Genomic DNA, 90,037 nt, shown 5'->3' with positions numbered 1-90,037 from the left:
GGCGGCAACAACAACTGGTTCGCGTCGTACGCCTACTGGTACTTCAAGCTCTACGGCCACGACAACGTCAAGCTCCTCGACGGCGGCCGCAAGAAGTGGGAGCTGGACGCCCGCGAGCTGGTCGAGGAAGTTCCGCAGCGCCCGGCGGCCGACTACAAGGCCAAGGCCCAGGACACCTCCATCCGCGCCTTCCGTGACGACGTGGTGGCGGCCATCGGTTCGCAGAACCTGGTCGACGTCCGTTCGCCCGACGAGTTCAGCGGCAAGCTGCTCGCCCCGGCCCACCTGCCGCAGGAGCAGTCGCAGCGTCCGGGCCACGTCCCGTCCGCCCGCAACATCCCGTGGTCGAAGAACGCCAACGACGACGGCACCTTCAAGTCGGACGACGAGCTCAAGGAGCTCTACGCCGACGAGCAGGTCGACCTGGCGAAGGACACCATCGCCTACTGCCGCATCGGTGAGCGCTCCGCGCTGACCTGGTTCGTCCTGCACGAGCTGCTCGGCGTGGAGAACGTCAAGAACTACGACGGCTCCTGGACCGAGTACGGCTCCCTCGTCGGCGTCCCGATCGAGCTCGGCGCCAACAAGTAAGCCCTGTAGCAAGAGCACAGACCCGCAAATCCCGACCGGCCTTCCTTCCGGTCAGACCCCTTCTGGAGAAAGACATGTGTGGAGCGAAGGCCGGCGGCCCCGACGCCTCGACGATCAAGCCCGGTGAGACCACGATCCAGGGTCAGGTGACCCGCGACGGCGAGCCGGTGACGGGCTACGTCCGTCTGCTGGACTCGACCGGCGAGTTCACCGCGGAGGTCCCCACCTCCGCCACGGGCCAGTTCCGCTTCTACGCGGCCGAGGGCACCTGGACCGTGCGCGCACTCGTCCCCGGCGCCACCGCCGACCGTACCGTCGTCGCCCAGCAGGGCGGCCTGGCGGAGATCGCGATCGCGGTCTGAGGCACTCCTGATCGGCCGAAGGGCCGCACCCCGCGGGTTGGACGCCTGGGGTGCGGCCCTTCGTCCTGTGCGGAGGCGGGCGGTCGCGGCCCCAGCAAGGGGAGTCCTGTGGGCCGGCCGACGCGGATTTACCCTGGAGTCATGTACGCACGGCGACGTCACCGGTACTTCGCCATGATGGGGATCTGCATCACGCTCTTCGTCCTGGCCTGGGGTGTCGTACGCCTCTGGTCGGTCCCGGTGGCCGTGGGCATGTGCGTGGTCGCCATGGTCATCCCGCCGTTCGCCGCCATGGTCGCCAACCGCCGCGGCCCGGAGGACCGCTGGTGGGACGACCCGTCCGGCGACCCCCAGTCCGACGAGTGGTGGGACGAACTGGACGGCAAGAAGCGGCCGCGGCAGTGAGCGGCCCCCGGCGGTCCGGCCCGCCGCGAGACGCGTGGCTGTCTCAGTAGACGAGCGCCTGCGTGTCGTCCCCCAAGGCCTCCTGCACGAAGACCTGCGCGCCCGCGATCCGTACGCCCTCGATGACGTCCTTCTCCGTGATGTCCCGGCGGGCCGCGCACTGCGTGCACAGGGTGAGACGGCCGGTGGCCAGGACGGAGTCGATCAGGTCGGGGAGCGGGGCCGCGTGCGGGAGTTCGAACTCCGCGGCGCGGCCCGGGAGGGCGAACCATGCGGACTCGCCGGTCAGCCACACGGAGACGTCGACGCCACTGGCCACCGCCACCGCCGCCACCGTGAACGCCTGTGAGCAGCGTTCGGGGGCATCGGCCCCCGCCGTCACCTTGATCACCAGCTTCTTCGCCATGGCCGAATCGTAATCAACTCCCTTACAACCTGGTGCATTGGCCATGGGTCTCCTGTGCGCGCGCATACGGAATGCGCACTTCACGTTCCGTGGGGGGACGTTTTGGATGAATCTGAAGAAGTCGGCGAGGCCGTGCCCCGGCCCCGCCGACGGGGGCGTACGGCATTGCTGATCGCCGGAGCCGTCGTGCTCGGGGTCGTCGCCGGGACCTGCACCGGTTATCTCGTGCAGGCCGACCGCGAGCCCACGAAGCTGCCGCCTCTGTCCCAGCCCGTGGTCAAGCAGGCCACGGGCGAGGTCGAGCCGCTGTCCGCCGCCGAGGACCGTCGCGTGAAGACCGACGGCGACCTGCGCAAGCTGCTGCTCAAGCGGCCCAAGGGCACGCGGGACACCGTGTTCGAGCTCGGCACGGACGGCTGGATGGACCTCGCCGAATACGCGGAGACCTTCGAGAAGCCGGAGGAGGCCGTCGGCAACCTCATCGAGGAGCAGTTCCGCCGTGCCGCCGGTACGAGCTGGCGGGCGGGCAGCACGCAGAACGTCGTGATCCACCTGGTCCAGTACCGCCAGGAACAGGCCTTGTCGGCCGCCGAGAACGCCGAGGGCGCCCACTACTGGGCCGAGGAGGAGTCCGGCACCCGCAGCTGGCCCGTTCCCGGCACGGGTGACGGCATGGCGTACGTGCACGACACCCCGGATCGCAAGCCCGGCTACCTCCCGCTGTACTCGGCCGAGGCGCACGCCTGGCGCGGTGACATCGCCGTGGACATCTGGGTCTACGACACCAAGCCGATCCCCAAGGAGAAGATCATGGACCTGGCCAAGCGGCAGGTGGGCCGGCTGTGAGCGAGACACCTGAGGAAGTTCGGAGCCCCGAGGCCCTGCCGGCCTCCGAGAGCGCCCAGAGCCCCGAGATCCTCGCCGGCCCCGAGAACCTCCTCGCGAGCCCCGGCCCCAAGCGGCCTCGCGCCTCGCGCGTCGCCGCCCTCGCCGGGACCGTCCTGCTGCTCGGTGCCGTCGTCGGCGGTGCCGGCTACACCGTGGTGACCGTCCAGGACGCCGACCGCGATGCGGGCAAGCCGACCTGGAAGTTCCCCAAGCCCGCCGCGGCCGGCGACAAGGCGGAGGGGGCCAAGGGGACGGCCACGGGGCTGGCCGGCCTGCTGCTGCCGTACGACGAGAAGGGCTACACCCGCGGTCCCGACCTCGGGGAGTTCGGCTCCGACGCCGAGCTCAGTGGCCGTCAGGCCACCGCCCTGCGCGAGGAGTCGCTCAAGGACCTGCCCCGCAGCGAGCGCCGGAAGCTGAAGAAGGAGCTCGACAAGCGGAGCCTCAAGGGCATGGCGATGCGCAGCTACTACAACGCCGACCCCTACGACGTCCACCACAAGACGGCGTTCTCCGTCAGCGTCGTACTGGCGCGGATGGAGAGCCGCGACGACGCACGGGAATCCGCGAGCGCCCAGAACGAGTTCCTCTCCGCCATCGGCATCTTCCGCAAGGGCCCGAAGATCGAGGGCCACAAGAACGCCAAGTGCTTCCTGACACCCAAGGTCGACGACGAGAAGCTCGACCGGGTGTTCTGCGCGGCCTACTCGGGAGACGTGCTGATCAGCGCCACCGCGTCGGGCATCCGGCCGCTCGACCTGAACAGCATCGGGATGTTCGTCACCCGACAGCTCGACCGCATCGACGACCCGGGGAAGGCCGTATGACCGAGCAGCAGCCCATCGCCACGGCGCCCGTCGCCGACGCACCGCCGCCACCGGAGGCACCCCCCGTTCCTGCCGTTCCTCCGATGAGCCCGGAGAGCCCGGACAACCCGGTCGTTCCGGTGAAGAAGGATCGCCGCGTCCTGCGCGCCGTCCTGCGCTGGACCGCCACCGTCGTCGTCTTCGCCGCCGTCGGCGCCTCGACCGCGTACGGCATCACGCGGATGGAGCGTACGGACGTACCCGGTCTCGAGACCGAGGCGGACGGGCGCTGGGCCTACCCGGCGATCACCAAGCCGCCGCTGCCCTCCGGCAGCCCCGCGCCCTTCGCCGAGGAGAACGCGGCCGCCCTGCACCACGCGGACCTGCGCAAGCTGCTGCTGCCGGCGCCCGCGGGGGCCAGGGCGGACAAGGCCGACAAGGCCCTGAGCGGACGCAACGGCTGGCTGGCGACGAAGGACTTCCTGGCGGCGTACGAGTCGGCGGAGGACCGGGACGCCCTCACCCAGGTGCTCAAGGACCACGCCCTGCGGCACATCGCGGCCCGCGGCTGGACCACCCCGGACGGCACGCACACCCGGATCTACCTGCTGCAGTTCGAGTCCGCCCAGGTGGCCGACGTGCTCCAGCAGGACCACTTCACCAGCTACGACTCGCCCCAGCACGCCCTGCGCGGCGCCGCCGAGGTGCACCTGGACGAGGAGTTCCCCGCCGAGGCCGAGGTCGTCGACGTACGGCACTACGCGTACACCGAGGCCAAGCCGTACGGCGCCGAGCAGGTCCGGCAGGCGTACCTGGTGTCGGGCGACGTCCTGGGGCTGGTCGTGCAGTCCCGCAAGGGCGGTGCCGCGGCCGTCCCCTTCCAGCAGACGGTGGTCCTGCAGAGCCAGCTGCTCGGCTGATCCCGAGAGGGCCCACCTCACACGGAGGGCCGGTCCCCGGCCGCGTAAGCTGGGGCCCGGCCCTGTGTACGTACCGCACACTCTCCGCTCAATCGAGGAGCAACCCCGTGGAGATCTTCTTCGAAGCCCTGCTGGTCCTGGTCTGCGTCGGCGTCCTCGCCTTCGCCGGGCTGGCCGTGAAGAAGCTGTACCAGGGCCAGCGCTGATCCCCATCCCCCGACGTACGAGACTTCTGAGCTGCTCATGATCGAGATCCCGTCCGACCTTCACAAGGACCTCGTCCCCCTCGCCTTCCTGCTCGGCAGCTGGGCGGGCGCGGGCGTGCACGACTTCCCCGGCTCCGAGAAGTGCAACTTCGGGCAGGAGGTCACCTTCACCCACGACGGCCGGGACTTCCTGGAGTACCGGTCCCACACCTGGGTGCTGGACAACGACGGCAACAAGGTGAAGCCGCTGGAGTCCGAGTACGGCTTCTGGCGCATCGACGCCGACCGCAAGGTCGAGGTCACCATGGTCCGCGACGACGGCGTCGTCGAGATCTGGTACGGCGAGCTGGCCGACAAGAAGCCGCAGATCGACCTGGTCACGGACGCGGTGGCCCGCACGGCCGCCTCCGGCCCGTACACCGGTGGCAAGCGGCTGTACGGCTACGTCAAGAGCGACCTCATGTGGGTCGGCGAGAAGCAGACCCCCGAGGTCGAGCTGCGTCCCTACATGTCGGCCCACCTGAAGAAGGTCGTCAGCCCGGAGGACGTCGAGCGCTGGGCGAAGGCCCTGCCCGATGACATGCCGGACGACGGCATCGCTTTCTTCAAGTAGTCCTAGACTCTTGGGTGTGGTGAGCACCGACTGGAAGAGCGACCTCAGGCAGCGCGGCTACCGGCTGACGCCTCAGCGTCAGCTTGTCCTGGAAGCCGTGGACACCCTTGAGCATGCGACCCCCGACGACATCCTCGTGGAAGTGAGGAAGACGGCGTCGGGGGTCAACATTTCCACCGTGTACCGGACCCTGGAGCTCCTGGAGGAGCTCGGGCTGGTCAGCCATGCCCACCTGGGGCACGGCGCGCCGACGTATCACCTGGCGGACCGGCACCATCACCTCCACCTGGTCTGCCGCGACTGCACCAATGTGATCGAGGCCGATGTGTCGGTGGCGGCGGACTTCACGGCGAAACTGCGCGAGACCTTCGGGTTCGACACGGACATGAAGCACTTCGCGATTTTCGGCCGCTGCAAGGACTGCGCGGAGCGTGCAGGTCAGCCGGACCGTTCGACCCAGGGCTCGAACGGCAAGAGTTCAACTACCGAGTCGTAGGCTTGTGCCCATGAAGAGCCCCCTGCTGACCCTGCCCGGCGCCGTGCCCGCCGAGGGCGTGGACGAAGGCGTCGCCGCCCACTACGGCGACCTGTTCCGCGAGCAGCGTGCCCTCGCCGACGGCACCGGTTTCGTCGACCTCTCGCACCGCGGAGTGATCGCCGTCACCGGCCAGGACCGGCTGAGCTGGCTGCATCTGCTGCTCACGCAACACGTCAGCGATCTCCCGGTGGGCCAGGCCACCGAGGCGCTGATCCTCTCCGCGCACGGCCACATCGAGCACGCGCTGTACCTGGTCGACGACGGCACGACGGTCTGGGCCCATGTCGAGCCCGGCACCCAGGACGCGCTGATCGCGTACCTGGAGTCGATGAAGTTCTTCTACCAGGTCGAGGTCGTCGACCGGACCGCCGAGCGCGCGGTCGTGCACCTGCCCGCCGGGTCCATCGCCGAGGTGCCCGAGAGCGCCGTCGTACGCGAGACGGCGTACGGCCGCGACCTGTTCCTCCCGCGCGCCGACCTGGAGTCGTACGCGGAGAAGGCCGGCCCGCCGGCCGGAATCCTCGCCTACGAGGCGCTGCGCGTCGAACACCACCGCCCGCGCCTCGGCTTCGAGACCGACCACCGCACCATCCCGCACGAGCTGGGCTGGATCGCCAGCGCGGTGCACCTGCAGAAGGGCTGCTACCGCGGCCAGGAGACCGTCGCCCGGGTCCAGAACCTCGGCAAGCCGCCGCGCCGGCTGGTCTTCCTGCACCTCGACGGCAGCGAGGTGCACCTGCCGACGCCCGGCACCGAGATCCGCCTCGCCGACGAGGGCCCCGATGGCCGCAAGATCGGTTTCATCACGACGTCCGTACGGCACCACGAGCTCGGCCCGGTCGCGCTCGCCCTGGTCAAGCGGAACGTGCCGGTGGACGCGCCGCTGATGGCGGACACGACGGCCGCGGCGCAGGAGACGGTGGTCGAGCCCTAGATCTCCAGGAGCACGGTGAACGGGCCGTCGTTCGTCAGGGACACCCGCATCCGGGCCCCGAACCGGCCCGTCGCCACCGTCGCGCCCAGAGCGCGGAGTTGGGCGACGACCTCGTCCACGAGGGGCTCGGCGACATCGCCCGGGGCGGCGGCGTTCCAGGTGGGCCGTCGTCCCTTGCGTGCGTCGCCGTACAGGGTGAACTGGCTGATGACGAGGAGCGGGGCGTCGATGTCGCTGCAGGACCTCTCGTCGTGCAGCATGCGGATCGACCAGAGTTTGCGGGCGAGTTGGGCCGCCTTCTCCTTGGTGTCCTCGTGCGTGACGCCGACGAGTACGCAGAGCCCCTCGCCGCCGATCTCCCCGACCGTCTCCTCGTCCACGACGACACTCGCGCCGTCCACCCTCTGCACCACAGCTCGCATGCGGTCATCATGCCGTGTGCGGGGGAGTGGCCTCATTGGGGGTTTCTTTTTTGATCCTTAACCGCCCATCTGGGCCCGTTCGGGGGCACTCGGTCACATTGCGGCCAGTTGGGATGGCACCATGCTTCCACACGCCGGTCGAGGGGACGGTAGAGGCATATGAGCACACCGAGTTCAGGGCAGCCTCCTGGGGCTGTCGTGTTGAGCCACGCGGCCCAGCTGGACGGCCTGCGGCCGCCCACGCAACGCACCGCCGAGGATCCGGGCCCGCGGCTGCCCGTGGAACCGCCCGAGCACGACCTGACCGCACTCAGCCTGCCCGAGCTGCGCACCCTGCGCCGGGACGCCCAGCGCGACGAGGCGGATCTGAGTTATGTACGACGGCTGCTGCAGGGGCGGATCGACATCCTGCGGGCGGAGGTGGCACGGCGCTCGCCGGCGGGCGCGGCGTCCGTCGTCGACCGCCTCCCGGAGATCCTGACCGACGCCCCGGCCCGCCACCGCTCCTCGGCCCGCCACGTGACGCTGGGCACCCCGCAGAGCGAGGAGTACCGGTTGCTGGCGGCCGAAATGCTGGCGGAGGTCGAACTCTCGGACCTGGAGGCCCGCACGGACGCCGAACTGAACACCGCCATGGGACGTCTCGTCCGCTACGAGCAGCAGGTGTCCCGCCGCCGCCAACGCCTGCAGCGGACGGCCGACGACTGCAGCGCGGAGATCGCACGGCGGTACCGGGACGGTGAGGCGCAGGTGGACGACCTGCTGACGTAGCACGCCGGTCGGAGCAGTCCGAGGTCCGGCGCCTGAGGCGAGCCCCCACCACCCGGAGGGGGCTTTGCCTTTGCCCGGCTGGGGGTGCCCTCTTTGGGGGAGTTCGAGGGCGAGTAAAAACCCGGCGACACCTCACGCCCGCCCACCTACCGTGACCCCATGAGCCGTCCCGAACCTCCCACCTCCATAGACGTCCGCCCGATCACCGAGGCCGACATCCCCGACTGGACCCGGGCCCTGAACACCGGCTTCCTGCGCAGCCCCGACGTCTCCGAGACAGAGGTCGCCGACCGCGCGTCGTACATCGTCCCGTCCCGCACCCTCGGCGCCTTCGACAGCGGCCGTTGTGTGGCGACCTTCCGCTCCTTCGCACAGGAGATCACCGCAGTCGGCGGCGCCCCGGTCCCCGCAGACGCCGTCTCGAACGTCACCGTCTCCCCCACCCACCGCCGCCGCGGCCTGCTCAGCCGCATGATGGCCCACGACCTGGCCGCCGCGAAGGACCGCGGCGACGTCGTCGCCACCCTGATCGCCGCCGAGTATCCGATCTACGGCCGCTACGGCTTCGGCCCCGCCACCTCCACGGCCCAGTGGACCGTGGACGTCCCCCGCACCGGCCTCGACCCGAGGTGGTCCGGCCCCGAGGACGGCGGCCGTATCGACATCGTGGACGGCGCGGACGTACGCAAGATCGGCCCGGAGCTGTACGAGCGGGTGCGCCGCGCCCAGCCGGGCGCCGTCGACCGGGACGAGCGCTGGTGGCAGGTCAGCACCGGGGCGCTGCGCCTGGACAGGTCCCCGTGGACCGAGCCCTTCTTCGCCGTGTACCGCTCGGCGGGCGGCGAGGTCCAGGGGTTGGCGTCGTACAAGGCGGACGACCACTGGGGCGACGGCAAGCAGCCGCTCAACACGGCGACCGTGGACTGGCTCGTCGCGGCGACCCCGGACGCCGAGCGCGCCCTGTGGCGCTATCTGTGCTCGATCGACTGGATCACGACGGTCAAGAGCGGCTGGCGGGCTCCCGACGACCTCCTGCCCCTCTACCTCCCCGACCCGCGGGCGGCCAGGGTCACGACGCTGGCGGACTGGCTGTGGGTACGGATCCTGGATGTCGTACGGGCGCTGGAGGCGCGGACGTACGAGGGGCAGGGGTCGCTGGTGCTGGATGTCGTGGACGGGGGCGGGCTGGCCGGCGGACGCTACCTGCTGGAGGCGTCGACCGACGGGGCCTCCTGTACGCCGACCACGGCGGCGCCCGAACTCACCCTCGACGTCGCCGACTTGGGCAGCCTCTGGCTCGGAGACGAGTCCGCCGTACGGCTCACCGCGCTGGGGCGGGTCCGGGAAGAACGAGCGGGCGCCGCCCGGGTGGCCGACGCCCTGCTGCGTACGTCCAGGCGACCGTGGTGCCCAGACGTTTTCTGAGGTCTCCTCTCTGCCGGTGACAGGTCTGCTCATCCGTAGCGAGCTGTTCAGTTGTGGTGGTGGGCTGTGCGCCCGTATCCGGTTGGGCCGAGCGGTTGTGGCTGTGCGATCGGTATTCGGTTGTCGATGTGAAGTTGTGGCTGTGCTGACCGACCGGGCTCCCGGCTCCCCTCCGGAAGGGAGCCCGGACGGCCGAACCTGGTCGCCAAGCCTTCGCGGGAAGGCCTAGTGGGCGAGCAGCATGACGAGGATCACCGCGCCGATGCCGCCGATCATGGTGTTCTTGGCCTTGATACCGATGGTCAGGGCGAGAAAGGCAATGATGCCCATCGGCCCGTACTTCCACTGGATGAGTTGCTCGAATCCAATGACGAGCGCGGCTACGGCCAGGTAGATGAGCGGCATGCCGGTCTCCTCTCGGGGACGATGGTCGACAGAGCCGACTCTGGTGGCCAACCCTCCTGAAGTTTGACCATGTTGCTTAAGTTGGCGACCAACTTCACTGTACTTATGACCGCTTGGAACGTCTCATAACCACCATCCCCGGAACTGCCTAAAGATGGCGGGAAGTTGTAGTGTTTGGTCGTGGAGCCGAAACACGCCTCCGTCAATGGGCGGAAGAGTTCACAGCGGCCACAGAAGTCACATCGGGACGTGGCCGATGAGCTGCGTGCCCGCATCAGCTCGGGCGCCTTGCAGCCCGGCCAGCGCATGCCCACCCAGGCCAAACTGGCGGACGAGTTCGGCGTCGAGCGCGGAGCCGTACGGCAGGCGCTGCGCATTCTGCAGTCGGAGCATCTGCTCACCAACGTGTCCAAAGGAGCCCCGGCGACCGTCGCCCCCGACCTCGGCAGGGCGCTGACCGGCCCCGGAGCCGCACCGCAGCCGACCATGGTGGCCCTCGCCCCGCGGATAGCGGCCGCTTTCGCCGCCCCGCACGTCGAGATCGACGCGCTGTGCCTCACCTCGGTCTCCCTCACGCTCGCCATGGGCGAACCGCTCCGCCAGATCCACGCCGGACAGCTGAAACCGGCCAAGGTCGACGTCCGCGTCATGCTGCCGAGCCGCGACATCCCGCTCGCGTTCCCGACAGCGGTGGACGCCTCGGCCGACGACGCCGACCTGCAGCTGCGCCGGCGCTGGCTGGCCCAGCGCAACGCCCAGGGCCAGGTGCTCCGGCACAATCTGCTGGCGCTGCGCGCCACGCACGGCATCGATGTGCAGGTGACCTTCCGGGCGCTGCCGTTCACACCGCCGGTGAAGCTGTACCTCCTCAACGGCACGGAGGCGCTCTTCGCCTACTACACGCTGGCGCGCAGCGAGGTGGAGATCGGCCAGCGGCACCTGGAGATGTACGACGCCCCCGGCATCCAGTCGACGCTGTTCGCCTTCGAGCAGGGGGCCGGGCTGCGGGACACGACGTTCGTGGAGCAGTCGCATGTGTGGTTCAACGCGCTGTGGGAGACGATCAGTTCGGAGCTGCTGCTCACGAGCTGATCATCCCCCACAGTGTTTGACCTGAGTGTTTGTCGTTGTCATAGGGCGGGACCCGAAAGCAGGATCGCGAGGACGACGGCCCCTATCGAGCTCACGGTCGGGCTCTTGGCCTTGATGCCTATGGTGAGCAGCAGCAGGCCGACAATGCCGGTGGCACCGTACTTCCACTGGAGGGTCTGCTCGACGCCGACGACGAACACGGCGGAGAGGAGTGCGAGAACGGGCATCGGTGTTTCCCCCTTCGGGCTTCTGGGGATGGAAGGATTACTTCCGCCAACTCAACCAACTTGGCGCCAACTCCAACTAAGTTGTCCCCACTTGGCCCCTACTTTGAAACAAGCTACAAACAACTGCCCATAGATGGGTGAGAGTTGTAGCGTTTGGTCGTGACTCAGGAGAACGTGGCAGTGAACGGCAGCAGGAGACTCTCGCCGCAGGAGATCGCCGACATCCTGCGGGAACGGATCCGCGTCGGAGAGCTCAAGGCGGGCGACCGCCTGCCCACCCAGGCCGAACTGGCCGAGGAGTTCGGCGTGGAGCGAGGCACCGTCCGCCAGGCCCTGCGCGCACTCCAGGAGGACGGCCTCCTGACCAACGTCAGCAAGGGCAGCCCGCCGCGCATCGCCCTGCCGGCCCCCACCCGGGGCGCACCGCAGCCGACGATGGTCAGCCTGGCCCCCCGCCTGACGGAGGCCTTCGCCGCACCGCACGTCCGCGTGGACGTCGTATGCCACACCTCGGAAACCCTGATGCTGGCCCTCGGCGAACCCCTCCGCCTGATCCACGAGGGCTCGATCCATCCCGAGTCGATCGACGTCCGGCTCCTGCTGCCGTCCCGGGACATCCATCTCGCCTTTCCGGTCCTGGTGGACGGGCGGGGGGACGACGACCCGGTCCACAAACGCTGGCTGGCGATGCGCAACGCCCAGGCCCAGGTGCTCCGCCACAACCTCCAGGCCGTCCGCTCCACCCACGGCATCGACGTCCACGTCACCTTCCGCGCCCTGCCGTTCACACCCCCGGTGAAGCTCTACCTCCTCAACGGCGACGAAGCGCTGATCGGCTACTACGTCCTCACCGAACGCCAGGAGGAGTACGAGAGCCGCACCCTGGACATGTACGACGCCCTCGGCTCCCAGTCCCTCCTCTTCTCCTTCGTCAAGCAGGCCGGGCAGCGCGACGCCGCGTTCGTGGAGGAATCCCAGAAGTGGTTCGACGCCCTCTGGGAAACCATCACCACTGACATGACACTCTCCTAGTGACTTCTGATACGAAGCAGACTGAACAGGTGACAGCAGAGACCGAGAACGACACGGAACGACTTCGCGAACTGATCAAGCGCGCCCGCGTCGTGCTGTGGGACTTCGACGGCCCGATCTGCCGGCTGTTCGCGGGGCACTCGGCGGAGCGGGTGGCGGCCGAGCTGGTGGAGTGGCTGGAGGGGCGGGGGCTGCACGGGCTGCTGTCCGAAGCCGAACGGGAGTTGCTGGACCCCCACGTCGTCCTGCGCGCCGTCGACCGCCGGCACCCCGGCAGCGACCTGGTCGCGGAGCTGGAGGAACGTCTCACCCAGGAGGAACTGCGGGCGACCTCCTCCGCGATGCCCACCGAATACGCGGACCCGCTGATACGCACCTGGACGGCCGTCGGATCCCGGCTGGCCATCGCCACCAACAACTCCCCCCGAGTGGTCCGCACGTACCTCGACGGCCGTGGCCTGCTCTCCTGCTTCAGCCCGCACATCTACGGCCGCACCCAGGACCTCCATCACCTCAAGCCGGACCCGCACTGCCTCAACCGGGCCCTGAGCGCCATGGGGGCGGCACGCCCGTCCGCCCTGATGATCGGCGACACGCCCTCGGACCTCGCCGCCGCGAACAGCGCCGGCGTGGCGTTCCTCGGCTACGCGCGTAATCCGCGCAAGGAGAAGCTGCTGCGGGAGGCCGGGGCCACGACGGTCGTGGCCACGCTGTCGTCGGTCCTGACGCTGGTCCGGGCTCAGGCCTGAATCATCAGCAGCGTGAACACCATGGCGGCCCCGACGGCCAGACCGACGCGCCGCGCCCGTATGCCCACCCCCACCGCCAGCAGGAGCAGCACACCGACGCCGCCGAGCTTCGTCTGCGCGTGCATGCCCAGGGCCAGCTCGAAGAGTCCCCTGGAGACTTGAAGCAGAAGCATTCCCCCACCTCCCTTCCAGTTTCCCGCAACACTCCAACTACCATCCAATTGGACTGATTGGCTTGGGGGTGGTCTGCCCGATCTGACTGATCCCTTAACCAACCGGCCTGTGTGGCAGGCGGGTTGACTGGATCCTGGTTTGCGGGTGGACTGAAAGCGGTACGGTCGAGGTGTGGATGCGCAGCAGACCAGTGACAGCGGTGGCCGGGAGTTTCAGCGGGTCGCCGACGAGTTGCGCGCCCGTATGACCGACGGGCCCTACGCGCCGGGCTCATATCTGCCTTCCCAGCGTGACCTGGCGGATGAGTTCGGCGTCTCCCGGGACACCGTCCAACGTGCCCTGCGGGACCTGGTGGACGAGGGCTGGATCGAGTCACGGCAGGGCAGCGGGTCCCGGGTGATCAAGGCTCAGCGGATACACTCGCCGACCCCCAAGGCCACCCGGTCGCGCCGGGGCATCACCCTCGAGTCCCTCATCAGCGAGGCCTTCGAGCAGGCCGAAGTGACCCTGGACGTCTATACGTTGACGTCCGAGTCCCTGTACTGGCGCATCCAGCAGCAGGCCGACCGCATCCGCGGCCGCTCCATCAGCCCCGGACGCATCACCCTGCGCATGCTCCTGCCCGCCGAGACACAGTCTCTGCCCTATCCCCGCGTCAAGGACGACAAGGGGGACCCGCGGTTGCGTGAGCGGCTGCATGACATCACGGAGCGGCATGCGAAGTCGCTGCGGGAGTCGCTCGCGTCCCTCCAGGCCGAGGGGTTGGTGCCGTCCGTCGACGTCGAGATCCGCCGGGCGCCGCTCACCCCGGCCTTCAAGCTCTACCTGTTCAACGGCGCCGAAGCGCTGCACGGGCCGTATGAGGTGATCGAGCGCAAGATCATGCTGGAAGACGACGAAGTGCTCACAGCGCTCGACGTCCTGGGCCTGAACGCGACGCTGACCCACCACGTGAAGGACGAGGATCCCGATTCATCGGGCACGGTATTCGTGGACAGCATGCAGAAGTGGTTCGACTCGGTCTGGAAGCTGCTGTCGGAGTAGTTCCGACCCCCGAAAACTCCCCCAGTGGGGTGCAGTACCATGCCCGCACCGATTGAGTGACGGTTCCCGTTCGTGCGTATGTGATGGCGAACAGCCAAACCTCGAGCGGCCTCGCAAAGACTTCGTGCAAGAGAGTGGCGAACCCCTCCTGGCGGCCCCCAGGGCCGGAGTATGTCGTGCGAGGCAGAACACCACGTGCTTTCGTTTGGCATATCGTCCTCGTCACCAACCGGAGCGGCCTGTGCGCGCACCAGTCCCTCCCCGTCCTGTGCACGGGGGGCGCGCCACACCCGACGACGTCATCAGAGACTTCGTGGGGCAAGCCGAGAAGCTGGGCCAGGCGAGCAGCGGGCACCACAATCGGAACTACGTGCTGCCACTCACGGGGGCCATGGCATGGCTGGTGGGTCTCGATGCCGGTACATCGGTGACCGTGCGGGTCCGGCGCGACGACGTGCTGCCCGTCGTGATCAGAACCTGGAACGAAGAGGCGCAGATCCTCGACGCCATCAGGGGAGTCCTGCCTCACGCGCCCCGGTGCCTCGTCAAACGTGACGGTTTCTCGATCCACAGCTATGTGGATGGCGTGCCGCTCTCCAGCGTCTGCGGGGACGGCAAACCCGTCGACACCCTGCTCGTCAGGGCGCTGGCCGGCCTGCTTGCCCAGATGGCCCAGGTGCGCAGAGGCGCACTGCCTCCGCTGCCGACGGCCTGGCCGCGCAACGACACGGACAGCCAGGGGTTTCTGCAGACGCTGGCGCGCCTTGCCGACCGGCAGATCCGGCAGCCCAACTGGCAGGATTTCGGCGGGCTGTTCGCTGCCCTCGGCATCCCTGAGGATGCGCTGATCCGGCTCGCCGAGCGAGTGCCCGCGATGGCCCGGCGGCCGTACAGTCTGCTGCACGGGGACCTGCACCGGGACAACCTGATCGCTTCCTATCACGGTGCTCAGCCCCTCATCTGCGTGGACTGGGAGCTGGCGACCTACGGCGACCCCTTGCACGACCTGGCGACCCACCTGGTGCGCATGCGGTATCCGTCCCACCAATGGACCGAAGTGATCGACGCCTGGGCCGCGGCCATGCTGGAGATCCGGCCCGCGGCCGTCAACGGACTGGGCAAGGATCTGCCTCGCTATGTGGCCTTCGAGCGGGCACAGTCCGTCTACCCGGACGTCATGCGCGCCGCGCGGTCGCTGGAGGAACCGTTCACCCAGAAGAGACTCGATGAGGCGACGGCGGAGGTGCTCCGAGCGCTGGAGGCGGCGGCGGAACCGCTCCGGCTGGGGAACGTGCCGAGCGGGCCCGAGATCGAACGCGCCCTCTTCCGATGGCTGGCCTCGCGCAGCCACGGCGGAATCAACGGCCGGGCCTTGGTCAGGAAGGCCTTCACCTGGAAGCCCGACCGGCGGCTCGGCGAGCGGACCGACTTTCCGGCCTCAGCCGTACGCAAGGCCCTGCTGGTGGAAGGAGCCGCCCCGGCGGGCCGGGTGTTCAAGGGCACCGCGCACCTCAACTCGGTCGTCTCGGTGCCCGGGATCGACTTCCCCGTGGTCGTGCGGCGCAGGCTGCCGGGCGTCTGCCGCCGGGAGCCCAGCTACCTCAGCGAGCACGCCGTACTCCGCGCGATCGAAGAGGCGGACGTGGACGTGGCGGCGCCGAAGGCCCTCGCGCTGGGCGAGAGCTATCCGAGCGACCCCTTCGCCATCCACACCTACGTGGGGTCGCGCGACTTTCCTCCCAGCCACCCCGTGCACGGCCTGCTCCCGCACGAGGCGGACGGGCTTGTCGACCAGCTGTGCGCCTTGACGCAGGTGGACTACCAGCAGGTCGACCCGGCTGCCGGCGGAGGGGGCTTCTTCCAGTGGCTCAGGGACCAACTCGTGCTGTGGGTGCGGGACTTGCCCAAGGAATCGCAGCAACTGGCCCGGCTCCTCGGACTGCCCGATGCCGACCGGCTGCGAGTGATCCTGTCCCGCTACGAGCTGACCGACCGGGAGCCGGCCCTGCTGCACGGTGACCTGAACCCGTGGAACCTCGTGCGCCGCGACGACCGCCTCGCGGTGACCATCATCGACTGGGAGATGGCGGTGGTCGGCGACCCTCTCTACGACCTGGTCCGGCACATGCACCTCACTCCGACCAGGGCGGAGATCCGGGAGCGTATGTTCCGGCGCTGGGAGCGCGGGCTGCCGGGGGAGTGCACCAGGAACTGGCGGCGCGACTGGCCGGTCTACCGGGGCATCGAGACCGTTCGTTCCGCCTATGTGGACCTCGACCGCCTGGTCACCGGCGCCAGCCTGGACGCCCCCAACGTACGCCGCGCGGTGGACTCGTACCCGATGACACTGGCCGCGGCCACCGCCTTTCTCGGCCTGCCCGTCCGCCCGACGGCGAACCCGTATCTTGCCCGTGCCCTGGCGTAGGGGCACCATGGCTTCTCCCAAAGGCGGTTCATCCACGGGCAACTGACGTCCCGTCGGGCAGCGCGGCTGCGGAGGTGACTCAGGGATGGGTCCGGGAGCTGTCCTCCGGCCTTCCGGCTGCGCATGATCCGGCGCTGTCAGGAGTACGACGACATCCTGGCGGACCTCGCCGGGCGGCTCACCGCCACGGGCAGGCTGACCGTTCGATGCGAGTACCGCTGCTGTCCCGGCATACCGCGCGAGAGATGGGGCCGGAGTTCTACGACCCCAAGGGATACAGGACCGACCTCAACGTGTGGTCACGGGAGCACTTCGACGACCTCTGGTCCCTGGCGAAGAGGCCGGACTGGCCGCAGCGAGCGGCTGCCTGAGGGCGCCGCCGCTTCGGCCGCGCGTAGGCTCACCGCATGAGCGAGACCGGCAGAAACGGGGCGGGCGCGGGCGAGACCGGCCTGCGCGAGCGCAAGAAGCAGCGGATGTACCGAACCGTCTCCGACACCGCCATCCGCCTCTTCCTCGAGAAGGGCTTCGACGCCGTCTCCGTGGCCGAGGTCGCCGCCGCTGCGGAGATCTCCAAGCCGACGCTGTTCCGGTACTTCCCGGCGAAGGAGGACCTCGTTCTGTACCGGTTCGCCGATCATGAGGGCGAGGCGGCCCGGGTGGTGCGGCAGGGGAGCGGCTCGCCCGTCGAGGCGCTGCGGCGGCATTTTCTCGACGGGCTGGAGCGGTGTGACCCCATCACCGGGCTGAATGATCATCCCGAGGTGCTCGCCTATCAGTCGCTGCTGTACGGGACACCCGCGCTGGCCGCCCGGCTGTACGGCTATCTGGAGCGTTCGGAGGCCGCGCTCGCCGAGGCGCTGGGGGGAGGGCTGGACGGGCGGCTGGCTGCCGGGCAGATCGTCGCCGTGCAGCGGATTCTCGCGCTGGAGAACTGGCGGCGGATCGCGGCGGGGGAGCGGGCGGCCGATGTGCGGGGGGACGCGGTGGCGGCGGCCGAGCGGGCGTTCGGACTGTTGGCGGCGGGGTTGCCTGCCGCGGGTCGACGCGCCGATGGATGAGGCTCGGTAAAAAATTTAACTCGGTCACGTTATTTCGGTACGCTTCTTGGAATGACGTCACTGCATCACGAGCTCGTGCGCGAACGCGCCCACCACGACCGCTGCCGAACCGCCCTCGCCGCCATGGTCGACGGCGCCCAGGAGCACGTCGTCACCGCCGAGGACGTCTCCGCCTCCGGTGCCGACGCCGAGGTGCTCGGTTACCGGCTGCGCAGCCGGGCGAAGGCGATGCGGGAGCTGCCCGTAGGGCCCTTGTTCTTCGGGCGGTTGGACGCCGATCGGCAGGCGCTGCACATCGGGCGGATGCGGATCAGCGAGGACGTCGCCGCCCCGCCCCTCGTCGTCGACTGGCGTGCTCCCGTCTCCCGCGCCTTCTACCAGGCCGGCCCGAGCGACCCGCAGGGCGTCAACGTACGGCGACGGTTCGGCTGGGCACCCGGCAGCCGCGGCGACTCCGCCGACCTCACCGGCCTGGAGGACGAGCACCTCGACCGGGGCGAGTCGCGCGTCAGCGACATCGTCGCCCGGGAGATCGAACGGCCCCGCGTCGGGCCCATGCGGGACATCGCGGCGACCATCCAGCCCGAGCAGGACGATCTCGTACGAGGTGACCTCGCCGTCTCCGTGTGTGTGCAGGGCGCTCCCGGCACCGGCAAGACCGCCGTCGGCCTGCACCGCGCCGCGTACCTGCTGTACACCCACCCGCAGCGCATCCGGCGCGGCGGCCTGCTGATCCTCGGGCCCAACCCGACCTTCCTGTCGTACATCTCCGAGGTGCTGCCCGCCCTCGGCGAGACCGGGGTACGGCAGTCCACGCTGCGGGACGAGATCGCACGGCATCCGGTCACCGGGGTGGATGACGGGAGGGCCGCCGGCCTCAAGCACGACGTCCGGATGGCGGAGGTGCTGCGGCGGGCGCTGTACGCGCGAGTGGGTGGGCCGCCCCGCGTCGACCCCCTCGTGCTGACCGACGGTTCGTATCGGTGGCGGGTTCCGGAGGACGAACTGCTGCGGATCGTCGCGGGGGTGCGGGCCGAGGCACCGCCCTACGGCGTCGGTCGGGAGCGGGTGCGTACGCGGGTGGTGCGGCGCATCCAGGCGCAGGCCGAGCGGCGGGCCGGGCCGCGGAGCAACGCGTGGGTGCAGCGGATCTCGCGGGCGCGGGCGGTCGGGGCGTACGTCGATGCCGTATGGCCGCGGGTGCGTCCCGAGGAGGTCGTGGCTCAACTTCTCAGCGAACCAGGAGTGTTGGGGGACGCCGCCGACGGGCTGCTGGACGCGGACGAGCAGAAGGCGGTGCTGTGGGCGAAGCCGCCGCGATCGTGGAAGTCGGCGCGCTGGTCGGCCGCCGACCTCGTGCTCCTGGACGAGGTGGCGGGGCTCGTCGAGCATCCGAAGGGGTACGGCCATGTCGTCGTGGACGAGGCGCAGGATCTGTCACCGATGGAGTGCCGGGCGATCGCGCGGCGGGCGGTCTTCGGGTCGGTGACCGTGCTCGGGGATCTGGCGCAGGGGACGACGCCGTGGGCGGCGCGGTCGTGGGAGAGCGTGCTGGGGCAGCTGGGGAAGCCGGACGCGGTGGTCGTCCCGCTCACGACGGGGTTCCGGGTGCCCGGCGCGGTGCTGGCGCTGGCCAACCGGCTGCTGGAGCGGCTGGATGTGGAGGTACCGGCGGCTCGCTCGCTGCGGGGGGACGGGGAGCTGCGGTTCCGGGAGGCCGAGGGCGATCTGCCGGGGGCGGTCGTGGGAGCCGTGCGGGATGCGCTGGGCCGGGAGGGGTCCGTCGGGGTCGTCGCGGCCGACGCGGACGCGGACCGGGTGCGGGAGGCACTGGCGGTGGCCGGGATCGAGGCGGGGGGTGCGGACGAGCTGGGCGCGCGGGTGACCGTCGTACCGGCGAGCGTGGTGAAGGGGCTGGAGTACGACCATGTCGTCGCCGTGGAGCCGGCGGCGATCGTGGCGGCGGAGGAGCGGGGGTTGCAGCGGCTGTATGTGGTGGTGACGCGGGCGGTGGTGGGGTTGGAGGTGGTGCACGGGAGGCCGTTGCCGTTCTGAGAGGCCTGAGAGACCTGAGAGGCCTGTGAGCTCTGAAAGCCCTGAGAGCTCTGCGGGCGCCGACGTGCGGACAGCCTCCCGTGCCTCCCTACACGGCGTCCAGCACCGGAATCAACTGCTCCTCCTCGTACGCCAGATGCGCCTCCAGCTCCGCCGTCAGACGCTCCACCTCGTCGCGGGCGGTGGCCGGGTCCGGGTGGTCGGCGGTCACGGCGATGCGCAGGTCCTCGACGAGGGCGGCGATGCGCTCGTGCTCCTCACCGAGACGGGCCAGGGCGGGGGCGAACTCGGGGTGCCGGTCGGCCAGGAACGGGAACAGGGCGATGTCCTCGCCGGTGTGGTGGTTGTGCAGTCCGGCGCAGAAGGTCAGGCAGTTGACGCGGAGCTGGGCGCCCAGAGTGGCGCCGCCCTTGGCCATCTCCTCGCGGATCAGGGCGAGTTCGCGGCGGAAGGCGTCGTGGACGACCTTGATGGCCTCGCCCATGGACGAGGCGTTGATGTTCGGAGGGCCGTCCTGGGCGATCTCGTGCAGGGCGACCACGGGGATCACCCGCCGCGTCTTCTCCTGGTACTCCGCCCAGCCCGGATCCGCCTCCACGGCCCGCGCGAAGGCCCGGTCACGCTCCTCGCCGTCGAGTACGGCCGCGCGCGCCTCGTACGTGAACGCACCGCTCTCGATGGTGACGTGAGGGTTCGCGAGGAGGTTGTGGAACCACGCCGGGTGGCTGGGGGCGCCGCCGGCCGAGGCGATGACCAGGATGCGGTCGGCGCCGTCGGGGAGGTAGCCGACGGGGGTGGTGTGCGGGCGGCCGGTGCGGGCGCCGGTGGTGGTGAGGAGGAGCAGTCGGGCGCCCTCGAAGTAGCCGCCGACGCGGCCCTTGTTGGCGCGGAACTCGTCGATGACCTGCTGATTGAAGTCGTTGGGCATTCTCTCTCTTTCTCTGTCGCTGGATTCCGTCGCTGGATTTCGTGCGGAGGGAAGGCGAAGAGAAAGTGGCGGGCTCCTGGCCCGCCGCCGCAACCTCACTCAGAGGCCGGGCAACACCCAACTCGATCACGGCACAAGGCCGACCCGGCAGTCATACCGCCGACAGTAGCGCAGCACCCCGGCCGGGGTAGATCCTTTTCTGATGCTTCTCTTCCTGGACGTCGATGGGACGCTGATCCCCTTCGGGGCTGAAGGGCCGTACCAGCTGTACGAGCCGGCCCGCGCCCTGCCGCAGAGTGCCGGCCACCCCCTCCTCACCCGGATCGACCCGGCGTTCGGCGCCCGTCTGACGCGGCTCGCGGGCCTCGGCTGCGAGCTGGTGTGGGCCACGACCTGGCTGGACGACGCGAACACCTGCATCGCCCCGTGGCTGGGCCTGCCCTCGCTGCCGGTGATGGACTGGCCGGACGAGGACGACGAGCCCGGCTCCGCCCCCGGTTCGGGCTCCGGTTTCCGTGCCGGTCCCGGTCCTGGGGCCGGGGCCGACCTCGGCCGACCCCGTGGCCTGCACTGGAAGACGCGGCCCCTGGTGTCCTGGGCCGCCGGCCGCCCCTTCCTCTGGGTCGACGACGAGATCACCGACGCCGACCGGGACTGGGTGGCCGCCCACCATGCCGCGCCCGCCCTCCTTCACCGCGTCGACCCCCGCCACGGGCTCACCGAACGGGACTTCGACGTACTGGAGGAGTGGGTCATCCCGCCTGGGAGCGGCGCCCCAGCAGCTCGGCGACCCGCATGAAGCCGTCCGTGCCGTGCCCGAGCCCGATGACCCGGCGGGCCTGTCCCTCGGCCGCGCGCATGACGCCCGCGTCGATGCCGTGCGACTCGGAGGCCTCGACGATGTGGGCCATGGAGGAGACGGCGGACGTGATCGGGTTGAGCTCGCCGGAGTAGGTGCCGTCGTCGACGTCCCCCGCGAGCTCCTCGAACAGCGGCGGCAGGATCGTGCCGATGCCCTGTGCGAAGGGGGTCAGCTCCCGTGCGGTGATGCCCTCGGCCCGCGCCACGGCCAGGGCGTGCGCGTAGCCCGACATGGCCGTCCAGAAGATGTCGAGCAGGGCGACGTCGTAGGCGGCGGCCCGGCCGATGTCCTCGCCCAGGTGGGTGTGGGTGCCGCCGAGCACATCCAGGACGGGCCGGTGCCCGCGGTAGAGGTCCTCGGGGCCGCTGTGCAGGAACACCGCGTCGGGCGTCCCGATGGTCGTGGCCGGCGTCATGATCGCGCCGTCCAGATAGCGGATGCCGTGCGCGGCCGCCCACGTGGCCGTGTCCCGGGCGCGGGCCGGGGTGTCCGCGGTCAGGTTGACGACCGTACGGCCCTTGAGCGCACCGGTCACGGCGTCCTGCCGCAGCACGGCGTCGGCGGCGTCGTAGTTCACCACGCAGACGACGACCAGCTCGCTCGCAGCGACCGCCTCCGCAGCCGACCGCGCCCCGACCGCCCCACGGCCGAGCAGCTCCCTGTCCTTGCCCGGCGTGCGGTTCCACACGGTGGTCCGCAGACCGGCAGCCAGGAAGGCGCCGGCCAGCGCCCGTCCCATCGGCCCCAGACCGAGCACGGTGACGGCGGACGATGCGGGCATGGACGTATCCACGATGGAGCTCCTTCGAGGGAGAAGAGGCAGCGCTACGGGCGCGAGGAACGAGCGCGAGGAACCGGGAAGCCGGTCAGCTGCCTCCAGGGTCGGACGGCGGCGGAGCGCTGCCAAGTACGCACAAAAAAGTGCGTACCGGCGCCGGTGCTACGACCGCGCCAGCTCCTCCCGGAACCCCTGGCGCCACGAGGGGTAGCGCGGCTCCCAGCCGAGCTCCCGCCTGGCCTTGGCGTTGGAGAACCCGCGCCCCTCGGTCATCATCAGCACCGCCACCTCGCCGGCCAGCAGCCGAGCCAGCCACTTCGGCACCCGCAGCGGAGGCTTCGCACCCGCGCAGTCGGCCAGATACGGCAGCCACTCACTGGCCGGCGCCGGTTCGTCGTCGACGATGTTGAACACGCCCCGTGCCTGCTTCTCCACGGCCAGTACGGTGGCGCTCGCCGCGTCGTCGAGGTGCACCCAGGAGCAGTAGCCGGTGCCGCCCCCGACGAGCGGGAACTGCCGCTTGCGTACGAGTTCGACCTGGTCGTCGGTGGCGCCCGGACCGTAGAACCCGCCGTAGCGCAGGACCGTCCCGTCGGCCTTGAGGACGACGTCCTGGATGTGGCGGATGCCCTCACCCAGCGCGTGCAGCCTGCCGGTCTCCACGGGCAGCGGGTCCTCCTCGGTCTTCACCCAGCCGCCCTCACGGATGCCGTTCCAGATGGCGGCGCTCTGCGCGACGAAGTGGGGGACGCCGGTCGCCTCGGCGGCGGCCAGCAGATGGTCCGTTCCCTCGGTGCGCAGCCGGTTGGTGGTGGCGAACCATCGGTCGAAGTGCTTGATGTCCGGCTTGCCGGAGTGCGGCATGGAGATGGCCGTCATCTGGTGCACGATCACGTCCGGCCGCGCCGCCGCCACCGCCTCACGGACCGACACGGCATCGAGCCCGTCCATCACGACCCCGTCCGCGCCCAGCTCCTTCAGCAGACCCAGCTTGGCCGCGCTCGTCGTCGTGGCCGTCACGTGATGCCCCCGCTGCACGAGCAGCGGCACCAGCCGCCGTCCGATGACCCCGGTCCCACCTGCCACGAACACCCGCATGACACTCACCGTCCCGATTCCGGAATACCTCTACGAAACCTTGGACGAACCGGCCGCCCGTTCTGTGACACGGAGGTCGACCGGGGCCGGTGTTCACCTCCGTGGCCGGTTCAGGACGGGCGTCGGCGTCGGCCGCCGTAGGGTGCCGGGCCGTGACGGTGACTTCGACCCGGGCGCCTCTGTGGCGTGACCCGCAGTTCGTCCGGCTCGCCTGCGCACGGGTCGTCTCCGTGCTGGGCAACGGCTTCGCGCGGGTAGCGCTGGCGTTCGCGGTGCTTGCTCTGCCGGGCGCCGGGGCGGGGCGGTTGTCACTGGTGGTGGCCTGCCAGGCGCTGCCGCAGCTGGTGTTCGTCCTGGCCGGCGGGGTGATCGCGGACCGTATGTCGCGGTCGGGGCTGATGGTGCTGGCCGATGCGGTGGGGGCGGGGGCCTACGCGGGGCTGGCCGCCATGGTGCTGACCGGGCACGCACCGCTGGTGGCGATGTGCCTGCTCGCGGTGGCGGCCGGCACGGCGACAGCCCTGTTCGCCCCGGCGATGGACGGCCTCGTGCCGCTGATCGTGCCCGCGGATCGTTTGCAACGGGCCAACGGGCTGCTGCGGATGGGCACCAACAGCTCCCTCCTGCTGGGCCTGGCGCTGTCCGGGGTGACCGTGGCTCTGGTGGGCGCCGGCTGGGCACTCGTGCTCAACGCGGCGTCCTTCGTCGTCAGTGCCGCGCTGATCGCCCCGCTGCGGGTGGCCGTACGGCCGCGCAAGAGGGCGTCGGGCTGGGCCGATCTGCGTGAGGGGTGGCAGGAGTTCGCCTCCCGGCAGTGGCTGTGGGTCGTCGTCTCCCAGTACGCCGTCGTCGTTGCCGCGCTCAACGCCAACGTCGGGGTGCTCGGCCCTCTGACGGCCGAGCAGCACCTCGGCGGGGCGCGGGCGTGGTCGGTGATCGTGGGGGCGCAGGCCGTGGGCACCATCGCCGGCGCGGGACTCGCGGCCCGCGTGCGGGTGAAGCGTCCGATTCTGGTGGGCGTGCTGTGCACATTTCCGGCCGCCCTGCCGATCGCCCTGCTCAGCGCCGAAGCCCCGGTGTGGCTGATCGCCACGGCCATGTTCGGCGCCGGGATCGCAAGCGATGTCTTCGGCGTGCTGTGGGCCACCACCATCCAGCGGGAGATCCCGGAGCGGGCCCTGTCCCGTGTCAGTTCCTACGACTGGTTCGGCTCCCTGGCCTTCGCCCCGCTCGGCCTGCTGGTCGCCGGCGCCGTCGCCGCCGCCGTGGGCACCGGCCCGGCCCTGGCAGGCTGCGCGGCCCTGATCGTCCTGGCCACCACGGCCGCGCTGCTCTCACCCCAGGTGCGCACCCTCCGCACCGGAGCCTGAGAAGTCGTACGCGGACCAGTCGGTGAGCGTGCGGTAGCCGAGGCGTTGGTAGAGGGCGTTGCTCTTGGGGTTGGACAGATCCGCGAACAGCACGACGTCCTGCGCGCCCGCGGTCAGCGCGGCCCGGCTCACCTCGGTCGTCACGGCGCCCGCGTAGCCGTGACCGCGCAGGTCGGCCGGGGTGTAGACGATGTCCACCTGGATCTGGCCGCCGATCAACGGGTTCATGCCGGCGATGGAGACGGGAGTGCCGTCCGGGGTCTCCCAGAGCGTGTAGCGCTTGTCGGCGAAGCGCGTGCCCGCCCAGGAGCGGGCGTCGATGGAGACGACTTCCCCGACGGCCTTGGCGAACTCGCCGCACCAGAACATGACTTGTTCCAGGTCCTGCTCGCCCAGGACGCGGCCTCGGCCCGCCGGCATCGGCTCCGGTGGCGTGAGCGTACCGAGGCGGTACAGACGCAACCGCGTGTCGCGGAGCTTCGCCGTCGCCCCGGTGTGCCGCTGCCAGGCCTCGGCGAAAGCGGTGGCGGTGCCGTGGTCCGCGTTGACGGAGGGCAGGGCGTGCCCGAGGGCGGCCAGGCGGGCGGCGAGGGAGTCGGCCTGTTCGGGCGAGAGCGGGGAGAGGCCCATCCCGCGGGGCGGGAGATGGTAGAGGGTCGCGCGGATCTCGCCCGCCTGCTCCAGCGTGCCGAAGACCGGGGCCTCGGTGCCGAAGGCGTCCGCCCCACGCGTCCGCACTCGCTCGGCCCACGTCAGCTGCATGACGTGCGGGCCGGGCCGCGAGCGCAGGAAGGCTCCGGCCCGGGCGAGGAAGTCGTCGACGTTTTCGGTGAGGTGCCAGCCATCCGGTCGCATGCTTCATGATTCCGCGTGCCTGCAGGTGTGCCCTGTCGTTTTCAGCCAGGACGGGGCGGGAGGATGCCGTGGACGTGCCCCGGAAGCGGGCCGGACATCGACGGTGTGATCCATCTGAGTGGCCGTCACGTGGCGTGGCGCACTATTGCAAGCAGGTGCTTGCAATAGTTAGCGAGGGTGGGGCAAGGTGGAGGCATGGCATCGCTCAACGTCGGCAATCTCGGTGAGTACCTGCGCGACCAGCGGCGCAACGCGCAGCTGTCGTTGCGGCAACTCGCCGATGCCGCCGGGGTGTCCAATCCGTACCTGAGCCAGATCGAGCGCGGGCTGCGCAAGCCGAGCGCGGAGGTGCTGCAGCAGGTCGCCAAGGCCCTGCGGATCTCCGCCGAGACGCTGTATGTGCGGGCCGGCATCCTCGACGCCGAGCGGGACCGGGACGAGGTGGAGACGCGCGCCGTCATCATCGCCGATCCCACGCTGAACGAGCGCCAGAAGCAGGTGCTGCTCCAGATCTACGAATCCTTCCGCAAGGAGAACGGGTTCGGGATAGCCCCCGAGGCGGGCGAGGCCGACGAGGCACATGAGGCCGCCGAGGCGGTCGACCTGGTCGAGGCCGTCTCGACGGACCACGGTGCGGTGGACTCCGAGCACGGCGACGGCGACAAGAACAGCGACGACGCGGCGGCCGCTCAGGGCAGTGACGCCGCCGTGCGCCGCAGCCGTAAGACCCGCACGAACGGCAGCGATGCCAAGGCAGGCGGCCGTAAGTCCGCCGCGCGCCGTACCCGCACGACCCATACGTCCGACGGCAGTGACGCCGACCCGGAGAACCCGAACAACCCCCGGCAGTCGGCCGGCTGACCACGCACACCGGCAGGCCGACCGCGGGACCCGAAACCCTCACTGAAAGCAACCCGGGAGGACCACCCACCATGGCCATCACCGACGACCTGCGTAAGACCCTCAGCGACCCGACCCCGCTCTACTTCGCCGCCGGCACCGCCGACCTGGCCCTCCAGCAGGCCCGGAAGGTGCCCAGCCTGGTGGAGCAACTGCGCTCCCAGGCGCCGGCCAGGTTCGAGGCCGTTCGCAACACCGACCCGAAGGCCGTCCAGGACAAGGCCACCGCCCGCGCCAAGGAGGCCGGTGCCAAGGCCAAGGAGGCGCAGGAGAGCTTCCAGACCAAGGTCAACGAGTTCGTCACCAGCCTGGACGCCGACTTCAAGAAGTTCGGCAGCAACCTGGACGCGGACGTCAAGAAGCTCGGCACCAGCCTCGACGCCGATCTGAAGAAGTTCGGCGAGAGCGCCCAGGACTTCGCGCTGCGCACCATCGGTGTCGCCGCCGAGTACGCCGTGAAGGCCCGTGAGACCTACGAGAAGGTCGCCGAGCACGGCGAGCAGGCCGTGAAGACCTGGCGTGGCGAGGCCGCGGAGGAGATCGAGGAGTTCGCGATCGCCGTCGAGCCGAAGGCCGAGCCGGTCGAGGTCAAGACCGAGGCCAAGCCCGCCGAGGCCAAGCCGGTCGTGCCCCAGCCCGCCGCCGAGGCCGCCCCGGAGAAGAAGGTCCCGGCCAAGAAGGCTCCGGCACGCAAGCCCGCCGCCAAGAAGACGACGCCGCCCGCCAAGTGACACGGACGGGTGAAAAGCGGTCGTAGAACACGGGTCGGGCACTTACGGAGTGCCCGGCCCGTTGTTCGGGTAGCCGGCTTGCGGTTGCGGGTACGGTGAGCGCGTAGGTATGAGCCGAGTCGGGTGGTGGACGTTGTGCTGATGCAGGGCTTTGCGGGGTTCATGTGGCTGCTGAGTGTGGCCCTGATCCTTTTCAGCGGCTTCGCACTGATCGATGCGGCCACGCGCCGCGAGGACGCCTACCGCGCAGCCGACAAGAAGACCAAGCCGTTCTGGCTGCTCATCCTCGGGCTCGCCTTCGTGGTGAACCTGATCTTCAACATCCTGTCGTTCCTGCCGATCATCGGCCTCATCGCGACGATCGTGTACATGGTGGATGTACGCCCCGCGATCAAGGGCCTGCCCGGCGGTGGTCGCAGCAGAAAGGGCTCCAGCAGCGACGGCCCGTACGGCCCGTGGAACGGCGGCCGCTGATCAACGCCCCGAGTGGCAGCGCCCCGTAAGGGGCGCGGGGCCTGTATCGATGTGCGGCTCCGCCGCGTGGGTGCGACCAGCCACAACGCATCAGCAGTCGGCGGACTACCGAGCCCCGGAAGGCGCGCCCCGCTCTCGCAGCATCCGCGGCGCACCCGCCCCGCTCACGTCGTCCGGTCCAGCAACAGCACAGCCACGTCGTCGGCCAGCTCGCCGCCATTGAGGTTCCGCACCTCATTGACGGCGGCCCGCAGCAGCGCCTCCCCGCGCAGCCCCTCCGCGAGCTGCCGCCGCACCATCTGCACCATCCCGTCCTGCCCCAGCCGCTCCCGGCCCTCGCCGATGCGACCCTCGATGAGGCCGTCGGTGTAGAGCATCAGGCTCCACTCCGCTCCCAGCTCCACCTGCATCCGAGGCCACCGGGCCCCGGGCAGCAGCCCGAGCGCGGGCCCGTTGTTGTCGTAGGGCAGCAGCCGCGCGGCCCGCCCCGGCCGGGCGAGCAGGGGAGACGGGTGACCCGCCAGGCACAGCCCGGCACGCCGGCCGTCCGGCGCGATGTCCACCGTGCACAGCGTCGCGAAGATCTCGTCGTCGGCCCGCTCGTGCTCGAGGACCTGCTGCAGCGTGCCCAGCAGCTCGTCGCCGCACAGCCCCGCCAGCGTCAGCGCCCGCCAGGCGATCCGCAGCTCCACACCGAGCGCGGCCTCGTCGGGCCCATGGCCGCAGACGTCGCCGATCATGGCGTGCACCGTGCCGTCCGCGGTGCGCACGACGTCGTAGAAGTCACCGCCGAGCAGGGCACGGGAGCGCCCCGGACGGTAGCGCGCGGCGAACCGCAGCGAGGAGCCCTCCAGCAGCGGCGTCGGCAGCAGACCGCGCTCCAGGCGGCGATTCTCCTGGGCCCGCAGACGGCCTTCGGCCAGCCGTCGCTCGGCCGTGTCGGAACGTTTCCTCTCCACGGCGTACCGGATCGCCCGGCTCAGCAGCCGCCCGTCCAGTTCGTCCCGGAAGAGGTAGTCCTGCGCACCCACGCGCACGGCCTCCGCGCCGCGCTCGGCGTCACCGGACGCGGTGAGCGCGAGGACGGCGTGCCGGGGCGCGAGCTCCAGTACGTGCTTGAGCACACCCAGCTCGTCCGCGTCGCCGGCTGTGCCGGGCGCGGGCAGCGCGAGGTCCAGCAGGATGCAGTGGACGTCGTCGGTGAGCAGCCGTCCGGCCTCGGTGAGGTTGCGGGCGGTGCGCACACGGATCGGCTTGCCGACCGCATCGAGCATCTCGGGCACGACCGTCGAGCCGCCGGGATCGTCCTCGATCAGCAGCAGCGTCAGACTGGTGTGGGTGTTGTTCTCGACCTTTGATTCCTTACGCGGAGCCTCTTCCATGGAGGAGCCGCCTGGGGATGCGGCCGGCGCCTGACCACTCTCCACGGCCGGGATCGCTCTCTGCCGCGGTATGGGTACGGGCATCGTCTTGAGTTCCTTCCCTCCCCCCGAGGGCATGGTGGGAACGAGGGTCCTCGAGCCACCGACGGGGACCATAGCGGGTGTCGGCGCCGCAGCGGAATGGTGTAGGGCACGCCGTGTGGAAGCTGGCCACTGTCATATGCCGCTTTCCGTACCGCAGTTGGACAGGGTGGCCCAGGGGCAGGGATGACGAAGGTCACGTCGGTGCACGGTTTGGCGCCGACGTGGCGTGGGGTGGGTCACGTGGCGGGGGTCACGAGTCGCCGGTCACAAGTCCCCTGAACGGCCCGCCATAAGCACCCATATCCCCCGCCAGGCCCACCGTCACGTCCCGGACATCACAAGTCGCCCCAATACCTACGCATCGGGTCGAACCACCCCGAGGATCGGCATCGTGCCGGCCCCCGCGACCGTCACCGTCCGCCCGGGGCGCGGAGCGTGGACGATCGCGCCGTCGCCGACGTAGATGGCCACATGACTGGCGTCGGCGTTGTAGATGATGAGGTCGCCGGGGCGCATGTCCTTGATGTCGATGCGCTTCAGCTGCTTCCACTGCTCCTGCGAGGTCCGCGGAATCCCGCGCCCGGCGCTCGCCCAGGCCTGTGACGTCAGGCCCGAACAGTCGTACGTCTTGGGCCCCTCGGCGCCCCATTCGTACGGTTTGCCGAGCTGGGCCGTGGCGTACTCGAGGGCCTCCCGGCCCTTCTCGGAGGCCTTGCCCTTGATGTCCTTGAGGATGCCGGAGTCCAGCCAGGCGGTCTGGGCCTTGTATGCGGCCTGCTCCTCCAGCTCGGCGAGGCGCTCCTTTTCCTCCTCCTCCAGCTGGGATTCGAGCTCTTCGGCCGCCGCGATCTGCTTCTTGATCTTCTTCTTGGCGGCGGCCTTGGCCTTGCGGCCCGCCTCGAGCTTCTGCCACTGGGCGGAGGCGTCCTTGGCGTACTGCTCCAAGTCCTGCTGGGTGCGGGTCATTTCCGCGAGCAGCCCCTTGGTCGCGCGCTGGCCCTGCAGCACTCGGCCGGTGCCGTCGAGGAACGCCTGCGGGTCGTCGCTGAGCATCAAGTGCGCCTCGTCGGGCAGCCCGCCGGAGCGGTACTGGGCGGCGGCCGCGGCGCCCGCGCGCTTCTTCAGCTCGGCGAGCTTCTCCTGACCTTTGACGATCTCCTTGGCCAGGGAGACGATCTCGGCGGACTGCTTCTCGGCCGCCTCCTCGGCGGCGTTGTACTTGTCGGTGGCGACGGCCGCGTCGTGGTAGAGCTTCTCCAGCTTCTTGCGCACGGCCTCAAGGTCCTTGTTCGACACGGTGGCCGGCGCCGACGAGGAGGGGGACGCGCTGGGCGTGGGGGAGGGTGCCGCGAAGGCCGTGCCTGGTGCCGCGAGTACGGTGACCGCACAGGCGACGGTCACAGCCGCCGCGATCAGGCCGCGCTTGCCCGAACCCATACCACTTCCCCCAAACTGATGTCCCGTCAGTAACATAGAACGTCCGGGGGATCGTGCCACGACGACGCGCAAAGTGACAGAGGTCTGCTTCCCCCCGTTCCCTCCTCGTCACACCGATCACCCGCCTTTGTGACGTACGACTCCCGGAGATCGTTCCCTGCGGGGTGGCGAGCCGGGCGGGGGAGTTGGGGGCGGCGCTTCCGGGCGCACGGAGTCGCGGCGACGAGGTCGGGCGACAGGAACGTTCCCCGGTGTCAGTCCTCGGGGCCGGGCGATGAGTCAGCAGGAGAGTTGGGGACGGCGGTCCTCAGAGTCAGGCGGCCAGTCCGTGCGCCCCGAATCGCAGCGACAGGGGCAGGTGACGGGCCGGCCCAGGCTCGGAGCCAAGCCGTCAGGATCGGCCCGCGAGGTCGGCCCGCGGAGTCGGGCGATGGAGTCAGGTGACGGACATGGAGAGCCGGATCGTCTCGACGCCACCGCACGCAAGCCCCAAATCAGCCCGCCGGCGCCAACGCCTCCCACCGCACCGTCACTTCACCCTGCCGCCACCGCACCGGCCCGTCCGTCACCGGCCAATCAGCCGCGAGGTCCCGCACCGCCCGGATCCATCGCTGGCGTGCCCCGTACGACGCGTAGGGCGCTGCCGCCGCCCAGGCGCGGTCGAAGTCGCGCAGGAAGGCGTGGACCGGTTCGCCGGGGACGTTGCGGTGGATCAGTGCCTTCGGCAGACGCTCGGCGAGGTCCGACGGCCGCTCCAGCGAGCCCAGCCGGGTGGCGAAGGTCACCGTACGCGGCCCCTCCGGCCCGAGCGCGACCCACACATGCCGGCGCCCGATCTCGTCGCAGGTCCCCTCGACGAGCAGCCCGCCACGCGCCCCCGTCACCGGATCGGCCGGCGCAAGCCGCGCACACAGCCGCTCCCAGACCCCGGCGACCTGATCCTCCTCGTACTGCCGCAGCACATTGGCGGCGCGCACGAGCAGAGGCCGCTGCACGACCGGGATCTCGAACCCGCCGTGCCGGAAGACAAGCCCGTCCCGCTCATACGGCTTCGCGGCCGCAACCCGCGCCGGCTCGATCTCCACGCCGACCACACGGGCGAGTGGCGCGACGGAACGCAACCGGCCGAGCAGTTCCACGGCCGTCCAGGGAGCAGCGCCGTACCCGAGGTCGACCGCGACGGCATCGCCCGCCCGCCGCAGCTCAGCGCCATGCGTGACGGCGATCCAGCGATCCATGCGGCGCAGCCGATTCGGATTCGTGGTCCCGCGCGTAACAGTGCCCACAGGGCGGGCGAAGGCGCGGGATGTCATGCATACGAGGGTAAGTGGCCGACATCGGGCGGAACGCCACCCGCACTGGCGCAACGGCGAGCAGGGGCCGTGCCGGGGGGGTCCGCCCGCAGCGGCGGGCGTCAAGAAGCGGCACCTCCTGAGGCACGGCAACCGCCCGACCGAGGACGGACACCCCCCGGCACGGCCCCGACCCACGACGAACGAGTAGTGCGCAACGCGAACCCCCACTCAGCGCCACAGGCCGCCGCAGGCATCCACACCGGCCACCTTCTCCCCCCCCCACGCACCCAAGCCCCGAACAGTTGAGCGACCCCCGGTAATGCCTCGGCAAAAACCACCCCACCCGGAATGGGAACCCCTCCCTCCGGTGTTGCACCGCCTTGGAGGGCGCTCGCACCCTCCACCAGGCATGCCCGCAGCCAAGGAGGAACGCCACGTGAGCCAGTACGTCAGCAGGCTCAGGCACCGCTCCCCGGCGGCCCCCTCGCGACTCAGGCTCCACCGCCGCCCCCGCCGCGTCGCCATGCTCTCCGTGCACACCTCCCCGCTCCACCAGCCCGGCACCGGCGACGCCGGCGGCATGAACGTCTACATCGTCGAGCTCGCGCAGCGCCTCGCCGCGATCAACATCGAGGTGGAGATCTTCACGCGTACGACGGCCACGGGCCTCCCGCCCACCGTCGACCTGGCTCCCGGCGTCCTGGTCCGCCACATCGACGCGGGCCCCTACGAGGGACTCAACAAGGAGGACCTCCCCGCCCAGCTGTGCGCCTTCACGCACGGCGTGATGCAGGCCTGGGCCGGCCACCGCCCCGGCTACTACGACCTGGTCCACTCCCACTACTGGCTGTCCGGCCACGTCGGCTGGCTCGCCGCCCAGCGCTGGGGCGCCCCCCTGGTGCACGCCATGCACACCATGGCCAAGGTCAAGAACGCCAACCTGGCCGACGGCGACACCCCCGAGCCCGCCGCCCGCGTCATCGGCGAGACCCAGATCGTCACGGCCGCCGACCGACTGATCGCCAACACGGCCGAGGAGGCCGACGAACTCGTACGGCACTACGCCGCCGACCCCGACAAGGTCGCCGTGGTGCACCCCGGCGTGAACCTCACCCGCTTCTCGCCCGCCGACGGCCGAGCGGCCGCCCGCGCCCGCCTGGGCCTCCCGCAGGACGCCCTGATCCCGCTCTTCGCAGGCCGCATCCAGCCCCTGAAGGCCCCGGACATCCTGCTCCGCGCGGTCGCCGTGCTCCTGGACGAGCACCCCGAGCTGCGCTCCCGCATCCACGTCCCGATCGTCGGCGGCCCCAGCGGCAGCGGCCTCGCCAAGCCCGAGGGCCTGCAGAAGCTGGCCGCACGCCTGGGCATCGCGGATGTCGTACGGTTCCGGCCGCCGGTCGGCCAGGAGCAGCTCGCGGACTGGTTCCGGGCGGCATCGCTGCTGGTCATGCCGTCGTACAGCGAATCCTTCGGCCTGGTGGCCATCGAGGCACAGGCGGCCGGCACACCCGTGCTGGCGGCCTCGGTGGGCGGCCTGCCGGTGGCGGTCCGGGACGGCCGTACCGGCTTCCTGGTCCAGGGCCACAATCCGGCCGACTACGCGCGCGTGCTGCACTCCTTCGCCGCCGACCCGCACCTGTCCCCGCGGATGGGCGAGGCCGCCGCCCGGCACGCCCAGTCCTTCGGCTGGGACACCTCGGCGGCCGCCACGGCGGACGTCTACACGGCCGCGACCCAGGCCTATCGGCGTCGCGTACGCTCCCACCATGGCTGACGTACAGAAGGCATCGCAGGTCGTAGAGGCAGCCCTGAAGGACGCGGACCTGGAGTGGGAGACCCCCACCCCCGGCACCTACGTCGTCAAGCTCCCCGGCACCCGCAAGCTCTCGACCACCGTCTCCCTGATCGTCGGCCGCCACTCCCTGTCGCTCAACGCCTTCGTCATCCGCCACCCCGACGAGAACGAGCCCGGCGTCCACCGCTGGCTCCTGGAGCGCAACCTCAAGCTCTACGGCGTGAGTTACGCCGTCGACCAGCTCGGCGACATCTACGTCACCGCCAAACTGCCGCTGGCCGCCGTCACCCCCGACGAGATCGACCGCCTCCTCGGCCAGGTCCTGGAGGCGGCGGACGGCGCCTTCAACACCCTCCTCGAGCTGGGCTTCGCGTCCGCGATCCGCAAGGAGTACGAGTGGCGCGTCTCGCGCGGCGAGTCGACGCGGAATCTGGACGCGTTCACACATCTGACTCAGCGCCCGACGGACTGACGCAGCACCCGACGGACTGACGCAGCGTCCGGCTGTGCCCGGCTGAGGTCGGCTGGGACCGGCGTAAAGGTCCGCACCAACTCACCCGGTACGACCCCTTCCCCACCCCGGAGGGGCCGTGGCATGCTCACGCCCATCGCACTTCTGAACGTCGTTCGCATCCATGAAGAGCCGCATGGAAGGGCGCACGGACATGGGCAACGCGCATCTCACCAGACGGACCCTGCTCATCGGGACCACGGCCGTGGCGCTCGGCGCGACGACCGGCACCGCGACCGGCATGACGGCCGGTACCGCACGGACGACCGCGGCCACCGCGGAAGTCCCGGCCCTCTGGCGCGAGTTCACCCGCACCCCCCTCACCCACCCCCAGATCCCCTACATCGGCAGAGCCGGCCACCGCGGCGGGGCGCGCCGCCTCCCCCGCCCCCGAGTCGTCGCCGACGTACGCGACTTCGGTGCCGTGGCGGACGGCACGACCGACTCCGCCCCCGCGATCAACCGTGCCATCGCCGCCGCCGGAAGGGCCGGCGGTGGCACGGTCACCATCCCGCCCGGCACGTTCCGCATCGACGACGTGATCCGCATCGGCCACTCGAACGTGGTCCTCCGCGGCGCCGGCAGCGGCCGTACGACGCTCTTCGCGACGAAGAACCTCACCGAACTGATCGGCGTCTACGGCTCCCGCTACGGCGGCGACAAGTCGTCCTGGTCCTGGGCGGGCGGCCTCATCTGGCTGGCCCCGACGGCCCGTTGGGACTCCCTGGTCGCCGCCATCAGGGCGAAGGCCTGGCCCTTCGAGGGCTGGACGGGCAACCGGCGCGACGAGTGGCGTTCGCTGACGAGGGTCGAGCCCGCGCGGCAGGGCGAGGGGACGGTCACGGTCACGGACCCGTCGGCACTCCGCCCCGGCGCCCTGGTCCTCCTGCGCCTGGCCGACGACGCCGCCCACACCCTCCTGGAGCACATGTGCGGCGGCGGCCCGGGCCCCGAGGCGTACACCTGGGACGACAAGACGAAGCTGACGTCGTACGTTCCCTACGAATGGCCGGTCCGCATCACCCGGGTCCACGGCCGAAAGGTCACCCTCGAACGCCCGCTCCCGCTCGATGTACGCCCGGAGTGGGATCCGCAACTGACCACGCACGTACAGGAGCTGACGGGATCGGGCGTCGAGGGCCTGACCCTGGAGGCGACGGAGCAGCCCCAGCAGCCCCACCTCCTGGACAAGGGCCACAACGGCGTCGTCTTCCAGTGCGCCTACGACTGCTGGGCCGACGACGTGACCGTCCGCCACGTCGACAACGGCTTCGGCCTGGTGGCCGCCTCCGCCTGCACGCTCCGGCGCACACGCGTGACGGGCCGCGGCAGCCACCACCCCTACTTCTGCCGTGAGGGCTCGCACGACAACCTGATCGAGGACTTCACGATCGAGGCCCGCACCACCCCGGCCCCCACCGGCACCCAGCTGCACGGCATCAACGTGGAGGGCCTGTCCTCCCACAACGTCTGGTCGCGCGGCGACATGCGGATGGGCACGTTCGACAGCCACCGCGGCCTGCCCTTCGCCAACGTCCGCACCGACATCACCGTCCACAACGACGGCCGCCACGGCGGCGACGCGAGCGCGGGCCCCCTGTTCGGCGCGCGCTTCACGCACTGGAACGTCCGGGTGACGAACGGCCGCGCGGGCATGATCCGCCTCGACGGCCTGGCGCCCTGCTCCGCCACCGTCGGCCTCAACGAGGTCAGGGAGTTCGACCAGATCGACGTACCCGACTTCACGGGCGACCTGCACTCCCGCCTGGAGCTGTACGGCACCACGGACGTCGTACGCCCCAGGAACCTGTACGACGCTCAGCGCGAGCTGCTGCGATAGCGCCCCGGCGGCACGCCCACCAGCTTCCTGAAGTGCCGGGTGAGATGGGACTGGTCGTAGAACCCGGTCGCGGCGGCCACGTCGGCCGGCGACCGGCCCTCCAGCAGCAGCCGGCGGGCGCGGTCGACGCGGCGGGACATCAGGTACTGGTGCGGGGCGATGCCGTACGCGCCGCTGAACGACCGCACGAGATGGGCGGGATGGGCCTGGACGAGCGCGGCGGCCTCGTCGAGGGCGATGCCCTGGACGACGCGTTCGTCGAGGAGTTCGCGCAGCCGGCGGGCGAGGGCGGGGTCGCGCCGCGGGCTGTCCGCCAGGGTCCGGGGCCGCAGGTGGGCACGCAGCCGGTCACCGATGAGGGTCAGCCTGCTGTCTGCCTCCAGCTCGTCGCCGGCCTGCGCGAGGGCGGCGTGCAACTGGCCGACGCGCAGCCGCAGGACGGGGTCGCGCAGGTCGGGGGAGTCCACGGCCGGCCCGATCAGGTCGTCTCCCAGCCGGGTGCCGTCCAGGTACAGCACCCGCTTGCGGAAGCCGTGCGGGGTGGCGGGGGAGCCGTTGTGGGGGACGTGCGGCGGGAGGAGCGACACGGTGTCGTGCGGGGTGCCGTGCTCGTGCCGGTCGAGGTCGTAGCGTACGGCTCCGTCGTCGACGATGAGGAGCGTCCACGCCTCGTGCACGTGCATCGGGTACGCGTACTCGGTGAAGTGCGCGTGGAAGACCTCGGTGACGCCCGGGACGGAGGGGCGCCACGCGGAGACTTCCTGGCGATCCCGTGCGGCGGCCATGCAAAGAACGTACAAGACGCAGGTGTACGGCGGCCGCCAGTCTCGTCGTATGAACGACACGAGCACCACGGAACCCGTCCGCTTCGACACCAAGATCGCCGTCCTGCTGCGCGCGGACCTGGAGACCTGGCAGCGGCTGAACGTCACGGCCTTCCTGGTCAGCGGCCTGGGGACGCAGCTTCCCGAGGTGGTCGGGGAGCCGTACGAGGACGCGGACGGCGTGCCCTATCTGCCGATGTTCCGCCAGCCGGTCCTGGTCTTCGAGGCCACCAAGGAGAGCCTGACGACGGCCCACACCCGCGCCCTGTCCCGCTCCCTCCCGCGCGCGGTCTTCACCTCCGACCTCTTCACGACGGGCAACGACCGCGACAACCGGGCGGCGGTACGGGCGGTGCCGACGGGCGAGCTGGACCTGGTGGGGCTGGCGGTGTACGGACCGAGGAACGCGGTGGACAAGGTGATCAAGGGGGCGCGGATGCATCCGTGAGCCTCCGCCTGCGGCCCCAGGCCGCCCGCGCCTGATCGGGTTCTCAGGCGGCCGGGCTGACCTCCGGCTTCGCGTCGGCCGGGCTGCCGGCGGTGGCCGGTTCGTCCGTGGGCACGCGGCGCATCAGGGTGCCGTATCCGATCGCCGCCGCCGTCCCGATGACCGCGCACAGCCCCCACAGCCACTCGGCGCCGAACCGGTCGATGACGAGGCCGGACATCAGGGGCGCGACCAGGGCCGCGACCGACCAGGACAGGGTGTACATGCCCTGGTAGCGCCCGCGCCCCTGAGCGGGGGAGAGACGGACGACGAGGCCGGTCTGGGTGGGCGCGTTCAGCATCTCGCCCAGCGTCCACACGCACACCGTCAGCGCGAAGACGCCGACCGACCCGGCGAAGGCGGTCAGGCCGAAGCCGTACCCGGCGAGCAGGGACGAGACGATGAGGATCCGCCCCGCGTCCCGGCGTTCGATGAACCGGGTGACCGGGATCTGCAGCGCGACGATCAGGACACCGTTGACGGCGATGGCGAGGCCGTAGTCGGCGGCGGAGAACCCGGCCTCGCCCATGGCCACCGGCAGTCCCACCGAGCCCTGCTGGAAGATCAGGGCGACGAGGAAGGACAGCCCTACGACGCTCATGAAGCGCCGGTCGCGCAGTACCGTCCCGAGCCGCACCTCGTCCTCGCCCGCCTTCTCCGTCTTCGTGCGCTCGGGCCGCGACTCCGGCAGCTTGACGAACACCACGACCGCGCAGACGGCCGTCATCCCCGCCTCGATCAGGAACCCGGCGAGGTAGCTGACCTCGGCGATGAACCCGGCGGCCATGGAGGAGATCGCGAACCCGAGGTTGATGGCCCAGTAGTTGAGGGAGAAGGCGCGCACCCGGTCCTCGGGCCGGACGATGTCGGCCATCATCGCCTGCACGGCGGGCCGGGAGGCGTTGGAGGCGGCACCGACGACGAAGGCCACGGCGGCGATCGCCACGGGATGGTGCACGAACCCGAGCACGGCCACGGAGACCGCGGTGGAGGCCTGGGCGACGAGGAGGGTGGGCCGCCGCCCGAGCCGGTCGGTCATGACGCCGGCCCCGATCGACGAGACGACCCCGCCGAGACCGTGCAGCGCGGCGACGAGACCGGCGTACGTGGCGGAGTACCCGCGGTCGAGGGTGAGGTACAGGGCCATGAAGGTGGCGACGAACGCCCCGAGCCGGTTGACCAGCGTGCTGGTCCACAGCCACCAGAACTCGCGGGGGAGCCCGGAGACGGTCTCCCGGGTGGCACGTCTCAGGGCGGCGAGTGGCATAGGGGTCCCCCGGATGTACCCGGATGCACGCAACCGGATGTAAGTGGCTCAGCAGGTATCCGCAACTTACAAGCGCGCTCGCCGAGGGGGCCACCGGATTAACAGATCCCGTCAACCGTCCGCCCTTCGGGCGCGGGGCGCACCCGGCCAAAGCCGTGGATTACGCTCGGACGCATGGCCGACGCACCGTACAAGCTGATCCTCCTCCGCCACGGCGAGAGCGAATGGAACGCGAAGAACCTGTTCACCGGCTGGGTGGACGTCAACCTCAACGAGAAGGGCGAGAAGGAGGCAGTCCGCGGTGGCGAGCTCCTGAAGGACGCCGATCTCCTCCCCGACGTGGTCCACACGTCCCTCCAGAAGCGAGCGATCCGCACGGCGCAGCTGGCGCTGGAGTCGGCCGACCGCCACTGGATCCCGGTCCACCGCAGCTGGCGCCTGAACGAGCGCCACTACGGCGCCCTCCAGGGCAAGGACAAGGCCCAGACCCTCGCCGAGTTCGGCGAGGAGCAGTTCATGCTGTGGCGCCGCTCCTACGACACCCCGCCCCCGCCCCTCGAGGACGGCACGGAGTTCTCCCAGTCGGACGACCCGCGCTACGCGACGATCCCGCCGGAGCTGCGCCCCCGCACGGAGTGCCTGAAGGACGTCGTCGTCCGCATGCTCCCGTACTGGTACGACGGCATCGTCCCCGACCTCCTGACCGGCCGCACGGTCCTGGTCGCCGCCCACGGCAACTCGCTGCGCGCCCTGGTCAAGCACCTCGACGGCATCTCCGACGCCGACATCGCGGGCCTGAACATCCCCACGGGCATCCCGCTGTACTACGAACTCGACGCCGACTTCAACCCGGTGACGCCGGGCGGCAAGTACCTGGACCCGGAGGCCGCCGCGGCGGCCATCGAGGCGGTCAAGAACCAGGGCAAGAAGAAGTAACCCGACGCCATTGGGCCCCCGAACTGCCGGTTCCCGGCAGGGCGGGGGCCTTTTCGACGCCGCTGGGCCCTCTCGGGCCCCCGGAGGAGTAGCTCACGCTGCCCGCCGGACCGACCTGGACGTACGGGGAAACCAAGTCATGACCTACTCGAACCTGCGGGCGGCCCGGCTCTCCGGATGCGCTGTGGTGGTGTCGGCATTCCTTCTTACCTCATGCACCGCGTCCGAGAGCGGTGCGGACAGCGAGGCGAATTCACCGTCGCCTGGGCCCAGTCGGCCCCGGCCGGCGACTGAGCCATCGGAGAAGGCGCTCACCGAGCAGGCCCAGGCGGTTCTTGCCGCCGTCCACAACGGGGCAGTGGTCGAGGCCGGCGTGGAACGCGTGATCGACGGTGTCCACACCGAGCCCGGGCTCGAAAGGGGGAAGACGTACCGGCTCAACCTGGTGTGTGCCGGCAGCGGCAGCGCACAGCTGGAGTTCATGCCTGCGAGCGGCGGAACGGGGACCACGGTGCCCTGCGACGAGTCAGTGGTGCAGCAGCGGATCACTGCCGACAAGCTGGTCCGTATCAATGTCGAGGGCGCCAAGGGGGCGACCGGCGTGATCGCGTGGCAGATCGACGCCCTGTGAGTCTCTCCTGAAGCGGCGCTTCGCTAAGCGGTCCCGAGGGCGTCGCGCAGCACGTCGGCCTCGTCCACGATCAGCAGGGCGGGCGGCAGGCCATCGAGTTGCCGGGTGGTGGCGCGGTTGGGGGAGGCGGTGATCTCCGCGCGCTGGTCCGGGTCGGTGGTGTAGGCGTCCCAGAACCACTCCATGGCCTTGCGGCTGAGGTAGTAGCCGGTGTCGAACTGCTCGTAGGACATGGTGTCCATGGCCGCGTCCGTGACCGGGTAGTACATCGACTGCTGTACGAAGGTGACGTCACCGCGTTCCTTGGCCATCAGGGCGAGCGCGGCCGTCATGTTCCCGCCGACCGAGTCGCCGGCCACTGCCATGCGCCGGGCGTCCAGGCCCTTGGACGCACCCTCACGCGTGATCCACTGCGCGGTGGCGTAGCCCTGCTCGATGGCCACGGGGTAGTGGGCCTCGGGTGAGGCGGTGTACTCCACGAAGACCACCGCCGCGTTGGCGCCGACCGCCAACTCCCGTACCAGGCGGTCATGGGTGGCGGCGTTGCCCAATACCCAGCCGCCGCCGTGCATGTAGAGCACGACGGGCAGTGTTCCGGTGGCGCCCTGCGGTTTGACGATGCGCACCCGAACGTCGCCCACCGAGGCGGCTACGGTGATCCACTCCTCGGCGACCGGCAGCTTGTCGATCGGCGCGGCCTGCAGGTCGTCGAGGACCTTGCGCGCTTCGACCGGCTTCAGCTCGTACAAGAACGGATGGTGCGAGGTCGCGTCAGCCAGCTCCTGTGCCGGGCGCTCCAGGATGATCGAGGCAGATTGAGCAGTCATGGCAATGCTCCTGGCAGTGCTGAGAAGCCCGAAGTGAAGAGCGGCGCGCGCGTGGTGACTGCCCTGGGGGCGTCGACGCCGCCGCGGGCCCGGGCTCTGGGCGGAGCCCCGGTCAAGCCCTCGATAGGGCGATATGCCCCATCCTAGGTGCGTGCTGTACAACCCTCGACCGGAGGCGGACGAGGTATCAGGGCCTGCAGAAGCAGGCGTATGTCAGCACCGTCCGAGCCCGCTGCATGCCCCGTCCCGTATCCGCGGCAGCGACGACGGCAAAGGGCCCCGCTGCGACATCCGCACCGGAGCCCTGACCGCCACGCAAGATCCACGGCGCCGTACGCCGCGCTGCCTCCGTGTCCTACGCCCGCACCCGCACCCTCACCCGCACTGGCAAGGATTTCCCGACTGGCACCCGCACCCGCAGCCCGAGCCGCAGCCGCACGCGGCGACGAGCGGGAGGCTCCTGATATCGGCGGGCTGCTCGGTCGGGCGTACCTGGGTGGGGTCGGGCGTCGTGCCGGGAGTGCTGGGGGATTCGGCCATGGTCCCTCCTCGGGGCTGGTGCCTGTGCCCATTCCATGCCCGCCCCGCTGGGCGCATCAACGGCGCACGGAGGCTTGCTCACGCCCCGAACAGGCCCCCGCACTCCCCGCCCTTCCGGCCGTCCCCGGCCCGCCCCGTACGCCTCAGACGCCCTCGGCGTCCGAAACCGGCTGAATGTCCGGCTGGATGTCGGGCTGCAGCTCATCGGCGTGCTCACCCGTCACCAGGAACACCACACGCTTGGCCACGGCCACCGCGTGGTCGGCGTACCGCTCGTAGTAGCGGCCGAGCAGCGTCACGTCGACCGCCGTCTCGATGCCGTGCTTCCAGCGCTCGTCCAGCAGGTGCTGGAAGAGGGTGCGGTGGAGGAGGTCCATCGCGTCGTCGTCCTGCTCCAGCTGGAGCGCGAGGTCGACGTCCTTGGTGACGATCACCTCGGCCGCCTTCGCCATCAGGCGCTGCGCGAGCTGACCCATCTCCAGGATGGTGGCGTGCAGGTCCTGCGGGATCGCGCGCTCCGGGTAGCGCAGCCGCGTGAGCTTCGCCACGTGCTGGGCCAGGTCGCCCGAGCGCTCCAGGTCCGCCGACATGCGCAACGAGGTGACGACGATACGGAGGTCCGTCGCCACCGGCTGCTGGCGCGCCAGCAGGGCTATGGCCCGGGCCTCCAGGTCGTGCTGGAGGTCGTCGACCTTCTGGTCGGCCTCGATCACGCTCTCGGCCAGCTTCAGGTCGGTGTCGAGGATGGCCGCCGTGGCGCGCCCGATCGCCGAGCCGACCAGCCGGGCCATCTCCACCAGACCGTCGCCGATCGAGTCCAGTTCCTCGTGGTACGCGTCCCGCATCAGGGTCCCTCTCTAACGTATGCCTCGGGGGTTCCGGGGCCAGGAGACTGTCGTCGGACCGGCAGTCCTGTAGTCGGATCTTGTCGAATCCCGTTGAACAGGAAGTCTTACCGTCATGCCCTCCGACAGTAAGACTGTCGCGAAAACGTCAGTCGGACTGTCGTGAAACCGCCAGTGTGATCCCAAGCTAAACCGCCTGTGCGAACCCCACGCATCCACGATCCGGTCCGTACGCGTCCGTTTCCGCCACCCCAAATGAACCAGCACTGGCTCCAAGGTGAACTCTGGGCGACGAGTGTTCGAGGTCGCACTCCGACGGCTGTGGCCACTGCCTGCGTCATGCCTAACCTGGGTGCATGGACGTGAACGCGGCGGTCGCCGCAGCGGCAGCGATCGCCGGGGTGCTTACCGGTGTCATCGCCATGCTGGCGTTCCGCTGGAGCGAACGCGACCTGAAGCGACCCACCCGAACCTCTCTGCACACCGACCCGGTCCTGCCGCCCGGCGTGGACACGGTCCTGTCGGTGCTGCGCTCCTCCGCCGTCGTGCTCGACGAGGGGGACGCCGTCGTCAAGGCCAGCTCGGCGGCGTACGCCCTCGGTCTGGTGCGCGGCGGCAAGCTCTCCGTCGAGCCCATGCTCCAGATGGCCCGGGACACCAGACGCGACGGTGAGATACGGCAGGTCGAGCTGGATCTGCCCAGGCGTGGCACCGGACGCGGCGAGGCCCTCGCCGTGTCCGCGCGCGTCGCGCCCCTTGGCTCCCGCCTGGTCCTGCTCCTCGTCGAGGATCTCACCGAGGCCCGGCGGATAGAGGCCGTGCGGCGTGACTTCGTCGCGAACGTCAGTCATGAGCTGAAGACACCGGTCGGCGCGCTCTCCCTGCTGTCCGAGGCCGTCATGGACGCCTCCGACGACCCGGAGGCCGTGCAGCGCTTCGCCGGGCGCATGCAGATCGAGGCGACCCGGCTGACCAACCTGGTGCAGGAACTGATCGACCTCTCCCGGGTGCAGAACGACGACCCGCTGGAGGACGCCGAGCCCGTCCGCGTCGACGAGCTCGTCGCCGAGGCCATGGACCGCTGCCGACACGCCGCCGGCACGAAGCAGATCACCATGGCCGCGGGCGGCACCACCGACCTCAGCATCTGGGGCAACCGCGGCCAGCTCGCCGCCGCGCTCGGCAACCTCGTCGAGAACGCCGTCAACTACTCGCCCGCCCGCACCCGTGTCGGCATCGCCGCGCGCCGGGTCGGCGCCCCGGGCGGGGACAATATCGAGATCGCCGTGACCGACCAGGGCATCGGCATCTCGGACAAGGACAAGGAGCGCATCTTCGAGCGCTTCTACCGCGTGGATCCGGCCCGTTCCCGTGCCACAGGCGGCACCGGCCTCGGTCTCGCGATCGTCAAACACGTGGCCGCCTCACACAGCGGGGAGGTCACGGTGTGGAGCTCCGAGGGACAGGGCTCCACCTTCACCCTGCGGCTGCCGGAGGCGGGTGCGGCCCGCGACCGCGCACAGCAGCACCCCGATCTCGACGACGAGGCCGGGCACTCCGCCGCCCCATCCCATCACCGCACCACCCCCGATTCACCCGCTGACTCAACCGCGTACGAAACGCTTTCCGCCCCGGAGGTCCTTCCGTGACCCGTGTGCTCGTCGTCGAGGACGAGGAGTCCTTCTCCGACGCCCTGTCGTACATGCTCCGCAAAGAGGGCTTCGAGGTCGCCGTCGCGACCACCGGGCCCGACGGACTCGACGAGTTCGAGCGCAACGGCGCCGACCTCGTCCTCCTCGACCTGATGCTGCCCGGCCTGCCGGGCACCGAGGTCTGCCGCCAGCTGCGTGGCCGATCGAATGTCCCGGTGATCATGGTCACCGCCAAGGACAGCGAGATCGACAAGGTTGTCGGTCTGGAAATAGGAGCCGATGACTACGTCACCAAGCCGTTCTCCTCGCGCGAGCTGGTCGCCCGTATCCGGGCCGTCCTGCGCCGCCGCGGCGAGCCGGAGGAGGTGACCCCGGCAGCTCTGGAGGCGGGCCCGGTCCGGATGGACGTCGACCGCCACGTGGTCACGGTCTCCGGCTCCAAGGTCGACCTCCCGCTCAAGGAGTTCGACCTCCTGGAGATGCTCCTGCGCAACGCGGGCCGCGTCCTGACCCGTATGCAGCTCATCGACCGCGTCTGGGGTGCCGACTACGTCGGCGACACCAAGACCCTGGACGTCCACGTCAAGCGCCTGCGCGCCAAGATCGAGCCGGACCCGGGCGCGCCGCGGTACCTGGTGACGGTCCGCGGCCTCGGCTACAAGTTCGAGCCGTAAACCGCTGCCGTGGCAAGGACGCGGCCGTAACGACTGAGAACACGGTCGCCACGTACGTCGAAGGGCGGGACCTCCGATTCCGGGGGTCCCGCCCTTTTTCTACGACTGTGCAGGTGCCGTACGACGATCCGGCGCCGTACGGCCGCTCAGTGCCCGGCGACCGTCTGCGAGGCGCTGTCGCTCGGGGTCACCGTGTTGCCGGCCGCCGCTCCGTCCCCGGCCGCACCGCCGGTCTCCGTCGCGCTCCCGGCCGCACCGCCGGTCGGGGTGGCCTCCGCGCCCTCGCCCGGGGTCGCGGTCGGCGAGCCGGTCGGGGAGGCCGTGGTGCCCGGCGTCGCCGGGACCTCGCTCGGGCCCCAGCTCTCGAAGAAGCTCTCGGCCGGGACGACGAAGGCGCGCAGGCTCACGTCACCGGTCTTGCTGAAGGTGAAGGTGATCCGCTGCGCGTTGCCGTCCTGGATGGCCTCGCGGCTGCTGGGCAGCACGGCGGCGGCGTTGTCCTTGCCGCCGATGATCAGCGAACCGCCGGCCGGGATGGTCAGGCTGCCGCCCTTGGCGGGCTTGAGCTCGGCATTCTTGGCGGTGCCGTCCACCTTGATCGAGTCCAGCGTCTGCGCGGAGCTGCCGGAGTTGAACAGGGTCGCCGAGATCGCGGCCGGGCCGGTCGACTCCAGGTCGGGCTGGGTGATGACGATGGCGTTCTGGATCTTGATGTCGCCGACGCTGGTGGCTGCGTTGTCCGGCTTGATCTCCAGGGTCTGCGCGTTGTTGCCGGCCGCGCACGCGGAGAGCGCGGCGATCGAGAACGTGATGGCGGCGGCGGCGAGGGCGCCGCGTCGAAGGCTGCTGCTCACGGCGGCGGCAACTCCTTGACTCGAACGGGGGGCGCGTAGTGCCGCCCTAAGTGTCTGTCAGCGGCCTTAGGTTACCGAGCCGTTCCCGCGCTACCGCACCCGACCCTCCCCCGAGCGGCGATGAGCCGAGGAAGTACGTCCGAAGCGCCTCTTCCGCCACCCTTCCCTTCACCCACAAGTGGCGCGGTTGTCACTTTGCCCGGAGCTCTGTCCGTCATTCACATAAGACGTCTCGCAAGTCCCCGCGCAAAATTTCCGTGAAGGAATGCGCGACCTTCCGGAATTGATCACCGGATGTGCCGCCGACCTGGCTGTGATCAATTCCGGATTCGCCCGGGAGGTGACTCGGGACGCCGAACGGAGTAGCGGAAGTCGCACACTTGGAACCGGACATATGTGGACGTTCGGCCACTCGGAGGGGTCTCTGGATGTGTGTAACGTACGCGTTTCACCTCGCCTGCAGAGCCGCTCCCACCTGCGAATACTTTCTTCCGCTCGGCCCGCGCAGCACGTTCCTGTTGGAGTTGTCAAGCCCCGAGATATGCCCTGACCTGCGAAAACGCCATTCAGAACCCGCAGTTTCCGTGTTACCCTGGATAGCCACGGAAGGGGTACCTGTCACATGACGTTCAAGGTTGGCGACACCGTGGTCTATCCCCATCACGGGGCCGCGCTGATCGAGGCTATCGAAACTCGCCAGATCAAAGGCGTGGACAAGACCTACTTGGTGCTGAAGGTCGCCCAGGGTGACCTGACGGTACGTGTGCCAGCGGACAATGCGGAGTTCGTCGGCGTGCGTGATGTGGTCGGTCAGGACGGGCTGGACCGGGTCTTCGAGGTGCTGCGCGCGCCGTACGCCGAGGAGCCCACGAACTGGTCGCGTCGATACAAGGCAAATCTGGAGAAGCTCGCCTCCGGCGATGTCATCAAGGTCGCGGAAGTGGTGCGTGACCTGTGGCGTCGTGAGCGCGAGCGCGGACTCTCCGCCGGTGAGAAGCGCATGCTCGCCAAGGCACGCCAGATCCTGGTGAGCGAGCTCGCTCTCGCGGAGAACACCAACGAGGACAAGGCCGAGGCGCTGCTCGACGAGGTTCTCGCGTCCTGACGCGGTACATCCGCCTCAGTTTCAGCACAGTAGTTTCAGCAGCGTGCTGATTTTTTCAAAGAAGTGCCGCGGTGCCCGATGACGTAATTGCTGTCGCCGGGCGCTGCGGCATGTTCGCTCACAGGCGCGGTACGTCCTACCTCGGGGGCGCCCCCGATACTTGATGTGCCGGGTCCGGGCAGCCGTCTCGACCGATGTCACGGAAGGGTTCGGTCAAGAAAGGCCCACCCGGCACGCTTGAGGCCATACCCACGTAGGCAGAGCACACAAACCTGACAGGAACCGATGTCTGACGTTTCGCGTCCTTCGCCCACGGGTGTCCCCGCCGACACACGTGCCGGGGCCCGTACCGCCGTCGTGATCCCGGCCGCCGGAAAGGGCGTACGCCTCGGTCCGGGCGCCCCCAAAGCGCTGCGTGCGCTCAACGGCACGCCCATGCTCATCCACGCCGTGCGCGCGATGGCCGCGTCCCGGGCCGTCTCCCTGGTGGTCGTCGTGGCCCCGCCCGACGGCGCCGCCGAGGTCAAGAGCCTGCTGGACGCCCACGCGCTGCCCGAGCGCACTGACTTCCTGGTGGTCCCCGGCGGCGAGACCCGCCAGGAGTCCGTGAAGCTCGGCCTGGACGCGCTGCCGCCGGAGCACGACATCGTCCTGGTGCACGACGCGGCCCGCCCGCTGGTGCCGGTGGACACGGTGGACGCGGTCATCGAGGCGGTACGGGACGGGGCGCAGGCCGTGGTCCCCGCGCTGCCGCTCGCGGACACGGTCAAGGAGGTCGAGCCGACCGGCGGCACGGGCGGGCCCGAACCGGTGGTGGCCACCTTGCAGCGCGCCCGCCTGCGTGCCGTACAGACTCCGCAGGGCTTCGACCGCGCGGCGCTGATCCGTGCGCACGAGACGGTGACCGACGACGTCACCGACGACGCGAGCATGGTCGAGCAGCTCGGCCTCACCGTCGTGGTCGTGCCCGGCCACGAGGAGGCCTTCAAGGTCACGCGCCCGCTGGACCTGGTCCTTGCGGAGGCGGTCCTGGCGCGCCGGAGGCTGAACGATGGCTTCTGACGCTTCCGGTCTCCGGCCGCCGCCGGGTGAGCCCCTGCTTCCCCAGGTCGGCATCGGCACCGACATCCACGCCTTCGAGGAGGGCCGCGAGCTGTGGTGCGCCGGCCTGAAGTGGGAGGGCGAGGGGCCGGGTCTCGCCGGCCACTCCGACGCGGACGTCGTCGCCCACGCCGCCTGCAACGCGCTGTTCTCGGCGGCCGGCCTCGGCGACCTGGGACAGCACTTCGGCACGGGGCGCCCCGAGTGGTCCGGCGCCTCGGGCGTCGTACTGCTCACCGAGGCGGCCCGGATCGTGCGCGAGGCGGGCTTCCGGATCGGCAATGTCGCGGTCCAGGTTGTCGGCCCCCGCCCGAAGATCGGCAAGCGCCGCGACGAGGCGCAGAAGATCCTGTCGGAGGCGGCCGGAGCCCCGGTGTCGGTGTCGGGCGCGACCACCGACGGCCTCGGTTTCCCGGGCCGCGACGAGGGACTGATGGCGGTGGCGACGGCGCTGGTGGTCCGGGTCGGCTGAGGCCGGTCGGCGGGCCGTCCCAGCGCGGGCCCGACCCGCCCCCACCGGCCTGCGAGTGACCACGAACGGCCAAACCGCACTTACGCACCAGGCACTCCCATCCGCCCACTACCCTGGTGTCGTGACTATTCGCCTGTACGACACCAGCGCCCGGCAGATCCGTGACTTCGCCCCGCTCCAGCAGGGCTGTGTCTCGATCTACCTCTGTGGCGCCACCGTGCAGGCCGCACCGCACATCGGGCACATCCGCTCCGGGCTCAACTTCGACATCATGCGCCGCTGGTTCGAGTACCGCGGCTACGACGTCACGTTCATCCGGAACGTCACGGACATCGACGACAAGATCATCGGAAAGGCGGAGCAGCAGAACCGCCCCTGGTGGTCCATCGGCTACGAGAACGAACGCGCCTTCACCGACGGCTACACCGCCCTCGGCTGCCTCCCGCCGACGTACGAGCCCCGTGCCACCGGCCATGTCACCGAGATGGTCGAGATGATGCGCGGGCTCATCGAGCGCGGACACGCCTACGAGGCGGACGGCAGCGTCTACTTCGACGTCCGTTCCTGGCCCTCCTACCTGGAGCTGTCCCGGCAGGACCTCGACGAGATGCGGCAGCCCACCGAGGAGGGCATCACCGGCAAGCGGGACCCGCGCGACTTCGCGATGTGGAAGGCCGCCAAGCCCGGCGAGCCCGACTGGGAGACGCCGTGGGGCCGGGGCCGCCCGGGCTGGCACCTGGAGTGCTCGGCGATGGCCCACAAGTACCTCGGAACCGCCTTCGACATCCACGGCGGCGGACTCGACCTGATCTTCCCGCACCACGAGAACGAGATCGCCCAGGCCAAGGCCTACGGCGACGACTTCGCCCAGTACTGGGTGCACAACGCCTGGGTCACCATGAGCGGCGAGAAGATGTCGAAGTCGCTCGGCAACTCCGTCCTGGTCTCCGAGATGGTCAAGCAGTGGCGCCCGATCGTCCTGCGCTACTACCTGGGCACCCCGCACTACCGCTCGACGATCGAGTACAGCGAGGAGGCCCTGCGCGAGGCCGAGTCGGCGTTCGCGCGCATCGAGGGCTTCGTGCAGCGCGTGGTCGAGATGACCGGGCACGTCGTCGAGCCGTCCCCCGAGGTGCCGCTCGCCTTCGCCGAGGCGATGGACGACGACCTCGGAGTCCCGCAGGCGCTGGCGGTCGTCCACACCACCGTCCGCCAGGGCAACAGCGCGCTGGCCGCCGACGACAAGGAAGCCGCCGTGGCCCGCCTCGCCGAGGTGCGCGCCATGCTCGGCGTCCTCGGCCTGGACCCGCTCGATGAGCACTGGGCCGGCGAGTCCGACCGCGGCGAGGACCTGCACGGCGTGGTCGACACCCTGGTCCGCATGGTCCTCGACCAGCGCGAGGCGGCCCGCTCCCGCAAGGACTGGGCCACCGCCGACGCCATCCGCGACCAACTCAAGCAGTCGGGTCTCGTCATCGAGGACGGCCCGCAGGGCCCCCGCTGGACGCTCGGCCCCCGCTGACGGATCCCGGTTCCCGGAAGATCGATTGTGCCGCCCGGCCCTCCGGGCGGCACACTGCAAAGACGTACATACGAACGCCTCACGACAGACAGGTAGGTCATGGCCGCGAACAACCGCCGCATGTCCGGCAAGAAGGGCGCGCAGGTCGGCAGTGGCGGCCAGCGACGCAAGGGCCTCGAGGGCAAGGGCCCGACCCCGCCCGCCGAGATGCGCAAGAAGCACAAGAAGAACCGCATCGCGACCGCCAAGGCGAAGCAGGCCGCGCGCCGCCCCGTGCCGCGCGGCCGTGGCGGCAAGGGCACGTCCGAGATGGTCGTAGGACGCAACCCGGTGGTCGAGGCCCTGCGCGGGGGCGTCCCGGCTTCGACGCTCTACGTCCAGCAGTTCATCGACAACGACGAGCGTGTCCGCGAGGCCCTCCAGCTCGCCGCCGAGCGCGGCGGCATCAACCTCATGGAGGCCCCGCGCCCCGAGCTGGACCGCATGACGAACGGCCTCAACCACCAGGGTCTCGTCCTCCAGGTCCCGCCGTACGAGTACGCCCACCCCGAGGAGCTGGCCGACGCGGCCGCGGACGAGGGCGAGGACCCGCTCATCGTCGCCCTCGACGGCGTGACGGACCCGCGCAACCTGGGCGCCGTGGTCCGCTCGGTCTCCGCGTTCGGCGGCCACGGCGTCGTCGTACCGGAAAGGCGAGCGGCCGGCATGACGGCCGGTGCCTGGAAGACGTCGGCCGGCACCGCGGCCCGCACCCCCGTCGCCCGCGCCACGAACCTGACCCGCGCTCTGGAGGCGTACAAGAAGGCGGGCATCGTGGTCGTCGGCCTCGCCGCCGACGGCGAGGCCGAACTCGGCGATCTGGAAGCCCTGGCGGGCCCGGTCGTCATCGTGGTCGGCAGCGAGGGCAAGGGCCTGTCCCGACTGGTGGGCGAGACGTGCGACTTCCGCGTCCGCATCCCGATGCCGGGCGGCGCGGAGTCCCTCAACGCCGGTGTGGCGGCGGGGATCGTCCTCTACGAGGCGGCTCGCCGACGCGGCTGAACACGCGTCCGTGGCGTCACCCGTGCGGGGTAATTCCGGTGACAGTGGTGCGACCTGCGCATCCTTGACGGGGTCCGGACAGATCGGGCCGGTCAAGGCAGTGTCCTAAGCACACGTCACTCGGTTAGTTGAGTGTGGACACCAGAACACCCCGCACACCCACGGGGGACCGTTCGTCTGGATACGACGACGCTCCCGCGCTGAGCATGGTGAAGGTGCCGAGCGATCCGGCGCAGATCATCGTCAATCACGCGAGTTTCCGCGTGCTGCTGGGCGCGTCGACCGGGCGCACCAAATCCCCCCGGATCGCACGGCACTTGAGCGCCACCGAGGACACCACCCGCATCCCCGCCGTCGGCGCGGCCGGCAGAGCGGGCGCGGCCACCGGCGCCCGCCGCCGAGTCGCCGTCTGGAACGGCACGTCCGCGCCCGACGACACCGGCGCCCACCGCCTGCTCCAGGCCGTGCGGGACGGCAGCGTCCGCCACGGCGAGGAGCCGGCGCCCGGCCTCGGCGGAGCCACTCAGGTCATCCCAAGGGTCGACGTAGGCGGCTATGACGGCTACGACACCGGCTACGACGACGACTTGTCACGGACCGTCGAAACGCCGATCGTCGGCGCCCAGCGCACGCACGAATCCCTCGACACCCGGCTCCTGCCCCATATGCGCACAGTCGAGAGCGCATACGACGAGGAACTCGTCTACGACGACGAGGAGTTCGCGGAGGACCCCCACAGCACGCACGCAACCGACGCGCCCCTCAAGCGGCCCGGTGGCGGCGACGACCCGGCCCGGCACGCCTATTACCCGGGCCGCCGCATGAACCTCGGCGTCGTCCTCCTCCCGCTCCGTGTCTTCCTCGGCTTCATCTCCATCTACGCCGGCATGGGCAAGCTCTGCGACCCCGTCTACTTCGACGGCGGCAAGCGCGGCTCGATGGTGAAGTGGCTCAACACCCTGCACCCGTGGGAAGTGGCCGAGCCCCTCCGCCAGTTCGCCCTGGAGCACCCGGTCGGCTCCGGCCTGGTCATCGCCTTCTTCCAGGTCATCGTGGGCGTCCTCACGGTCCTGGGATGCTGGCAGCGGGTCGCCGCGGTCGTCGGCGCGCTGCTGTCGGCCGCGCTCCTGCTCACCGTGAGCTGGAAGAGCGTCCCGGTCTACGACGCGCCCGACATCATCTACCTCGCCGCCTGGTCCCCGCTGATCATCGCCGGCGCCCCGGTCTACTCGATCGACGGCCGCCTCGCGGGTATGGCCTGGCGCCGCCTCGGCCCCCGCGCCGACATCTGGGAGCTCCGCAGTTACGTCCTGCGCCGCGGCGTCCTGGTCACGGTGATCGTCACCGGCCTGACCCTCCTCGTCGGCTCGCTGCTCGGCGGCGCGGTCCGCGACGCCGACCGCGTCGTCGTCCCCGGTCCCGGCGAGGCCCCGCGCAACGAGCTGCCGGGCTCCCCGCTGCCGCAGGAGCCCGGCCAACGGAAGAAGACGCCGTCGGCCTCCAACTCGCCCACGCAGGGCGCCACGTCGGGGGCGGCCACGCCGTCCGGCGCCGCTACGACGCCGGGCGCCACCAGCGACACGGGCAGCGCCGGGGCGGGTACGCCCAGCCAGACGCAGGGCACCGGGGGGCAGGCTCCTCCCCAGCAGTCGGCTCCGGCCGACGAGGCGCCCAGCACCAGCACCGGTCCGACCTCCGGGGGTCCCTCCTCCGGCGGTGGCTCCACGGGCGGCTCCGACGCCGACGAACCCGGCCTGGTGGGCGGCCTGTTGGGGTAACCCTGCCGGTGGACCTGCTACCCGCCCCCTGGTCCACCGGCTGACCCCGAGCAGCACAACCACGATGGGCCCCGCACAGACTTCCTGTGCGGGGCCCATTGCTACGCCACACCTTTCGATGTCGCTCAGGGATGTCAGCCCGTCCGGCGTTCGAGGACGAGGCCGTTCAGGCCGATGGGGGTGCAAGGGGGGCGGAGCCCCCTGGCGGGGTGGAAGGGGCGGAACAGGCCGCCGCAGGCATCCCGCGCCGACCGCCACAGGCATCAGCGCCCCAGCGCCGCCAGTTCCTTCGCCGCCTCCGTCAGGTCCTTCGCCGTGTCGATGGCTCGCCAGTACGCGCCCTGCGGGATCGGGAACCCGGCCAGGCGGCGTTCGCGGGCCAGGTGGGGGAAGGTCGTACGTTCGTGGTCGCCGCGCTCAGGGAGGAGGCCGGCGAAGGCGGGGGAGAAGACGTAGACGCCCGCGTTGATCTCGAAGGTCGACGGCGGCGCCTCGATGAAGTCCGTGATGTGCCCGAAGCCGTCCGTCTGCACCGCGCCCCAGGGAATCCGGGGCCGCGCAAGCGCCAGCGTCGCGACCGCGTCGCGCTCGGCATGGAAGTCCGCCATGTCGCGCAGCGAGAAACGGGTCCAGATGTCACCGTTGGTCGCGTACCAGGGCCGGTCCGGATGCGGCAGATGCGCCGCCGCGTACTTCAGACCGCCACCCCGCCCGAGCGGCTCCGTCTCCACGACGGTCGTGACCCGCACCGGCAGCTCGGCCGACTTCAGCCAGTCCTGCAGCACCTCCGCGAGATGCCCACAGCTGACCACCACATCGGTCACGCCCTCCTCCGCGAGCCAGACGAGCTGGTGGCCGATGATCGGCGTCCCCGTACCGGGGATCTCCACCATCGGCTTGGGCCGGTCGTCGGTGTACGGGCGCAGCCGGGAACCCTGGCCACCGGCCAGGACAACGGCTTGAACGGGGCGGGACGCGGCGTTCGGATCAGTCATGACCGAACTGTACGCGGCGCCCCGCTCACGGCATTCACCAGCAACCGTTCCTTAATCAGCCGTTACGGTCCGGAAGCGGAGTGTTCTCCGAAAAGGGGATGGCTAGCCGTGTGCCGCCGCCACCCCCGACGCGAACGCGGTGTCGCAGACGGGCCGGGCATACGACTGCGCCCGCGTCGGCCCGTACACACGGACCGCCGCACGCCCCAGTGCACGGGCGATCGAGGCGCAGTGCCGCCCCAGCGACGGGCGGTCGTGGACGGCCTGCTGGAGGTGGGTGAGGGCGACGCCCGGGTCCTCCTCCTGGAGCTCGGTCAGGAGCTGGTCGCGCAGCACCTCCTGAGGGGCGCGCGGAGCGGCGTTCTTGGTGTCACGCGCGCTCGAGACGTCGGTCGCGGTCAGCACCGAGTCCGAGGGGTTCCCCGACCAGTTGACCCGGGTGACCGCGAGCGTCCCGGAGAGCACCAGGACGACGGGCAGGACGAGGGCGAGAGTGCGGCCGAGCTGGCGGGCGGGGCTCCGCTGGCCGCGTCGTGTCTGTTGGATGGTGGAGTGCTTCACGCGAGTGAGGGTAGCGTTCAGTACTGATATGGCGACATTTGGTCACCGTTTCGGGGGACGAAGAGGTGCCCATTCCCTTGCGGCGTGTTGACGTACAGCGCTCGAAATGGCCGGGTATGCCGGGGTATTTGTCGACAACGAGAAGGGCCCCGCAGCGCTCTGCGGGGCCCTCTTCGTCAACCTGGGTGAATTACCCGGGGTTGTGCTGCCATTACCTCGGGCGGTCGGCGCTCTCTCAGTCGGAGAGCCGCGCGCCCGTGGAGGTCGCGAACACGTGGGACTCGCCGGCGCGCGGGACGACGTGCAGCGTGCTGCCCTTCTCCGGGACGTCACGGCCGCTGACACGGACGACGAGGTCCTTGGAGTCGTCGCCGCCGACCTTGGCGGTGCCGTAGACGTACGCGTCGGCGCCGAGCTCCTCGACGACGTTCACGGTGACCGCGAGGCCCTGGTCCGAGTCGGCGCCGGCCACGTCGAAGTGCTCGGGACGGACACCGACGGTGACGGTCTTGTCGGTGGCGGCGGACAGCGCGTCGCGGTCGACCGGCACCACCGAGTTGCCGAACTTCACACCGCCGTCGGTGATCGGCACCTCGACCAGGTTCATGGCCGGGGAGCCGATGAAGCCGGCGACGAAGAGGTTGGCCGGGCGGTCGTACATGTTGCGCGGGGTGTCGACCTGCTGGAGCAGACCGTCCTTGAGGACCGCCACGCGGTCGCCCATCGTCATGGCCTCGACCTGGTCGTGGGTGACGTAGACGGTGGTGATGCCGAGACGGCGCTGCAGCGACGCGATCTGCGTACGGGTCGAGACACGGAGCTTGGCGTCCAGGTTGGACAGCGGCTCGTCCATGAGGAAGACCTGCGGCTCACGCACGATGGCGCGGCCCATCGCGACACGCTGGCGCTGACCGCCGGAGAGCGCCTTCGGCTTGCGGCCGAGGTACTCGGTGAGGTCGAGGATCTTCGCCGCGTCCTCGACCTTCTGGCGGATCTCCGCCTTCGGCACGCCGGCGATCTTGAGCGCGAAGCCCATGTTGTCGGCGACGGTCATGTGCGGGTACAGCGCGTAGTTCTGGAACACCATGGCGATGTCCCGGTCCTTCGGCGGCAGGTGCGTGACGTCGCGGTCACCGATGCGGATGGCGCCGGCGTTCACGTCCTCGAGCCCCGCGAGCATCCGGAGCGAGGTGGACTTGCCGCAGCCGGACGGGCCGACCAGAACGAGGAACTCCCCGTCCTCGATCTCGATGTCGAGCGCGTCAACAGCGGGCTTCTCGGAACCCGGGTAGATCCGGGTCGCCTTGTCGAACGAGACAGTGGCCATGATGAATGGGCCCCCTTCTACCGGCAGGAACGTGCCGGACGATCCGTTGTAGGAAGGTGGTTGGTTTAGTCCACATGTGCGGACTGGCTCTGGACGGTACCTGGCGTTCGCCTGATCTGTCAGTACCCGAGGGCATGTGAACTTCGCGGAAATTTTCGACAGGGCCCACTCGGAACCTGGGTACACTGCACGGGCGCGTGCGTGGCAGCGCGCGCAGGCCTCCTTAGCTCAGCTGGTCCAGAGCGGCTGTCTTGTAAACAGCAGGTCGTCGGTTCGAATCCGACAGGGGGCTCAAACAGCGCGGGGCGGTTGTCGATGACACCGCCCCGCGGTTCGTTTTTCATCCCCTCATTTCATTCGCCCGCCGAGCGACTTTTCCGGTCCGCGAATGCACCTTCGAACACCCCCATGTCCCCGCTGGGACACGGGACATGCTCAAAGTGGATTAGCATCGCTACTGCTAGTGTTCGTTCAGTCACAGTAGGCAATCAGCCTCAATGTACATGTAATGAAAACCGAGGGTTCCATGCGCAAGCTTCACCAGGTCATGATCGTCGCAGCGGCGGCCGGCAGCCTGTCCGCCATCGGTGCCGGTACCGGTGTCGCGTACGAGAGCGGGCCGAGTGTGTCCGACCTCTACCGCCCGTACCAGGAGTGCAGCCCGCAGACGGTTGGCGAGGCCTCCATTCCGGTCGCGGTGCTCGGTCTGTCCGAGACCTTCGACACCACTTGCGGCCAGTTCAACAACGCCTTCACTGGCTGAGGTCGGCGGCTTAGTCGTGCGCGACGCCTTCCGCGGGCCCCTTCGGGGTCACCCCCGAAGGGGCCCGTTCATGTGCGGCTGCCCGGAGCGCGAGGCCGCTCCGTGGGCCCGTATGCGTTCGCTGCTGTCCTGAACTCCGGCGCACCGATGAGCGGTTGGTCCCCCGAGGACCAGCCACCCTCAGGTCGGTCCTTCATTTCTAGCGAAACGGCCCCGAGCGTCCGGGATATGAACCGGACGAGGGGACCCGTCTCTCCGATTTCCCCAGGGCCCGGCGCTGCCGGTTCGCGGTGTATTGCGCTCGGGCACCCCCCGCAAAAGGAGACGCAACACATGTTCAACGGAAAGAAGATCGCGGCTGTCACCGGACTTCTCGGTGGCCTCGCCATGACCTGTCTCGGCGCCGGCCAGGCTCACGCGGCGGGCCCGGGCGTCTGCTCGCTCGACCCCCAGGGCAACATCATCTGCACCCAGCAGGTCCAGGGCCAGACCCCCGAGGGTGACGGGTTCATCGTCCGCCGGTCGGTGAACTGCCAGCCCACCCAGCCCTTGACCCTGCCCACTCCCGGTCTTCTGTCCAACGGGCAGACGCGGATCGGCCCCCACATCACCTGCGCCGAAATGTCGCCCGTGCCGGCCTCCGACACCAGTGACACGAACGACGCCGGCCCGCTGCTCTCCCGCATCCTGGGCTGAGCTTTCAACGGCGGATGGCCGGACCGGGTCAACCCGGTCCGGCCATCCGCCGTTTCGTATGCCGACACGACACAGGGAAGGGTGAAAGGTCCCAAATTGCTACGGTTCGTTTGTATATGCTCACATTAAGTAGTCAACCAGGGCTTCGTGCCCGGGAAGAAAGGGTCAAACTATGCGCAGGTTTCAGCGCGTTGCGGTCGTAGCCGCAGCGGTCGCAGGGCTGTCCGCCTTCGGTGCCGCCGGCAGTGCCTTCGCTCACGAGGGCGACGGCTTTGACGGTCAGATCGTCTCCGCGGTGTCCACCTCGACGGCCAACGCCGTTGCCACGTGGGGCGTTCCGGCCGACAAGGCGCACGCTGCTCCGCAGGCCGCTCCGCAGGCCGCTCCGCAGGTCGCTCCGGAGGCTGCTCCGCAGGTCGCTCCGGAGGCTGCTCCGCAGGTCGCTCCGGAGGCCGCTCCCAAGGCCGCCGCGCCGGAGTACGGCTACGGCGAGTACTCCGCTCCGTACGCCGCTCAGTAAGGAAGTGCCGAGGGTTCGGTGCGCGAGTTTCAGGGCACTGCGAATGTCGTCGTGACCACCGCGAGGCGGGTGGCTCCCAACTGCGAGACGCAGTCGGCCTCTTAGGGCATCGCCTCGGAGCGTCGCGACGGGCGCATCGAAATCCGTCGGAACACCGTTATGCATATCGCGCGATCCGCACCCCAGCTCCTGGACCGGATCGAGCTGTTTTCGACGGTGTGCTGGACAACACCCTTAGCAAATGCAGCCCGGACGCGCGGCAGACCCATCAGGGTGCGCGTCCGGGCTGCAGCAGTTTCCGTATTCGACCTTCTCCTTGCAAAGGAACGCCGTACATGATCGGTCGACAGAAGATCGCAACCGTCTCGGGGCTTCTCGGGGCTCTCGCCGTGATCTACAGCGGTGCCGCGCCGGCGTACGCCGACGAAGACCCCAAGGGTGCCTGCACGATCACCGCGCAGGGGGACATCGTCTGCGTCAAGAAGAGCGAGGTCGTCCGCGACGACAAGCGCAACGGCTATGTCGTCAAGCAGAAGCACGACTGCTCGACGACGGAGCGGCCGCGCTTCACGCTGCCCGAGGGCCGCATGGCGGAGGGCGGGTCCACGACGAGCGGCCCGGTCGTGGAATGCAACAACCGCGCGGAGCTGCCCAAGGGTGTCAAGCTCCCCAAATTCGACTTCTGAGGGACTTCTGAGGCGCTTCCGAGGCGCGAACGAAATGCCGGACCGGGCATGATCCCGGTCCGGCATTTTCGTTCTTTCCGGGGCTGTGCCCGGTCGGCAAAAGACCGGTGCCCCGGCCTGGGGCCGGGGCACCGAGGGGAAGCGTGCGGCTCTAGGTCACTTGCCGCCGACGGTGTTGCTGCAGCCCATGGACGAGCCCAGGCCGGTCTCCTGCGAGCCGGGGTTGCCCTCGCCGTTCAGCAGGTTGCCGCCCAGGCCGTTCGCGATGCCGACCTGGCCGAGGATGTCCACGTTGGCGTCGTGCGACTTGCAGTTGCTGCTCTGCAGGACGCTGAAGCTCGAGCCCGCGTCCTTCTTCTGGCCCCAGCCGCCTCCGTCGGCGTGGGCGACGCCGGCGCCCAGAAGTCCGACGCTCCCGAGAGCGGCGACCAGGACGGCGGCCTTGTGGAGCTTGCGCATATTCATCTCCGGTGGAGTGGAGTGGGTGCGATCCCTGAGAGATCGACTTCGAACAGTTACGGAGGCTAATAGGAAATATTTGGGAGAAAACGTCGGCACGCCGGTTCAGGGAAAGTCTCACCATCTTGGCCGATGGATAGGAAATTCATATTGTTATAGGGAATTGGGGTAAATTGAGATGCATATGTGTGACACAAGAAAGAGTCCCGGTACCGGGCCTGAGGCTCGGTACCGGGACCTGTTTCCCGCTTCGGTCGACTAGGCGACCGTCAGTGCCTGGATCAGAAGGCGCTGTTGTTGCAGCCCATCGACGAGCCGAGGTGCGTGTCCTGCGCGCCCGGGTCGCCCTCGCCGTTGAGCGCGCTGCCCAGCAGGCCGTTGAGGACGCCGACCTGGCCGAGGACGTCGACGTTCAGGTCGTGCGACTTGCAGTTGGAGCTCTGCAGGACGCTGAACTTGCCCCCGTCCTTGCCGCCGTGGCCGCCGTCGGCGGTGGCCGTGCCGGCGCCCAGGAATCCGACGGTACCGATGGCCACGGCCACGACGGCAGCCTTGCGAAGCTTGTGCATGTCATCTCCGGTGGAGTGAGGTGGGTGCGATCTGTAGGAGATCGACTTCGTACAGTTACGGAAGATTAATACGAAGTATCCTGTTATGTCCCGGAGGCACGCCGGGGCACATGATCTCGTGGCAGAAGCACCCGGAAGTCGCATCGCCAACCGTGGCGTGAAGTGAAAGTGCTGGTCACGGGGGCTCGTTGAGCTCCGCGAGCCGCGCGCTCTAGCGCGACTGGGCGTGGGCGAAGGAGTTCGCCTGGCTGTTGGCCTGGTCGCAGTCGACGCCGCGGGTCTCGGCGGCGGCGAGGACGGCGACCGGGACGGCCGCGTTGAGCACGGACTGCGGGCTGCACTCCTGGTACGGGCGGAACAGGTTGGCCTGCTCCAGCGGGCCGGCCGGCGCCGCGGCGGGCTGCTGGTTGACCTGCGGGCTGATCTTCGGGCTCAGTTGGGGGTTGACCTGCGGGCTGACTTCGGCGCCCCGCTGCGGAGCCGGGGCCGCCTGCCGGTGCGCGGTCGGCGAGTTGGAGGACTGCACGCTCGCCTGCGAGCGGGTCCACGAGGCGGCCTGGGTGTCCGGCTGTCCGACGGGTGCCGGAGCACCGCCGTACCCGAGGGGTACGTCGCCGGCGACGCTGGGCGCGACTCCGATGGCCGACAGACCACTGGCTGCTGCTACGACGAGCGCGACCTGATGAAGCTTGCGCATGGAACCCCGGCCCTTCATTGACCTGTGCTTGGAACGTATGAAAATGCGGCTGCGATGGACCATCGCTCCGACCTGTGGGGGGAACGAGCCAATTGCCGGGCGGGTCACGTCAGTCGGGGCGCGGTCACCCGTTTGCCAGAGGGTGTTATTCGTCGACAAGCCGCAGAGCCTTTTATCGGATCGATGGCAATGGAGTGACGGAAATTCGGATCCCGTGACCTGGCCGGAGAAAAGTCGTTGCCAGCTGGGAGAGGGCAGCGATCTGGAATCAGAGAGACAAGAGGATCCGCTGCCGGCTCCGGCGTGAAGTCCACATGACAGCTCAGGCATTACCCCTGTAAGGGCGCAGTACGAATATCAGACTGAGCGCACGCACGACTGCACTGAATACAACGGATTTCCCTGTACAGGTAATGAAGGGCCGAGGGTTCCATGCGCAAGCTTCACAAGGCCGCGCTCGTCGTAGCAGCGGCCGGCGGTCTGACCGCCATCGGCGCCGGCGTCAGCGAGGCCGCCGACTATCCCGTCGGGTACAGCGGTGCTCCGGCGCCCGCTCCTGAGTATCAGGCGCCTCAGTACGCACCGGCGCCTCCTCCCCAGTACGCGGCGCCCCAGTACGCCCCGGCGCCCGCTCCTCAGTACCAGGCACCTCAGTACGCCCCGGCACCTGCCCCGCAGTACGCGGCACCTCAGTACGCCCCGGCGCCGGCGCCGCAGTACGCGCCGCCCCAGCAGAGTGCTCCGCAGGCGACGGCGGTGACCAGGTCGACGGGCACCGCCCAGGTCACGCGTCCGCAGTCGGCGCCCCACTACGCGGCCCCGGCCCCGGCCCCGCAGCAGCAGTCCGGTTACGCCTCCGCCTCGGCCACCTCGGGCGGCTTCGCGCAGGCCTCCGGCTCGCCGCAGGCTTCGGCGCCGGCCGCTGCCCAGCCGTCCGTTCCGCAGGTCGTGCCGCAGGTCACCCCGCAGACGGCACCGCAGGTGATGCCGCAGGTCGCCCCGCAGGTCTCCGCACCGCAGGTCTTCAACCCGGAGCCCGCGCCGAAGGTCGCTCCGCAGGTGAACCCGCAGGTGAACCCCGAGGTGAACCCGCTCATCAACCCGCTGATCTCGCCGGCCAGCGCACCGCAGGTGCCCGGGCTCGGCCTCGGGCAGGTCGCGGCGCCTCCGGTGGGCCAGCTGGGTCTGCCCCGGCTCGGCTGACAGCCGTTCCGTAACTCGCCACCGTTCCACAGCGTTTCGCTGCACCCCACATCCGCTCGACCAACGGAGTAGAAATGCGCAAGCTTCAGAAGGTCGCCCTCATGGGCGCCGTCCTCGGCAGTGTCGGCTCCTTCGGTGTCGGCACCGCCTTCGCCCACGGTGAGGCGCGGGCCCACGACGTCGACATCACGCAGGGCATCGAGTGTCGCTCGCACGACATGAACATCGACGTCCTCGGCAGCCTCGGTCTCATCAACGGCGCGCTGGGCAACGCCCTCAACGGCGAAGGCTCCCCGGGCGCGCAGCCCAGCCACCTCGGCTCGGACATGGGCTGCAACAGCGGAGCGCTCAAGTAGACCGTAGGAAGTATTCGGTTCAACGCCCGCTCCATCACGGGGCGGGCGTTTGGACTGCGAGCCGGAGAGACCGCATGAGACTGTCCTATGCCGACGAGATGCTGCTGTTCAACGGGTGTCCGGGCGTCATCGGCCTGGCGGCGGTCCTCTCCGGCGAGCAGCCACATGTGGATCAGGTGCGGGCCCTCGTCGCCGAGCGGTGGGCGGGCATGGAGCGGATGAACTGCGTGCTCGAGGGTCCCGACGGCGGTGGCGGGACGGCGCGGCCGGGGCTGTTCGGGCGGCCCGGGCGGTCAGGGCGGGTGCGGTGGGTCGTACCGGGGCCGTTCGACCCCGTCGTGCAGGTCGCCGTGGCGCGGCACAAGTTGGACGACCTGTGGGCGGAGAGCGTGAACCGGCCGCTCTCCGGTGGGGTGCCGCCCTGGCGGCTCTTCGTCGTTCCGGACGCGACGCACGGCGGTGACTTCGCCCTGGCGCTCGTGGCCCAGCACGCGCTGCTGGACGGGCGTTCCCTGGCGACCTTGATGCGCTCGCTGATGGACAGCCCCGTGACGGCACGGGAGTCGGCCCGGCCGGTGCCGCTCGCGCGGAGCGGGCTGCTGGCGGCGGGCCGCGAGCTCAGGACGATGACGGCCGCGGGGCAGTCCCTGCCGATGCGGCCGCCGGGGCGGGCGTGCTCCTCGGTCGCGGTGACGGAACTGCCCGCGCACACGATCCGATCCGCACGCCGGCAACCGGCCGACGGCCGTGGCGCGACGCTGAACGAGCTGCTGGTGGGCGCCGTGGCCGGGGCACTGCGCGCGCAGTACGGTCCGGTGCGGCGGTGGCGGCAGCGGGACGAGCCCGTCTACACGGCCGTACCGTGTGACCTGCGCAGTCGCGCGAACACGGGGGAACTCGGGAACACCCTCACGGTGATCCGGGTTCCGCTGCCCGTCGACGTGGACGGTCCCGTGGCGCGGCTGCGGGCCTGCCAGGTGGCGATGGCCACCGTCCCCGACCGGGCCGCCGTCCACGCGAACGTGCTGTTCCCCGCCGCAGAAGCGGTTCGCCGGACGGGATCCTGGGTCACCAGGTTTCTGGCCGGCCGCAGCCGGCCCTCCTGCTTCGCGGCGACCGCGACCACGGCCATGAAGTGGCCCGGCGGATCGAGCACCTTCCAGGGCCGCCGGCTGGTGCGCACGGTCGGGCTGCCGCCTCTGCAGTACCCGGGCACCGTCAGCCTGACCCTGGCCCAGGCGGGGGACGCGTTCACGCTCACCGTGGTGTGCAACCTGCGCCCGAACGAGGCGGGACGGCTCGCGGAGGCGGTCGTCACGGAGTTCGAGACATGGGCCCGGATGGCGACGCCGTCAGTGCCCTGACGGCACCAGGAGATGGAGGCAGTTGCATGGAAGCGGAACACGGCGGCGTAGCGGGACACGGCGACGTATGGGAAGCGCTGCGCCCGCTGTGCGCGCGGGTGATGTCGGTGCCGCCGGAGGCGGTGGTCCCGCAGGCCCGGCTGGTCGCCGACCTGGGAGCCGACAGCCTGGACATCACCGAACTGGAGGCGGCGTCGGAGGAGTTGTTCGGGGTGTCCCTGCGGGGGACCGACAAGGCCGCGGTGTCCACCGTGGGTGATGTCGCCGACCTCATCGTGCGGCTGCGTACCCCTGCCGCCCGCACCCCCCTCGCCCGATGACCGGCCGACCCGCTGTCGCCATCACCGGCCTGGGAGTTCGCTGCGCGGCCGGAGCGAGCCCGGCGGCACTCTGGGAGAGTCTCGTGCAGTGCCGTTCGGCGACGCGGCTGCACGCGTTCGACGACGAGGGCGTGGTCCGCTACCCCGCGTGTCCGATGACCGACTTCGACCCCACCGGCTATCTCGCGCCCAAGGAGGTACGACGGGCGGACCGGTCGGTGCAGCTGGCCGTGTGCGCGGCCGTGGACGCCGTGGAGGACGCCGGCGGACTGCACGTCGGTGCCGGGCGGCGGGCGGTGGTCACCGGCACCGGATATGGCGGGGTGATCAGCCAGGAGAACGGCATCGGCCACCCCGATGTGCTCTACGCGCCCCGGCTGATGAACAACGCGGGTGCCTACTGGGTCAGTGCCCGCCTCGGCATCACCGGACCCAGTCTGACGATCTCCACCGCCTGTGCCTCGGGCACGCATGCAGTGGGTGAGGCGATGCAGATGATCCGGGCGGGGTGCGCGGACGTGGTGGTAGCGGGGGGCCATGACAGCCCGCTGACGCCCACGACCGCGCTCGCCTTCGGGCGGGCCGGTGCGATGGTCACCGAGTGCGAGGATCCCGCTTCCGCGTCACGGCCGTTCGACATCGGGCGGCGCGGGTTCGTCCTGGCCGAAGGGGCCGCTTTCCTGGTGCTGGAGCGGCTGGACCTCGCCCGCGCGCGGGGCGCCCGGATCTACGCCACGCTGACCGGCTACGGACGTACCTCCGACGCCCACCACCTCACGGCACCGCACCCCGACGGTGCGGGGGCCCGGGCGTGCATGGAGCAGGCGCTCGCCGACGCCGGTGCGACGGCCGACGCCGTCACGCACGTCAACGCGCACGGCACCGGCACCGAGCTGAACGACCTCGCGGAAGCGCAGGCCATCGCGGCCGTGTTCGGTCCGCGTGCGGTGCCGGTCACCGCGCCCAAGGCCGTGACCGGGCACGGGCTCGGGCTGGCGGGAGCGCTGGAGGCGGTGATCACGGCCTGCTCCGTGCGGGAAGGGCTCGCGCCTCCGACCGCGCATCTGACGCGGCTGGATCCCCGGTGCGAACTGGACGTGGTCACCGGTGAACCGCGCAAGATCCTGGATGGGCCGGTGCTCAGCAACAGCTTCGCCTTCGGCGGTCACAACGCCTGTGTCGTGTTCGACTCACCCCGCGGTTGATCACGAGAGCACGAGAGGTTGTGGAGCATGCGGCTGACCGCCGTCGAGGAAGGGCACCTGCGCAACGGGATGCCGGGGACGATCGGTATCGCCGCGGTGTTTCCCGGTGCGCCGTTCGACCTGGCGCAGGTGCGGTCCCGGGTCCGCGACCGCTGGGGCGGGCTGGACCGGATGAGCCTGCTGCTCCGGCGTCCCGGCGGACCGGCCGCGCTGTCGGGCCATCGATGGCGGACGGCCCGGCCGTTCGATCCCGTCGCGCACGTCACCGCCACCGACCGGGACCTGCGGTCCCTGCTCACCGACGGCGTCAGCGACCTGCTGCCGGCTGAACGGCCCCTGTGGCGGCTGCTGGTCACGCGGCAGGGCATCGTGCTGCTCGCCCATCACGCGCTGCTGGACGGCAGATCCCTGGAGACGCTGTTCCGGCTGCTGATGGACGACGCCGTGACCCCGCGGGCCGGCGTCCCGGCCGGGGCGGACCCCGCCGCGGTCGTGCGACAGCGGTCGCGTGTCGGTGCCGGCACCGTGTACCGGGAGTTGCGGCGCATCGGGTTCCCCGGCCAGTCCCTGCCCGCGACGCCCGAACTGCGGCCCTCGGTGGCCGTGGTCGAGCTGGACCCGCAGGTGATGCGGGCCGCCCGACGGCAGCCGGCCGGCGGGCGCGGAGCGACCCTCAACGAGTTGCTGCTGAGCGCGTACGCCGGTGCCCTGCACGCCTGCTACGGGCCCCTGCGGACCTGGCCGAACGCACCGACCCCCCTCTACGCCACGGTGCCGGTCGACCTGCGGAACCGCCAGAACGCGGGCCAACTCGGCAACGGCGTCACCGCGCTGCGTATGCCGCTGCCGGTCGACGTCGAGTCCCCGGTGGCGCGGCTGCAGGCGTGCCAGGACGAGGTCGCGGGGTTCGACCGCCGCTGCGACGCCCACCGCGCGTTCCTTCCCGCGCTGAAGGGCGCCGCACGGACCGTGCCGTGGCTGGCCGGGGTGATGGCCGAGCGGCTGGCCCGCCCCGAGCTCACCACGAGCCTGTGCACCGCGTTCAAGTGGCGTGACAACCCCAGCCGCCTGCACGGCCGCCCGCTGGCCCGCATCGTTCCCCTGCCGCAGCTGTCCCCACCCGGCACGGCGAACCTCTGCCTCGTCCACACCGCCGACGCCTACACACTCACCGTCGTCAGCCACCTGCGCGCCGGTGACGCGGAGATGATCGGTGACGCGGTGGCCCAGGAACTGAAAGCCGTGGCGGCGTCTGCCGCGTGGGTGAGTTGAAGGGCGGCGTCCGGTCAGGCGCGGCCGGCGGGCGGGCGACCTCGTACGCGTGAGCGAGGTCAGTCGCGCGGCCGGTGCAGCCTTCTGGCGATTTCCAGTTGCTCCTCGTCCAGCGGGCGGCCGTCCTCGATGTCCCAGAGGCAGTTCTGCAGGAGTCGGCCGTAGGTCCATGCACGCGCGCGTGCGCGGTCCAGGGCGAGGACGTCGGTCATGGCGTCGAAGCGCCAGCGGATGTCGTCGGCGTCGAAGCGGTTGGCGAGGGCGGGCCACAGTTCGAAGCCCGGGTCGCCGGCGAGGGGCTTGGGGTCGATGGCGAGCCAGGGGGCGCGTGCGGAGGCGAGGACGTTCTCGTCGTGGAGGTCCCAGTGCAGCAGGCGGTCGCCCGGTTCGTCGACGACTTCGCGTACGGCGGCGGCGCAGTCGGCGACGACACGGCGGGCCTCCGGGTCCGGGATCTGCTGCAGCGCACCGGGCGTCTGCTCCAGCATGTCCTGCGCGATGTCGCCGAGGCGGCGCAGGCCGGCGGGTGCGGTGAAGGACGTGAGGTGGGCCAGCAGGCGGGCGATGACCAGGACCGACTCGTGGACGTCCGGCCGGTGCGCGAGCATGCGGGACGAGTCGAGCCGCTCGAGGAGCATGGTGCCGGTGGGCTCGTCGTGGTCGAGGAGGCGTACCGCCCCGTCGCCGTCCCACAGGCGCAGCGCGACCGGCTCGCCCTCGCTCTCCTCGTCGAGGAGTTGCAGCTTCAGCACGGCCGGGGTGCCGTCCCGGCGGGTCACGGGCAGGACCAGGGCGCTGACCCCGTGCATCGGCCGTCCGTCGACCGTCAGCTCCCAGCGGTCGAGGAACCCCGCCGTCAGGTCCGGGAGCCCGGCGATGAAGGCACGGCCCGCCTCCCCGTTGTACTCGTGCTGTGATGCGGCGAGCTCCTGCGGAATGTCGATCACTTTGCGGACCCTACTGGGCTGCCGGAATCGGCTCACGCGAATTAACGTCCTCCCATGAGCAGCTCGGTCAACGGTGCCGTGAACGGCGCCATCTCCTTCTGGTACGCGCACGACGGCCTCCCCTCGGTGCGTGAGCCGCTCGCGGGGGACACCTCCGCGGACGTGGTGATCGTCGGCGGCGGGTACACGGGACTGTGGACGGCGTACTACCTCAAGAAGGCCGTCCCCTTCCTGCGGATCACCGTCCTGGAACAGAAGTTCTGCGGCTACGGCGCCTCCGGACGCAACGGCGGCTGGCTGTACAACGGCATCGCGGGCCGCGACCGGTACGCGAAGCTGCACGGCCACGAGGCCGCCGTACGGCTGCAGCGCGCCATGAACGACACCGTCGACGAGGTCGTACGGGCCGCCGCGGAAGAGGGCATCGACGCCGACATCCACAAGGGCGGGGTGCTCGAAGTCGCCCGTACGCCCGCCCAGTTGGCGCGGCTGAAGGAGTTCCACGCGCACGAGCTGTCGTACGGCGAGAAGGACCGCGAGCTGTACGGTGCGCGCGAGACCGCCGAGCGGATCCGGGTGGCCGACGCCGTCGGCTCGACGTGGACGCCGCACGGCGCGCGTCTGCACCCCGTCAAGCTGGTCAAGGGGCTCGCGGCGGCCGTCGAGGCGCTGGGCGTGACGATCCATGAGCTGACGCCGGTCACGGAGATCCGGCCCAAGCACGCGGTCACCCCGTACGGCACCGTCCGCGCGCCCTACGTCCTGCGCTGCACCGAGGGCTTCACGGCGGGCCTGAAGGGCCAGCGGCGGACCTGGCTGCCGATGAACTCGTCGATGATCGCCACCGAGCCGCTGTCGCAGGAGCAGTGGGAGTCGGTGGGCTGGGCGAGCCTGGAGACGCTCGGGGACATGGCGCACGCCTACATGTACGCGCAGCGCACGGCCGACGGGCGGATCGCGCTGGGCGGGCGCGGGGTGCCCTACCGCTTCGGTTCGCGCACCGACAACGACGGCCGGACGCAGCCCGAGACCATCGAGGCCCTGCGGGAGGTCCTCGTCGGGTTCTTCCCGGCACTGGCCGGGGTGCGCATCGAGCACGCCTGGTCGGGCGTGCTGGGCGTACCGCGCGACTGGTGCGCCACGGTCACCCTGGACCGGTCGACGGGGATCGGCTGGGCGGGCGGCTATGTCGGCTCGGGCGTGGCCACCGCCAACCTCGCCGCGCGCACGCTCCGCGATCTCGTCCAACTGGACTCGGGGCAGGGCCTGCAGACCGAACTGATCGACCTGCCCTGGGTCGGGCACAAGGTCCGCAAGTGGGAGCCGGAGCCGCTGCGGTGGCTCGGTGTGCAGGGCCTGTACGCCACCTACCGGGCCGCCGACCGGCGGGAGCGGCTGAGCGGCGCGGGGGAGTCGTCGCGGCTGGCCCGGGTGGCCGACCGGGTGGCCGGGCGGCACTGACATGCCCATCGCCGGGGCGGTGGGTGGGGGAGGGGCTCCGCGGTCCGGTGGGGCCCCTCCCCCCGTTTGTGGAGGCCGGTCGGGGGTGGCGGTCAGGCCACCGGCTCCGGGATCTGCGCCTCCTGTGCGGCACCGTGCTTCGGGGGTTTCGCCGTCACCATCAGCGCCGCGACCACACCGGCCAGGAGCGTGATGGCGGCGGCCCACCAGATGGCGACCGTGTAGCCGTGCACGATGCCCTCCTGGGTGACCAGGGCCCGCTGGGCCGGGTCGGTCAGGTGGGCGGTGATGTAGGCGGCGCTGCTGGTGGTGGCGATGGTGTTGAGCAGGGCCGTACCGATCGAACCGCCCACCTGTTGCGAGGTGTTGACGGTCGCGGAGGTCACGCCGGAGTCCTGCGGGGCCACGCCGGCCGTCGCCGTGGCGAAGACCGGCATGAAGATCAGGCCCATGCCGAGGCCCATGAGGATGAGGGCGGGGAGGATGTCGCTCGCGTAGGAGGAGTGCACGGTCAGCCGGGTCAGGAGCACCATGCCGATCGCGGCCAGCAGGGCGCCCGGGGCCATGAGAAGGCGCGGCGCGACATGGTCCAGGAGCCGGGCGGCGATCTGGGTTGAGCCGGTGATGATCGCGACCGTGAGGGGGAGGAAGGCGAGGCCGGTCATCACGGGCGAGTAGTCGAGGATGACCTGGAGGTAGTAGGTCATGAACAGGAACAGACCGAACAACCCGATGACGGCCAGCGCCATGGTGAGGAAGCAGCCGGCGCGGGTGCGGTCCTTGATGATGTGCAGCGGGAGCAGGGGCACCGGGGCCCTGGTCTGCCACCAGACGAAGGCGGCGAGGAGGGCGACTCCGACCACGAAGAGGGTCAGGACCATCGGGTCGGTCCAGCCGCGCGGCTCCGCCTCGGCGAACCCGTAGACGATGGCGACCAGGCCGCCGCAGCCGAGCAGCACGCCGGGCACGTCGAGGCGGGCGCCCGCATGGCCGGGGCTGTCGTGGAGCAGGGTCAGCGCGCCGAAGACGGCGATCACCGCGATGGGCACGTTCACGTACAGGCACCAGCGCCAGTCCAGGTACTCGGTGAGCAGACCGCCGACGATGAACCCGATCGCGCTTCCGCTGCCGGCCAGCGCGCCGTAGATGCCGAAGGCCTTGCCGCGCTCCTTGGGGTCGGTGAAGGTCGTCGTCAGCAACGACAGCGCCGACGGGGCCAGTACGGCGGCGAAGACGCCCTGGAGGGCGCGGGCGCCGAAGAGCATGCCGGCCGTGGTGGCGGCACCGCCCAGCGCGGAGGCGGCGGCGAAGCCGACGAGGCCGATGACGAAGGTGCGTTTGCGGCCCACCAGGTCGGCGATCCGGCCGCCGAGCAGGAGCAGTCCGCCGAAGGCCAGGCTGTATGCGGTGATCACCCACTGGCGGTTGCCGTCGGATATCCCGAGGTCTTCCTGCGCGGACGGGAGCGCGATGTTCACGATGGTCGCGTCCAGGACGACCATCAGCTGCGCGAGCGCGATGATCACCAGACCCCACCAGCGGCGGGGATCGACGTCCCGGGCGTGTTCACCCGTTCGGGTGACGGTCACCCGGCCAGAAGACCATGACTCGGGGCGTATCGCATCTGGGGGGTGCTTGTGGCCGGTCACGGCTCCAGCACCACCTTTCCGGTGGTCGCACGGGTTTCGAGGGCGCGGTGCGCGGCTGCCGCCTCGGCGAGCGGGAAGCGCTGCACGGCCGGGGTGAGGCGACCAGCGGCGGCCTCGGCGAGAGCGCGCAGCTCGAGGGTCTGCACGGGGTTGGGGCCGCCGGCCCGGCGCATCATCGCGGGGCCGAGGACGTTCTCGGAGACGCCGTCGACCAGGTAGGGCTCACCGTCGTGCAGCCCCTGTCCGGACCAGCCGAAGACGAGATGCCTGCCGCCCGGCGCGAGCAGGGCGACGCACGCGCGGGCCACGTCGCCGCCGACGCCGTCGAAGACGACCGTGACACCCCGGCCGCCCAGGAAGGCGCGGACCTCCCCGGGCCACGCCGGGTCCGTGTAATCGACGGCGAGATCGGCGCCGTTGTCCCGTACCCGGGCCGCCTTCTCCGGTCCCCCGGCCAGCCCCACGACGAGCGCGCCGGCGTTCTTCGCGTACTGCACGAGCAGGGTGCCGATGCCGCCCGCCGCCGCCGGGACCAGGGCCACCGCGTCCGGGCCGAGCTCGGCGAACTGCAGGATCCCCATCGCCGTACGCCCCGTGCCGATCATGGCGACGGCCTCGGCGAAGTCGAGGTTCTCCGGGATCTCGTGGACGCGGTCGACGTCCGTGACGGCGAGTTCGGCATAGCCGCCCGGGGCGAACCCGAGGTGGGCGACGACGCGCTTGCCGAGCCAGAGCCGCGCGACGCCCTCACCGAGGGACTCGACGACTCCGGCGACCTCACGGCCGGGGATCGTGGGCAACGCCGGCGGCTCGGGCGCCGGACCCTGGATGCCCTCGCGCAGGGCCGTGTCGAGCAGATGGACGCCGGCCGCGGCCACGGCGATCCGGACCTGGCCGGGTCCTGGTACGGGGTCGTCGAGCTCCTCGTGGGTGAGGTTCTCGGCCGGGCCGAAGGAGTGCAGACGGATGGCGTGCATCGGGATCCCCCATGGAGACGGGCCACGCGGACGGGCCGTGTACTCGGAAGCTGTCGGGGAGCCAGCCTTCAACCTCAAGCTTGCTTGAGGTCAAGGGCGTTCCGGCCGAGGGCCAGGGAGACGGCCGTGAGCGCGCTGTTGAAGGAGACCTCGGACAGCACGCCGGGGGCGGCGACCTGGTCCCCCGCCAGGTAGAGCCCGTCGCCCCGGTCGACGGCCGGGCGGTCGCGCCAGCTGGTGCCGGGCAGGTCGACGGCGCCCGTACGGCCGCTCGCCACGGACTCGCGCCGCCAGGTGACGCGCTCGCGCCAGCCGGGGAAACCGAGGTCGAGGAGTTGCTCGGCACGCGCGATGCCGGCGGCCTTGTTCTCGTGCGGGGCGATCGGGATCTGTCCCTGGATCAGCTGTTCCCCGGCCGGCGCCAGCGACCGGTCCTGCGCGGTGAACCGCTCCAGCCACCCGGTCTCGTCGAGATCGGAGACCGCGAAGGCATCCCCGCGCCGGGTGCGCACCGCGAGGTCGATGAGTGCCGTACGCCCGCTGGTCCACGTCAGCGAGTCGTCCCTGAGCAGGCGGCGGGCGGCGTCGAGTGAGGTCGCGAGGACGACGGGCGCGTCGGTGCTCAGGTCGTCGAGGCTGTCGATGCGGGAGAGGGTCTCCATCCGCACCCCGAGGTTCCACGCCCGGGCCGCCATTCGGTCGATCATGGTCGCCCAGCCGCCGCGCGGATAGTGCGCCTCCGGCGGCAACTTGGTGGCCCGGCGCAGCCGCTCCTGTACGAACGCCGCGGACAGAGCGCCGGGGTCGTGGTGGAACAGCGCGACGGCGGAGTAGTGCGCGGCGGCACGGGCGCCCTCCTCGCCGGCGATCCCGGTCGCCCACGTCATGAAGTCGAGGTCCACGGGCGCCTGCGGCAGCCCCCGGCGCAGCAGCTTGAGCATGGCGAACGGCGGGGTGCGGCGCAGGACGCCCCGATGCCGCAGCCGCAGGCGGGCGGCCTCCAGAGGCGGGATCGGCGCGAGCGGCCCGATGAGGTCCCGCTGCTTGAGCCAGGCCCAGTGCGGGCCTCCGTTGTAGAGGGCGTGCGGTCCTTCGTTCGTCCGGTACGGCCCGTCGGCGGTCCGCGCCCGCCCGCCGAGGGTGTGGTGGGTTTCGTACACGGTGACCTTGGCGCCCGCCTCTGCGGCGGTGATGGCCGCGGTGAGTCCGGCGAAGCCGCCGCCGATGACGGTGATGCGGTGCATGACTGGGGGTCTCCCTTGTGCTCGGGTCGCCTTGCTTCCCTGCTTCTGTGAGTACGACGGTCCTGGGCGCCCGGAATGTGACATGGGGGTGGTGGGGGTGCGGGTCGGCGCAGCCCCCGGTACTGGCTCGGCGTCGAGTTGACGGGAGTCGGCGCAGGTCGGAGGGATTGTCAGTGGTGGGGTGCAGCATGGGTGCATGGTGAGGAGAGCGATGGGTGCGGGCGGCGGTTCCGGCGGGGCGGGCGGTCCGGGCAGGGGCGGCGTGAAGCGCGCGCGGCGGCCCGAGGTGCGGCTGCCGCGGCTGGAGCCGTTCCGCGAGGGGGAGTTGGAGCCGGACGGGGACTATGACGGCCTGGAGTTCCAGGAGGAGGACCTCACCGGACAGGACGGCGGGGGCGCCCGCTTCATGGACTGCGCGCTGCGGGGCTGCGCCCTGGACGAGACGAGACTTCACCACGCCCGCATCCTCGACTCGGTCCTCACGGGCCCGCGGGGAGTCGGGACCGACCTCGCCGAGTCGACCCTGCGCGATGTGGAGCTGGTGGACGCCCGGCTGGGCGGCGTGCAGCTGCACGGGGCCGTGCTGGAACGGGTCGTGATCCGGGGCGGCAAGATCGACTACCTGAACATGCGCAAGGCCAGGCTCAGAGACGTCGTCTTCGAGGGCTGCGTCCTGGTCGAGCCGGACTTCGGGGGCGCGAGGCTGGAGCGGGTGGAGTTCGTGGACTGCGCGCTGAAGCGGGCGGACCTCACCGGGGTGACTCTGACGGACGTGGACCTGCGCAGGGCGGGCGAGCTGGACATCGCGCGGGGGGTGGACCGGCTGGCCGGGGCGGTCATCAGTCCTTCGCAGCTGCTGGATCTGGCGCCGGTGCTGGCGGCTGCGGTGGGGGTGCGGGTGGAGGCTGAAGAGTAGGGCCAGGCAGGGGTCAGGGGAGGGTGCGGGGGCGATCAGGAGGGGGCTGGTGGCGGGCTGGTGTGCGGTGCCTGGACGCCTGCGGTATGATCAATCCTGAGCTGGTCGCCGGAACTCGCGGTGGTCGGTGTTGCGTTGGTGGTCCAAGGAAAGACGTCCCGCTTCCTGCGGGGAGATGCAGGTGCAAGGCCTGCCCGGCGCTCGGATCAGGAGCCCCATCCCACGTTGTGCGGGATGGGGCTCCTTCGTTGTCCGTCGGGCGGCTGGGCTACGCCGGCCTGGGGAAGCGGGCCTGCAGGGTCCAGATCGCCGGGTTCTCGGCCAGGTCCTCGTGCAGGTCGATCAGGTCGGCGATCAGGTCGTGCAGGAAGTCACGGGCCTCACCGCGCAGTTCGGCGTGCGAGAAGGTCAGCGGGGGCTCCTCCGCCCGCATCCAGTCGGCCTCGATGTCGACCCAGCCGAAGCGGCGCTCGAAGAGCATGCGGTCGGTGGACTCGGTGAAGTCCAGTTCCGCGTGCTGGGGGCGGGAGGCGCGGGAGCCGGCCGGGTCCTGGTCCAGCAGCTCGGCGATGTCGCACAGGGCCCAGGCGAAGTCGAGCACCGGCACCCATCCCCAGGCTGTGGACAACTCCCGGTCCGCCTTGGTGTCGGCGAGGTAGACGTCGCCGCAGAACAGGTCGTGGCGCAGGGCACGGACGTCCGCGCGACGGTAGTCCGTCTGCGGGGGGTCCGGGAAGCGGTTGGAGAGGGCGTAGCCGATGTCGAGCACGGGGGTGATGGTGTCACGGGTCGGTGGGGGCGCGGCGGTGAGGTGGGGCGGCTCGCGTGCGGGCGCGGGGTTCGGTGGGGCCGGGGTTCGTGCGGTGTGCGGAGGTGAGGGTTTCCCGGCTCGGGTGTGGGCATGGAGGCGGGGGTGATGCGGCTCGCGTGCGGGCGTGCAGGCCCGCCGGTGTCGTGGCTCGGGGAGGTGATGGTTGGCGCGGCCCGCGCTCATAGGATCGCTGGTGTGTCCCGTTCCGTTCCTGTTGTCCCGGCCATCGGCTGTGGCTTGCTCGCCCTCGTCCTCACCGCGTGCGGCGGCGTCCACGGCACCCCCGGTGGGTCCGGTGTGCGCGACCCGTTCTTCCCCAAGGCCGGGAACGGTGGCTACGACGTCACGCACTACGACCTCGACCTCGCCTACGACCCCGACGACCGCCACCTCACCGGCACCGCCGAGATCACCGCACGTGCGGGCAAGGACCTCTCCGCCTTCGACCTCGATCTGAAGGGCATGGACGTCGAGCGGGTCACGGTGGAGGGCGAGCGTGCCCGGTGGAGCCGTAGCGGCCAGGAGGTCGTCGTCCGGCCGCGCGACGAGCTGGACAAGGGCGAGACCTTCCGGCTCACCGTCCGCTACTCCGGCACCCCGCAGACCATCACCGACCCGGACGGCTCGGAGGAGGGGTGGCTCCCCACCGCCGACGGCGCGCTCGCGCTCGGGGAGCCGACGGGGTCCATGGCGTGGTTCCCCGGCAATCACCACCCGTCCGACAAGGCGTCGTACGACATCGCGGTGACCGTCCCGGAGGGGCTCCAGGTGGTCTCCAACGGTGAGCCGGCCGAGCGGACCACCGACGGCGGCCGTACGACGTTCCACTGGCGCACCGCCGAGCCGATGGCGAGTTACGTCGCCACGCTCGCCATCGGGGACTACGACATCCGCCGCTCCAGCGTGCCGGGCGCGGCCGGCAGCGCGCTGCCCGTCTACACGGCCGTCGCCCCCTCCCAGGCCCGCTCCAGCCGTGAAGTCCTGGCCCGGCTCCCCGAGATCGTGGAGTGGGCCGAGTACAACTTCGGTCCCTTCCCCTTCTCCTCCACGGGCGCGATCGTCGCCCGCGAGAACGCCTCCGCCTACGCCCTGGAGACCCAGAACCGGCCCGTCTTCCCCGGCGCCCCCGGCACCGAACTGCTCGTCCATGAGCTGGCCCACCAGTGGTTCGGCAACTCCGTGACGCCCGAGAGCTGGCAGGACATGTGGCTGAACGAGGGCTTCGCGACGTACGCGGAGTGGCTGTGGCAGGAGGACAACGGCGGCGACAGTGCGCAGGAGACCTTCGACGCCCTGTACGACCACGGTGAGGACGAGTACGAGGACCTCTGGTCCTTCCCGCCGGCCAAGCCCACGAGCGCCGCGCACATCTCCGGCGACCCGGTCTACCAGCGCGGCGCGATGGTCCTCCACAAGATCCGCCAGGCCGTCGGCGACGACACCTTCTACGACATCGTCCAGGACTGGACGGCCGAGCACCGGCACGGGAACGCGGACACCGGGGACTTCACGAAGCACGTGGAGAAGACGGCCCCGGACGAGGACTTCACCTCCGTCTGGGAGGACTGGCTGTACGGGGAAGGAAAGCCCGAACAACCGTGACGCCGGCCCGTCGTCCCGCCGTCCTGCACAGACAGCTGCTCAGGACCCCCGCTCGAGATCCCGCCGCATCGCCGCACGGACCGCCCATATCGCCTCAGCGTGCTTGAGCCGCCGCTCCTGCAACTGCGGGGAGTCGAGCGGTGGGTCACCGGCTGCGAACCCGTCCTGGAGGTCCCGCAGCGTCGCGTAGACGTGCTCGAGCAGGTCGGACATCTCTCGCGGCGCGCAGATCAGGGCGGTCTCACGAGCCTCGTCGCAACCGGAGGCCCTGAACGCCTCCCGTACGGCCGTCTCCCGTGCCGCCTCCGCCTGGTCGCGGCTGGTGACCGCGGCCGCGTGCATGGCCTCGTAGGCCAGGCGGTACTTCGTCAGGACCGTCACATAGATCTGCCGGCGTTCCTGCCGGGTCCGGTCGGCCAGGTCTCGGCGCCAGCGGGTGCGGTCCGCGAGCGGCGTCGAGCCGACGCCGACCAACGCGCCGAGGGCGGTGCCTGCCAGGGGCGTCCAGTCCACGCCGGTTCAGGCCCCCCTGCCCGCTTCCCACTCGTCCAGGAGGCGGGCCAGGTCCGGGGGCCACAGGGGTTCGGGGGACTTGGCGAGGTCTGCTCGGGGCCACCACTGCCACGTGAGGATGCCGTCGGCGGCGTGGGCCGCGGGGAGGTCGGGGCCGGTCGGGTCTCGGTGGGGGCCGCGGGTGACGTAGATGTGCTCGTGCTGGCGGACCGGGGTGCCGGAGTGGGTGAAGTCGTGCTCCCAGGTGCAGAGCAGGGGGCCCGGTTCCAGGTCGGTCCAGCCGGTCTCCTCGCGCAGCTCGCGCAGGGCGCCCTCCTGGGGCGTCTCGTCGGCCTCCAGGCCGCCGCCGGGGAGGGCCCAGTGGACGCCGACCTCGACGTTGTCGTACCGGAACATGAGGACCGAGCCCTCCGGGTCGAGTACGGCGACTCGGGCGGCTTGGCGCGGGGTGCGCGGGGCGCTGTCGGGATCGATGAGCGGCTTGCGCAGGACCGTGCAGGCGCGGCCGAGTTGGAGGTCCTCGCCGTAGCCGACGACCTCGTAGTCGAGGGCGGTCCAGAAGGCGATGGCGTCGGGGTTGTTGTCGAGGACGGCCAGGCGTACGGCCGTACGGCCCGCGGTGCGCAGGCGCTCCTCGACCAGGGCGGCCAAGCGGCCTCCGTGCCCCTGGCGTTGGGCACGCGCGTCGACCATCAGCAGGCCGATCCACGGGTCGGGGTCGGACGGGTCCGGGTGCCGGGCGAGCGTGATCACGATCCCGACCAGCTGCCCGGCACTGCGGGCCAGCAGGACCTCCACGTCAGGGTTGGCCAACTCGTCGGCCAGCGCGGCCGCCACCTGCTCGGGCCGTACGTCGTCCGGGTCCGGGAACTCGCCGCTGAGCGCGTGGAACTCACGGTTGGAGGCGTAGAGCGCGGTGAGCTCGGTGAGGAGCGGGGCCGGGATGTCGTGGTCAGGGCTGAGGGGGAGCGGGTCGAGGATCACGTGGGGCAACCTATCGAAGACATGAACGATCGAAGACGGGATGATCGCGGCCCTGGACGACCGATCGCCGGACGCTCGAGGTCCTGGACGACCGAAGTCCCTGAACGCCGGAACCCCCGGCCGAAGCCAGGGGTTCCTGAACAGCGAGGCGTCCGTCAGACGTTCACGCCGAAGTCCTGCGCGATGCCCACCAGGCCCGAGGCGTAGCCCTGGCCGACGGCGCGGAACTTCCACTCGGCGCCGTTGCGGTAGAGCTCGCCGAAGACCATGGCGGTCTCGGTGGCCGCGTCCTCGGACAGGTCGTAGCGGGCGATCTCGGCCCCGCCGGCCTGGTTGACGATGCGGATGTAGGCGTTGCGGACCTGGCCGAAGTTCTGCGAGCGGTTCTCCGCGTCGTAGATCGAGACCGGGAAGACGATCTTGTCGACGTCGGCCGGGAGACCGGCCAGGTTGACGTTGATCGCCTCGTCGTCGCCCGCGCCCTCACCGGTGCGGTTGTCACCGGTGTGGACGATGGTCTGGTCCGGGGTCTGCTTGTTGTTGAAGAAGACGAAGTGTCCGTCCGAGTAGACCTTGCCCGTGGGGTTGACCGCGATCGCCGAGGCGTCGAGGTCGAAGTCCGTGCCGGTGGTGGTGCGGACGTCCCAGCCGAGGCCCACGGTGACGGCGGTCAGGCCCGGTGCCTCCTTGGTGAGCGAGACGTTGCCACCCTTGGACAGGCTTACAGCCATTGTTGGGAGTCCCTTCCCTCGTTGCGGTACGGCTAGAAGCTACAGCTACCCCTATGAACGCGGAGAGGGGTACCTCAAGTTCCAGGTGTCTTTACTTTCTTTACCAAAGAGCACCCGTAGGGGATATTCGCGTGACGTGGACCGGACAGAAGCGGGAACATGTACGGCATGTCTGGTCCCTACGTCATCCGTGGCTCCGTCTCCCTGCCCGAGGCCGAGCTCATGTGGCGTTTCTCGCGGTCGAGCGGCCCGGGGGGCCAGCACGTCAACACCAGCGACTCCCAGGTCGAGCTGCGGTTCGACCTGGCGAGCACGCAGGCGCTGCCCGAGGTGTGGAAGCAGCGGGCGCTGGAGCGGCTGGCGTCCCGCCTCGTGGACGGTGTCCTCACCGTCCGCTCCTCCGAGCACCGCTCACAGTGGCGCAACCGCGAGACCGCCGCCGTCCGCCTCGCCGCCCTCCTGGCCGAGGCGACGGCCCCGCCCCCCAAGCCGCGCACGCCGACCCGCATCCCGCGCGGCATCAACGAACGCCGGCTGAGGGAGAAGAAGCAGCGCTCGGAGACCAAGCGGGGGCGGACGGGGCGGGGCTGGACGTAGTCGGGTCGGCGCCGCCCGTCACCTCCGCCGAGCGGGGGATACGGTCGCGACCTTCGGACGATCCCCGGACACCGGACCGGTGGCGACGATCGAGGCTCATGCCGTCACACGTCCGGATTGGATCCCCATCGTGCTGAAGTGGACCCTGCGCGCCGTCGCCGTCCTCGCCATCGTCGCCGCAATCGCCTCCCCGGTCGCCATGCCCGCGCCCGCACCGGAAGCCGCCGCCGTGGCGCCCGTGTCCCACGCAGGCGCCCCGGGTGCCGGGCTCACCTCCGCCGTCTAGCCGGAAGGCGAGGCCTCTCTGTCACACCCTCGTCCCGCCAACCGTCAACGAAGTGACGACGGACCGCGAGGAGAGGTTGGGACAGATGAGCGGCGACCACAGCGGCTTTCGGGGCACCGGCTTTCAGGGCACCGGCTCTCAGGACACCGACTTTCTCGCCCAACGCTTCGAGGCGCACCGCGGACACCTCCGGGCTGTCGCCCACCGGATGCTCGGGTCGGTCGTCGAGGCCGAGGACGCGGTGCAGGAGGCTTGGTTTCGGGTGAGCCGGTCCGATACCGCCCGGATCGACAATCTCGGGGGATGGCTGACGACCGTCGTGGGCCGGGTCTGTCTCGACATGCTTCGCTCGCGCAAGTCCCGTGCCGAGGAGCCGCTGGACGGCGCGACCGCGGGTTCCGGTCCGGGTGCGGCCGTGCCCGGCACCGTCGCCGACCCCGAGCAGGACGCCCTCCTCGCCGACTCGGTGGGCGTCGCCCTGCTGGTCGTACTGGACACCCTGACGCCTGCCGAGCGGCTGGCGTTCGTGCTGCACGACCTGTTCGGGGTGCCGTTCGAGGAGGTCGCGGACGTCGTGGACCGTACGCCCGCCACGGCGCGGCAGCTCGCCAGCCGTGCCCGGCGCCGGGTGCGGGGCGCCGATGTGCACGAGGTCGGCGCGGCCGGGCGGCACAGGCAGCGGGAGGTCGTCGGCGCTTTCCTCGCCGCCGCGCGCGAGGGTGACTTCGAGGGGCTGCTCGAGGTCCTGGACCCGGACGTCATCGCGCGTGCCGAGGCCGGGGTGGTCACGGGTGCGGCGGCGGTGGCGCGGGGTGCGGCGACGTACGGGTCGCTCGCCGGTGTCGCGCGGCTCATGCTGGTCGACGGCGCCGTGGGGGCCGTCGTGCTGGTCGGCGGGCGGGTGGAACGGGCGCTGCGGTTTGCGTTCGTACGGGACCGGATCGCCGTGATCGACATCGTGACGGACCCCGAGCGGGTGTCCCGGCTCGACGTCAGGCCGATCTAGCCGGTGCGGTGCCGGTCCGGTCCAGTTCCAGCACGCCCACCGTCTCGCCCTCGCTCGTCTCGCCGTTGGGTCGGAAGCCAAGGCCCAGGTAGAAGCCCTCCGGGCCGTTCGGGCCGGGGTGCCAGGTGACGTAGAGCTGCCTGTCGCCCCGGCGGCGGAGCTCCGCGGCCACCGACTCGACCGCGAACCGGCCGTACCCCCGGCCCTGTTCGTCCGCGGCGATGTTCAGCCGCCACAGCCCGGAGCGCAGGAGGGTGCCGTCGCCGCGCCAGTCGATGTCGAGGAAGGCCATCAGGAACCCGACCGGGCGGTCGCCGTCGACGATCAGGCGCGGCCAGGCGACGCCCGCGGGGTGAACGTATGCCTCGGCCAGGGACTGCATCACCGGGGAGACCGCGAATTCCTGTTCGGGACGCACGCGTATGCCGGTGGCGGCCTCGAAGTTCGCGGGTGTGATTTCTTCGAGGCGTGGCGCTGAAGTGTTCGACGTCATCCCGGCACCGTAAGGCGGATGATCAGTTCCCCGCCATGGAATTGCGAACGGCTGCGTCCGCGGAGATCATCCCAACTGCCGGTAACGGCCCCGGAAATACGTAAGCGGCCCCCCGTTCGCACTCGGCAGAGAGGCCGACAGGACGCGGCCGATCACCAGGGTGTGGTCGCCGGCCGTCACGCGCTGCTCGGTGCGGCACTCCAGGGTGGCCAGGGCGCCGCCCACGAGCGGGGCGCCGGTCTCCTGGCCGCGCACGTACGGGATGTCGGCGAACAGCAGGCGGTCACTGACGCGGCCCTTCATGGCGAAGCGGCCGGCGATGTGGCGCTGGCTCTCGGCCAGGACCGAGACCGCCCACAGGGGCTGCTCGTCGAGCAGGTCGTCCATGCGGGACCCCTCGCGCACGCTGACCAGGACCAACGGCGGGTCCAGGGACACCGACATGAACGCCGTGGCCGTCATGCCGACGTCCTCGCCGACGGGTGCGTGCGGGTCGTCCGGGTCCAGCGGCGGCTCCAGCGCGGTCACCAGGACCACACCGGCGGCCAGCCGCGACATGGCGGCACGGAACTCGTCGTTGCTCACTCCCTCAGCATGCCCGGCGGCGTTGCGCGAGGCGGGGAGGACGGCGGTCACGGGCGGCGCGGGCAGGGAAGTGTTCGGCACGCCGAAAACGCTAATGTCGGCACCGCGCACCCGGCATCGGGCCTTCGCCCGAGAAGGGACCGGGAGGTGGTCCTAGGACCATGGACGGACGACTGACGTACCTGATCAAGACCGTTTCGTGGCATCTCCACACACGCACAAAGTTTGCGTTCAGTAAACGCACAGGAAAAACGCAGAAACACCGCTCAATTGTTCACGTTTACCTGTGACTTGAGTCACAAGGGCCATTAATTGTTGACCCTGTGTACCGAGTGAGCAGCGCGCTGTGATTCAGTGGCGGGGAACTAGCAAGGGAAGTTACGCCGAAGTAGAACCCTTGATTCGCTGCGAGGTCTCGGGGGGAGGGCGAGCATGGAGACCGAGTCGGAGCCGTATGTCCGTCTTGCGACCCTGCGGCAACTGCACCAGGTCATGGCTGACATGAACACGGCCCGCAGCCTGGCGGACACGCTGCAGACCGTCGCCGACGGTGTCGTCAACGGCCTCGGTTATGAGCTCGCGTGCGTCAACCTCGTACGCCCCGACGGCGATCTCGTCGTCGCCGCCTTCTCCGGCAACCCCGCCGCCGAGGCCCTCATCACCGGCCGTGTCGGCTCCCGGGACTCCTGGGAGCGCCGGCTGAGCATGGGCGAGCGCTGGGGCGACCTGGTCTTCATCCCGCACACCGAGGGCTGGATACTCGACGACGACGACGTCCCGCAGTGGTACACGGACGGCCCCGCGCCCCGCTTCGAGGACGAGTGGCACCCCTCGGACCGCCTCTTCGCCCCGATGTACACGCCCGGCGTGCAGGGCAGCGCGTGCGGCGAGCTGATCGGGGTCCTGTCCGTGGACCGGCCCCGCAACGGGCGGCTGCCGGGCGCATGGGGGCGCGAGGCGCTCCAGATGTACGCGTTCCAGGCGGCGATCGCCATCAGCAACGCACGTCTACGCGCGAATATGCAGCGGGCACTGGTCAGGCTCGAACGCGAGCAGCAGGCCCTGCGCGCCAGTGAGGAAAGCTTCAGGCAGGCCTTCGAGTACGCCCCGTCCGGCATGGCCATCGCGGAGATGGGCGGCGACCAGCACGGCCGGATCCTGCGCACCAACGACGCGCTGTGCCGCCTCCTCGGCCGGCCCGCCTCCGCGATGCGCCGCTACGCCTTCTCCGACCTCGTCCACCCCGAGGACATCGGCACGCTGCTGCGGACGTCCGCCGAGGGGGGCCGCGCGGAGCTCCGGCTCATCCGCCGTGACGGCACGTACGTGTGGGTCTCGCTGCGCAACAGCGTGGTCGCCGACGCCGCCGACGGGCCCCGCTTCCTGCTCACCCACGTCGAGGACATCGAGGAGCGCAAGCGTCGCGAGCTCCAGCTCGCCCACCGCGCCTCCCACGACTCGCTCACCGGGCTGCCGAACTCTGCCGAGCTGCGCTCCCGCCTCGCCTCGCGGCTGTGTCAGCGCTCCACGCACCCGGGTGCCGCCCTGGAGTCGGTCGACGCGGCCTACGGCCACCCGGCCTTCGATGCCAACGGCCACGGTTTCGACTTCCGGCCGGCTGTGGCGGCGTTCGACGCCTACGACCACCACGTGCACACCGTCGCGCCGGTCGAGGGTGAGCGGGACGACGGCGCCAAGGGGCTCGCGGTGCTCTTCTGCGACCTCGACGGCTTCAAGTCGATCAACGACCGGTTCGGGCACAACGCGGGTGACGCGGTTCTCATCGAGGTGGCCAGGCGCCTGTCCCGCCAGGTCCGCGACGGCGACACCGTGGCCCGGCTCGGCGGCGACGAGTTCGTGATCCTCGCCAACGGGCTCGGCAAGGCGGACGCCCAGGACCTCGCCGTACGCCTGCGCAGCGAGATCATCCAGCCGATCCGGGCCGAGGGGCGGGCCGTGCGGGTCGGCGCCAGCTTCGGCATCGGGTGGGCACACTGCGGAATGACTGCGGACGAAGTGTTGAAGTCCGCCGACGAGCGGATGTACGTAGAGAAACGATCTCGTCCCAAACAACACAGACGCGCCGGGTAACCCCCAGGTCAGCGAGCCGATGCGATCCGAGTCACCCGTTTGGGCCATCAGGAGCGGGTAGGCTCGCCATTCTGACCACACGCATCGCATCCGCCCGCACCTGGTGAGGAGTACCAAGGGATGACGTCCGGCAACAACGGCGCCAGCACGCCCGAGGACGACGACCCGTTCGGCTACCTCTACGCCGACGGGCAGGCCAACGGCGCCCAGCCGCCGTCCGGTGGCTACGGCTACCCGGGCTCGGTCAACCGTGTGCGCGCGGTCGGACAGCGCCAGTACGGCCAGCAGGCACCGACGGCCGCCTACGGCCAGGTACCGCAACAGCAGGGCACCTACGGCCAGCCGAGCGCCCACTACGCGGCCCCGGAGACGCACCCCGGCGGCGCGACCACGGCCCAGCAGCAGCCGGCATACAGCGGCGGCAACGGCTCGGGCGGCCGCGGCGGCCCCAACACCAAGGGCCTGCTGATCGGCGCGATCGCGGTCGTCGCGGCGGTCGTCATCGGCATCAGCGTGGCAATGCTGGGCGGCGACGGCGAGAAGGACGATGCGGGGGGCGACACGGGGTCGACCCCGAGCCAGTCCGAGAGCGCGGAGTCGCGTCCGTCGGCGAGCAGCAGTGCCGGGGCGGGTGCCGCGGACCTGCCGGCGATCGACGCCAAGGCGCTCCGCCTGGAGGGTGGCGCGGCCACCGCATCCGATGTGAAGGGCGCCGAGTCCGAGGGCGGCGTCTATGTGCAGGGATTCAACCAGGTCGGCGCCAAGGTCACCTGGACCGTCAACGGCATCGACAAGGCTCGTGACTACCGGCTCTACGTCCGTTACGACATTCCCGGAGTGGATGCCAACGCGACGCTGACGGTCAACGGCAAGGCCAACACCCAGCCTCTGGGCATGAAGAACTTCACGGGCTCGCCTGAGGGCGACTGGGAGAAGGGGTGGCAGTCCACCTGGGCTCCGGTGACGTTGACCAAGGGAACCAATACGCTCGAGATCTCCTGTGGCCAGGGGAATCAGTGCAACGCCTACATCGACCAACTGTGGCTGAAGTAAGGCCTGGATAGGAGAACGGTCCGCCAGACGTGCCGGCGGACCGTCGTGAGGGTGTCAGATCAGCCGATGCGGCCGAAGCCTACGCACTTGTCTGCGACCCACCTCTTCTTGCCTGCCCACTTGAGAGGCGTCCAAGTATTGTGTGACGAGTCGCCGCTTGAGCACTTGTACGATCCGCCCCTGACCTGACCTTCGCAGTTCGAGACCCAGCAGGGGACTCGGTCCGGCGTGCCGGTGCCGATGGCCTTGACCCTGAGCACTGCGGCGGAAGATGTTGATGTGCCCGCGCGGAGGCTCCAGTCGTTGAAGGATGTCGCATCTGACACGGCAGCCTGTGAGTGAGCGATCATTAAATCATCGCTCTGGAGTTCGGTGAGACCCGTTCCAGGTAGCTCCGCGGAGATGAAGCCTTGAGCGGCGCAACTCAGGCCGCGCTGACCTCCCCCGTCACCGCCACCCGCCCCAGCAACTCCTCATAAGCCCCCCGGTCGAACTCCCCCGCCACCGGCGCCACCACGCTTGCCGCGCTGAGTGCCGTCGCTCGGGTCAGGCGGTCCGGCCAGGGGAGCTTTTCCACCAGACCCGACAGCAGGCCCGCGACCGCCGCGTCGCCGGCGCCGGTCGGGTTGCCGTGGAGGCGGGTCGGTGGGGTGGCCTGCCAGCGGCCCTCGGGGGTGACGGCCAGGAGGCCTGACTTGCCGAGGGAGGCGACCACCGTACGGGCGCCCCGGCGACGCGCGTCCTGTGTCGCGCGCAACGGCTCGTGGGAGCCGGTGAGTTCGGCGAGTTCGTCGGCGTTGGGCTTGATGATGTCCGGGCGGGCGGCGACGCCCCGGCGCAGGGCCTCGCCGCTGGTGTCCAGCAGGACGGGGACGCCCGCGGCCCTCGCGGACCGGACCAGGCCGGCGTACGCCCCGACCGGTACGCCCGGTGGCAGGCTGCCGCACAGGGCCACCGCGGTGGCCGAGGCGAGGAGGTCCTCGTAGGCCTCCTGGAAGGCGGACCACTCGGCAGGCGTGATCGTCGGGCCGGGTTCGTTGAGCTGGGTCGTGTCGCCGGTGAGCTCGTCCACCACGGCGATGGTCCGGCGGGTCGCTCCCGTCACCGGGACCAGCGCGTCCACCACGGCCGGCGTGGCCGTGAGCAGGTCCTGGACCACGCGGCCCGTCGCCCCGCCCGTGAAACCCGTGACCGTCACCTCGTGGCCGAGGGCCGCCAGCACCCGGGCCACGTTCAGACCCTTGCCGCCGGGGCGTTCGGTCACCTCGGAGACGCGGTGGGAGGCGTGCGGGCGCAAGGACCGTACGCGATAGGTGATGTCGAGAGCGGTGTTCGCAGTGACAGTGAGGATCACCTGTACTCGACCTCCCCCGAAGAGTTCGGCATGCGTGTGCCGTCCGTCTGCCGGTTGTTCCTTCCGGCAGCTGCCGATCATGCCAAAAGGGCGGCGGCCGTCCCAGTCTGGCAGGACAACCACCGCCCTCAACAGCAGGACAGATCACCCCAGTTGGGGATCGACCACCCATTCGCCCCGGCGCATCACGCCCTTGAGGTCGAAGTCGGAGTCCAGCACCACCAGGTCGGCGTCCTTGCCGGGTTCCAGGGAGCCGATGCGGTCGTAGCGGCCGAGCAGCTTGGCCGGGTTGGCCGACAGCGCCGCCACCGCGTCCTCGACCGGCAGCCGGTCGATCGTCACGGCCCGTTTGAAGGCCCGGTCCAGCGTGAGGGTCGAGCCCGCGATCGAGCCGCCCTCGACGAGGCGGGCCACGCCGTCGGCGACCTCCACCTCCAGCGGGCCGAGCATGTAGCGGCCGTCGCCGAAGCCGGCCGCGTCCATCGCGTCCGTGATGAACGCGACCCGGTCCGCGCCCGCGTGACGGAACGCCAGCTCCAGCGCCGCCGGGTGCAGATGCGTGCCGTCGTTGATCAGCTCCACGGTCACCCGCTCGTCCTCCAGCAGGGCCGCGATCGGGCCCGGCTCCCGGTGGCCGAGCGGCGGCATCGCGTTGAAGAGGTGCGTGGCGACCGTCGCGCCCGCGTCGATCGCCTCCACCGTCTGCTCGTACGTCGCGTCGGTGTGCCCGATCGCGGCGATCACGCCGCGCTCCGCGAGCAGCCGTACGGAGTCGATGCCGCCCGGAAGTTCGGTGGCGAGGGTGACCATCGTCGCGTGGCCGCGCGCCGCGTCGATCAGCTTGCGCACGTCCGCCGGGTCGGGGTCGCGCAGCAGCTCCTCGGAGTGCGCGCCCTTGCGGCACGGGGAGATGAAGGGGCCCTCGAAGTGGATGCCGGCGATGTCGCCCTGCTCGGCCAGCTCGGACAGCAGGCCCGCGCGGCGGGTGAGGAAGTCCATGTCCCCCGTGACCGTGGAGGCGACCAGGGTGGTGGTGCCGTGCAGGCGGTGGGTGTGGATGCCGGTGACCACGTCGTCCGCGGTGCCCGAAGTGAACGAGGCGCCACCGCCACCGTGGTTGTGGATGTCCACGAAGCCGGGGACCACGTAGTGGCCGGCGAGGTCGATCACTCGGGTGTCCGCCGGGGCCGTGCCGGCGATCCGGGTGCCCTCGACGATCACCTGGCCCTCTTTGAGGATCCCCGTAGGCATGACCACGTCGGCGCCGGACAGGACGACGGGCACCTGGCTCGTTGCGGGCTGCGGGCTCGTCGTGGCTCGTCGCGCCCCGCGGCGGAGCCGCAATTCGGCGTTGTCCCGTGCCCCTAGGTCGGCTGCCATCAGGGGGTTACCTCCGTACGGTCGGTGTGGTCGAGGAGATCCCAGGCCAGGAGGCCGGCACCCAGGCATCCGGCGGTGTCGCCCAGGGCCGCGGGGACGATGGACGGCAGCTTCTGGAAGGTCACCCGGCGCCGGACGGCCTCCTTCAGCGGCGTGAACAAGGTTTCCCCCGCCTCCGCCAGGCCGCCACCGATGATCAGGGTGCGCGGGTCCAGCAGGGTGAGGGCGGTGACCAGGCCGTCGGCCAGGGCGTCCACGGCCGCGTGCCAGACCCGTACGGCGTTCGGATCACCGGACGCGACGGCCTTGGCGCAGTCCGCCGCGTCCGCCTCCGGGTCCCCGCACGCGGTGGCCCACGCCTCGCTCACCGCCGCCGCGGACGCGAACCGCTCCAGGCAGCCGCGCTGCCCGCACGGACACGGCGCTCCACCCGGCCGTACGACGATGTGGCCGATCTCGCCCGCGAAGCCGTGCGCACCCGCCTCCACCCGGCCGTCGATGCCGATGGCGCCGGCTATCCCGGTGCCGAGCGGTACGAACAGGAAACGGTCGGCACCCTTGCCCGCGCCGATCCGGCCCTCCGCGAGACCGCCGCTGCGCACGTCGTGACCGAGGGCGACGGGCACGCCGCCGAGCCGGTCGGCGAGCAGCCGCCGCAGGGGTACGTCCCGCCAGCCCAGGTTGGCCGAGTAGGCGGCGACGCCCTGCTCCTCGTCGACGATGCCGGGGACGGCGATGCCGGCGGCGGCCGCGGGCTCGCCGAAGCGCTCTTCGCCGTACGCGCGCAGCTCGTCGGCGAAGTCGAGGATGCCTTCGACGACCGCGTCCGGCCCGCGCTCGCGCCCGGTCGGGCGGCGGGCCTGGTGGAGCAGCTCACCGCTCGCTGCCGCCAGGGCGGCCTTCATCCCGGTGCCGCCCACATCGAGGGCGATGACGTGTCTCACGGGAACAGTGTGTCTTGCATACCCGCGAGAGGTCTAGTCCACTTACGTGGTGTAGACCTTATGGGGGCAATATGTATGACGTTTCGAAAGTTTCGAACATGGGTGTGGGGCGGTTTTGCGTGCAGCGGCGTAGACGTACGGGAACGATTGCGGCGGTGTCCGCGCTGGGCCTGTCGGCGGTTCTGGGCGGCTGTGGGCTGACCGGTGGTTCGGACGAGGTGACACTGAAGCTGGTCGCCGCGGACTACGGAGACAGTGCGGCGAACAGTTCCCAGAAGTACTGGGACAGGCTCGCCAAGGAGTACGAGGAGCAGCACGAGGGCGTGCAGATCGACGTCTCCGTGTACTCCTGGAACGACGTCGACGCCAAGGTCAAGGAGATGGTCGACGCCGGGGACGCGCCGGACATCGCGCAGATCGGCGCGTACGCCGACTACGCCGCGAAGGGCCTTCTCTACGAGGCCGACGAACTGCTCTCCATCCCCGTCCAGGCCGACTTCGTCTCGCAGCTCGCGGATGCGGGGCAGGTGAACGGCGTCCAGTACGGCATCCCGTTCGCCTCCTCCACGCGTCTGCTCTTCTACAACAAGTCCCTCTTCGAGGACGCCGGTCTCACTCCGCCGACATCCTGGAAGGAGCTGGCCGCCGACGCCGAGGCGCTCAAGGCGGAGGGCGTGAAGTACCCGTACGCGCTGCCGCTCGGTGCCGAGGAGGCGCAGGCCGAGACCATGCAGTGGCTGCTCAGCGGCGGGGGCGGGTACACCGACGCGGAGACCGGTACGTACAGCATCGACTCCGCGGAGAACGTCTCCACCTTCAACTGGCTCAAGAACAACCTGGTCGGCAAGGGCCTCACGGGACCCGTCCCGCCCGGGGAGCTCAACCGGGCCGACGCGTTCTCCGCCTTCGCCGCGGGGGATGTCGGCATGCTCAACGGCCATCCCTCGCTGATGCAGATGGCCGGGAAGAAGGGCGTGAAGTTCGGCATGGTGCCCATGCCCGGGCTGGAGGGGCCGACCAAGGTCTCCATGGGTGTGGCCGACTGGATGATGGCCTTCAAGCAGAACGGCCATGCCGAGCAGGTGGGGGAGTTCCTCGACTTCGCCTACGGCAAGCAGAACGTCCTGGACTTCTCCCGGGAGTACAACCTGCTTCCCGTCACCGACTCCGCGTCCACGGTGATGGCCGGGGCCGACCAGGACGCCGCCCTCAAGCCCTTCCTCGACCAGCTCCCGCTCTCCGAGCTCTATCCGGTGGGCCGGACGTCCTGGGCCGCGGTGAGCGCGGACGTCAAGAAGAGCATCGGCAGGACGGTGACGTCCGGGGGCAGCCCGTCGGCGATTCTGGGGCAGCTGCAGTCGGGGGCCACTCGGGCGGAGAGCGCGGAGTAGTTTCCGGTCGGCTCGGCTGCCGGCTCGGCTGTCAGTGGGGTGGGCTACGGTGCGGCACATGGACCAGGAGCAGCCCGAGGCCGCCGATCTCGCCGAGCGTGAGCGGGCGATTCTTGCGCTCGAGCGGCGGGGGTTCTCGGGGCCCGGGGCCAAGGAGCGGGCGATACGGGAGGGGCTGGGGCTGGCTCCGGTGCGGTATTACCAGCTGCTGAACGCTCTGTTGGATGATCCGCGGGCGCTGGCGCATGATCCGGTGACGGTGAATCGGTTGCGGCGGGTTCGGGAGGGGCGGCGGGGGGAGCGGTGACTCGCGGCGGTGCGGCAGGGGGGTTCGCCCCCGCCGCCCCTACCCGTCCCGTCCCGTCCCTGGGGGCTGCCGCCCCCAGACCCCCGCTTCGGCCTGAACGGCCTCGTCCTCAAACGCCGGACGGGCTGGATTGCCTGGACCGGCGCTGGAAATTCAGCCCCTCCCCGGCCCACCCGGGTTCCCGGATAAAGTCGCCCCATGGGCAGTCACAAGGATCATCTCCCGACCCCCACGACGCAGCCCGGCCGCGACGGCCTGGCCGCCATCCTCACCCTCCCGGCGCGCTCACTCATCGCGCTGGACTTCGACGGCACCCTCGCCCCGATCGTCCCGGACCCCGAAAAGGCCCGAGCCCACCCCGACGCCATCCCGGCCCTGGCCGCACTCGCGCCGAAGGTGGCCGCCGTCGCGGTGATCACCGGCCGCCCGGCCGAGGTCGCCGTGAAGTACGGCGGTTTCGCCGACACCCCGGGCCTGGAGCACCTCGTCGTGCTGGGCCACTACGGCGCCGAACGCTGGGACGCCGTCAGCGGCGAGGTCACCGCCCCCGACCCCCACCCCGGCGTCGCAGCAGTCCGCGCCGCCCTGCCGGACCTTCTCGAATCAGCAGCGCCGCGCACCTGGATCGAGGACAAGGGACACGCCCTGGCCGTGCACACGCGCCGCGCACCCGACCCCCAGGGCACCTTCGACGCCCTCCGGGCCCCGCTCACCGACCTCGCCACCCGCAACGGCCTCATCGTCGAACCGGGTCGCATGGTCCTCGAACTCCGCCCACCCGGCATGGACAAGGGCGTCGCGCTGAGCGAATACGTCCGCGAACTCGGCGCCGAGTCCGTCCTCTACGCCGGCGACGACCTCGGCGACCTCCCCGCCTACGCCGCCGTCGACAAACTCCGCTCCGACGGCACCCCCGGCCTCCTGGTCTGCAGCGGCAGCGAGGAGGTCACCGAACTCTCGGAGAAGGCGGACATCGTGGTCGAAGGCCCGGAGGGCGTCGTACGACTCCTCCAGGCGATCGCCACGCAGGCAACCTGATCCGGAGGGCCACCGCGAGGCACACTGCCGCAGTCGGTCGTGGCCAGGTGGGCTGCAGCAGGGGGCGCCGTAAGGCGAGCTGGTCCGAGCGATCGCAGTCAGCCGACCTGATCCAAGTGATCGCCGCGCAGGCGACCTGAACCGGGCGATCGCGTCGGGGAGGCTGCTGCTGGCAGTCGTCCGTGCAGGGCGAGGCAAGTCGCTGCAGTCGGCCGTGGTCAGGCGGGCTGGGGCAGG

94 protein-coding genes, 1 tRNA gene and 1 pseudogene are annotated in these 90,037 nt (G+C 70.5%); 60 read left to right on the top strand and 36 right to left on the bottom strand.

The annotated features are described in order from the left end of the window. From ACZ7M7_RS37915 to ACZ7M7_RS37905, 3 genes are all read left to right on the top strand, one after another. Window positions 1-591 (top strand): sulfurtransferase (locus tag ACZ7M7_RS37915; protein WP_472125061.1); only part of this gene is annotated, 591 nt, incomplete at its 5' end. 74 nt (window positions 592-665) lie between these two features. Beyond that, complete coding sequence (locus ACZ7M7_RS37910; protein ID WP_328426615.1) at window positions 666-953, top strand: DUF1416 domain-containing protein; 288 nt, start codon at window positions 666-668, stop codon at window positions 951-953. 141 nt (window positions 954-1,094) lie between these two features. Beyond that, window positions 1,095-1,358, top strand: a complete 264-nt coding sequence (locus ACZ7M7_RS37905) for a DUF3099 domain-containing protein (protein WP_383607201.1) — start codon at window positions 1,095-1,097, stop codon at window positions 1,356-1,358. Window positions 1,359-1,401: 43 nt separating this feature from the next. Here ACZ7M7_RS37905 and ACZ7M7_RS37900 read toward each other — a convergent pair whose 3' ends face one another. Next, a complete protein-coding gene (locus ACZ7M7_RS37900; protein WP_369271939.1) occupies window positions 1,402-1,764 on the bottom strand; it encodes a DsrE family protein in 363 nt (120 codons plus the stop codon). A 132-nt stretch (window positions 1,765-1,896) separates the two neighbouring features. Between ACZ7M7_RS37900 and ACZ7M7_RS37895 the strand changes: the two genes are divergently transcribed. The 6 genes from ACZ7M7_RS37895 (at window position 1,897) to ygfZ (ending at window position 6,669) form a co-directional block, all read left to right on the top strand. Further along, window positions 1,897-2,610, top strand: a complete 714-nt coding sequence (locus ACZ7M7_RS37895) for a hypothetical protein (protein ID WP_451175254.1) — start codon at window positions 1,897-1,899, stop codon at window positions 2,608-2,610. Beyond that, window positions 2,607-3,479, top strand: coding sequence for a hypothetical protein (locus tag ACZ7M7_RS37890; RefSeq protein WP_472125056.1), 873 nt, complete (start codon window positions 2,607-2,609; stop codon window positions 3,477-3,479). Before ACZ7M7_RS37895 ends, ACZ7M7_RS37890 begins: the two co-directional genes overlap by 4 nt. Next, a complete protein-coding gene (locus ACZ7M7_RS37885) occupies window positions 3,476-4,378 on the top strand; it encodes a hypothetical protein (protein WP_472125054.1) in 903 nt (300 codons plus the stop codon). The genes ACZ7M7_RS37890 and ACZ7M7_RS37885 overlap by 4 nt, the downstream gene beginning before the upstream one ends. A gap of 243 nt (window positions 4,379-4,621) precedes the next feature. Next, a complete protein-coding gene (locus ACZ7M7_RS37880; RefSeq protein WP_383607197.1) occupies window positions 4,622-5,197 on the top strand; it encodes a heme-binding beta-barrel domain-containing protein in 576 nt (191 codons plus the stop codon). A 16-nt stretch (window positions 5,198-5,213) separates the two neighbouring features. Next, entirely contained in the window at window positions 5,214-5,693 is a 480-nt protein-coding gene (locus tag ACZ7M7_RS37875; protein WP_472125051.1) for a Fur family transcriptional regulator, read from the top strand. 10 nt (window positions 5,694-5,703) lie between these two features. Beyond that, window positions 5,704-6,669, top strand: a complete 966-nt coding sequence (ygfZ, locus tag ACZ7M7_RS37870; RefSeq protein WP_383607193.1) for a CAF17-like 4Fe-4S cluster assembly/insertion protein YgfZ — start codon at window positions 5,704-5,706, stop codon at window positions 6,667-6,669. Here ygfZ and dtd read toward each other — a convergent pair. Beyond that, window positions 6,666-7,091: a D-aminoacyl-tRNA deacylase gene (gene dtd, locus ACZ7M7_RS37865; protein WP_472125048.1), complete on the bottom strand. Its 426-nt coding sequence runs from the start codon at window positions 7,089-7,091 to the stop codon at window positions 6,666-6,668. The two genes, ygfZ and dtd, sit on opposite strands and share 4 nt — an antisense overlap. A 159-nt stretch (window positions 7,092-7,250) precedes the next feature. Between dtd and ACZ7M7_RS37860 the strand changes: the two genes are divergently transcribed. Both ACZ7M7_RS37860 and ACZ7M7_RS37855 read left to right on the top strand, forming a co-directional pair. Beyond that, window positions 7,251-7,862, top strand: coding sequence for an RsiG family protein (locus ACZ7M7_RS37860; protein ID WP_383607189.1), 612 nt, complete (start codon window positions 7,251-7,253; stop codon window positions 7,860-7,862). A gap of 159 nt (window positions 7,863-8,021) precedes the next feature. Then, entirely contained in the window at window positions 8,022-9,287 is a 1,266-nt protein-coding gene (locus ACZ7M7_RS37855) for a GNAT family N-acetyltransferase (RefSeq protein WP_472125044.1), read from the top strand. Between the two features lie 225 nt (window positions 9,288-9,512). Here the strand turns inward: ACZ7M7_RS37855 and ACZ7M7_RS37850 are convergent, their stop codons facing one another. Then, window positions 9,513-9,692 (bottom strand): hypothetical protein, encoded by a 180-nt coding sequence (locus tag ACZ7M7_RS37850; RefSeq protein ID WP_328426638.1) that lies wholly within the window; start codon window positions 9,690-9,692, stop codon window positions 9,513-9,515. A 174-nt stretch (window positions 9,693-9,866) separates the two neighbouring features. Here ACZ7M7_RS37850 and ACZ7M7_RS37845 point away from each other — a divergent pair, with 174 nt between their 5' ends. Next, window positions 9,867-10,784 (top strand): winged helix-turn-helix domain-containing protein, encoded by a 918-nt coding sequence (locus tag ACZ7M7_RS37845; RefSeq protein WP_451175265.1) that lies wholly within the window; start codon window positions 9,867-9,869, stop codon window positions 10,782-10,784. 38 nt (window positions 10,785-10,822) lie between these two features. Here the strand turns inward: ACZ7M7_RS37845 and ACZ7M7_RS37840 are convergent, their stop codons facing one another. Beyond that, on the bottom strand, window positions 10,823-11,011 hold the full coding sequence (locus tag ACZ7M7_RS37840; RefSeq protein ID WP_369271927.1) for a hypothetical protein: 189 nt from the start codon (window positions 11,009-11,011) through the stop codon (window positions 10,823-10,825). Window positions 11,012-11,164: 153 nt separating this feature from the next. Here ACZ7M7_RS37840 and ACZ7M7_RS37835 point away from each other — a divergent pair, with 153 nt between their 5' ends. Beyond that, on the top strand, window positions 11,165-12,043 hold the full coding sequence (locus ACZ7M7_RS37835; protein ID WP_383627157.1) for a winged helix-turn-helix domain-containing protein: 879 nt from the start codon (window positions 11,165-11,167) through the stop codon (window positions 12,041-12,043). A gap of 29 nt (window positions 12,044-12,072) precedes the next feature. Next, window positions 12,073-12,792, top strand: a complete 720-nt coding sequence (locus tag ACZ7M7_RS37830; RefSeq protein WP_472125040.1) for an HAD family hydrolase — start codon at window positions 12,073-12,075, stop codon at window positions 12,790-12,792. Here ACZ7M7_RS37830 and ACZ7M7_RS37825 read toward each other — a convergent pair. Then, complete coding sequence (locus ACZ7M7_RS37825) at window positions 12,783-12,965, bottom strand: hypothetical protein (RefSeq protein ID WP_383607178.1); 183 nt, start codon at window positions 12,963-12,965, stop codon at window positions 12,783-12,785. The genes ACZ7M7_RS37830 and ACZ7M7_RS37825 overlap by 10 nt on opposite strands. A gap of 172 nt (window positions 12,966-13,137) precedes the next feature. Here ACZ7M7_RS37825 and ACZ7M7_RS37820 point away from each other — a divergent pair, with 172 nt between their 5' ends. The 5 genes from ACZ7M7_RS37820 to ACZ7M7_RS37800 all read left to right on the top strand — a co-directional run bounded on the left by ACZ7M7_RS37820 (window position 13,138) and on the right by ACZ7M7_RS37800 (window position 19,551). After that, the gene (locus ACZ7M7_RS37820; protein WP_472125037.1) at window positions 13,138-14,010 is read left to right on the top strand and encodes a winged helix-turn-helix domain-containing protein; all 873 of its coding nucleotides are present in this window, start codon (window positions 13,138-13,140) and stop codon (window positions 14,008-14,010) included. A 241-nt stretch (window positions 14,011-14,251) separates the two neighbouring features. Next, on the top strand, window positions 14,252-16,435 hold the full coding sequence (locus ACZ7M7_RS37815) for a phosphotransferase (protein ID WP_472125034.1): 2,184 nt from the start codon (window positions 14,252-14,254) through the stop codon (window positions 16,433-16,435). Window positions 16,436-16,641: 206 nt separating this feature from the next. Beyond that, window positions 16,642-16,806, top strand: a complete 165-nt coding sequence (locus ACZ7M7_RS37810; RefSeq protein ID WP_472125031.1) for a hypothetical protein — start codon at window positions 16,642-16,644, stop codon at window positions 16,804-16,806. A 36-nt stretch (window positions 16,807-16,842) separates the two neighbouring features. Continuing rightward, window positions 16,843-17,496 (top strand): TetR/AcrR family transcriptional regulator, encoded by a 654-nt coding sequence (locus ACZ7M7_RS37805; protein WP_472125028.1) that lies wholly within the window; start codon window positions 16,843-16,845, stop codon window positions 17,494-17,496. Between the two features lie 51 nt (window positions 17,497-17,547). Then, on the top strand, window positions 17,548-19,551 hold the full coding sequence (locus tag ACZ7M7_RS37800; RefSeq protein ID WP_472125025.1) for a HelD family protein: 2,004 nt from the start codon (window positions 17,548-17,550) through the stop codon (window positions 19,549-19,551). An 88-nt stretch (window positions 19,552-19,639) separates the two neighbouring features. Here ACZ7M7_RS37800 and ACZ7M7_RS37795 read toward each other — a convergent pair whose 3' ends face one another. Further along, entirely contained in the window at window positions 19,640-20,479 is an 840-nt protein-coding gene (locus ACZ7M7_RS37795) for a nitroreductase/quinone reductase family protein (protein WP_472125022.1), read from the bottom strand. A 202-nt stretch (window positions 20,480-20,681) separates the two neighbouring features. On the opposite strand from ACZ7M7_RS37795, the gene ACZ7M7_RS37790 reads away from it, so the two are divergent. After that, on the top strand, window positions 20,682-21,278 hold the full coding sequence (locus ACZ7M7_RS37790; protein WP_472125019.1) for an HAD domain-containing protein: 597 nt from the start codon (window positions 20,682-20,684) through the stop codon (window positions 21,276-21,278). Here the strand turns inward: ACZ7M7_RS37790 and ACZ7M7_RS37785 are convergent. Then, window positions 21,232-22,122, bottom strand: coding sequence for an NAD(P)-dependent oxidoreductase (locus tag ACZ7M7_RS37785; protein ID WP_472125101.1), 891 nt, complete (start codon window positions 22,120-22,122; stop codon window positions 21,232-21,234). The genes ACZ7M7_RS37790 and ACZ7M7_RS37785 overlap by 47 nt on opposite strands. Before the next feature lie 159 nt (window positions 22,123-22,281). Beyond that, complete coding sequence (locus ACZ7M7_RS37780) at window positions 22,282-23,217, bottom strand: NAD-dependent epimerase/dehydratase family protein (RefSeq protein ID WP_383607164.1); 936 nt, start codon at window positions 23,215-23,217, stop codon at window positions 22,282-22,284. Between the two features lie 152 nt (window positions 23,218-23,369). On the opposite strand from ACZ7M7_RS37780, the gene ACZ7M7_RS37775 reads away from it, so the two are divergent. Next, window positions 23,370-24,587, top strand: a complete 1,218-nt coding sequence (locus ACZ7M7_RS37775; protein WP_472125016.1) for an MFS transporter — start codon at window positions 23,370-23,372, stop codon at window positions 24,585-24,587. Here the strand turns inward: ACZ7M7_RS37775 and ACZ7M7_RS37770 are convergent. Then, entirely contained in the window at window positions 24,552-25,442 is an 891-nt protein-coding gene (locus tag ACZ7M7_RS37770) for a GNAT family N-acetyltransferase (protein ID WP_472125013.1), read from the bottom strand. The genes ACZ7M7_RS37775 and ACZ7M7_RS37770 overlap by 36 nt on opposite strands. Before the next feature lie 195 nt (window positions 25,443-25,637). On the opposite strand from ACZ7M7_RS37770, the gene ACZ7M7_RS37765 reads away from it, so the two are divergent. The 3 genes from ACZ7M7_RS37765 (at window position 25,638) to ACZ7M7_RS37755 (ending at window position 27,547) form a co-directional block, all read left to right on the top strand. Continuing rightward, entirely contained in the window at window positions 25,638-26,303 is a 666-nt protein-coding gene (locus ACZ7M7_RS37765; RefSeq protein WP_472125010.1) for a helix-turn-helix domain-containing protein, read from the top strand. A gap of 71 nt (window positions 26,304-26,374) precedes the next feature. Then, window positions 26,375-27,073 carry a hypothetical protein gene (locus ACZ7M7_RS37760; protein WP_472125007.1) on the top strand — a complete coding sequence of 233 codons (699 nt, stop codon included), beginning with the start codon at window positions 26,375-26,377 and terminating at the stop codon, window positions 27,071-27,073. Between the two features lie 141 nt (window positions 27,074-27,214). Beyond that, the gene (locus ACZ7M7_RS37755) at window positions 27,215-27,547 is read left to right on the top strand and encodes a DUF2516 family protein (protein WP_383607266.1); all 333 of its coding nucleotides are present in this window, start codon (window positions 27,215-27,217) and stop codon (window positions 27,545-27,547) included. A gap of 164 nt (window positions 27,548-27,711) precedes the next feature. On the opposite strand, the gene ACZ7M7_RS37750 is transcribed toward ACZ7M7_RS37755, so the two are convergent. The 3 genes from ACZ7M7_RS37750 to ACZ7M7_RS37740 all read right to left on the bottom strand — a co-directional run bounded on the left by ACZ7M7_RS37750 (window position 27,712) and on the right by ACZ7M7_RS37740 (window position 31,763). Further along, window positions 27,712-29,013 (bottom strand): PP2C family protein-serine/threonine phosphatase, encoded by a 1,302-nt coding sequence (locus tag ACZ7M7_RS37750; RefSeq protein WP_472125004.1) that lies wholly within the window; start codon window positions 29,011-29,013, stop codon window positions 27,712-27,714. Between the two features lie 354 nt (window positions 29,014-29,367). Then, window positions 29,368-30,450 (bottom strand): C40 family peptidase, encoded by a 1,083-nt coding sequence (locus ACZ7M7_RS37745; RefSeq protein ID WP_472125001.1) that lies wholly within the window; start codon window positions 30,448-30,450, stop codon window positions 29,368-29,370. A gap of 494 nt (window positions 30,451-30,944) precedes the next feature. Continuing rightward, window positions 30,945-31,763 carry a class I SAM-dependent methyltransferase gene (locus tag ACZ7M7_RS37740; RefSeq protein ID WP_472124998.1) on the bottom strand — a complete coding sequence of 273 codons (819 nt, stop codon included), beginning with the start codon at window positions 31,761-31,763 and terminating at the stop codon, window positions 30,945-30,947. 418 nt (window positions 31,764-32,181) lie between these two features. Between ACZ7M7_RS37740 and mshA the strand changes: the two genes are divergently transcribed. The 3 genes from mshA (at window position 32,182) to ACZ7M7_RS37725 (ending at window position 35,891) form a co-directional block, all read left to right on the top strand. Further along, a complete protein-coding gene (gene mshA / locus ACZ7M7_RS37735; protein WP_472125098.1) occupies window positions 32,182-33,519 on the top strand; it encodes a D-inositol-3-phosphate glycosyltransferase in 1,338 nt (445 codons plus the stop codon). After that, complete coding sequence (locus ACZ7M7_RS37730) at window positions 33,512-34,012, top strand: type III secretion system chaperone family protein (protein WP_427843817.1); 501 nt, start codon at window positions 33,512-33,514, stop codon at window positions 34,010-34,012. Before mshA ends, ACZ7M7_RS37730 begins: the two co-directional genes overlap by 8 nt. A gap of 175 nt (window positions 34,013-34,187) precedes the next feature. Next, a complete protein-coding gene (locus ACZ7M7_RS37725; protein WP_472124994.1) occupies window positions 34,188-35,891 on the top strand; it encodes a glycosyl hydrolase family 28-related protein in 1,704 nt (567 codons plus the stop codon). On the opposite strand, the gene ACZ7M7_RS37720 is transcribed toward ACZ7M7_RS37725, so the two are convergent. Continuing rightward, on the bottom strand, window positions 35,870-36,676 hold the full coding sequence (locus ACZ7M7_RS37720) for a helix-turn-helix transcriptional regulator (RefSeq protein WP_383627109.1): 807 nt from the start codon (window positions 36,674-36,676) through the stop codon (window positions 35,870-35,872). The two genes, ACZ7M7_RS37725 and ACZ7M7_RS37720, sit on opposite strands and share 22 nt — an antisense overlap. A gap of 49 nt (window positions 36,677-36,725) precedes the next feature. On the opposite strand from ACZ7M7_RS37720, the gene ACZ7M7_RS37715 reads away from it, so the two are divergent. After that, complete coding sequence (locus ACZ7M7_RS37715; protein WP_472124990.1) at window positions 36,726-37,163, top strand: DUF2000 family protein; 438 nt, start codon at window positions 36,726-36,728, stop codon at window positions 37,161-37,163. A gap of 43 nt (window positions 37,164-37,206) precedes the next feature. Here ACZ7M7_RS37715 and ACZ7M7_RS37710 read toward each other — a convergent pair whose 3' ends face one another. Next, a complete protein-coding gene (locus ACZ7M7_RS37710) occupies window positions 37,207-38,469 on the bottom strand; it encodes an MDR family MFS transporter (protein ID WP_383627103.1) in 1,263 nt (420 codons plus the stop codon). A 174-nt stretch (window positions 38,470-38,643) separates the two neighbouring features. Here ACZ7M7_RS37710 and ACZ7M7_RS37705 point away from each other — a divergent pair, with 174 nt between their 5' ends. Beyond that, a complete protein-coding gene (locus ACZ7M7_RS37705; protein WP_062723775.1) occupies window positions 38,644-39,405 on the top strand; it encodes a phosphoglyceromutase in 762 nt (253 codons plus the stop codon). A 139-nt stretch (window positions 39,406-39,544) separates the two neighbouring features. Continuing rightward, complete coding sequence (locus tag ACZ7M7_RS37700) at window positions 39,545-40,036, top strand: hypothetical protein (protein WP_472124987.1); 492 nt, start codon at window positions 39,545-39,547, stop codon at window positions 40,034-40,036. A gap of 41 nt (window positions 40,037-40,077) precedes the next feature. Here the strand turns inward: ACZ7M7_RS37700 and ACZ7M7_RS37695 are convergent. Next, window positions 40,078-40,863: pseudogene (locus ACZ7M7_RS37695) on the bottom strand (alpha/beta hydrolase); the annotation flags it as partial. A gap of 683 nt (window positions 40,864-41,546) precedes the next feature. After that, entirely contained in the window at window positions 41,547-42,248 is a 702-nt protein-coding gene (gene phoU / locus ACZ7M7_RS37690) for a phosphate signaling complex protein PhoU (protein WP_472124985.1), read from the bottom strand. A gap of 356 nt (window positions 42,249-42,604) precedes the next feature. Between phoU and phoR the strand changes: the two genes are divergently transcribed. Both phoR and phoP read left to right on the top strand, forming a co-directional pair. Beyond that, window positions 42,605-43,897, top strand: coding sequence for a two-component system sensor histidine kinase PhoR (gene phoR, locus ACZ7M7_RS37685; RefSeq protein WP_383607128.1), 1,293 nt, complete (start codon window positions 42,605-42,607; stop codon window positions 43,895-43,897). A 5-nt stretch (window positions 43,898-43,902) separates the two neighbouring features. Continuing rightward, complete coding sequence (gene phoP, locus ACZ7M7_RS37680; protein WP_004000192.1) at window positions 43,903-44,574, top strand: two-component system response regulator PhoP; 672 nt, start codon at window positions 43,903-43,905, stop codon at window positions 44,572-44,574. Window positions 44,575-44,720: 146 nt separating this feature from the next. Here phoP and ACZ7M7_RS37675 read toward each other — a convergent pair whose 3' ends face one another. Next, entirely contained in the window at window positions 44,721-45,428 is a 708-nt protein-coding gene (locus ACZ7M7_RS37675; RefSeq protein ID WP_472124982.1) for a copper chaperone PCu(A)C domain-containing protein, read from the bottom strand. A gap of 622 nt (window positions 45,429-46,050) precedes the next feature. Between ACZ7M7_RS37675 and ACZ7M7_RS37670 the strand changes: the two genes are divergently transcribed. From ACZ7M7_RS37670 to ACZ7M7_RS37645, 6 genes are all read left to right on the top strand, one after another. Next, entirely contained in the window at window positions 46,051-46,533 is a 483-nt protein-coding gene (locus ACZ7M7_RS37670; RefSeq protein WP_003953493.1) for a CarD family transcriptional regulator, read from the top strand. Between the two features lie 285 nt (window positions 46,534-46,818). After that, on the top strand, window positions 46,819-47,595 hold the full coding sequence (ispD, locus tag ACZ7M7_RS37665; RefSeq protein ID WP_472124979.1) for a 2-C-methyl-D-erythritol 4-phosphate cytidylyltransferase: 777 nt from the start codon (window positions 46,819-46,821) through the stop codon (window positions 47,593-47,595). Further along, window positions 47,585-48,106, top strand: a complete 522-nt coding sequence (gene ispF, locus ACZ7M7_RS37660) for a 2-C-methyl-D-erythritol 2,4-cyclodiphosphate synthase (protein WP_472124976.1) — start codon at window positions 47,585-47,587, stop codon at window positions 48,104-48,106. The genes ispD and ispF overlap by 11 nt, the downstream gene beginning before the upstream one ends. 121 nt (window positions 48,107-48,227) lie before the next feature. Further along, window positions 48,228-49,628, top strand: a complete 1,401-nt coding sequence (gene cysS, locus ACZ7M7_RS37655; protein WP_383607117.1) for a cysteine--tRNA ligase — start codon at window positions 48,228-48,230, stop codon at window positions 49,626-49,628. A 99-nt stretch (window positions 49,629-49,727) separates the two neighbouring features. Continuing rightward, complete coding sequence (gene rlmB / locus ACZ7M7_RS37650) at window positions 49,728-50,669, top strand: 23S rRNA (guanosine(2251)-2'-O)-methyltransferase RlmB (RefSeq protein ID WP_383607114.1); 942 nt, start codon at window positions 49,728-49,730, stop codon at window positions 50,667-50,669. A 134-nt stretch (window positions 50,670-50,803) separates the two neighbouring features. Next, window positions 50,804-52,447, top strand: a complete 1,644-nt coding sequence (locus ACZ7M7_RS37645) for a DoxX family protein (RefSeq protein WP_472124972.1) — start codon at window positions 50,804-50,806, stop codon at window positions 52,445-52,447. Between the two features lie 263 nt (window positions 52,448-52,710). On the opposite strand, the gene ACZ7M7_RS37640 is transcribed toward ACZ7M7_RS37645, so the two are convergent. The 3 genes from ACZ7M7_RS37640 to ACZ7M7_RS37630 all read right to left on the bottom strand — a co-directional run bounded on the left by ACZ7M7_RS37640 (window position 52,711) and on the right by ACZ7M7_RS37630 (window position 55,330). After that, window positions 52,711-53,442 carry a nucleotidyltransferase family protein gene (locus tag ACZ7M7_RS37640; protein ID WP_383607108.1) on the bottom strand — a complete coding sequence of 244 codons (732 nt, stop codon included), beginning with the start codon at window positions 53,440-53,442 and terminating at the stop codon, window positions 52,711-52,713. A 102-nt stretch (window positions 53,443-53,544) separates the two neighbouring features. After that, on the bottom strand, window positions 53,545-54,003 hold the full coding sequence (locus ACZ7M7_RS37635; RefSeq protein WP_383607105.1) for a hypothetical protein: 459 nt from the start codon (window positions 54,001-54,003) through the stop codon (window positions 53,545-53,547). A gap of 235 nt (window positions 54,004-54,238) precedes the next feature. Next, on the bottom strand, window positions 54,239-55,330 hold the full coding sequence (locus ACZ7M7_RS37630; RefSeq protein WP_383607102.1) for an ABC transporter ATP-binding protein: 1,092 nt from the start codon (window positions 55,328-55,330) through the stop codon (window positions 54,239-54,241). Between the two features lie 217 nt (window positions 55,331-55,547). On the opposite strand from ACZ7M7_RS37630, the gene ACZ7M7_RS37625 reads away from it, so the two are divergent. The 5 genes from ACZ7M7_RS37625 to ACZ7M7_RS37605 all read left to right on the top strand — a co-directional run bounded on the left by ACZ7M7_RS37625 (window position 55,548) and on the right by ACZ7M7_RS37605 (window position 57,995). After that, window positions 55,548-55,622, top strand: a tRNA-Thr gene (locus ACZ7M7_RS37625). 234 nt (window positions 55,623-55,856) lie between these two features. Further along, window positions 55,857-56,093, top strand: a complete 237-nt coding sequence (locus tag ACZ7M7_RS37620) for a hypothetical protein (RefSeq protein ID WP_369271890.1) — start codon at window positions 55,857-55,859, stop codon at window positions 56,091-56,093. A 333-nt stretch (window positions 56,094-56,426) separates the two neighbouring features. After that, window positions 56,427-56,789 carry a hypothetical protein gene (locus tag ACZ7M7_RS37615; protein ID WP_383607098.1) on the top strand — a complete coding sequence of 121 codons (363 nt, stop codon included), beginning with the start codon at window positions 56,427-56,429 and terminating at the stop codon, window positions 56,787-56,789. Window positions 56,790-56,961: 172 nt separating this feature from the next. Then, on the top strand, window positions 56,962-57,309 hold the full coding sequence (locus ACZ7M7_RS37610; RefSeq protein WP_472124968.1) for a hypothetical protein: 348 nt from the start codon (window positions 56,962-56,964) through the stop codon (window positions 57,307-57,309). Between the two features lie 335 nt (window positions 57,310-57,644). Then, window positions 57,645-57,995, top strand: coding sequence for a hypothetical protein (locus ACZ7M7_RS37605; protein ID WP_427843833.1), 351 nt, complete (start codon window positions 57,645-57,647; stop codon window positions 57,993-57,995). Window positions 57,996-58,151: 156 nt separating this feature from the next. Here the strand turns inward: ACZ7M7_RS37605 and ACZ7M7_RS37600 are convergent, their stop codons facing one another. From ACZ7M7_RS37600 to ACZ7M7_RS37590, 3 genes are all read right to left on the bottom strand, one after another. Next, complete coding sequence (locus tag ACZ7M7_RS37600; protein WP_472124965.1) at window positions 58,152-58,454, bottom strand: hypothetical protein; 303 nt, start codon at window positions 58,452-58,454, stop codon at window positions 58,152-58,154. Between the two features lie 281 nt (window positions 58,455-58,735). Continuing rightward, a complete protein-coding gene (locus tag ACZ7M7_RS37595) occupies window positions 58,736-59,023 on the bottom strand; it encodes a hypothetical protein (protein ID WP_383607087.1) in 288 nt (95 codons plus the stop codon). Window positions 59,024-59,234: 211 nt separating this feature from the next. Further along, entirely contained in the window at window positions 59,235-59,720 is a 486-nt protein-coding gene (locus ACZ7M7_RS37590; RefSeq protein ID WP_383607085.1) for a hypothetical protein, read from the bottom strand. 432 nt (window positions 59,721-60,152) lie between these two features. Here ACZ7M7_RS37590 and ACZ7M7_RS37585 point away from each other — a divergent pair, with 432 nt between their 5' ends. From ACZ7M7_RS37585 to ACZ7M7_RS37560, 6 genes are all read left to right on the top strand, one after another. Next, a complete protein-coding gene (locus ACZ7M7_RS37585) occupies window positions 60,153-60,923 on the top strand; it encodes a hypothetical protein (RefSeq protein WP_472124961.1) in 771 nt (256 codons plus the stop codon). Between the two features lie 74 nt (window positions 60,924-60,997). After that, the gene (locus tag ACZ7M7_RS37580; RefSeq protein ID WP_383607079.1) at window positions 60,998-61,279 is read left to right on the top strand and encodes a hypothetical protein; all 282 of its coding nucleotides are present in this window, start codon (window positions 60,998-61,000) and stop codon (window positions 61,277-61,279) included. A gap of 74 nt (window positions 61,280-61,353) precedes the next feature. Next, window positions 61,354-62,643 (top strand): wax ester/triacylglycerol synthase domain-containing protein, encoded by a 1,290-nt coding sequence (locus tag ACZ7M7_RS37575; protein ID WP_472124958.1) that lies wholly within the window; start codon window positions 61,354-61,356, stop codon window positions 62,641-62,643. Between the two features lie 26 nt (window positions 62,644-62,669). Continuing rightward, window positions 62,670-62,963 (top strand): acyl carrier protein, encoded by a 294-nt coding sequence (locus ACZ7M7_RS37570; protein ID WP_383607073.1) that lies wholly within the window; start codon window positions 62,670-62,672, stop codon window positions 62,961-62,963. Next, complete coding sequence (locus ACZ7M7_RS37565; protein ID WP_472124954.1) at window positions 62,960-64,168, top strand: beta-ketoacyl-[acyl-carrier-protein] synthase family protein; 1,209 nt, start codon at window positions 62,960-62,962, stop codon at window positions 64,166-64,168. Before ACZ7M7_RS37570 ends, ACZ7M7_RS37565 begins: the two co-directional genes overlap by 4 nt. Window positions 64,169-64,195: 27 nt before the next feature. Continuing rightward, window positions 64,196-65,440: a wax ester/triacylglycerol synthase domain-containing protein gene (locus ACZ7M7_RS37560; protein WP_472124951.1), complete on the top strand. Its 1,245-nt coding sequence runs from the start codon at window positions 64,196-64,198 to the stop codon at window positions 65,438-65,440. A 59-nt stretch (window positions 65,441-65,499) separates the two neighbouring features. Here ACZ7M7_RS37560 and ACZ7M7_RS37555 read toward each other — a convergent pair whose 3' ends face one another. Further along, window positions 65,500-66,423, bottom strand: a complete 924-nt coding sequence (locus ACZ7M7_RS37555) for an aminoglycoside phosphotransferase family protein (RefSeq protein WP_472124948.1) — start codon at window positions 66,421-66,423, stop codon at window positions 65,500-65,502. Window positions 66,424-66,441: 18 nt separating this feature from the next. On the opposite strand from ACZ7M7_RS37555, the gene ACZ7M7_RS37550 reads away from it, so the two are divergent. Beyond that, window positions 66,442-67,848 carry an NAD(P)/FAD-dependent oxidoreductase gene (locus tag ACZ7M7_RS37550; protein ID WP_472124944.1) on the top strand — a complete coding sequence of 469 codons (1,407 nt, stop codon included), beginning with the start codon at window positions 66,442-66,444 and terminating at the stop codon, window positions 67,846-67,848. Between the two features lie 92 nt (window positions 67,849-67,940). On the opposite strand, the gene ACZ7M7_RS37545 is transcribed toward ACZ7M7_RS37550, so the two are convergent. From ACZ7M7_RS37545 to ACZ7M7_RS37535, 3 genes are all read right to left on the bottom strand, one after another. Beyond that, window positions 67,941-69,437 carry an MFS transporter gene (locus ACZ7M7_RS37545; protein WP_383607058.1) on the bottom strand — a complete coding sequence of 499 codons (1,497 nt, stop codon included), beginning with the start codon at window positions 69,435-69,437 and terminating at the stop codon, window positions 67,941-67,943. A gap of 56 nt (window positions 69,438-69,493) precedes the next feature. Beyond that, complete coding sequence (locus tag ACZ7M7_RS37540) at window positions 69,494-70,474, bottom strand: zinc-binding dehydrogenase (RefSeq protein ID WP_472124941.1); 981 nt, start codon at window positions 70,472-70,474, stop codon at window positions 69,494-69,496. A 74-nt stretch (window positions 70,475-70,548) separates the two neighbouring features. Then, entirely contained in the window at window positions 70,549-71,802 is a 1,254-nt protein-coding gene (locus ACZ7M7_RS37535) for an FAD-dependent oxidoreductase (RefSeq protein ID WP_472124938.1), read from the bottom strand. Window positions 71,803-71,914: 112 nt separating this feature from the next. On the opposite strand from ACZ7M7_RS37535, the gene ACZ7M7_RS37530 reads away from it, so the two are divergent. Further along, window positions 71,915-72,634, top strand: coding sequence for a pentapeptide repeat-containing protein (locus tag ACZ7M7_RS37530; RefSeq protein WP_472124934.1), 720 nt, complete (start codon window positions 71,915-71,917; stop codon window positions 72,632-72,634). Window positions 72,635-72,902: 268 nt separating this feature from the next. On the opposite strand, the gene ACZ7M7_RS37525 is transcribed toward ACZ7M7_RS37530, so the two are convergent. Continuing rightward, entirely contained in the window at window positions 72,903-73,403 is a 501-nt protein-coding gene (locus ACZ7M7_RS37525) for a hypothetical protein (RefSeq protein ID WP_472124931.1), read from the bottom strand. Window positions 73,404-73,640: 237 nt separating this feature from the next. On the opposite strand from ACZ7M7_RS37525, the gene ACZ7M7_RS37520 reads away from it, so the two are divergent. Continuing rightward, on the top strand, window positions 73,641-75,047 hold the full coding sequence (locus tag ACZ7M7_RS37520; protein ID WP_472124928.1) for a M1 family metallopeptidase: 1,407 nt from the start codon (window positions 73,641-73,643) through the stop codon (window positions 75,045-75,047). Between the two features lie 39 nt (window positions 75,048-75,086). Here the strand turns inward: ACZ7M7_RS37520 and ACZ7M7_RS37515 are convergent, their stop codons facing one another. The 3 genes from ACZ7M7_RS37515 to ACZ7M7_RS37505 form a co-directional block, all read right to left on the bottom strand. Beyond that, window positions 75,087-75,560 carry a hypothetical protein gene (locus ACZ7M7_RS37515; RefSeq protein ID WP_472124926.1) on the bottom strand — a complete coding sequence of 158 codons (474 nt, stop codon included), beginning with the start codon at window positions 75,558-75,560 and terminating at the stop codon, window positions 75,087-75,089. 6 nt (window positions 75,561-75,566) lie between these two features. Beyond that, window positions 75,567-76,544 carry a bifunctional GNAT family N-acetyltransferase/NUDIX hydrolase gene (locus tag ACZ7M7_RS37510; protein ID WP_472124923.1) on the bottom strand — a complete coding sequence of 326 codons (978 nt, stop codon included), beginning with the start codon at window positions 76,542-76,544 and terminating at the stop codon, window positions 75,567-75,569. A gap of 155 nt (window positions 76,545-76,699) precedes the next feature. Then, window positions 76,700-77,275, bottom strand: coding sequence for a TerD family protein (locus ACZ7M7_RS37505; RefSeq protein WP_107906089.1), 576 nt, complete (start codon window positions 77,273-77,275; stop codon window positions 76,700-76,702). Between the two features lie 159 nt (window positions 77,276-77,434). Between ACZ7M7_RS37505 and arfB the strand changes: the two genes are divergently transcribed. The 3 genes from arfB to ACZ7M7_RS37490 all read left to right on the top strand — a co-directional run bounded on the left by arfB (window position 77,435) and on the right by ACZ7M7_RS37490 (window position 79,164). After that, entirely contained in the window at window positions 77,435-77,872 is a 438-nt protein-coding gene (gene arfB / locus ACZ7M7_RS37500) for an alternative ribosome rescue aminoacyl-tRNA hydrolase ArfB (protein WP_383607040.1), read from the top strand. A gap of 130 nt (window positions 77,873-78,002) precedes the next feature. Then, window positions 78,003-78,158 (top strand): hypothetical protein, encoded by a 156-nt coding sequence (locus tag ACZ7M7_RS37495; RefSeq protein WP_472124919.1) that lies wholly within the window; start codon window positions 78,003-78,005, stop codon window positions 78,156-78,158. Between the two features lie 85 nt (window positions 78,159-78,243). Further along, the gene (locus ACZ7M7_RS37490) at window positions 78,244-79,164 is read left to right on the top strand and encodes a sigma-70 family RNA polymerase sigma factor (protein ID WP_472125095.1); all 921 of its coding nucleotides are present in this window, start codon (window positions 78,244-78,246) and stop codon (window positions 79,162-79,164) included. On the opposite strand, the gene ACZ7M7_RS37485 is transcribed toward ACZ7M7_RS37490, so the two are convergent. Both ACZ7M7_RS37485 and ACZ7M7_RS37480 read right to left on the bottom strand, forming a co-directional pair. Further along, entirely contained in the window at window positions 79,151-79,657 is a 507-nt protein-coding gene (locus ACZ7M7_RS37485) for a GNAT family N-acetyltransferase (protein WP_472124916.1), read from the bottom strand. The genes ACZ7M7_RS37490 and ACZ7M7_RS37485 overlap by 14 nt on opposite strands. 66 nt (window positions 79,658-79,723) lie before the next feature. Further along, complete coding sequence (locus ACZ7M7_RS37480) at window positions 79,724-80,323, bottom strand: flavin reductase family protein (protein ID WP_472124913.1); 600 nt, start codon at window positions 80,321-80,323, stop codon at window positions 79,724-79,726. Window positions 80,324-80,674: 351 nt separating this feature from the next. Between ACZ7M7_RS37480 and cdgB the strand changes: the two genes are divergently transcribed. Further along, window positions 80,675-82,333, top strand: a complete 1,659-nt coding sequence (gene cdgB, locus ACZ7M7_RS37475; RefSeq protein ID WP_383607029.1) for a diguanylate cyclase CdgB — start codon at window positions 80,675-80,677, stop codon at window positions 82,331-82,333. Between the two features lie 120 nt (window positions 82,334-82,453). Beyond that, window positions 82,454-83,386: a carbohydrate-binding protein gene (locus ACZ7M7_RS37470; protein ID WP_472124911.1), complete on the top strand. Its 933-nt coding sequence runs from the start codon at window positions 82,454-82,456 to the stop codon at window positions 83,384-83,386. 424 nt (window positions 83,387-83,810) lie between these two features. Here ACZ7M7_RS37470 and ACZ7M7_RS37465 read toward each other — a convergent pair whose 3' ends face one another. The 3 genes from ACZ7M7_RS37465 to ACZ7M7_RS37455 all read right to left on the bottom strand — a co-directional run bounded on the left by ACZ7M7_RS37465 (window position 83,811) and on the right by ACZ7M7_RS37455 (window position 87,064). Further along, window positions 83,811-84,740, bottom strand: coding sequence for a 1-phosphofructokinase family hexose kinase (locus ACZ7M7_RS37465; protein WP_383627048.1), 930 nt, complete (start codon window positions 84,738-84,740; stop codon window positions 83,811-83,813). 144 nt (window positions 84,741-84,884) lie between these two features. Further along, window positions 84,885-85,991: an N-acetylglucosamine-6-phosphate deacetylase gene (nagA, locus tag ACZ7M7_RS37460; RefSeq protein ID WP_472125092.1), complete on the bottom strand. Its 1,107-nt coding sequence runs from the start codon at window positions 85,989-85,991 to the stop codon at window positions 84,885-84,887. 128 nt (window positions 85,992-86,119) lie between these two features. After that, a complete protein-coding gene (locus ACZ7M7_RS37455; RefSeq protein ID WP_472124907.1) occupies window positions 86,120-87,064 on the bottom strand; it encodes an ROK family protein in 945 nt (314 codons plus the stop codon). A 98-nt stretch (window positions 87,065-87,162) separates the two neighbouring features. On the opposite strand from ACZ7M7_RS37455, the gene ACZ7M7_RS37450 reads away from it, so the two are divergent. The 3 genes from ACZ7M7_RS37450 to otsB all read left to right on the top strand — a co-directional run bounded on the left by ACZ7M7_RS37450 (window position 87,163) and on the right by otsB (window position 89,800). Further along, window positions 87,163-88,455: an ABC transporter substrate-binding protein gene (locus tag ACZ7M7_RS37450; RefSeq protein WP_383607014.1), complete on the top strand. Its 1,293-nt coding sequence runs from the start codon at window positions 87,163-87,165 to the stop codon at window positions 88,453-88,455. A gap of 58 nt (window positions 88,456-88,513) precedes the next feature. Beyond that, entirely contained in the window at window positions 88,514-88,762 is a 249-nt protein-coding gene (locus ACZ7M7_RS37445) for a DUF3263 domain-containing protein (protein WP_383607011.1), read from the top strand. 198 nt (window positions 88,763-88,960) lie between these two features. Further along, window positions 88,961-89,800, top strand: a complete 840-nt coding sequence (gene otsB, locus ACZ7M7_RS37440) for a trehalose-phosphatase (RefSeq protein ID WP_472124903.1) — start codon at window positions 88,961-88,963, stop codon at window positions 89,798-89,800. Window positions 89,801-90,037 lie beyond the last annotated feature (237 nt).

This window comes from Streptomyces sp. NPDC111606, from assembly GCF_055656945.1.
This window is presented reverse-complemented; position numbering and strand designations above follow the sequence as displayed.

Excerpts from the sequence above, each read along its gene's own strand:
- ACZ7M7_RS37530 (WP_472124934.1), top strand. The coding sequence starts at position 71,915 with ATGGTGAGGAGAGCGATGGGTGCGGGCGGCGGTTCCGGCGGGGCGGGC.
- ACZ7M7_RS37705 (WP_062723775.1), top strand. The coding sequence starts at position 38,644 with ATGGCCGACGCACCGTACAAGCTGATCCTCCTCCGCCACGGCGAGAGC.
- ACZ7M7_RS37560 (WP_472124951.1), top strand. The coding sequence starts at position 64,196 with ATGCGGCTGACCGCCGTCGAGGAAGGGCACCTGCGCAACGGGATGCCG.
- ACZ7M7_RS37740 (WP_472124998.1), bottom strand. The coding sequence starts at position 31,763 with ATGACATCCCGCGCCTTCGCCCGCCCTGTGGGCACTGTTACGCGCGGG.
- dtd (WP_472125048.1), bottom strand. The coding sequence starts at position 7,091 with ATGCGAGCTGTGGTGCAGAGGGTGGACGGCGCGAGTGTCGTCGTGGAC.
- ACZ7M7_RS37755 (WP_383607266.1), top strand. The coding sequence starts at position 27,215 with ATGCAGGGCTTTGCGGGGTTCATGTGGCTGCTGAGTGTGGCCCTGATC.
- ACZ7M7_RS37805 (WP_472125028.1), top strand. The coding sequence starts at position 16,843 with ATGAGCGAGACCGGCAGAAACGGGGCGGGCGCGGGCGAGACCGGCCTG.
- ACZ7M7_RS37535 (WP_472124938.1), bottom strand. The coding sequence starts at position 71,802 with ATGTCACATTCCGGGCGCCCAGGACCGTCGTACTCACAGAAGCAGGGA.
- ACZ7M7_RS37795 (WP_472125022.1), bottom strand. The coding sequence starts at position 20,479 with ATGCCCAACGACTTCAATCAGCAGGTCATCGACGAGTTCCGCGCCAAC.
- ACZ7M7_RS37780 (WP_383607164.1), bottom strand. The coding sequence starts at position 23,217 with ATGCGGGTGTTCGTGGCAGGTGGGACCGGGGTCATCGGACGGCGGCTG.
- ACZ7M7_RS37605 (WP_427843833.1), top strand. The coding sequence starts at position 57,645 with ATGATCGGTCGACAGAAGATCGCAACCGTCTCGGGGCTTCTCGGGGCT.
- ACZ7M7_RS37575 (WP_472124958.1), top strand. The coding sequence starts at position 61,354 with ATGAGACTGTCCTATGCCGACGAGATGCTGCTGTTCAACGGGTGTCCG.
- ACZ7M7_RS37825 (WP_383607178.1), bottom strand. The coding sequence starts at position 12,965 with ATGCTTCTGCTTCAAGTCTCCAGGGGACTCTTCGAGCTGGCCCTGGGC.
- arfB (WP_383607040.1), top strand. The coding sequence starts at position 77,435 with ATGTACGGCATGTCTGGTCCCTACGTCATCCGTGGCTCCGTCTCCCTG.
- ACZ7M7_RS37880 (WP_383607197.1), top strand. The coding sequence starts at position 4,622 with ATGATCGAGATCCCGTCCGACCTTCACAAGGACCTCGTCCCCCTCGCC.
- ACZ7M7_RS37885 (WP_472125054.1), top strand. The coding sequence starts at position 3,476 with ATGACCGAGCAGCAGCCCATCGCCACGGCGCCCGTCGCCGACGCACCG.
- ACZ7M7_RS37470 (WP_472124911.1), top strand. The coding sequence starts at position 82,454 with ATGACGTCCGGCAACAACGGCGCCAGCACGCCCGAGGACGACGACCCG.
- ACZ7M7_RS37615 (WP_383607098.1), top strand. The coding sequence starts at position 56,427 with ATGTTCAACGGAAAGAAGATCGCGGCTGTCACCGGACTTCTCGGTGGC.
- ACZ7M7_RS37710 (WP_383627103.1), bottom strand. The coding sequence starts at position 38,469 with ATGCCACTCGCCGCCCTGAGACGTGCCACCCGGGAGACCGTCTCCGGG.
- ACZ7M7_RS37765 (WP_472125010.1), top strand. The coding sequence starts at position 25,638 with ATGGCATCGCTCAACGTCGGCAATCTCGGTGAGTACCTGCGCGACCAG.
- ACZ7M7_RS37585 (WP_472124961.1), top strand. The coding sequence starts at position 60,153 with ATGCGCAAGCTTCACAAGGCCGCGCTCGTCGTAGCAGCGGCCGGCGGT.
- ACZ7M7_RS37490 (WP_472125095.1), top strand. The coding sequence starts at position 78,244 with ATGAGCGGCGACCACAGCGGCTTTCGGGGCACCGGCTTTCAGGGCACC.
- ACZ7M7_RS37620 (WP_369271890.1), top strand. The coding sequence starts at position 55,857 with ATGCGCAAGCTTCACCAGGTCATGATCGTCGCAGCGGCGGCCGGCAGC.
- ACZ7M7_RS37580 (WP_383607079.1), top strand. The coding sequence starts at position 60,998 with ATGCGCAAGCTTCAGAAGGTCGCCCTCATGGGCGCCGTCCTCGGCAGT.
- ACZ7M7_RS37800 (WP_472125025.1), top strand. The coding sequence starts at position 17,548 with ATGACGTCACTGCATCACGAGCTCGTGCGCGAACGCGCCCACCACGAC.
- ACZ7M7_RS37730 (WP_427843817.1), top strand. The coding sequence starts at position 33,512 with ATGGCTGACGTACAGAAGGCATCGCAGGTCGTAGAGGCAGCCCTGAAG.
- ACZ7M7_RS37910 (WP_328426615.1), top strand. The coding sequence starts at position 666 with ATGTGTGGAGCGAAGGCCGGCGGCCCCGACGCCTCGACGATCAAGCCC.
- ACZ7M7_RS37715 (WP_472124990.1), top strand. The coding sequence starts at position 36,726 with ATGAACGACACGAGCACCACGGAACCCGTCCGCTTCGACACCAAGATC.
- ispF (WP_472124976.1), top strand. The coding sequence starts at position 47,585 with ATGGCTTCTGACGCTTCCGGTCTCCGGCCGCCGCCGGGTGAGCCCCTG.
- phoU (WP_472124985.1), bottom strand. The coding sequence starts at position 42,248 with ATGCGGGACGCGTACCACGAGGAACTGGACTCGATCGGCGACGGTCTG.
- ACZ7M7_RS37570 (WP_383607073.1), top strand. The coding sequence starts at position 62,670 with ATGGAAGCGGAACACGGCGGCGTAGCGGGACACGGCGACGTATGGGAA.
- nagA (WP_472125092.1), bottom strand. The coding sequence starts at position 85,991 with ATGCCTACGGGGATCCTCAAAGAGGGCCAGGTGATCGTCGAGGGCACC.
- ACZ7M7_RS37720 (WP_383627109.1), bottom strand. The coding sequence starts at position 36,676 with ATGGCCGCCGCACGGGATCGCCAGGAAGTCTCCGCGTGGCGCCCCTCC.
- ACZ7M7_RS37485 (WP_472124916.1), bottom strand. The coding sequence starts at position 79,657 with ATGACGTCGAACACTTCAGCGCCACGCCTCGAAGAAATCACACCCGCG.
- ACZ7M7_RS37600 (WP_472124965.1), bottom strand. The coding sequence starts at position 58,454 with ATGCGCAAGCTCCACAAGGCCGCCGTCCTGGTCGCCGCTCTCGGGAGC.
- ACZ7M7_RS37900 (WP_369271939.1), bottom strand. The coding sequence starts at position 1,764 with ATGGCGAAGAAGCTGGTGATCAAGGTGACGGCGGGGGCCGATGCCCCC.
- ACZ7M7_RS37610 (WP_472124968.1), top strand. The coding sequence starts at position 56,962 with ATGCGCAGGTTTCAGCGCGTTGCGGTCGTAGCCGCAGCGGTCGCAGGG.
- ACZ7M7_RS37450 (WP_383607014.1), top strand. The coding sequence starts at position 87,163 with ATGGGTGTGGGGCGGTTTTGCGTGCAGCGGCGTAGACGTACGGGAACG.
- ACZ7M7_RS37760 (WP_472125007.1), top strand. The coding sequence starts at position 26,375 with ATGGCCATCACCGACGACCTGCGTAAGACCCTCAGCGACCCGACCCCG.
- ACZ7M7_RS37785 (WP_472125101.1), bottom strand. The coding sequence starts at position 22,122 with ATGCCCGCATCGTCCGCCGTCACCGTGCTCGGTCTGGGGCCGATGGGA.
- ACZ7M7_RS37540 (WP_472124941.1), bottom strand. The coding sequence starts at position 70,474 with ATGCACGCCATCCGTCTGCACTCCTTCGGCCCGGCCGAGAACCTCACC.
- ACZ7M7_RS37505 (WP_107906089.1), bottom strand. The coding sequence starts at position 77,275 with ATGGCTGTAAGCCTGTCCAAGGGTGGCAACGTCTCGCTCACCAAGGAG.
- ispD (WP_472124979.1), top strand. The coding sequence starts at position 46,819 with ATGTCTGACGTTTCGCGTCCTTCGCCCACGGGTGTCCCCGCCGACACA.
- cdgB (WP_383607029.1), top strand. The coding sequence starts at position 80,675 with ATGGAGACCGAGTCGGAGCCGTATGTCCGTCTTGCGACCCTGCGGCAA.
- ACZ7M7_RS37790 (WP_472125019.1), top strand. The coding sequence starts at position 20,682 with ATGCTTCTCTTCCTGGACGTCGATGGGACGCTGATCCCCTTCGGGGCT.
- ACZ7M7_RS37745 (WP_472125001.1), bottom strand. The coding sequence starts at position 30,450 with ATGGGTTCGGGCAAGCGCGGCCTGATCGCGGCGGCTGTGACCGTCGCC.
- ACZ7M7_RS37595 (WP_383607087.1), bottom strand. The coding sequence starts at position 59,023 with ATGCACAAGCTTCGCAAGGCTGCCGTCGTGGCCGTGGCCATCGGTACC.
- ACZ7M7_RS37905 (WP_383607201.1), top strand. The coding sequence starts at position 1,095 with ATGTACGCACGGCGACGTCACCGGTACTTCGCCATGATGGGGATCTGC.
- ACZ7M7_RS37700 (WP_472124987.1), top strand. The coding sequence starts at position 39,545 with ATGACCTACTCGAACCTGCGGGCGGCCCGGCTCTCCGGATGCGCTGTG.
- ACZ7M7_RS37750 (WP_472125004.1), bottom strand. The coding sequence starts at position 29,013 with ATGCCCGTACCCATACCGCGGCAGAGAGCGATCCCGGCCGTGGAGAGT.
- ACZ7M7_RS37590 (WP_383607085.1), bottom strand. The coding sequence starts at position 59,720 with ATGCGCAAGCTTCATCAGGTCGCGCTCGTCGTAGCAGCAGCCAGTGGT.
- ACZ7M7_RS37725 (WP_472124994.1), top strand. The coding sequence starts at position 34,188 with ATGGAAGGGCGCACGGACATGGGCAACGCGCATCTCACCAGACGGACC.
- ACZ7M7_RS37860 (WP_383607189.1), top strand. The coding sequence starts at position 7,251 with ATGAGCACACCGAGTTCAGGGCAGCCTCCTGGGGCTGTCGTGTTGAGC.
- phoR (WP_383607128.1), top strand. The coding sequence starts at position 42,605 with ATGGACGTGAACGCGGCGGTCGCCGCAGCGGCAGCGATCGCCGGGGTG.
- ACZ7M7_RS37565 (WP_472124954.1), top strand. The coding sequence starts at position 62,960 with ATGACCGGCCGACCCGCTGTCGCCATCACCGGCCTGGGAGTTCGCTGC.
- ygfZ (WP_383607193.1), top strand. The coding sequence starts at position 5,704 with ATGAAGAGCCCCCTGCTGACCCTGCCCGGCGCCGTGCCCGCCGAGGGC.
- ACZ7M7_RS37640 (WP_383607108.1), bottom strand. The coding sequence starts at position 53,442 with ATGACTGATCCGAACGCCGCGTCCCGCCCCGTTCAAGCCGTTGTCCTG.
- ACZ7M7_RS37840 (WP_369271927.1), bottom strand. The coding sequence starts at position 11,011 with ATGCCCGTTCTCGCACTCCTCTCCGCCGTGTTCGTCGTCGGCGTCGAG.
- ACZ7M7_RS37850 (WP_328426638.1), bottom strand. The coding sequence starts at position 9,692 with ATGCCGCTCATCTACCTGGCCGTAGCCGCGCTCGTCATTGGATTCGAG.
- ACZ7M7_RS37770 (WP_472125013.1), bottom strand. The coding sequence starts at position 25,442 with ATGCGACCGGATGGCTGGCACCTCACCGAAAACGTCGACGACTTCCTC.
- ACZ7M7_RS37445 (WP_383607011.1), top strand. The coding sequence starts at position 88,514 with ATGGACCAGGAGCAGCCCGAGGCCGCCGATCTCGCCGAGCGTGAGCGG.
- rlmB (WP_383607114.1), top strand. The coding sequence starts at position 49,728 with ATGGCCGCGAACAACCGCCGCATGTCCGGCAAGAAGGGCGCGCAGGTC.
- ACZ7M7_RS37810 (WP_472125031.1), top strand. The coding sequence starts at position 16,642 with ATGCGAGTACCGCTGCTGTCCCGGCATACCGCGCGAGAGATGGGGCCG.
- ACZ7M7_RS37670 (WP_003953493.1), top strand. The coding sequence starts at position 46,051 with ATGACGTTCAAGGTTGGCGACACCGTGGTCTATCCCCATCACGGGGCC.
- otsB (WP_472124903.1), top strand. The coding sequence starts at position 88,961 with ATGGGCAGTCACAAGGATCATCTCCCGACCCCCACGACGCAGCCCGGC.
- ACZ7M7_RS37855 (WP_472125044.1), top strand. The coding sequence starts at position 8,022 with ATGAGCCGTCCCGAACCTCCCACCTCCATAGACGTCCGCCCGATCACC.
- ACZ7M7_RS37550 (WP_472124944.1), top strand. The coding sequence starts at position 66,442 with ATGAGCAGCTCGGTCAACGGTGCCGTGAACGGCGCCATCTCCTTCTGG.
- ACZ7M7_RS37630 (WP_383607102.1), bottom strand. The coding sequence starts at position 55,330 with ATGGCCACTGTCTCGTTCGACAAGGCGACCCGGATCTACCCGGGTTCC.